At 72.5% G+C, this 111,419-nt stretch carries 105 protein-coding genes, 4 pseudogenes and 1 riboswitch (2 of these 110 cut by a window edge); of the genes and pseudogenes, 66 read left to right on the forward strand and 43 right to left on the reverse strand.

The window, feature by feature from the left end:
* Both ACWC94_RS11690 and ACWC94_RS11695 read left to right on the forward strand, forming a co-directional pair.
* Positions 1–1,532, forward strand: the 3' portion of a protein-coding gene (locus ACWC94_RS11690; protein ID WP_450796339.1) for a DEAD/DEAH box helicase. Its footprint begins 982 nt before the window's first position; 1,532 of the gene's 2,514 nt are visible here — the last part of the coding sequence; its start codon lies off the left edge, out of view; its stop codon occupies positions 1,530–1,532.
* A gap of 40 nt (positions 1,533–1,572) precedes the next feature.
* The gene (locus tag ACWC94_RS11695) at positions 1,573–2,439 is read left to right on the forward strand and encodes an acyl-CoA thioesterase (RefSeq protein ID WP_450796340.1); all 867 of its coding nucleotides are present in this window, start codon (positions 1,573–1,575) and stop codon (positions 2,437–2,439) included.
* Positions 2,440–2,472: 33 nt separating this feature from the next.
* Here ACWC94_RS11695 and ACWC94_RS11700 read toward each other — a convergent pair whose 3' ends face one another.
* Complete coding sequence (locus ACWC94_RS11700; RefSeq protein WP_450796341.1) at positions 2,473–3,741, reverse strand: DUF6397 family protein; 1,269 nt, start codon at positions 3,739–3,741, stop codon at positions 2,473–2,475.
* Between the two features lie 124 nt (positions 3,742–3,865).
* Positions 3,866–4,279 carry a roadblock/LC7 domain-containing protein gene (locus ACWC94_RS11705; RefSeq protein WP_450796342.1) on the reverse strand — a complete coding sequence of 138 codons (414 nt, stop codon included), beginning with the start codon at positions 4,277–4,279 and terminating at the stop codon, positions 3,866–3,868.
* Between the two features lie 91 nt (positions 4,280–4,370).
* On the opposite strand from ACWC94_RS11705, the gene ACWC94_RS11710 reads away from it, so the two are divergent.
* Complete coding sequence (locus tag ACWC94_RS11710) at positions 4,371–4,799, forward strand: PPOX class F420-dependent oxidoreductase (protein WP_450796343.1); 429 nt, start codon at positions 4,371–4,373, stop codon at positions 4,797–4,799.
* 15 nt (positions 4,800–4,814) lie between these two features.
* Here ACWC94_RS11710 and ACWC94_RS11715 read toward each other — a convergent pair whose 3' ends face one another.
* The 5 genes from ACWC94_RS11715 to ACWC94_RS11735 all read right to left on the reverse strand — a co-directional run bounded on the left by ACWC94_RS11715 (position 4,815) and on the right by ACWC94_RS11735 (position 9,859).
* Positions 4,815–5,417 carry a GTP-binding protein gene (locus ACWC94_RS11715; protein WP_450796344.1) on the reverse strand — a complete coding sequence of 201 codons (603 nt, stop codon included), beginning with the start codon at positions 5,415–5,417 and terminating at the stop codon, positions 4,815–4,817.
* 218 nt (positions 5,418–5,635) lie between these two features.
* Positions 5,636–6,049, reverse strand: coding sequence for a DUF742 domain-containing protein (locus ACWC94_RS11720; RefSeq protein WP_450796345.1), 414 nt, complete (start codon positions 6,047–6,049; stop codon positions 5,636–5,638).
* A 19-nt stretch (positions 6,050–6,068) separates the two neighbouring features.
* A complete protein-coding gene (locus tag ACWC94_RS11725; protein WP_450796346.1) occupies positions 6,069–6,506 on the reverse strand; it encodes a roadblock/LC7 domain-containing protein in 438 nt (145 codons plus the stop codon).
* Entirely contained in the window at positions 6,503–9,037 is a 2,535-nt protein-coding gene (locus ACWC94_RS11730) for a sensor histidine kinase (RefSeq protein ID WP_450796347.1), read from the reverse strand. The genes ACWC94_RS11725 and ACWC94_RS11730 overlap by 4 nt, the downstream gene beginning before the upstream one ends.
* A gap of 48 nt (positions 9,038–9,085) precedes the next feature.
* Positions 9,086–9,859: an MHYT domain-containing protein gene (locus ACWC94_RS11735; protein ID WP_450796348.1), complete on the reverse strand. Its 774-nt coding sequence runs from the start codon at positions 9,857–9,859 to the stop codon at positions 9,086–9,088.
* A gap of 150 nt (positions 9,860–10,009) precedes the next feature.
* Between ACWC94_RS11735 and ACWC94_RS11740 the strand changes: the two genes are divergently transcribed.
* Complete coding sequence (locus ACWC94_RS11740) at positions 10,010–10,609, forward strand: class I SAM-dependent methyltransferase (protein ID WP_450796349.1); 600 nt, start codon at positions 10,010–10,012, stop codon at positions 10,607–10,609.
* A 27-nt stretch (positions 10,610–10,636) separates the two neighbouring features.
* Here ACWC94_RS11740 and ACWC94_RS11745 read toward each other — a convergent pair.
* Positions 10,637–10,768, reverse strand: a pseudogene (locus tag ACWC94_RS11745) (alpha/beta fold hydrolase); the annotation flags it as partial.
* Between the two features lie 230 nt (positions 10,769–10,998).
* Here ACWC94_RS11745 and ACWC94_RS11750 point away from each other — a divergent pair.
* Positions 10,999–11,295: a hypothetical protein gene (locus ACWC94_RS11750; RefSeq protein WP_450796350.1), complete on the forward strand. Its 297-nt coding sequence runs from the start codon at positions 10,999–11,001 to the stop codon at positions 11,293–11,295.
* A 137-nt stretch (positions 11,296–11,432) separates the two neighbouring features.
* Positions 11,433–12,293 carry a hypothetical protein gene (locus tag ACWC94_RS11755; protein WP_450796466.1) on the forward strand — a complete coding sequence of 287 codons (861 nt, stop codon included), beginning with the start codon at positions 11,433–11,435 and terminating at the stop codon, positions 12,291–12,293.
* Between the two features lie 306 nt (positions 12,294–12,599).
* On the opposite strand, the gene ACWC94_RS11760 is transcribed toward ACWC94_RS11755, so the two are convergent.
* Positions 12,600–12,782: a hypothetical protein gene (locus ACWC94_RS11760; protein ID WP_450796351.1), complete on the reverse strand. Its 183-nt coding sequence runs from the start codon at positions 12,780–12,782 to the stop codon at positions 12,600–12,602.
* 246 nt (positions 12,783–13,028) lie between these two features.
* On the opposite strand from ACWC94_RS11760, the gene ACWC94_RS11765 reads away from it, so the two are divergent.
* From ACWC94_RS11765 to ACWC94_RS11775, 3 genes are all read left to right on the forward strand, one after another.
* On the forward strand, positions 13,029–15,902 hold the full coding sequence (locus ACWC94_RS11765; protein WP_450796352.1) for a DEAD/DEAH box helicase: 2,874 nt from the start codon (positions 13,029–13,031) through the stop codon (positions 15,900–15,902).
* Positions 15,899–17,185: an SWIM zinc finger family protein gene (locus ACWC94_RS11770; protein ID WP_450796353.1), complete on the forward strand. Its 1,287-nt coding sequence runs from the start codon at positions 15,899–15,901 to the stop codon at positions 17,183–17,185. Before ACWC94_RS11765 ends, ACWC94_RS11770 begins: the two co-directional genes overlap by 4 nt.
* A gap of 130 nt (positions 17,186–17,315) precedes the next feature.
* A complete protein-coding gene (locus ACWC94_RS11775; RefSeq protein ID WP_450796354.1) occupies positions 17,316–18,656 on the forward strand; it encodes an esterase-like activity of phytase family protein in 1,341 nt (446 codons plus the stop codon).
* Positions 18,657–18,739: 83 nt separating this feature from the next.
* Here ACWC94_RS11775 and xylA read toward each other — a convergent pair whose 3' ends face one another.
* Entirely contained in the window at positions 18,740–19,906 is a 1,167-nt protein-coding gene (gene xylA, locus ACWC94_RS11780) for a xylose isomerase (RefSeq protein WP_450796355.1), read from the reverse strand.
* Positions 19,907–20,059: 153 nt separating this feature from the next.
* Between xylA and xylB the strand changes: the two genes are divergently transcribed.
* From xylB to adh, 7 genes are all read left to right on the forward strand, one after another.
* Complete coding sequence (gene xylB / locus ACWC94_RS11785) at positions 20,060–21,514, forward strand: xylulokinase (RefSeq protein ID WP_450796356.1); 1,455 nt, start codon at positions 20,060–20,062, stop codon at positions 21,512–21,514.
* Between the two features lie 34 nt (positions 21,515–21,548).
* Positions 21,549–22,757, forward strand: coding sequence for an ROK family protein (locus tag ACWC94_RS11790; protein WP_450796357.1), 1,209 nt, complete (start codon positions 21,549–21,551; stop codon positions 22,755–22,757).
* Positions 22,758–23,048: 291 nt separating this feature from the next.
* Complete coding sequence (locus ACWC94_RS11795) at positions 23,049–24,533, forward strand: APC family permease (RefSeq protein WP_450796358.1); 1,485 nt, start codon at positions 23,049–23,051, stop codon at positions 24,531–24,533.
* Between the two features lie 77 nt (positions 24,534–24,610).
* Entirely contained in the window at positions 24,611–25,624 is a 1,014-nt protein-coding gene (locus tag ACWC94_RS11800; RefSeq protein WP_450796359.1) for an acetamidase/formamidase family protein, read from the forward strand.
* A gap of 70 nt (positions 25,625–25,694) precedes the next feature.
* Positions 25,695–26,339 (forward strand): N-acetylmuramoyl-L-alanine amidase, encoded by a 645-nt coding sequence (locus ACWC94_RS11805; RefSeq protein WP_450796467.1) that lies wholly within the window; start codon positions 25,695–25,697, stop codon positions 26,337–26,339.
* A gap of 70 nt (positions 26,340–26,409) precedes the next feature.
* The gene (locus ACWC94_RS11810) at positions 26,410–27,717 is read left to right on the forward strand and encodes a GAF domain-containing protein (RefSeq protein WP_450796360.1); all 1,308 of its coding nucleotides are present in this window, start codon (positions 26,410–26,412) and stop codon (positions 27,715–27,717) included.
* 56 nt (positions 27,718–27,773) lie between these two features.
* On the forward strand, positions 27,774–29,297 hold the full coding sequence (gene adh / locus ACWC94_RS11815; protein WP_450796361.1) for an aldehyde dehydrogenase: 1,524 nt from the start codon (positions 27,774–27,776) through the stop codon (positions 29,295–29,297).
* Positions 29,298–29,380: 83 nt separating this feature from the next.
* Here adh and ACWC94_RS11820 read toward each other — a convergent pair whose 3' ends face one another.
* Together ACWC94_RS11820 and ACWC94_RS11825 are read right to left on the reverse strand one after the other, a co-directional pair.
* Positions 29,381–30,274, reverse strand: coding sequence for a phosphorothioated DNA-binding restriction endonuclease (locus ACWC94_RS11820; RefSeq protein ID WP_450796362.1), 894 nt, complete (start codon positions 30,272–30,274; stop codon positions 29,381–29,383).
* A 1,404-nt stretch (positions 30,275–31,678) separates the two neighbouring features.
* A complete protein-coding gene (locus ACWC94_RS11825; protein WP_450796363.1) occupies positions 31,679–32,665 on the reverse strand; it encodes a L,D-transpeptidase in 987 nt (328 codons plus the stop codon).
* 188 nt (positions 32,666–32,853) lie between these two features.
* On the opposite strand from ACWC94_RS11825, the pseudogene ACWC94_RS11830 reads away from it, so the two are divergent.
* Positions 32,854–33,352: pseudogene (locus ACWC94_RS11830) on the forward strand (sugar nucleotide-binding protein); the annotation flags it as partial.
* 114 nt (positions 33,353–33,466) lie between these two features.
* Here the strand turns inward: ACWC94_RS11830 and ACWC94_RS11835 are convergent.
* Together ACWC94_RS11835 and ACWC94_RS11840 are read right to left on the reverse strand one after the other, a co-directional pair.
* Positions 33,467–33,790 carry a hypothetical protein gene (locus ACWC94_RS11835; RefSeq protein WP_450796473.1) on the reverse strand — a complete coding sequence of 108 codons (324 nt, stop codon included), beginning with the start codon at positions 33,788–33,790 and terminating at the stop codon, positions 33,467–33,469.
* Between the two features lie 397 nt (positions 33,791–34,187).
* Positions 34,188–34,961: an alpha/beta fold hydrolase gene (locus ACWC94_RS11840; protein WP_450796468.1), complete on the reverse strand. Its 774-nt coding sequence runs from the start codon at positions 34,959–34,961 to the stop codon at positions 34,188–34,190.
* A 333-nt stretch (positions 34,962–35,294) separates the two neighbouring features.
* On the opposite strand from ACWC94_RS11840, the gene ACWC94_RS11845 reads away from it, so the two are divergent.
* Positions 35,295–35,930, forward strand: coding sequence for a DedA family protein (locus tag ACWC94_RS11845; protein WP_450796364.1), 636 nt, complete (start codon positions 35,295–35,297; stop codon positions 35,928–35,930).
* A 794-nt stretch (positions 35,931–36,724) separates the two neighbouring features.
* Here the strand turns inward: ACWC94_RS11845 and ACWC94_RS11850 are convergent.
* A complete protein-coding gene (locus ACWC94_RS11850; RefSeq protein ID WP_450796365.1) occupies positions 36,725–37,213 on the reverse strand; it encodes a hypothetical protein in 489 nt (162 codons plus the stop codon).
* 159 nt (positions 37,214–37,372) lie between these two features.
* On the opposite strand from ACWC94_RS11850, the gene ACWC94_RS11855 reads away from it, so the two are divergent.
* Positions 37,373–37,732: a DUF779 domain-containing protein gene (locus ACWC94_RS11855; protein ID WP_450796366.1), complete on the forward strand. Its 360-nt coding sequence runs from the start codon at positions 37,373–37,375 to the stop codon at positions 37,730–37,732.
* A gap of 156 nt (positions 37,733–37,888) precedes the next feature.
* Positions 37,889–39,079, forward strand: a complete 1,191-nt coding sequence (locus ACWC94_RS11860; RefSeq protein ID WP_450796367.1) for a phosphodiester glycosidase family protein — start codon at positions 37,889–37,891, stop codon at positions 39,077–39,079.
* Between the two features lie 48 nt (positions 39,080–39,127).
* Here ACWC94_RS11860 and ACWC94_RS11865 read toward each other — a convergent pair whose 3' ends face one another.
* The 5 genes from ACWC94_RS11865 to ACWC94_RS11885 form a co-directional block, all read right to left on the reverse strand.
* Positions 39,128–39,322, reverse strand: coding sequence for a hypothetical protein (locus ACWC94_RS11865; protein ID WP_450796368.1), 195 nt, complete (start codon positions 39,320–39,322; stop codon positions 39,128–39,130).
* Positions 39,323–39,472: 150 nt separating this feature from the next.
* A complete protein-coding gene (locus ACWC94_RS11870; RefSeq protein ID WP_450796369.1) occupies positions 39,473–40,546 on the reverse strand; it encodes an acyl-CoA dehydrogenase family protein in 1,074 nt (357 codons plus the stop codon).
* Positions 40,543–41,724, reverse strand: a complete 1,182-nt coding sequence (locus ACWC94_RS11875; RefSeq protein ID WP_450796370.1) for an acyl-CoA dehydrogenase family protein — start codon at positions 41,722–41,724, stop codon at positions 40,543–40,545. The genes ACWC94_RS11870 and ACWC94_RS11875 overlap by 4 nt, the downstream gene beginning before the upstream one ends.
* The gene (locus ACWC94_RS11880) at positions 41,721–42,686 is read right to left on the reverse strand and encodes an NADPH:quinone oxidoreductase family protein (RefSeq protein WP_450796371.1); all 966 of its coding nucleotides are present in this window, start codon (positions 42,684–42,686) and stop codon (positions 41,721–41,723) included. Before ACWC94_RS11880 ends, ACWC94_RS11875 begins: the two co-directional genes overlap by 4 nt.
* Before the next feature lie 105 nt (positions 42,687–42,791).
* Positions 42,792–43,367: a helix-turn-helix domain-containing protein gene (locus tag ACWC94_RS11885; RefSeq protein ID WP_450796372.1), complete on the reverse strand. Its 576-nt coding sequence runs from the start codon at positions 43,365–43,367 to the stop codon at positions 42,792–42,794.
* A 77-nt stretch (positions 43,368–43,444) separates the two neighbouring features.
* On the opposite strand from ACWC94_RS11885, the gene ACWC94_RS11890 reads away from it, so the two are divergent.
* From ACWC94_RS11890 to ACWC94_RS11925, 8 genes are all read left to right on the forward strand, one after another.
* Positions 43,445–44,395, forward strand: coding sequence for an NAD(P)/FAD-dependent oxidoreductase (locus tag ACWC94_RS11890; RefSeq protein ID WP_450796373.1), 951 nt, complete (start codon positions 43,445–43,447; stop codon positions 44,393–44,395).
* Between the two features lie 113 nt (positions 44,396–44,508).
* Entirely contained in the window at positions 44,509–46,047 is a 1,539-nt protein-coding gene (locus tag ACWC94_RS11895; protein WP_450796374.1) for an ATP-dependent DNA ligase, read from the forward strand.
* Complete coding sequence (locus tag ACWC94_RS11900; RefSeq protein WP_450796375.1) at positions 46,044–46,517, forward strand: NUDIX domain-containing protein; 474 nt, start codon at positions 46,044–46,046, stop codon at positions 46,515–46,517. Before ACWC94_RS11895 ends, ACWC94_RS11900 begins: the two co-directional genes overlap by 4 nt.
* 76 nt (positions 46,518–46,593) lie before the next feature.
* A complete protein-coding gene (locus tag ACWC94_RS11905) occupies positions 46,594–47,979 on the forward strand; it encodes an NADP-dependent succinic semialdehyde dehydrogenase (protein ID WP_450796376.1) in 1,386 nt (461 codons plus the stop codon).
* Positions 47,980–48,004: 25 nt separating this feature from the next.
* Entirely contained in the window at positions 48,005–48,238 is a 234-nt protein-coding gene (locus ACWC94_RS11910; protein WP_351243279.1) for a DUF6213 family protein, read from the forward strand.
* Positions 48,239–48,469: 231 nt separating this feature from the next.
* A complete protein-coding gene (locus tag ACWC94_RS11915; protein ID WP_450796377.1) occupies positions 48,470–49,534 on the forward strand; it encodes a type III polyketide synthase in 1,065 nt (354 codons plus the stop codon).
* Positions 49,531–50,787, forward strand: coding sequence for a cytochrome P450 (locus tag ACWC94_RS11920; RefSeq protein WP_450796378.1), 1,257 nt, complete (start codon positions 49,531–49,533; stop codon positions 50,785–50,787). Before ACWC94_RS11915 ends, ACWC94_RS11920 begins: the two co-directional genes overlap by 4 nt.
* 7 nt (positions 50,788–50,794) lie before the next feature.
* Positions 50,795–51,316, forward strand: a complete 522-nt coding sequence (locus ACWC94_RS11925; protein ID WP_450796379.1) for a cupin domain-containing protein — start codon at positions 50,795–50,797, stop codon at positions 51,314–51,316.
* Positions 51,317–51,322: 6 nt separating this feature from the next.
* On the opposite strand, the gene ACWC94_RS11930 is transcribed toward ACWC94_RS11925, so the two are convergent.
* A complete protein-coding gene (locus ACWC94_RS11930; RefSeq protein ID WP_450796380.1) occupies positions 51,323–52,552 on the reverse strand; it encodes an acyl-CoA dehydrogenase family protein in 1,230 nt (409 codons plus the stop codon).
* Between the two features lie 170 nt (positions 52,553–52,722).
* Between ACWC94_RS11930 and ACWC94_RS11935 the strand changes: the two genes are divergently transcribed.
* Entirely contained in the window at positions 52,723–53,367 is a 645-nt protein-coding gene (locus tag ACWC94_RS11935; protein WP_450796381.1) for a TetR family transcriptional regulator, read from the forward strand.
* An 81-nt stretch (positions 53,368–53,448) separates the two neighbouring features.
* On the opposite strand, the gene def is transcribed toward ACWC94_RS11935, so the two are convergent.
* Entirely contained in the window at positions 53,449–54,003 is a 555-nt protein-coding gene (gene def, locus ACWC94_RS11940) for a peptide deformylase (protein WP_450796382.1), read from the reverse strand.
* Between the two features lie 152 nt (positions 54,004–54,155).
* On the opposite strand from def, the gene ACWC94_RS11945 reads away from it, so the two are divergent.
* The 10 genes from ACWC94_RS11945 to ACWC94_RS11990 all read left to right on the forward strand — a co-directional run bounded on the left by ACWC94_RS11945 (position 54,156) and on the right by ACWC94_RS11990 (position 65,268).
* Positions 54,156–55,394, forward strand: a complete 1,239-nt coding sequence (locus ACWC94_RS11945; RefSeq protein ID WP_450796383.1) for a MurT ligase domain-containing protein — start codon at positions 54,156–54,158, stop codon at positions 55,392–55,394.
* Positions 55,395–55,415: 21 nt separating this feature from the next.
* Positions 55,416–56,144 carry a type 1 glutamine amidotransferase gene (locus tag ACWC94_RS11950; RefSeq protein ID WP_450796384.1) on the forward strand — a complete coding sequence of 243 codons (729 nt, stop codon included), beginning with the start codon at positions 55,416–55,418 and terminating at the stop codon, positions 56,142–56,144.
* Between the two features lie 228 nt (positions 56,145–56,372).
* Positions 56,373–57,398: a 6-phosphofructokinase gene (locus ACWC94_RS11955; RefSeq protein WP_450796385.1), complete on the forward strand. Its 1,026-nt coding sequence runs from the start codon at positions 56,373–56,375 to the stop codon at positions 57,396–57,398.
* A gap of 103 nt (positions 57,399–57,501) precedes the next feature.
* Positions 57,502–58,452 (forward strand): cytochrome c oxidase assembly protein, encoded by a 951-nt coding sequence (locus ACWC94_RS11960; RefSeq protein WP_450796386.1) that lies wholly within the window; start codon positions 57,502–57,504, stop codon positions 58,450–58,452.
* A 70-nt stretch (positions 58,453–58,522) separates the two neighbouring features.
* On the forward strand, positions 58,523–58,690 hold the full coding sequence (locus ACWC94_RS11965) for a hypothetical protein (protein WP_450796387.1): 168 nt from the start codon (positions 58,523–58,525) through the stop codon (positions 58,688–58,690).
* 37 nt (positions 58,691–58,727) lie between these two features.
* Positions 58,728–59,213 (forward strand): Lrp/AsnC family transcriptional regulator, encoded by a 486-nt coding sequence (locus tag ACWC94_RS11970; protein ID WP_450796388.1) that lies wholly within the window; start codon positions 58,728–58,730, stop codon positions 59,211–59,213.
* A gap of 155 nt (positions 59,214–59,368) precedes the next feature.
* On the forward strand, positions 59,369–60,178 hold the full coding sequence (gene ddaH, locus ACWC94_RS11975) for a dimethylargininase (protein WP_450796389.1): 810 nt from the start codon (positions 59,369–59,371) through the stop codon (positions 60,176–60,178).
* Positions 60,178–61,398, forward strand: a complete 1,221-nt coding sequence (gene rocD / locus ACWC94_RS11980; RefSeq protein WP_450796390.1) for an ornithine--oxo-acid transaminase — start codon at positions 60,178–60,180, stop codon at positions 61,396–61,398. The genes ddaH and rocD overlap by 1 nt, the downstream gene beginning before the upstream one ends.
* A 114-nt stretch (positions 61,399–61,512) precedes the next feature.
* Entirely contained in the window at positions 61,513–63,969 is a 2,457-nt protein-coding gene (locus tag ACWC94_RS11985) for a SpoIIE family protein phosphatase (protein WP_450796391.1), read from the forward strand.
* A gap of 69 nt (positions 63,970–64,038) precedes the next feature.
* Positions 64,039–65,268, forward strand: coding sequence for a PP2C family protein-serine/threonine phosphatase (locus ACWC94_RS11990; RefSeq protein WP_450796392.1), 1,230 nt, complete (start codon positions 64,039–64,041; stop codon positions 65,266–65,268).
* 44 nt (positions 65,269–65,312) lie between these two features.
* On the opposite strand, the gene ACWC94_RS11995 is transcribed toward ACWC94_RS11990, so the two are convergent.
* The gene (locus ACWC94_RS11995) at positions 65,313–65,933 is read right to left on the reverse strand and encodes a DUF305 domain-containing protein (protein WP_450796393.1); all 621 of its coding nucleotides are present in this window, start codon (positions 65,931–65,933) and stop codon (positions 65,313–65,315) included.
* Between the two features lie 97 nt (positions 65,934–66,030).
* Positions 66,031–66,438: a DUF6153 family protein gene (locus tag ACWC94_RS12000; protein ID WP_450796394.1), complete on the reverse strand. Its 408-nt coding sequence runs from the start codon at positions 66,436–66,438 to the stop codon at positions 66,031–66,033.
* 482 nt (positions 66,439–66,920) lie between these two features.
* On the opposite strand from ACWC94_RS12000, the gene ACWC94_RS12005 reads away from it, so the two are divergent.
* Together ACWC94_RS12005 and ACWC94_RS12010 are read left to right on the forward strand one after the other, a co-directional pair.
* Positions 66,921–67,649, forward strand: coding sequence for a lysophospholipid acyltransferase family protein (locus ACWC94_RS12005; protein WP_450796395.1), 729 nt, complete (start codon positions 66,921–66,923; stop codon positions 67,647–67,649).
* Positions 67,650–67,707: 58 nt separating this feature from the next.
* On the forward strand, positions 67,708–68,730 hold the full coding sequence (locus ACWC94_RS12010) for an NAD-dependent epimerase/dehydratase family protein (protein ID WP_450796396.1): 1,023 nt from the start codon (positions 67,708–67,710) through the stop codon (positions 68,728–68,730).
* A 62-nt stretch (positions 68,731–68,792) separates the two neighbouring features.
* On the opposite strand, the gene ACWC94_RS12015 is transcribed toward ACWC94_RS12010, so the two are convergent.
* From ACWC94_RS12015 to ACWC94_RS12050, 8 genes are all read right to left on the reverse strand, one after another.
* Entirely contained in the window at positions 68,793–70,388 is a 1,596-nt protein-coding gene (locus tag ACWC94_RS12015; RefSeq protein WP_450796397.1) for an alpha/beta hydrolase, read from the reverse strand.
* Positions 70,389–70,633: 245 nt separating this feature from the next.
* A complete protein-coding gene (locus ACWC94_RS12020) occupies positions 70,634–71,392 on the reverse strand; it encodes an urease accessory protein UreD (protein WP_450796398.1) in 759 nt (252 codons plus the stop codon).
* On the reverse strand, positions 71,389–72,066 hold the full coding sequence (gene ureG / locus ACWC94_RS12025; RefSeq protein ID WP_450796399.1) for an urease accessory protein UreG: 678 nt from the start codon (positions 72,064–72,066) through the stop codon (positions 71,389–71,391). Before ureG ends, ACWC94_RS12020 begins: the two co-directional genes overlap by 4 nt.
* 64 nt (positions 72,067–72,130) lie before the next feature.
* The gene (locus ACWC94_RS12030) at positions 72,131–72,805 is read right to left on the reverse strand and encodes an urease accessory protein UreF (RefSeq protein WP_450796400.1); all 675 of its coding nucleotides are present in this window, start codon (positions 72,803–72,805) and stop codon (positions 72,131–72,133) included.
* Between the two features lie 10 nt (positions 72,806–72,815).
* Positions 72,816–74,537 carry an urease subunit alpha gene (locus ACWC94_RS12035; protein ID WP_450796401.1) on the reverse strand — a complete coding sequence of 574 codons (1,722 nt, stop codon included), beginning with the start codon at positions 74,535–74,537 and terminating at the stop codon, positions 72,816–72,818.
* A complete protein-coding gene (locus tag ACWC94_RS12040; RefSeq protein ID WP_450796402.1) occupies positions 74,530–74,841 on the reverse strand; it encodes an urease subunit beta in 312 nt (103 codons plus the stop codon). Before ACWC94_RS12040 ends, ACWC94_RS12035 begins: the two co-directional genes overlap by 8 nt.
* 11 nt (positions 74,842–74,852) lie before the next feature.
* Positions 74,853–75,155 (reverse strand): urease subunit gamma, encoded by a 303-nt coding sequence (locus tag ACWC94_RS12045; protein ID WP_031160134.1) that lies wholly within the window; start codon positions 75,153–75,155, stop codon positions 74,853–74,855.
* 225 nt (positions 75,156–75,380) lie between these two features.
* A complete protein-coding gene (locus tag ACWC94_RS12050; RefSeq protein WP_450796403.1) occupies positions 75,381–75,695 on the reverse strand; it encodes a type II toxin-antitoxin system Phd/YefM family antitoxin in 315 nt (104 codons plus the stop codon).
* 54 nt (positions 75,696–75,749) lie between these two features.
* On the opposite strand from ACWC94_RS12050, the pseudogene ACWC94_RS12055 reads away from it, so the two are divergent.
* From ACWC94_RS12055 to ACWC94_RS12070, 4 genes and pseudogenes are all read left to right on the forward strand, one after another.
* Positions 75,750–75,857 (forward strand): annotated as a pseudogene (locus ACWC94_RS12055) (ATP-dependent Clp protease proteolytic subunit); the annotation flags it as partial.
* A 44-nt stretch (positions 75,858–75,901) separates the two neighbouring features.
* Positions 75,902–76,105, forward strand: a pseudogene (locus ACWC94_RS12060) (ATP-dependent Clp protease proteolytic subunit); the annotation flags it as partial.
* 42 nt (positions 76,106–76,147) lie between these two features.
* Positions 76,148–76,417: a hypothetical protein gene (locus ACWC94_RS12065; RefSeq protein WP_450796404.1), complete on the forward strand. Its 270-nt coding sequence runs from the start codon at positions 76,148–76,150 to the stop codon at positions 76,415–76,417.
* A 340-nt stretch (positions 76,418–76,757) separates the two neighbouring features.
* Positions 76,758–76,985, forward strand: a riboswitch (cyclic di-AMP (ydaO/yuaA leader).
* Between the two features lie 3 nt (positions 76,986–76,988).
* Positions 76,989–77,462 carry a C40 family peptidase gene (locus tag ACWC94_RS12070; RefSeq protein WP_450796405.1) on the forward strand — a complete coding sequence of 158 codons (474 nt, stop codon included), beginning with the start codon at positions 76,989–76,991 and terminating at the stop codon, positions 77,460–77,462.
* A 7-nt stretch (positions 77,463–77,469) separates the two neighbouring features.
* Here ACWC94_RS12070 and ACWC94_RS12075 read toward each other — a convergent pair whose 3' ends face one another.
* Positions 77,470–78,087, reverse strand: a complete 618-nt coding sequence (locus ACWC94_RS12075) for a LysE family translocator (protein ID WP_450796406.1) — start codon at positions 78,085–78,087, stop codon at positions 77,470–77,472.
* Positions 78,088–78,170: 83 nt separating this feature from the next.
* Between ACWC94_RS12075 and ACWC94_RS12080 the strand changes: the two genes are divergently transcribed.
* Positions 78,171–79,094, forward strand: a complete 924-nt coding sequence (locus ACWC94_RS12080; RefSeq protein WP_450796407.1) for a LysR family transcriptional regulator — start codon at positions 78,171–78,173, stop codon at positions 79,092–79,094.
* A 696-nt stretch (positions 79,095–79,790) separates the two neighbouring features.
* On the opposite strand, the gene ACWC94_RS12085 is transcribed toward ACWC94_RS12080, so the two are convergent.
* Positions 79,791–80,249 (reverse strand): ATP-binding protein, encoded by a 459-nt coding sequence (locus tag ACWC94_RS12085; protein ID WP_450796408.1) that lies wholly within the window; start codon positions 80,247–80,249, stop codon positions 79,791–79,793.
* Between the two features lie 213 nt (positions 80,250–80,462).
* Here ACWC94_RS12085 and ACWC94_RS12090 point away from each other — a divergent pair, with 213 nt between their 5' ends.
* Entirely contained in the window at positions 80,463–81,323 is an 861-nt protein-coding gene (locus ACWC94_RS12090) for a helix-turn-helix domain-containing protein (RefSeq protein ID WP_450796409.1), read from the forward strand.
* A 9-nt stretch (positions 81,324–81,332) separates the two neighbouring features.
* The gene (locus tag ACWC94_RS12095; RefSeq protein WP_450796410.1) at positions 81,333–81,554 is read left to right on the forward strand and encodes a DUF397 domain-containing protein; all 222 of its coding nucleotides are present in this window, start codon (positions 81,333–81,335) and stop codon (positions 81,552–81,554) included.
* Positions 81,555–81,632: 78 nt separating this feature from the next.
* On the opposite strand, the gene ACWC94_RS12100 is transcribed toward ACWC94_RS12095, so the two are convergent.
* Positions 81,633–82,760 carry an 8-amino-7-oxononanoate synthase gene (locus tag ACWC94_RS12100; RefSeq protein WP_450796411.1) on the reverse strand — a complete coding sequence of 376 codons (1,128 nt, stop codon included), beginning with the start codon at positions 82,758–82,760 and terminating at the stop codon, positions 81,633–81,635.
* Between the two features lie 147 nt (positions 82,761–82,907).
* On the opposite strand from ACWC94_RS12100, the gene bioB reads away from it, so the two are divergent.
* The 4 genes from bioB to ACWC94_RS12120 all read left to right on the forward strand — a co-directional run bounded on the left by bioB (position 82,908) and on the right by ACWC94_RS12120 (position 87,049).
* Positions 82,908–84,137 (forward strand): biotin synthase BioB, encoded by a 1,230-nt coding sequence (gene bioB / locus ACWC94_RS12105; protein ID WP_450796412.1) that lies wholly within the window; start codon positions 82,908–82,910, stop codon positions 84,135–84,137.
* Complete coding sequence (locus ACWC94_RS12110) at positions 84,130–85,428, forward strand: adenosylmethionine--8-amino-7-oxononanoate transaminase (protein ID WP_450796413.1); 1,299 nt, start codon at positions 84,130–84,132, stop codon at positions 85,426–85,428. The genes bioB and ACWC94_RS12110 overlap by 8 nt, the downstream gene beginning before the upstream one ends.
* Position 85,429: 1 nt before the next feature.
* Positions 85,430–86,146, forward strand: coding sequence for a dethiobiotin synthase (bioD, locus tag ACWC94_RS12115; protein WP_450796414.1), 717 nt, complete (start codon positions 85,430–85,432; stop codon positions 86,144–86,146).
* A gap of 213 nt (positions 86,147–86,359) precedes the next feature.
* The gene (locus tag ACWC94_RS12120; protein WP_450796415.1) at positions 86,360–87,049 is read left to right on the forward strand and encodes a class I SAM-dependent methyltransferase; all 690 of its coding nucleotides are present in this window, start codon (positions 86,360–86,362) and stop codon (positions 87,047–87,049) included.
* Here ACWC94_RS12120 and ACWC94_RS12125 read toward each other — a convergent pair whose 3' ends face one another.
* Both ACWC94_RS12125 and ACWC94_RS12130 read right to left on the reverse strand, forming a co-directional pair.
* On the reverse strand, positions 87,050–87,424 hold the full coding sequence (locus tag ACWC94_RS12125; protein WP_450796416.1) for a fic family toxin-antitoxin system, toxin component: 375 nt from the start codon (positions 87,422–87,424) through the stop codon (positions 87,050–87,052).
* 4 nt (positions 87,425–87,428) lie between these two features.
* Positions 87,429–87,671 carry a toxin-antitoxin system HicB family antitoxin gene (locus ACWC94_RS12130; RefSeq protein WP_450796417.1) on the reverse strand — a complete coding sequence of 81 codons (243 nt, stop codon included), beginning with the start codon at positions 87,669–87,671 and terminating at the stop codon, positions 87,429–87,431.
* Between the two features lie 117 nt (positions 87,672–87,788).
* Here ACWC94_RS12130 and ACWC94_RS12135 point away from each other — a divergent pair, with 117 nt between their 5' ends.
* The 4 genes from ACWC94_RS12135 (at position 87,789) to ACWC94_RS12150 (ending at position 92,778) form a co-directional block, all read left to right on the forward strand.
* Positions 87,789–88,631, forward strand: coding sequence for an ABC transporter ATP-binding protein (locus tag ACWC94_RS12135; protein WP_450796418.1), 843 nt, complete (start codon positions 87,789–87,791; stop codon positions 88,629–88,631).
* Positions 88,632–88,635: 4 nt separating this feature from the next.
* Positions 88,636–91,203, forward strand: a complete 2,568-nt coding sequence (locus ACWC94_RS12140) for an ABC transporter permease (protein ID WP_450796419.1) — start codon at positions 88,636–88,638, stop codon at positions 91,201–91,203.
* A gap of 77 nt (positions 91,204–91,280) precedes the next feature.
* Entirely contained in the window at positions 91,281–92,168 is an 888-nt protein-coding gene (locus ACWC94_RS12145; RefSeq protein ID WP_450796420.1) for an LLM class F420-dependent oxidoreductase, read from the forward strand.
* A 190-nt stretch (positions 92,169–92,358) separates the two neighbouring features.
* Positions 92,359–92,778 (forward strand): GNAT family N-acetyltransferase, encoded by a 420-nt coding sequence (locus tag ACWC94_RS12150; RefSeq protein ID WP_450796421.1) that lies wholly within the window; start codon positions 92,359–92,361, stop codon positions 92,776–92,778.
* Positions 92,779–92,949: 171 nt separating this feature from the next.
* Here the strand turns inward: ACWC94_RS12150 and ACWC94_RS12155 are convergent, their stop codons facing one another.
* Positions 92,950–97,305: a CHAT domain-containing protein gene (locus ACWC94_RS12155; protein WP_450796422.1), complete on the reverse strand. Its 4,356-nt coding sequence runs from the start codon at positions 97,303–97,305 to the stop codon at positions 92,950–92,952.
* 67 nt (positions 97,306–97,372) lie between these two features.
* Between ACWC94_RS12155 and ACWC94_RS12160 the strand changes: the two genes are divergently transcribed.
* The 7 genes from ACWC94_RS12160 (at position 97,373) to mug (ending at position 104,545) form a co-directional block, all read left to right on the forward strand.
* Positions 97,373–97,759 carry a hypothetical protein gene (locus ACWC94_RS12160; RefSeq protein ID WP_450796423.1) on the forward strand — a complete coding sequence of 129 codons (387 nt, stop codon included), beginning with the start codon at positions 97,373–97,375 and terminating at the stop codon, positions 97,757–97,759.
* Between the two features lie 5 nt (positions 97,760–97,764).
* Positions 97,765–98,685: a hypothetical protein gene (locus ACWC94_RS12165; protein ID WP_450796424.1), complete on the forward strand. Its 921-nt coding sequence runs from the start codon at positions 97,765–97,767 to the stop codon at positions 98,683–98,685.
* A gap of 405 nt (positions 98,686–99,090) precedes the next feature.
* Positions 99,091–100,434, forward strand: a complete 1,344-nt coding sequence (locus ACWC94_RS12170; protein ID WP_450796425.1) for a hemolysin family protein — start codon at positions 99,091–99,093, stop codon at positions 100,432–100,434.
* On the forward strand, positions 100,431–101,450 hold the full coding sequence (locus ACWC94_RS12175; protein WP_450796426.1) for a hemolysin family protein: 1,020 nt from the start codon (positions 100,431–100,433) through the stop codon (positions 101,448–101,450). The genes ACWC94_RS12170 and ACWC94_RS12175 overlap by 4 nt, the downstream gene beginning before the upstream one ends.
* Before the next feature lie 133 nt (positions 101,451–101,583).
* The gene (locus tag ACWC94_RS12180; RefSeq protein ID WP_450796427.1) at positions 101,584–102,372 is read left to right on the forward strand and encodes an SGNH/GDSL hydrolase family protein; all 789 of its coding nucleotides are present in this window, start codon (positions 101,584–101,586) and stop codon (positions 102,370–102,372) included.
* 170 nt (positions 102,373–102,542) lie between these two features.
* Positions 102,543–103,985: an adenylosuccinate lyase gene (purB, locus tag ACWC94_RS12185; RefSeq protein WP_450796428.1), complete on the forward strand. Its 1,443-nt coding sequence runs from the start codon at positions 102,543–102,545 to the stop codon at positions 103,983–103,985.
* Positions 103,986–104,047: 62 nt separating this feature from the next.
* On the forward strand, positions 104,048–104,545 hold the full coding sequence (mug, locus tag ACWC94_RS12190) for a G/U mismatch-specific DNA glycosylase (RefSeq protein WP_450796429.1): 498 nt from the start codon (positions 104,048–104,050) through the stop codon (positions 104,543–104,545).
* A 212-nt stretch (positions 104,546–104,757) separates the two neighbouring features.
* On the opposite strand, the gene ACWC94_RS12195 is transcribed toward mug, so the two are convergent.
* From ACWC94_RS12195 to ACWC94_RS12205, 3 genes are read right to left on the reverse strand one after another with little or no spacing between them, the layout of a single operon-like run.
* Positions 104,758–105,201: a hypothetical protein gene (locus ACWC94_RS12195; protein ID WP_450796430.1), complete on the reverse strand. Its 444-nt coding sequence runs from the start codon at positions 105,199–105,201 to the stop codon at positions 104,758–104,760.
* A 41-nt stretch (positions 105,202–105,242) separates the two neighbouring features.
* Entirely contained in the window at positions 105,243–105,953 is a 711-nt protein-coding gene (locus ACWC94_RS12200; protein ID WP_450796431.1) for an ABC transporter permease, read from the reverse strand.
* A gap of 2 nt (positions 105,954–105,955) precedes the next feature.
* The gene (locus tag ACWC94_RS12205) at positions 105,956–106,876 is read right to left on the reverse strand and encodes an ABC transporter ATP-binding protein (protein WP_450796432.1); all 921 of its coding nucleotides are present in this window, start codon (positions 106,874–106,876) and stop codon (positions 105,956–105,958) included.
* Between the two features lie 116 nt (positions 106,877–106,992).
* Between ACWC94_RS12205 and ACWC94_RS12210 the strand changes: the two genes are divergently transcribed.
* The 3 genes from ACWC94_RS12210 to ACWC94_RS12220 all read left to right on the forward strand — a co-directional run bounded on the left by ACWC94_RS12210 (position 106,993) and on the right by ACWC94_RS12220 (position 110,063).
* The gene (locus tag ACWC94_RS12210) at positions 106,993–108,147 is read left to right on the forward strand and encodes a sensor histidine kinase (RefSeq protein WP_450796469.1); all 1,155 of its coding nucleotides are present in this window, start codon (positions 106,993–106,995) and stop codon (positions 108,145–108,147) included.
* Between the two features lie 14 nt (positions 108,148–108,161).
* A complete protein-coding gene (locus ACWC94_RS12215) occupies positions 108,162–108,818 on the forward strand; it encodes a response regulator (RefSeq protein ID WP_450796433.1) in 657 nt (218 codons plus the stop codon).
* A 90-nt stretch (positions 108,819–108,908) separates the two neighbouring features.
* Positions 108,909–110,063: an ROK family transcriptional regulator gene (locus ACWC94_RS12220; protein ID WP_450796434.1), complete on the forward strand. Its 1,155-nt coding sequence runs from the start codon at positions 108,909–108,911 to the stop codon at positions 110,061–110,063.
* 145 nt (positions 110,064–110,208) lie between these two features.
* On the opposite strand, the gene ACWC94_RS12225 is transcribed toward ACWC94_RS12220, so the two are convergent.
* Positions 110,209–110,970 (reverse strand): GntR family transcriptional regulator, encoded by a 762-nt coding sequence (locus tag ACWC94_RS12225; RefSeq protein WP_450796435.1) that lies wholly within the window; start codon positions 110,968–110,970, stop codon positions 110,209–110,211.
* A gap of 240 nt (positions 110,971–111,210) precedes the next feature.
* On the reverse strand, positions 111,211–111,419 hold the final stretch of the coding sequence (locus ACWC94_RS12230; protein WP_450796436.1) for an RNA polymerase sigma-70 factor. It continues 679 nt past the right edge of the window; 209 of the gene's 888 nt are visible here — the last part of the coding sequence; the start codon falls outside the window, past its right edge; the stop codon is at positions 111,211–111,213.

Consider the following 111,419-nt stretch of genomic DNA (forward strand, 5'->3'; position numbering starts at 1 on the left):
TCCGTACGGTCCTGTTCACGGCGCTGACCAAGTACGACGGCAGCCGGGTACGCACCCTGCGGGTCCGTGAGTTCCACCAGATCGCGGGCCGGGCCGGCCGGGCCGGCTTCGACACGGCGGGGCTCGTCGTCGCGCAGGCGCCCGAGCACGTCATCGAGAACGAGAAGGCGCTGGCGAAGGCGGGCGACGACCCGAAGAAGCGGCGCAAGGTGGTGCGCAAGAAGGCGCCGGAGGGCTTTGTCGGCTGGACGGACAACACCTTCCAGAAGCTGATCGAGTCGGATCCGGAGCCGCTGACCTCGCGTTTCCGGGTGACGCACACGATGCTGCTGTCGGTGATCGCCCGCCCGGGCAACGCGTTCGAGGCGATGCGTCACCTTCTGGAGGACAACCACGAGCCGCGCAGGCAGCAGCTGAGGCACATCCGGCGGGCGATCGCGATCTACCGCTCGCTGCTCGACGGCGGGATCGTGGAGAAGCTCGACAAGCCCGACGCAGAGGGCCGCATCGTCCGGCTGACGGTCGACCTCCAGCAGGACTTCGCGCTCAACCAGCCGCTGTCCACGTTCGCACTCGCCTCGTTCGAACTCCTCGACCCCGAGTCGCCCTCCTACGCCCTCGACATGGTGTCCGTCGTCGAGTCCACCCTGGACGACCCCCGGCAGATCCTCGTCGCCCAGCAGAACAAGGCACGCGGCGAGGCCGTGGCCGCGATGAAGGCGGACGGCGTCGAGTACGAGGAGCGCATGGAGCGACTCCAGGACATCACGTACCCGAAGCCGCTGGAAGAGCTGCTCTTCCACGCGTACAACACCTACCGCAAGAGCCACCCCTGGGTCGGCGACCACCCCCTGTCGCCGAAGTCGGTGATCCGGGACATGTACGAACGGGCGCTGTCCTTCACGGAGTTGGTCTCCTTCTACGAGCTGGCCCGCACGGAGGGCATCGTCCTGCGCTACCTGGCCAGCGCCTACAAGACCCTCGACCACACCATCCCGGACGACCTGAAGTCCGAGGACCTGCAGGACCTGATCGAGTGGCTCGGCGAGATGGTGCGCCAGGTGGACTCCAGCCTGCTGGACGAGTGGGAGCAGCTCGCGAACCCGGAGGAGATGACCGCCGAAGAGGCCCAGGAGAAGGCCGACGAGGTCAAGCCGGTCACCGCCAACGCGCGCGCCTTCCGGGTCCTGGTCCGCAACGCGATGTTCCGCCGCGTGGAGCTGGCCGCCCTCGACCAGGTCGAGGAACTGGGCGAGATGGACGCCGAGTCGGGCTGGGACGCCGACGCCTGGGGCGAGGCGATGGACAAGTACTGGGACGAGTACGACGACCTCGGCACCGGCCCCGATGCCCGCGGCCCCAAGCTGCTGGTCATCAAGGAGGAGCCGGAGAACGGACTCTGGCGCGTCCGCCAGATCTTCGACGACCCGAACAGCGACCACGACTGGGGCATCAGCGCGGAGATCGACCTCACGGCCTCGGACGCCGAGGGCCGTGCCGTCGTCCGCGTCACCGATGTCGGCCAACTCTGAGCCGCTGCCCACAGGTTGCGAGCCAAGGAGAATCCCACCGATGACGAACCCGGCCGAGAGACTGGTCGACCTGCTCGACCTGGAGCAGATCGAGGTCAACATCTTCCGTGGCCGAAGCCCGCAGGAGTCGCTGCAGCGGGTCTTCGGCGGCCAGGTGGCGGGCCAGGCACTAGTCGCCGCGGGCCGCACCACGGACGGCGACCGCCCGGTGCACTCGCTGCACGCGTACTTCCTGCGCCCGGGTCGCCCGGGCGTCCCGATCGTGTACCAGGTGGAGCGGGTCCGCGACGGCCGGTCGTTCACCACGCGCCGGGTCACGGCCGTGCAGCAGGGCCGCACGATCTTCAATCTGACCGCCTCCTTTCACATGCCTGAGGAAGGACCGTTCGAGCACCAGCTGCCGCCGGCCCGTGAGGTGCCGGACCCGGAGTCGCTGCCCACGGTCACCGAGGAGATCCGCAAGCATCTGGGCGCGCTGCCGGAGCAGCTGGAGCGGATGGCGCGCCGCCAGCCCTTCGACATCCGTTACGTCGACCGGCTGCGCTGGAACGCCGAGGAGATTCGGGGGGCCGAGCCGCGCAGCGCCGTGTGGATGCGCGCGGTCGGACCTCTCGGTGACGACCCGCTGGTCCACACGTGCGCGCTGACCTACGCCAGTGACATGACCCTCCTGGACGCGGTCCGGATCCCGATCGAACCCCTGTGGGGTCCGCGGAACTTCGACATGGCCTCGCTGGACCACGCCATGTGGTTCCACCGGCCGTTCCGCGCGGACGAGTGGTTCCTGTACGACCAGGAGTCGCCGATCGCCACCGGCGGGCGCGGTCTGGCTCGCGGGCGCATCTACGACCTGCAGGGGCGTCTGCTTGTCTCGGTCGTCCAGGAGGGCCTGTTCAGGTCCCTGTAGCCATCGGGGGGCCGGGGTCCGTGTCGGCGTGGTTCAGGTCCGCGCCGACCGGTGGTCTCTCCGCCGCAGCCAGGCGCGCAGACCGCGGTCGGGCTGCGCCGGGGCCTGGTCGGCCCGGCGATGCCGGCGGCGGGCCGCGGACGACGCGGGCGGCCGCGCCACCGAGGCCCCCTGCCCCTCGCACGCCCGGGTCACCGGCTCATCCATCGGTCCGGTCGGTCCCAGCAGCGATCCACCGTTCGGCTCGGGGGGTCCCAGAAGCGGCCCGCCGTTCGGCCCGGGCAGTCCCACAAGCGGCCCACTGGTCGACCCGAACGCTCCGGACACCGGCCCGCTCTGCGACTCGGACGCTCCCGCCACCGCCCCGCCGTGCGGCTCGGGCGCCCGTGCTGCGGCCGGATCCTCGCCGGGCTGCGACGACGCCCCCGCCGTGGGTTCCACAAGTCGCGTGACCGTGGCGGCCATCGGCGGAATGGGGTGTGCGGCCACGCGCAGGGTCGGTGCGGTGCGGCGGGCGGCCGGACGCGGTGCCGGGAAGACGGTGCAGGCCTCCTCCAGCAGGTGGGTCAGCTCGCTGCGCAGCCACTCGATCTCGTCCGCGTCCTGCGCGATCGCGATCCGCTCGGCCAGGTGTGCGGCGGGCGATCCCGGAGTGCCCAGAGCGGGTGGCGCCGGCCGGAACCGGTTCAGGTAGGAACGCGCGTACGGATCCTTGACGACGTCGGCGATGTCGACGGGCGGGAGGAAGGCCGCCACGGCTCCGGCCCGGGCCCACGGCTGCTCGGCCTGCCGCAGCAGGAATCCGAGATGGCGTCCCCGCCAGTTGCGGGCGCGCAGGTCCACCCCAGCGGCGAGCTGGCCGCGCAGGGTCTCGGGTGTGCGCCCCTTGAGCAGGGGCGCGTTCTTGGTGTCCGACGTGAAGGTCCGCAGGTCGTCCGCGAGATACAGCCAGACGACGGCACGGTAGCGGTTCAGATACCACTTCGCCGGCACGAGCAGGCCCAGCCGGGCCAGGCGGGTGAACCGCCCGGCGGGGATCTCCATGAGCGCGGCGCCTGCCGTCGTACCCACCACCCGCACACGGTCGAGCAAAGCTTCGGGATGGCCCTCCTGTGCGCGGAGGCGGTCGATCTCCGCGCGCTCCACCCTCCGGTCTCCTCCCCCGCCCTCGTCGGGCACGGTCCGGATGTGGCCGAGATGGACGGCGAGGTCGAACTCACCACGCTTGAGGCCCAGTTCCCGGGCAGCGTGGCTCGGCGTGCAGGTGGCGGGCCGGGGCGGGCTGAAGGTGTCTGCCGACATGGCGTATCCCCCGTGGAGTCGTCAGCTCACGCCGTGTGCGTGCGCCGTGCACACACCGTAGCCAATCCGGCCCTGTTGATGCCGGGCCTGTGGATAACTCCGCCGCCACCGGAGAACCCGCAGGTCAGACGTCTGCGATCGGGCTTCGCTCCGGCTGCCTGGCGTCGACACCGAGGTGTTCGCCGACGCGGTTGACCAGCAGGGTCATCTCGTAGGCGATCTGGCCGATGTCGGCCTCCGCGCCGCTGAGCACGCACAGGCAGCTGCCGGTGCCGGCCGCGGTCACGAACAGCACGGCGTCGTCGTACTCGATCATGGTCTGGCGGACCCGGCCCGCACCGAAGTGGCGTCCCGATCCCTTGGCCAGGCTGTGCAGCCCGGACGCCACGGCGGCCAGATGCTCGGCGTCCTCACGGCGCAGGCCCGTGCTCGCGCCGGTGACCAGCCCGTCGTTGGACAGGACCAGCGCGTGCCGCACGTGGTCCACCCGCTCGGCCAGATCGTCCAGGAGCCAGCCGAGTCCCTGGTTCTGCGCCATCTCCGTCTCCCCGTGTGATGTCTCCCCCTGGCTGGAGGAACTCCCCGCCAGCCTTCCCCACCACCGGCGTCCGGGCAAGGAGGATGGGCGCATGGCACAGAAGATGACCGACGAGGAATGGCGGGCGTTCGTCTCGGACGGCACCCGCACCGGCAAACTGTCCACCGTTCGCGCCGATGGGAGCCCCCATGTGGCCCCGATCTGGTTCCTGCTGGACGGCGACGAACTCGTCTTCAACACCGGTCAGGACACCGTGAAGGGGCGCAATCTGGCCCGTGACGGACGGGTCGCCCTGTGTGTGGACGACGATCGGCCGCCGTTCCACTTCGTGGTGCTGAACGGCCGCGCACGGCTGTCGGAGGAACTGGACGAGGTGCGTCACTGGGCCACCCGGATCGCCGCCCGGTACATGGGCGAGGAGCGCGCCGAGGAGTACGGCGCCCGCAACGGCGTTCCGGGTGAGCTGCTGGTCCGGGTCAGCATCGACCACGTGGTGGCCGTGAGGGATCTGGCGGCCTGAGCGGCGGGCTCGGCCTCAGCCGACCGAGTCCAGGAGGCGGGCGGTGTGCATCCGTCCGGCGTACTCGACGAGCCGGATCAGGACTTCCTTGCCGGAGTCCCGCTCCCTCGCGTCACACAGCACCACGGGTGTGCCGGGGTCGAGGTCGAGGGCCCGGGAGACGTCCTGGGCACCGTAGGAGCGGGCTCCCGCGAAGCAGTTGACGGCCACCACGAACGGGATACGCCGGTGCTCGAAGTAGTCGACCGCGGGGAAGCAGTCCTCCAGGCGCCGGGTGTCCGCGAGGACGACGGCGCCGAGGGCTCCCTGGGACAGCTCGTCCCAGAGGAACCAGAAGCGGTCCTGTCCCGGTGTGCCGAAGAGGTAGAGCGACAGGCCGGAGCGGATGGTGATGCGCCCGAAGTCCATGGCGACGGTGGTGGTGGTCTTCTGGTCCACGCCGTCGGTGTCGTCCACCAACTGCCCCGCCTCGCTGAGCAGTTCCTCGGTGCGCAGCGGCCGGATCTCGCTGACGGCCCCCACCAGGGTCGTCTTGCCGACACCGAACCCGCCGGCGACCAGTATCTTCAGGGCCAGGGCGGAGGTGTCGCCGACGGCGTCGGAATGCTCGGTGACCATGATCACTTCTCTCGGGAGGGCCGGCAGTGGTCAGCGTCCGCCTGCTGTGGCGGTGAAGCCGGCATCATGACAACGACACCGCTTCTTTGGGCCGTTGGATCGAAACGCACCTGATGTGACCGACTCTCGCCCGGACGGAGTCGCCACGCGTGCGGATCGGGATGCGACGGGTACGGACCGGATTGCGGCGCGGCGGACGGCGGGTTCGGAACATTCATCTAGAGCGCTCGCAATCCCGCGATGACCTCGCGCAGAATCCGTTCGTCGGGCAGGTGTGCCGGGGGCACGGGACGGCTGATGACCACACAGCCGAGTTCCAGGAGGTCGCCGAGGAGCACCCGGACCACACCGACGGGGAGGTCCGCGTCCGCCGCGAGTTCGGCGACGGACTGTGTCTCCGTACGGCACAGCGCTGTCAGGGTCCGGTGTTCGGGGCCGAGCGCGGTGTCGTCGTCCAGCGCCGGTGCCGCGGGGTCGAGGGTGACGAGCGAGATGAGGTCGAAGCGCACCCCGGTGGGCCCCGGCTGGGTGCGCCCGCCCGTCATCGCGTACGGCCGGACCAGCGGACCGGCCTCGCCGTCGTACCACTGGCTGCCCGGCTCCCACGGGCCGCCGGTCTGGTTCTCGGTCATTCATGCCGCCTTCGCCGGGTCATCCGGCTGCGGGCGGCTGCGCGGCGACACGCGGCGCGGTGTACAGGTGCTCGCCCACCCGCTTGACCAGGCGCGCCATCTCGTAGGCGACCAGTCCGATGTCGGCGGTGACGGCGGTGAGGACGGCGAGGCAGGAACCGTCGCCGGCGGCGGCCACGAAGAGGAACGCGTCGTCCATCTCGACCATGGTCTGCCGCACGCCGCCCGCTCCGAAGTGCCGTCCCGCGCCCTTGGCGAGGCTGTTGAAACCGGAGGCGACGGCCGCGAGGTGCTCGGCGTCCTCCCGGGCGAGGGCGGTGGAGGCGCCGACGGCCAGCCCGTCGTTGGAGAGCACGACGGCATGCCGTACCTCGCTCACGCGCATCACCAGGTCGTCGAGCAACCAGTCCAGTTCGCCGGAGCGCTGGCCGGCCCTCGTGTTCGGGTCCTGGATCATGCCGGGTCTCCTTCGCTGCTGTCACTGCCCGTCCGGGGTTCCTGGGCTACGCCGCGGCCGGGCACTCCGCCGCCGCGAGCCCAGCCGTCGCGGTAGGCCGCCATGCGGTCCCGCACCAGCTCGGGGGTACGCCGTTCGTCGTCGTGCCGGGCGGTTTCCGGTGCCTGGGCTTCGGGGTGTCGCCGGAGCTGGGGGGCGAGGCTCGCCTGGCGCACACGGCGTGGGAGGTCGTCGTCGGTCTCGGAGTCGTCGGGTGGTCGGTGCAGCCTCAAGGCGGTGACTCCGGGGGGCGGGCTTTCGTCGACGGTTCCGTACGGGTTCGGCTCGTCGGCGGCGCCGGGGGCTTCGGGAGGGGTAGCCGCGAGGGCGGGCCGGTCCGACCGTGCGGCGACGGCTTCCTGGTGCGAGGGGGCGCCCGGTACGCGCGCGTACGCGCGTTCCTGCCGGGGACGGGCCCGCTCGTCGTGGCGGGAGGCGCCCTCCGGCGCGCCGCTGTGGAGCAGGGCGGTCGGTACCAGGACGACGGCCGTGGTGCCTCCGTAAGGGGAGGTCCTCAGGTGCACCTTGATGGCGTGCCGGGAGGCGAGCCGGCTCACCACGAAGAGGCCGAGCCGGTCGCTGTCGAACAGGTCGAGGGCCTCGGACTGTTCGATGCGGCGATTGGCCTCCGCGAGGGTCTCGGTGCCCATGCCGAGACCCCGGTCCTCGATCTCGAGGGCGTAGCCGTTGCCGACGGGTTCGCCGGTGACACGCACGCGTGTGTGGGGCGGCGAGAACTGGGCGGCGTTCTCGACGAGTTCGGCGAGCAGGTGGGTGAGGTCGGCGACGGCGGCTCCGATGACATGGGCCTCGGGGAGCTGGCGTACCTCCACGCGCGCGTAGTCCTCGACTTCCGACACGGCGGCCCGTACGACGTTGGTCAGGGACACCGGCATGCGCCAGGCCCGGCCGGGAGCGGCGCCGGAGAGGATGATCAGGCTCTCGGCGTGCCGCCGCATACGCGTGGTGAGGTGGTCCAGGCGGAACAGGTCACTCAGTTCGCCGGGGTCGTCCGAGCGGCGCTCCATGCTGTCCAGGAGGCTGAGTTGGCGGTGGACCAGTACCTGGCTGCGGCGGGCCAGGTTGACGAAGACGCCGGAGATGCCGCTGGCGAGTTCGGCGCGCTCCACGGCGGCGCGCAGGGCGGCACGGTGGACGGTGGTCAGGGCTTCCGAGACCTGACCGGTCTCGTCCTCGGCGGGTGGTCCGGCGGGCGCCTCGGCCTGGATGTCGATGTCCTCGCCCGCGCGCAGTCTGCGCATCGCTTCGGGGAGTTTGCGGCGGGCGATCTCCAGGGCGTCGTTGCGCAGGCTCACGAGTTCGACGACGAGAGCGCGTCCGATGCGGACGGAGATGACGAGCGAGGTGCCGACGGCGGCGAGGCCCAGGAGCACGGCGGCGCCCGCGGGGCTGAGCAGGCCGTGCGTGACCGGATCGGCTCGGCCCGCGACGGCCCGGCCCGTGTCCGCCGCGATGTCCCGCATGCCGTCCCGCACGCGCGCGTGGGCGGCGCTCCAGGCGGCCTGCGGTGCCGCTTCGGCCGGTCTGGCGCCCGGTCCGGTGGCGAGGATCTTGTCCTCGGCGGCACCGAGAGCGGTGTAGGAGTCGCTGTCGGACAGTTCCCGCCAGGCCGCGCGCTGGGCGGCGGGCAGATCGGCCACGGCCGTCTCGGTGAGGGCGCGGCGCGCGGCGACGGCCGCGCCGAACAGCCGTAGTCGCTCGCCCTGCAGCTGCCCGGCGGTCCGGGCACTGCCGAGGACGGTGTCCTCCTGGGCGAGTGCCTCGGCGGCCCGGCTGAATTCGAGCAGCACGCGCGCGTCGGAGCCGACGTCGGCCTGCTGGATGCCGGTGAGGGCGCCGTCCACGGCGAAGGCCGCGCCGATGGTCTTCGTGTACTGCGTGTACGCGGTGTCCCAGCCGGCCTTGTGGTCGAGTACGGCCGTACGCAGTGCGCGCAGGTGCGTGGCGCCGGTGACGAACGCGCCGAGGCGCCCGGAGACACCGGCAGGCAACTCCTCGCTGTCGGCGACGGTGTTGTCGCGGCCGAGTCGCAGTGCGGCGACGGCCCGGTCGGTGCGGGCTTCGAGGCTTCGCAGGTCGCCGGCGTCGGCCGCGCCCGGTGCGCCGGCGTAGCGCACGGCCGCGGTGCGCTCGGCCTGGAGGGCGGCGACGGCCGCGGCCACCGGGGTGCGCAGTTCGGTGTCGACCCGCTGGGACTGCCGCAGCCGGGCGACGTCCTGGGCGGTGGTGACGGTCGCGTACGCCCACAGGGCGAGCAGGGAGACCACGGGCACCATCAGCAGGCTGACCACCTTGGCGCGCACGGTGCGGGGGCGCAGGTGCCGGCGGCTTCCACGCGCGCGTGCCGTGGCCGCTGGTATGCCGAGCGGGCGGTCGGCGCCCTCGTCGGCGGGCGGTCCGGCGTGCGCGCGACGGCCTCGTGGGGGGTGCGCCGGGGCGCCGGCTTTCGGGGCGGTACGGGGTGGGCGCATGGCCTCCTCGCTCGGGACGTGGGTCGGGGCGCTCGGGCCGGGCTCCCGCTAGCGGGCGATGCTCTCGACGGGCCGCTGGGCGGAGGCGGAGGCCTCCCGCTCGCCGGCCGTGGGTGAGAGGGCGACGAAGGCCGAGGTGATGAACAGGTAGGACCCGAGGCCGACAGCGAGGGGGAAGATGAACTGCATCGCCGTGGCCCCGGGCAGGGTTGCGCCGGAAGGGTCGACACGCACGCTCACCGCGAACATCCCGGTGTAGTGCATGCTGCTGACGGCCGCTCCCATGACGAGGGAGGCGGCGGTGACCGCGAGGGGGGACTTGATGTTGAGGCCGGCCCACAGGGCGGCGGTCGCCGCCACGACGGCGATCAGCACCGACACTCCGACGAGAACGGGGTCGTACCTGATGTCGCCGTGCAGCCGGACCGCCGCCATGCCCAGGTAGTGCATGCTGGCGACGCCCAGCCCGGTGGTGAGACCGCCGAGGAGGAGCGCCCGGTTGCGGTCGCGGCTGTAGCCGACGGCGAAGACGCCCGCGCAGACGACGACCATGGCGACAAGGAGGCTGAGGACGGTCAGCGGCACGTCGTAGCGGATGTCGGTGCCGCTCACCCGGAAGCCGAGCATGGCGACGAAGTGCATGGTCCAGATACCCGTCCCGATGGCGGAGGCCGCGGTGACGAGCCAGTTGCGGCGCGAGCGGCCGGTGGTGGCGAGCGCGCGGACGGTGCAGCGCAGTCCGAGCGCGGCGCCGGTGCAGGCCATGACGTACGACAGTACGGGGGTCAGCCAGCCGAAGGCGGCGTGGTCCAGGTGTCCCATGGCCACGGGACGCTAGGGGGCACGGGCGCACGAAGGGGGCGCGTTTCGAAAGCTGTTGGAATATGACACACAGATGCGCCGGAACGATCGGGTCCGGCCCGAACATGTGCGCCTACATGTCCCTCGGGTCGGTGAGGAATCATGCGGAACATGAGCGACGACCACACACATGTCCAGGAGTTCTTCACCACGCGCGCGGCCGGCTGGGACAGCAAGTTCCCCGACGACGGCCCCGCGTACGCGGCCGCCGTCGGCGATCTCGGGCTGCGACCGGGCGACCGCGTGCTGGACGCGGGCTGCGGCACGGGGCGTGCCCTTCCGCCGCTGCGGGCCGCCGTGGGGTCGTCCGGGGTGGTGTTGGGTGCCGACCTGACCCCGGCGATGCTCGGTGCCGCCGTGCGGGCGGGCCGGGACCGGCACGGGCGGCTGCTGGTCGCGGACGTCGCCGCGCTGCCGCTGCGGTCCGCATCCCTGGACACCGTGTTCGCGGCCGGTCTGATCGCGCATCTGCCGCGACCGGAGGAGAACCTGCGGGAGCTGGCCCGTGTGGTGCGGCCCGGCGGAAGGCTCGCGCTATTCCATCCCATCGGGCGCGCGGCCCTGGCGGCGCGGCAGGGACGGCAGATCACCCCCGACGACCTGCGGGCCGAGGCGAACCTCGGCCCGCTGCTGTCCCGTTCGGGATGGAGCATGACGTCGTACGCCGACGAGGACGCCCGTTTCCTCGCGCTCGCGGTGCGCGAGGACTGAGCGACGTATCGCGGAAGGCCGGGTGGGTCAGTCCCTGCCGGCGACGGCCGCTGCGAAGGCGTCGGGGTTGTCGAACATGACGATGTGCCCGGCGCCGGGCACGGTCACCACGCGCACCCCCGCCGCTCCCAGGCCCTCCCGGCCCCGCAGTTCGCCGCTGTCCGCGACGCCACCGGCCGCTGAGTGCCCCGGCGCCACAGCAACAGCCGCCCGCTGCTCACCGCGTAGGTGCCGTGCGGGGCCAGTTCGGGTGCAGGGGTGCGGTCCCACGGGAACTCGTACGTCGCACCGCGTCGTTTCTCTTCTGCTGCGGAAGGTCCAACCCTACGTTGAGTGGCAGCAGATGAGCGATCGACGACGGCCCCGTTCCGGGGGGTAGGGTGGTCCGCATGTTCGGCCGGATACGCAAGATCGCCACCAGGCTCCACGACTCCACGCAGAACCAGCCGGCGGGCACCACGGAGAGGCGCACGCACAACTTGTTCGAAGCGGCAGCCACCTATGTCGTCGCCCGTGCGGAGGACGATCAGGACCGGATCGAGGAGGCGGCGGCCTGGGTGTCGCCGGAGGCGCTGTCGTTCGGCGTGAGCGAACTCGCCTGCCGGGCGGTCGTCGCCCTGGCCCGGGAGCGCGGCGAGGCTCCGGCGGCGGTGGCCCGTGATCTCCTCGGGCTGCCCACGGACTGAGGAAGACCCTCGTCCATGTGGCCGTTTCGCCCCCGTCCAGGCGGAAACCTGCAGGTCCGCGTGGTGTGAGGAGTCGTGACAAGCGGCTTCCGCTCGCACTAGGGTGCGCGCCGATGGACGAACCACTGGAGGCAGGGATGGCCAGGACCGACGATGAGGCCGTCGCCGCCGCGGACGATGCGCTGTACGTGCTGACGGCGGTGCTGCTGACGCCGGCGCAGTTTCCGAGCGTGCTGGGCGACGACTATCCGGAGGCGTGCGCGGTGCTGGGACTCGCGCCCCTCGCCGACGGGTACGGCCTGGTGCTGGGCCAGGACGGCGAGGGCGCCCGCTGGACGGTCGTCATCGACGACGTCTCGCTGGTCGCCGTGGCGATCGCCTCCTGGGACTGCGGCATGGAGTACGAGCTGTCTCCGGACGAGCACGCCGTCGTCACCGCCCTGCCGGGCTGGCCTCTGGCGGTCGCCGTCGCGGCTCCGGGCGTCCCCGCCCCGCACGACCCCGCTCCGGAACTGGCGGACCGGCCCGCGCTGAGCCCGCCGGACACCAGCTCCTGGGGGCCGCCCCAGCGCCGCCTGGGCGCCGACGAGATAGCGCTGCAGTGGGCGTCGTGGCGGGAGCAGATCAACGACGCGGAGTTCTCCGTGCCCGAGGGCGAGCAGAAGCCGGAGGAGCAGGAGAAGACCGAGGAGTCGTCGCCGGAGAGCGAGAGGGGCGTGCCGCACAGCGGCCACCCGGGAGTCAGGCGGGTACTGGCGGAGGCTCGCGCCTACGTCGACGCGCCGCCGCCGCTCGGCCGGGTCCGCTCGTCGTTCGCCCCGGGTGACGCGCGTACGCTGCGCGCCGACGGTCCCGGCTGGTCAATGGTGGCCCGCACCGACGACATCGCCTTCGTCCTGCTCGACGAGGAGCCGGGCGAGGTCCTGCCGGTGGGCCGCGGCCTCGAACTGCCGGGCCTGCTGGAGGCACTCGACAAGATGGCCGTCCGCCCCATCTGAGCCGCACGACACCACGACCGGCGCACGCCGAGGGCCCGCTCCTACGACTCGCCGCCCGAGGCAGGACGACGGCACGGTCGGCGCGCCGACCTCCCCTGGCCGTACGGTCATCGGCAGCCCAGACCGCTCACCGTACGGCTCGCCGCCCGAGGCCGCCGATGACCGTACGACCGCGATCCGAGACCCCACGCGAAGCCGCCTCTCGCAGCCGGAGCCCTCGGCCGGACGGCCCCTCGGCACGGGCTCCGAGGGGGCACGGCCTCCGCAGGCGCCCCGGCGAGCCTCCCCTCGTCATCCGCCGCCGCGTCAGCGGCCGAGTTCCTTGCGGGTGACCCTGCGCAGCCTGCGCCGCTGCGAGGGGTCCAGCGCCAGATACGCGGCCACCGGAACCCCGACCACGATCAGGAACGACACCCACCAGGGCAGCCAGATCAGCAGGAGCAGCCCGACCGCCACACCCCCGACGGCGATCTTCGCGTTCTTGGACATGAGCGTCGCCTCCTTCGCGGCCACTGCCGCTCTCTGCTCTGAAAACGGCCCCCTGCTCCGTACGGTTCCGGAACTGGCCCCTGAGACAACCCCGAGACCCTCCCCTACTGGCTGAGACCGCCCCCTCTTTCGAACGGATTGTGAAGTGACCTGGATCACGATGCCAGTATGCCGGGGCCGCCCTCGTCGTGCTGTACCCTCGGCGACTCCGACCAAGTAGTCAAATTTGAGGAGTGCGCCAGAGCTGTGCAGACCATCCCGACGGCACCACCCTCCGAGCTCTCCGAACTGACCCGCTGCTGCACGGTGTTCCTGCCGTCCGACCCGCCTCGCACGGGCCGGATCGCCTTCTGGCGACGGGACGGCGGCGAGGGCCTGCCCGTCGTCGCCGGCGGCTCCCCTGCGGAGCTGGACATCGCGATGCCCACGGCGGACGGCGGCGTCGAGCCGGTCCGTACGCCCGTGCTCCTGCTGCCGGTGCGCGATGCCCTGCCGTTGCTCACACGCGCGCGTGCACTGCGGCAGGGGCATCGCTCGGCCGGCTTCTGGGGCGCCGCCTGCCAACTCGCGCTGGCGTTCCTGGCGCGCGGCCTCCTTCTGCCGGGCCTGTCCCCCGGCGATCACGACGCCTGGCGGGTGGGCCCGCTGTCCGCCCGGGACGCGGAACTGGTCCGCGAGGTCGCCGCCGCCATGCCACCGGAGGCCCATGCGGTACCGCTCTCACCCGAGGGACCGCTCCTGCTGCCGGACCCGGAGCGGCTGCTGCGCGCTTTCCTGGACGCGGTCGCCGACGTACTCCCGCGCTCGCCCGCCGCTCCGTCGGTGACCGGCGGCCCCGCGTACACGGTTGCCGAGCCGCAGCGGTTGCCCGCCCTGCGGGCGTGGGCCGACGACATCGCCGCCGGCCAGGACGCGGGCGTACGCCTGTCCCTGCGCGTGGAGGTCTCCGGGCTCGACGACGCCGGACCGCGGGACGACGCAGCGCCCGGGTTCCGGGCGGTGCTGCAGGTGCACGGCGCGAGCGGGGCCGCGGACGTCATCGATGCCGCCGCGCTGTGGGCCGGTGCGGGAGCCGTGCGCGCAGCGCCCGGTCCACGCGCGCGTGCGGACGCGTTGCTGGCCCTGCGCCGCGCCGCCCGTGCCTGGCCGCCGTTGACACCGCTGCTCTCCGCCGCCGTACCCGACGCCGTCGCCCTCGACGACGACGAGGTCGCCGAACTGCTCGGTGAGGGCACACGGGCCCTGGCCGCGGCCGGGGTCGACGTGCACTGGCCGAAGGAACTGTCGCGCGAGCTCACGACGTACGCGACCGTCGGGCCGCCGGACGGCGGCACACCCGCTCGGCGGGATGCCGCGGCGCCCTCGTCGTTGCTCTCCTCGGACGCCACGGTCGCGTTCCGCTGGGGGTTCGCGCTGGGCGGGCGGGAGTTGTCCCTGCAGGATCTGGACCGGCTCGCGGAGGCCAAGCGTCCCCTGGTGCGGTTGCGTGACGGGTGGGTCCTGGTGGACCCGCTGCAGGCGCACCGCGCCCGGGCCCGCCGGAACCGCGCCCTCTCCCCCGTGCAGGCGCTGGCCGCCGCGCTGACCGGCTCGGCGGAGGTCGACGGCCGTCGGATCGACGTGCGCTCGTCGGGGTGGCTGGAAGGGCTCAGGGAGCGGCTCACGGACACCGGGGCGGCATCCGCTGTCGAGCAGCCTGCGGGGCTGGCCGCCACCCTGCGCGACTACCAGCTCCGCGGCCTCGGCTGGCTCGCCCGCATGACGGCCCTCGGCCTGGGCGGCTGCCTGGCCGACGACATGGGCCTCGGCAAGACGGTCACGCTGATCGCGCTGCATCTGCACCGGCAGACGGACGCCTCCACCGCCGGTCCCACGCTCGTCGTCTGCCCTGCCTCCCTGCTCGGCAACTGGCAGCGCGAGATCGAGCGGTTCGCTCCCGGTGTACCGGTGCGCAGGTTCCACGGTGCCGGACGCGCTCTCGGATCGGTCACGGCCGGGGAGTTCGTCCTGACGACGTACGGCACGATGCGCCTGGACGCCGAGCGGCTGGCCGCCCCGCGCTGGGGCATGGTCGTGGCCGATGAGGCACAGCACGTGAAGAACCCCCGTTCGGCGACCGCGCGGGCATTGCGTTCCCTCGGGGCACACGCGCGCGTGGCGCTCACCGGCACCCCCGTGGAGAACAACCTCACCGAACTGTGGGCCATTCTCGACTGGACGACCCCCGGCCTGCTCGGCCGCCTCGGCACCTTCCGCGCCCGCTACGCGCAACCGGTCGAGGGCGGTCTCGATCCCGCCGCCGCACAACGTCTCGCGGGGCTCGTCCGGCCGTTCCTGCTGCGACGGCGCAAGTCGGACCCGGGCATCGCCCCCGAGCTGCCGCCGAAGACCGAGAGCGATCATCCGGTGGCCCTCACGCCGGAACAGGCAGGACTGTACGAGGCGTTGGTGCGCGAGACGCTGGACGGGATCACGGCAGCCGACGCCATGGCCCGCCGGGGCATGATCGTGCGGTTGCTGACCGGCCTGAAGCAGATCTGCAATCACCCGGCGCAGTTCCTCCAGGAGGACGAGCCGCGGCTCGTGGGCCGGTCGGGCAAGCTGGAGCTGCTCGACGAACTCCTCGGCACCATCCTCGCGGAGGGCTCGGGAGTGCTCGTCTTCACCCAGTACGTGCGCATGGCCCGCCTGCTCGAACGACATCTGGCCGCCCGCGGGGTGCCCTCGCTCCTCCTGCACGGCGGGACCCCGGTGAGTGCGCGCGACGAACTGGTCCGACGCTTCCAGGACGGCGAGGCACCGGTGTTCCTGCTCTCCCTGAAGGCGGCCGGAACGGGCCTGAACCTGACCCGGGCCGAACACGTCGTGCACTACGACCGCTGGTGGAATCCGGCCGTCGAGGCGCAGGCCACCGACCGCGCGTACCGCATCGGGCAGACGCGGCCGGTGCAGGTGCACCGGCTGATCGCCGAGGGAACCCTGGAGGACCGCATCGCCGACCTGCTGGACCGCAAGCGGGAGCTGGCGGACACGGTGCTCGGAACCGGCGAGGCCGCACTGACGGAACTGACGGACGCGGAACTGGCCGCGCTGGTGGAGCTGCGCAAGGAGGCACGATGAACCTCTACGACGACGAGCACGGCCGTGAGGCGGGACGCACTCTTGCCGCACTGCCACCCGTGCGTGGGCGTGGATTCGCGCAGAGCTGGTGGGGTCGCGCATGGCTGCATGCCTTGGAGGACGCGGCCTTGGACGGGGCCGCGGTCAAGGCGGGCCGCAGGCTCGCACGCGCGGGCGCGGTGGGCGCGGTGACCGTGCGACCGGGGCGGGTCACCGCCGTCGTACGCGGCCCGGGAGGCGCAGCACACCGGGCCGATGTCCTCGTGCCGCAGCTGTCCGAGGAGGGGTGGCGGCGGTTCCTGGACGTGGCCGTGGCGCAGGCCGGGTACACGGCAGCGCTCCTCGACGGGGAACTGCCGCCGCTTCTGATCGAGGACGCCGCGGTCGGCGGCATCGAGCTTCTGCCGGGCCTGGGCGATCTGGAACCCGAGTGCGGCTGCGGGACGTGGGACCACTGCGGGCACACCGCCGCGCTGTGTCACCAGGTGGCGCGGCTCCTGGATGCGGATCCGTTTCTGCTCCTGCTGATGCGCGGGCGCGGGAGGGATGCGTTCCTGGCGGAGCTGCATGTGCGCGGTACGGCACCCCGCACGGAGGCCTCCCCGTCCGTGACCGGGGGCGTGGACGCGGCGGAGGCGTGGGCGGCCGGGGACATCCTGCCCGGGCTGCCCGAGTTGCCCGGACTCCCGCAGGTTCCGGCCACGCCGCCGTCCCTGACCGCCGGGACGGCTCCGGCGCCCGGTGTCGATCCCGTGGCGCTGGAACATCTGGCGGGCCGCACGGCCGTGGAGGCGTACCGGATCCTCGCGGAGGTCCTGCGCCCGGGTGCGTGGGACGGCACTGCCCGCACGGGCGCCCGGGATGCCGTACGACTCGCGTGCGGAGCGCCCTCGGACACTGTCGTCGAGCGGCTCGCCGAGCGGTCGGGCCGCGGCCGCGAGGGGCTCGCGACGGCTGTCCGTGCCTGGCGTGCCGGGGGCGCGGCGGCCCTGGCCGTGCTCGACGAGGAGTGGCAGGTGGAGGGCGTGGCACTGGCACGCGCGCGTGCGGCGCTCGAAGCGGCCTGGGAGGCGGACGAGCGGCCGGCGTTCCACCGCAGCGGAAATCGGTGGACCGTCCCGGGCGGAGGGGTTCAGCTGCGCCTCGGCCGGGACGGCCGCTGGTGGCCGTATCGTGAGGAGGGCGGGCGCTGGACCCCTGCGGGCGGGCCGGACCCAGATCCGGCGACGGCGCTGGCCGCGGCGCGGCACGGCGCCGATCCGGAGCCGGAAAAGGGCTGTTGACGAGCCGTCACCGTGAAATCGCCGCGATCCGATGAACGGCCGCCGCCGGCTGTTCACCCCGCGACCTCACGACGTTCCTCCTGAGGGCCAAATCTGGCCGCTGTCAACGAACTTGTCCTCAGGAGGCCCGATGTCCCCGCGCACCGCCGGCCGGCGCCGCGTTCACCGTTCCGTCGCCACGGGCCTGCCCCTGGCCCTGTCCGCCGTCCTGGTGGCCGCGGGAACGGCCACGGCGGCGCCGTCCCGGGACGCCCGCGTCATCCGCACGGCGACGCTGGGCGAGATCCCGCTCGGCCCGTTCAGCAACGCGCTGCTGCCCGGCAGCGTCGACGACGACCACGGGGTGAAGCTCGGGGGCATCGGCAGTGACATCTACCCGGCGGGACACCAGGGCGAGTACTGGACGGTGACCGACCGAGGCCCCAACGGGCAGATCAAGGTGAACGGCACGAAGCGCCGTACGTTCCCGGTGCCGGGATTCGACCCGGCGATCGTGAAGATCCGGGTCTGCGGCGACACGGTCCGGGTCATCGACGCGATCCCGCTGACCACCTCCTCCGGAAAGGCCGTCACGGGGCTGCCCGACCAGAAGAGCCGTGACGAGGCGCCGTACACCTACGACGCGCAGACGCCGCTCTCCTACAACCCGGACGGCCTGGACACCGAGGGCATCGTGCGGGCCGACGACGGGACGTTCTGGCTCGTCGACGAGTACGGCCCCTCGCTCGTACACGTCTCCGCGCGCGGGAAGGTACTCACCCGGTACGTGCCGAAGGGGCTCGGGCCGACGGGCGCGGACTACCCGGTGGTGGAGGCGCTCCCGTCGGTCTTCCTGCACCGCAAGATCAACCGGGGGTTCGAGGGGCTGGCGCAGCTGCCCGGCGGTGATCTGGTGCTGGCCCTGCAGAGCCCGCTGTCACTGCCGGACGCCGGTGCCGGGAACGCCTCGCGCACCACGCGGCTGCTGCGCTTCTCGCCGGACAAGGAAGCCGTCACCGCCGAGTACGCCTACCGGTTCGACCCGGTGGACGTGGTCGATCCGGGCGAGGACGACACCTCCGAACTGAAGATCTCGGCGGTGACGGCCGTGGGTGGTGACCGGCTGCTCGTCGAGGAGCGCACGGACAAGGCGGCCCGGCTGCAGCTGGTCGAGCTGAAGCGGCCGTCGAGCATCCTGGGCGGCCCCTGGGACGACGACACGACGTCTCCGTCCCTGGAACAGCTGGACGATCCGGCGTCCGCCGGCGTGCCGGTCCTGGCCAAGCGGCTCGTGGTGGATCTGAACAAGGTCGACGGGGTGCAGCAGAAGGTCGAGGGCATCGCGCGCGTGGACCGCGACACCCTCGCCCTCATCAACGACAACGACTTCGGGATGACCGACGGCGCGGGCGCGTTCGACGCGCAGGGCCGACTTGTCGACAGCGGGATCAGGGCGACCGTGACGTACGTCCGGCTGCCCGAGGAACTGTGACGCCCCTGGACCGGTCGGTCCGGAAAGTGGACTGAAGGAGGGCCGGGTCGGCGGCGCGTGCCGCAGCCCGGCCTTCCTCGTGTTCAGCCCCGCGCCCCCAGCAGGTGGTCCATGGCGAGCTGGTCGAGGCGTTCGAAGGCCATGCCGCGCGCGGCGGCCGTGTCGACGTCGAAGTCCTCGAAGGCCGCGCGGTCGCCGAGCAGGGCCTGCAGGCCGTCGGCCGCGGTCGGCTGCGCCAGCTGGTCCAGGCGCGAGGCACGCAGCGCCTCCTGCGCCTCCGGGTCGGCACGGAAGGCGGCGGCACGCTCCTTGAGAATGAGGTAGTTGCGCATGCAGCCCGCGGCGGATGCCCATACGCCGTCGAGGTCCTCGGTCCGCGGCGGCTTGAAGTCGAAGTGCCGCGGGCCTTCGTAGCCGGCGCTCTCCAGCAGGTCGACCAGCCAGAACGCCGCCCGCAGGTCACCGGCTCCGAACCGCAGGTCCTGGTCGTACTTGATGCCGGACTGGCCGTTGAGATCGATGTGGAACAGTTTGCCCGCCCACAGGGCCTGGGCGATGCCGTGCGGGAAGTTGAGGCCGGCCATCTGCTCGTGCCCGACCTCGGGGTTGACGCCGTACAGCTCGGGGCGCTCCAGGCGCTCGATGAAGGCCAGCGCGTGGCCGACGGTGGGCAGCAGGATGTCGCCGCGGGGCTCGTTCGGCTTGGGTTCGATCGCGAACCTCAGGTCGTAGCCCTGGGAGGTGACGTACTCGCCGAGGAGGTCGAAGGCTTCCTTCATGCGGTCCAGCGCGGCACGCACGTCCTTGGCGGCACCGGATTCGGCGCCCTCACGGCCGCCCCAGGCGACGTACGTCTTCGCGCCCAGCTCGACCGCGAGGTCGATGTTGCGGATCGTCTTGCGCAGCGCGTAACGGCGCACGTCGCGGTCGTTGGCGGTGAACGCTCCGTCCTTGAAGACGGGGTGCGTGAAGAGGTTCGTGGTGGCCATCGGGACGGTCATGCCGGTCGCGTCCAGTGCCTGGCGGAACCGCTTGATGTGCGACTCCCGCTCGGTGTCGGAGGACCCGAAGGGGATCAGGTCGTCGTCGTGGAAGGTCACCCCGTAGGCGCCCAGCTCGGCCAGGCGCCGGACCGTCTCGACCGGGTCGAGGGCGCGGCGGGTGGCATCGCCGAACGGGTCCCTTCCCTGCCAGCCGACGGTCCACAGGCCGAAGGTGAACCTGTCCTCAGGGGTGGGCTGGTAGCTCATGGCGCGGCTCCTTGCTGCGTTGCGACTATTTCGTCATGGCCGTTTACAAATTAGTATGCGCTCGCACCTCTGGGAAGAGAGCAAGATGTCTTTGTCCCGCGAGTCGCGCAAAGTCGCATAAGTCACGCAAAGCCGCGGAAAAGGGAGAGCCCGATGTCAGCAGCCGAGGGTCCGCTCGTCGTCGGCGTGGACACATCAACGCAGTCCACGAAGGCGCTGGTCGTGGACGCGGCCACCGGCCAGGTGGTGGCGAGCGGCCAGGCGCCGCACACCGTGTCCTCCGGCGCGGGCCGCGAGAGTGACCCCCGTCAGTGGTGGGACGCGCTGTGCGAGACACTGCGCCAGTGCGGGGACGCGGCACACGAGGCGGCCGCGGTGTCGATCGGCGGCCAGCAGCACGGCCTGGTCACCCTGGACGAGCGCGGCGAACCGGTGCGGCCGGCGCTGCTGTGGAACGACGTCCGCTCGGCACCGCAGGCCCGCCGGCTGGTGGAGGAACTCGGCGGGCCGAAGGCCTGGGCGGAGCGCACCGGCAGCGTGCCCGGCGCGTCGTTCACGGTCACCAAGTGGGCCTGGCTGGCCGAGCACGAGCCGGAATCCGTCCGCGCGACCAGGGCGGTACGGCTCCCCCACGACTACCTCACCGAGCGCCTGACCGGGCAGGGCACCACCGACCGCGGCGACGCGTCCGGCACCGGCTGGTGGGCGTCCGGCACGGAGGGGTACGACGCGGAGACCCTCGCGCACGTCGGTCTCGACCCGGCGCTGCTGCCCCGTGTGGTGCGGCCGGGAGAAGTCGCCGGCACCGTGCGCGACAGCCACGACCTGCCGTTCTCCAAGGGCACGCTGGTCGCCCCCGGCACCGGTGACAACGCGGCGGCGGCACTCGGTCTCGGGCTGCGGCCCGGCACCCCGGTGCTCAGCCTCGGCACGTCCGGCACGGTGTACGCCGTCTCCAGACACCGCCCGGCCGATCCGACCGGCACGGTGGCGGGGTTCGCCGACGCCCACGGGGACTGGCTGCCCCTGGCCTGCACCCTGAACTGCACGCTCGCGGTGGACCGCGTCGCGGCGCTGCTGGGCCTGGACCGTGAGGCGGTGGAGCCCGGCGGCTCCGTGACCCTGCTGCCGTACCTGGACGGCGAGCGCACCCCGAACCTGCCGCACGCCTCCGGTCTGCTGCACGGCCTGCGCCACGACACGACCGCCGGGCAACTGCTGCAGGCCGCGTACGACGGCGCCGTGCACGCGCTGCTCGACGCGCTCGAGCTGGTCCTCGACGAGGACGCGGACCGCGACAGCCCGCTGCTGCTGATCGGCGGCGGGGCCCGGGGTACGGCGTGGCAGCAAACCGTACGGCGGCTGTCGGGAAGGCCCGTCCAGGTCCCGGAGGCCAGGGAACTGGTCGCCCTGGGGGCCGCGGCACAGGCCGCCGGCCTGCTCACCGGCGAGGACCCGGCCGCGGTGGCCCGCCGCTGGAACACGGCCGCGGGCCCGGTGCTGGACGCCGTGGAGCGGGACCAGGAGACCCTGGAGCGGATCACCGGGGTACTCTCCGACGCGGCCCCGCTGCTGGAGCGGGGGACGGACACCACGCCGCACGGATGAGCCGGGCGGCAGACACCGGGGATCGACTCCAGGCATGACCGCACCGCTGCACGAGGGCCGCCCGCCGGGCACCGGCCGCGCCCTGCCGGACACCCAGCAGGGCATGCGCCGGCGCAACCTGGCCCGCGTGATGCACGCCGTCAGCGCCGAGGGTTCGCTGTCGCGGGCCGCGGTCGCCTCACGCATCGGGCTGACGCGGGCGGCCGTGTCGACGCTCGTGGACGAGCTGATCCGCTGGGGGCTGCTGGAGGAACTGGGTCCGGAGCGGCCGGGCCGGGTGGGCCGGCCCGGGTCGGCGCTCGCGGTGAGCGGCCGCGGTCCGGCCGGAATCGGGGCCGAGATCGGCGTCGACCACCTCGCGGTGTGCGCGGTCGACCTGCGTGGCACGGTGCGCGCGCGGGCCGTGCGGCACGGAGCGAACCGGGGCCGCGCGCCCGCACCGGTGGTCGAGGAGCTGACCGGGCTGGTGCGCCGGGTCGTCGCCGAGGCGGAGCGGGAGTCGCTGTGGCCCGCGGGACTCGCCGTCGCCGTGCCCGGACTGGTGGCGCGGGACGGCCGTACGGTCGTACGCGCCCCGAACCTCGACTGGCACGACACGGACCTCGGCGCCCTTCTGCCCGGCGAATGGCCGCTGACCGTGGACAACGAGGCGAACTTCGGCGCGCTCGCGGAGTTGTGGCTCGGTGACGGCACACCGCATGACTTCCTGCACGTGTCGGCCGAGATCGGCATCGGCGCCGCGGTCGTCGTGGACGGCGGACTGCTGCGCGGCACCCGCGGCTTCGCGGGCGAGCTCGGTCACGTACCCGTACGGCCGGACGGGCCGCCCTGTCCCTGCGGCGGCCGGGGCTGCCTGGAGCAGTACGCGGGCGAGGAGGCCGTGCTGCGTGCGGCGGGGCTGGAGCCGGGCGAGGATCTGGTGGGTCTGCTCGCCGGGCGTGCCGAGCAGGGTGACGAGGACGTCCGGGCCGCTCTGCGGGACGCCGGCACGGCGCTCGGCATCGCGCTGACCGGGGCGGTGAATCTCCTCGACCCCGAGACGGTGGTCCTCGGTGGCGCCCTGGCCGGACTCTCTCCCTGGCTGTTGCCGTCCCTGGAGACGGAGCTCGCGGACCGGACGGCGGGACCGGCCTGCCCGGTGGCGGTGTCCCGACTGGGTCCGCAGGGCCCGCTGCTGGGCGCGGCGCACTCGGTCGTCCGGGATGTGCTGGACGATCCGGCGATGGTGGCGGAACGATCCTGAGGTCCGTCGCCGGGCCTGTGGGATCCGGGCCGGGGGGGCCGCCCGCTGGGGACAAACGGCCCGGCAACGACCGGTGTTCACCCGATCGGGTGGCTGGGTTTTCCACATGTGGGGGCTTCTCCACGGAACCGGCGCGCACCCTTCTGCCCAACCCACCCGCGCCGTACCGTGATTCACGCGAGGCGCAGCCGACGGATCGTCAGCATCGGCTGCGGCCGGACGGTTGACGGAGCGGTTGACGGGCTTTCACGCGTCGGGTGGCAGTGGGCTGACAGGCATCGGGGGACACACATGCACGAGGAGACGACCGGGGCGCTGCGGCGCGACGCCGTCGGGTTGCGCGAGGTGCTGTTCCAGAGCGTCACGGCCATGGCGCCGGCCGCCGCGGTGGCCGCCTCGATTCCGGCCGGCGCCGCCTTCGCGGGCGGCAGCCTGCCGCTGGCGGTGCTGGTCGCCCTGGTGGCCTGTCTGTTCACCGCGTCCTGCGTGGCCGAGCTGGCCCGGGAGCTGCCCGCGGCGGGCTCGGTGGCCACGTATGCGGCACGGGGCCTGCACCCTGCCGTCGGCTTTCTCGTCGGCTGGGGTTACGTCTTCGTGGAGATGCTGGTCCCGCCTCTGCTCCTGCTGCAGCTGGGATTCACGGCGGCGGGCACGCTGCACGAGGAGTGGTCCTCGTATCCGGTGGGTCTGTGGTGGCCGTGGTCCCTGGCGGGGACCGGTGTGATCGCCGTCGCCGGTTACCTCGACGTCCGCGCCTCGGCCCGCTTCGGCACCGTCCTCGGCGTCTTCGAGATCCTGGTCTTCCTGGTGTTCGCGGTCCTGCTCATCGGCAAGGCGGGCAGTGCCAACACCCTGTCGGTGTTCGGTGCTTCGCACACCGCCGACGGTTATGCCGGGCTCGGCGGCGTGTTCGCCGGGTCCGTGTACACGGTGCTGGCGTTCGCCGGGTTCGAGGCGGCGGCGCCGCTCGCCGAGGAGACACGCGACCCCAGGCGGACGATGCACCGCGCGGTCCTGGGAGCGGCCCTGGGGATCGGTCTGTTCTACGTGATCACGACCTACGCGATGACCGTCTACTTCGGCCCGGACCGCTTCGCGAGGTTCGGCGCCTCGGGCGAGGCGTCCTGGGACGGTGTCGCCCGGGCCTCCTTCGGACTCTTCTGGGTCCTGGTGTTCCTGGCGGTGATCAACTCCACGATCGCCAATGCCAACGCGTGCGCCAGCGTCTCGACCCGTACGGCCTTCGCCCTGGCGAGGATCCGGGTCCTGCCCCGCCTGCTCGCCACGCTCCACCCCCGGCACCGCTCCCCCGTGGCCGGTATGGCGCTGCAGACCCTCGTGGCGGTCGGGGCGGTGCTGGGGCTCGGTTTCGGCTACGACCCCGTGACCGGTTTCCTGCTGCTCGCCACGGTGATCGTCACGGTCGTCGTCGGTGTCTACATCGTCGTGAACCTCGCCTGCGCCGGCTACTTCCTGCGCGCCGGCCGGGCGGTTCTGAAGCCGGTACGGCACCTGCTGTTCCCGGTGCTCGGCATCGCGGCCTTCCTGCCCGCCCTGCTGACGGCCGCCGGCCTCCCGGTCTTCGACTTCGTCACCCGACTGACCGCCCCGGTGTCCTACGCGGGCCCGGTCGTCGGGGTCTGGATGGCGGCGGGCGCAGTGGTGCTGCTCCTGCTGATACGACGGCACCCCGAGCGCATAGCCGAGACCGGGCGGGTGCACCTCGACGCCCACGACCCGGCCGGCGACCGGCAGGACGGGCCCGTTCCCCGCTGACCTCCCGTCACACCCCGTACCGAGCCGCAGCACACCCCGTCCCACGACCGCCCCCGTCAGAAGGGACCACCTCCACGATGACCGACCCCCGGATCCTCACCGTGCGCCCGGAACCGGACGCCTACGCCTGGACGTTCGGCGGTGCGCCGCCGTTGGCCCGGATCGCACCCGGCACGGTTCTCGACCTGTACACGGAGGACTGTTTCGCCGGGCGGGTGCGCTCGGAGAAGGACCTCGTCTCCGAGGTCTGCGAGTTCCCGTTCCTCAATCCGCAGACCGGCCCCTTCCGCATCGAGGGCGCCGAGCCCGGCGACACCGTGGCCGTGCACTTCGTGTCGATCGAGCCGGCCCGCGACTGGGCGGCGTCGACGACGGTCCCGCTCTTCGGCGCGCTCACCTCGACCCACACCACGGCCACGCTGCAGCCCCCGCTGCCGGAGCGCGTCTGGATCTGGCAGCTGGACCGCACGCGGCGCACCGCCTTGTTCCAGGCACAGGACAGCGACATCGAGGTGGAGCTGCCCCTGGACCCCATGCACGGCACGGTGGGCGTGGCACCGGCCAATCTGGAGGTACGCTCCGCTCTGGTCCCGGACGCCCACGGCGGCAACATGGACACCCCCGAGATGCGGGCCGGCGTCACGTGCTACCTGGGCGTCAACGTCGAGGGCGCCCTGCTCAGCCTCGGCGACGGACACGCCCGGCAGGGCGAGGGCGAGACCTGCGGCGTGGCCGTGGAGTGCGCGATGAACACCGTGGTGGTCGTGGAACTCCTCAAGGACGTCGCCACCCCGTGGCCCCGGCTGGAGTCGGACACCCACATCATCTCGACCGGCTCGGCGCGACCGCTGGAGGACGCTTTCCGGATATCGCAGGTGGATCTGGTGCAGTGGCTGGCGCGCGACTACGGGTTCAGTGAGCCGGACGCGTACCAATTCGCAACCCAGGCGGTCGAATCGCCGTTGGCCAACGTGTGTGACACGAACTACACGTGTGTGGCCAAGCTCCGCAAGGAATGGCTGCCGGCGCGCGAGACGTACCGCGGCGTGCACGCCCGGCTGCGCGAGACCGCCCGAGCACTGCGCCGTTGACGCCGACGCCGTTCCCGTAGGCGCCTCCCCCCACCCCTCCCCCCACCTTCGAAAGGCACCGCCGATGGACATGGACCCGGCCGGCCCCGCACAGCCGAGAGATCCGGCACCACCAGCGAGACAGGGACAGCCGCACCTGAACAGACGTCGGCTGCTGAAGGGCGCGGCGCTCGCCGCCGTCCCCTACGCGCTGCTCCCCGACCCCCGCGCCGGCGCGCAGCCCGAGGCCGTCGACTACCCGTCCGCCGAGTGGCAGCCGGCGAGCGCCTCCAACTACACGGCGTCCGACCGCCCCGGCGACTACGCCATCGACCGCGTGATCATCCATGTCACGCAGGAGACGTACGCCAACACGCTGGCGATCTTCGCCAATCCGCAGAAGAAGGTGTCCGCGCACTATCTGGTCCGCTCGGCGGACGGGCACATCGCCCAGTGCGTGCACGAGGCCGACATCGCCTGGCACGCGGGGAACTGGGACTACAACACCCGCAGCATCGGCATCGAGCACGAAGGGTGGGTGAACCAGCCGGCCTACTTCACCAACGCCCTCTACGAGAAGTCGGCGAAGCTCACGGCGGCGATCTGCACCAAGTACGGCATCCCGAAGGACAGGGAGCACATCATCGGCCACTACCAGGTACCCGGTACCGACCACACCGACCCGGGCCCCGGCTGGGACTGGGTCCGCTACGTGAGGCTGGTCAACTTCGCCTGACCGGAAGACCATGGGCGAAGGACCGACATCAGGACCGACATCACCGTTTCACCGTCCGGGGAGGCCCGATTTGACCGATCCGTGGGTGGCCCTGGAGCCGGGGGCCGACCCCGCCGAGCGGGTCCGTGTGCTGCGCAGGGCGCACGAGACGTTCACCACGGTGGGCACGGTGCCGCGCCCGGTGCGGTCGGTCGTGGCGGAGTCGTGGCGGCGCAGCGCGCGGGCCGGTGTCGTACCGGACGGCACCGCCGGCGTGGAACTGACCGACGCCGACCTCGGCGCGTACCGGGCGGAGCACCCGCTGGCCAGGGTGATGCCTCTGTTCCGGGAGCTGATGGGTACGTTCGCCGCCGACGGGGAGCACCTGCTGGCGGTGTGCGACGCGCAGGGCAGGCTGCTGTGGGTCGAGGGCCACCGGGGGACCCGGCGCCGGGCGGACGGGATGAACTTCGTCCCAGGTGCGCGCTGGTCCGAGAGCGCGGTCGGCACCAACGCGCCGGGGACCGCGGTCGCCGTGGACCGGCCGGTGCAGGTGTTCGCCGCGGAGCACTTCATACGCCGGGTCCAGCCGTGGACCTGCGCGGCGGCCCCGGTGCACGATCCGCGCACCGGCCGGGTCCTGGGCGCCGTGGACATCACCGGCGGGGACGGTCTGGCGCATCCGCACAGTCTGGGCTTCGTGCGGGCGGTGGCGCGGGCCGCGGAGGCGCAGCTCGCGCTGCTCGCACCGCCGCCGGGCACCGCGGGCCCGCCGCTGCTCGGCGCGCTGGGCCGGGACGAGGCCGAACTCGTCCGGGACGGCCGTCGGATCCGGCTCAGCCGCCGGCACAGCGAGATCCTCGTCCTGCTCGCCCGGCACCCTGAGGGGCTGGCCGGTGACGAGCTGCTGTGCGCCCTGTACGCGGACGAGTCGGTGACCCCGGTGACCCTGCGTGCCGAACTCGCCCGCCTGCGCAGGCTGCTGGGGCCGGGCCTGCTCGCCTCGCGGCCGTACCGGCTCACGGCCGCGGTCGAGTCGGACGTCACCGCGGTGGAGCGGTGGCTGGAGGCGGGGGCGGTCACGGCTGCCGCGGAGGCGTACACCGGTCCGCTGCTGCCCGCTTCGCAGGCCCCGGCGATCGTACGGCTGCGGGACCGTCTCACCGACGGGCTGCGGACCGCACTGATCGCGCACGGCGACCCGGACCTGCTGGCCCACTGGGCGCACGCCGCCTGGGGTGAGGACGACCTCGAGGTGTGGCGGGCACTCGCCGCGGTACGGCCCACGCCGCCGGTGCGGGCCCGGCTCGCCGCACTGGAGGCCGAGCTGGCGGCACCGGCCGGCCGGGCACCGGGAGGGACCCGCGGCGCAACGTACTTGCAACGTCCCCCCGCCTAGCCTCCCGCCGAGAGCTGCCCAACGGCGGGCAGCGCTGCACCGGGAGGCAGACCAGCATGACTCGTTACGCGGCGCCGGGCACCGAGGGCGCGATCGTCTCCTACCAGGCGCGCTACGACCACTTCATCGGCGGGGAGTACGTGCCGCCGCTGCGCGGGCAGTACTTCGAGAACCCGTCGCCGGTCAACGGGCAGCCGTTCACCGAGATCGCGCGCGGCACGGCGGAGGACGTCGAGCGGGCGCTGGACGCGGCGCACGAGGCCGCACCGGGGTGGGGCCGTACGCCGGTGGCGGAGCGTTCCGACATCCTGCTGCGGATCGCCGACCGCATGGCGGCCAACCTCGAAGCCCTCGCGGTGGCGGAGAGCTGGGAGAACGGCAAGCCGGTGCGGGAGACGCTGGCGGCCGACATCCCGCTGGCGATCGACCACTTCCGTTACTTCGCGGGGGCGATCCGGGCGCAGGAGGGCTCGCTCGGCGAGATCGACGACGACACGGTGGCCTACCACTTCCACGAGCCGCTCGGGGTCGTCGCGCAGATCATCCCGTGGAACTTCCCGATCCTGATGGCGGCGTGGAAGCTCGCGCCGGCGCTCGCCGCGGGCAACGCGGTCGTGCTCAAGCCCGCCGAGCAGACCCCGGCCTCCATCCACTACTGGGTCGGCCTCATCGCGGACCTGCTGCCGCCCGGTGTGCTGAACATCGTCAACGGCTTCGGCGTGGAGGCGGGCAAGCCGCTGGCGTCCAGCCCGCGCGTGGCGAAGGTCGCGTTCACCGGGGAGACCACGACCGGGCGGCTGATCATGCAGTACGCCTCCGAGAACATCAAGCCGGTCACCCTGGAACTCGGCGGCAAGTCGCCGAACATCTTCTTCGACGACGTGTGGGCCCACGACGACGACTTCCGCGACAAGGCCCTCGAGGGCTTCACCATGTTCGCGCTCAACCAGGGCGAGGTGTGCACCTGCCCGTCCCGGGCGCTGATCCAGCGCGGCCACTACGCTGAGTTCCTGCAGGCCGCGGTCGAACGGACGCGGCTGATCAAGCCGGGGCACCCGCTCGACACCGACACGATGATCGGCGCCCAGGCCTCCAACGACCAGCTCGAGAAGATCCTCTCCTACCTGGACATCGGCCGGCAGGAGGGCGCGAAGGTGCTCACCGGCGGCGAACGCGTCGAGTACGACGGCGAGCTGAAGGGCGGCTACTACGTCCAGCCGACCATCTTCGAAGGCGACAACCGCATGCGGATCTTCCAGGAGGAGATCTTCGGCCCGGTCGTCTCGGTGACCTCCTTCGACGACTTCGACGACGCCATAAAGATCGCCAACGACACGCTGTACGGCCTCGGCGCGGGCGTCTGGACCCGGGACGCCACCACCGCCTACCGCGCCGGCCGCGCGATCCAGGCGGGCCGCGTGTGGACCAACTGCTACCACGCCTACCCGGCGCACGCGGCGTTCGGCGGCTACAAGCAGTCCGGGATCGGCCGCGAGACACACAAGATGATGCTGGAGCACTACCAGCAGACGAAGAACTTGCTGGTGTCGTACTCACCCAAGAAGCTCGGCTTCTTCTAGAGCAAGAAGTCGACTGCCTCAAGCGAGCGGTGGGCAACAGCCCTCTTCGGATCGGACTGAGTCTGCTCTGCGGGCGCCTGCGATCAGGCCGCGGTGGCAGGGCGTGAACTGCCGTGGAAGACCTGACGTGTGTGCCAGTCGCGGTGAGCGGCGGCAACAGGGCTTGCGCCTGGCTGCGGGCCGATGAGTGGACGGCCCGCGAGCGCTACGACGTGCTCGCGGGCCGCGGGGCTGTGGCCCACGAAGTGTTGCGAGACCTGGATGCGGTGGCCGTCGCTGACACCGAGAACACCCTTGTCGAACAGCTTGTGGTGCAGCGAGCACAGGCACAGCCCGTTGTCGACGTCGTCGGGGCCGCCGAACGCCCACCACCGCACGTGCGCGGCCTCCAGACCGACCGGCACCGCGCCGATCCGGCCGTCGTAACCACAGAAGGCACACCGGTATTCGTAGGCGGTCAGCACTAGTTCCCGCATTCGCCGGTCCCGCTGTCTGCGCGCGGCCGAAAGTTGCCGGGTCTCCGCCGGTTCCAGATCCAGGCCGACGGCTTCGCACAACTCGGCGTGGAGCGAAGGCGGGAAGTGCAGGTCGAGCAGCAATCGGGCGAGTCTGCCGAGCAGTTCCGGTTCGCGTCGTATCGCTGCCCTCAGATCCGGCGCGAGCCGCCCGGTGGCACCCGTCTCCCTGAGATCCCGCACGCCGCTTCCGGGACTGCCGGACCCGCGATCGGTTCGTACTTCCCAAACACCGTCGCCGACCAGGTGGTGGAACGGGTAGGCGGGCGTCGTCTTGTTCGGTGGCCCGTACTCGGTCAGCAGCCGTTGCAGGTCCTGCTCCACCGCGGTGTACCGCAGGCCGCTCTCCGTGTCCTCCTGGAATCGGCCGAGGGCGTACAGGAGCAGCAACGGCTTGTGCGGGGCACGGGTTCCGTTCCTGGTCCACTGCCTCAGCTTCGCGACGCGTGCCAGCCAGTCCATGGCTGGTGATCATAGTGATGTCGCCGAACTGACGGCCCACCTCTACGTCCGCTCCGTCAAGGGCACCGCCGGCCCCCCGTTACCGGGGCACCCAGTCCCGCCACCAGGGCCGCATCGAGGCCGGCGGCGTACAATAGCCGGTAGCCGCACGGCGCTTGAGCGAGCGCACCTCGTGCACAGGGCCGTCGTCCGCCCACCCCTTGCCTTCGGTGACCACCCCGCCCGACGGATTCAGCGCCCCCCACCAGGCGTGACCACCCCCGGTGTCCTGGTGCGTACCACGGCGTCTGAGGAGCGAAATGAGGAGCCCCTCCCTGCTCCGGATGAGCGGGAAGGGGCTCCCCTTAGTGATCGAAGTGCTCAATCACGAACTGCCAGATGGCCCTGGCTGCCAATGCCACGCTCAGGCGCGCGGCAAAGGCCCGGATGAGCCGCTTCGAGCGGGTTTTGTATTCGCCCACTTTTATCACCTCCCCCCACCCGCCGCCCCCTAAGGGCCTCGGTGCGGCAATGGGGGCACCCAGACGAGTGCCCCTCTGCCTGCCGTCCCGGGCCGACGGGCGCCGGCGGGTGGGGAGGACGTCCAGCTTGACACAAGCCAGCTGGAATCAGGGGCAGTTGGGCGAAACAGACAGTTCTCCCTTACGACCCTTCGTGGGTCGCGATCAAGAAGAACAGCAGGCCCGGCGCTCGGCGTTCCCCACCTCGGATGCTCCACCGGCGTCGGCTACGCCCGCCGTCGCCAGGGGGAAGCGCGACCCCGAGGCCGGCCACGTTCCGCGCGCCGGAGCCGACTGGAGCGCCCAGCCCGGCAGCTCCTGGGAAGGGGTCCGGTGGAGCATGAGGTCACGGCACGTCAGCGGGATCCAGGGTCCTCGCAGATCGCGTCGTACCTGTCCCGGCCGGATGCGACGCTCACCGGCGTCCTCGGTGTCCGGGGGCGCTTCACACCCCACCGCCCAGCGTTCCGCTTTCTGGCTGACGGAACGAGCAACCGCATCGGAGCGTGGACCTATCGCGATCTGAAGCGGCACTCCGACGCTGTGGCGGCGCGGTTGAGGTCCGAAGGGCACAGCGACGACCGCGTGGTGTTGGCCGGACAGCCCGGACCGCGGTTCGTGGCGGGGCCGCCGCCGACGCGGGGAGGGACGTACTCGTCGGATATCTCGACGACCCCGTCCGAGAACGGCGGCGCCGGCCGGGCGACGACCTGGTCAGCGTGATGGTGCGGGACCGTGATACCGGCGGAGCACTGAGTGAGGAGGAACTCGTCGCCAGCCTGGTGATGTTCCTGATCGCCGGTGTGCAGAGCCCCAGCGACGACCGGCCACCACGACACCAGCAAGGCCCGGAGCGCTGGTTTCGCTCCGGGCCTCGCCCGCTTCTACCGCACGACGCGGCCCATCACAGCGTCGCGGTCGTCCCCTCCCCGGACGCGCTGCCTGCGAGCCACTGGTCCCATCCCAGGTTGAAGGCGGCGTAGCCGTTGTCGGCCGCGGCCTTGGCACGGGGCGAGCCGGTGATGGTGACGGGGTCGCCCTGCTTGATCTGGCCGTAGAACCACTTGGCGTCCGACAGGGACAGGTGGACGCAGCCGTGCGAGCCGCGGGCACTGCCGCTGCCCGGGTTGGGGTCACCGGTCGAGTAGTGCACGTACGTGCCGGACTGGGTCAGGTGGATGTCCCAGGGCAGCGTCAGGTCGTAGTAGTTGGGGCTGCCCTTGTCACAGCTGATACCGACGCTGCAGGAGGTCATGTGGACCTTCTCCTCCTTGTCGATGACGGCCATCGTGCCGTTCCACGTCGGATACTGGGCGCTGCCCGCATTGATCGACAGGGTGCGCACGGCCTTCCCGTTCCGGGACACCTTCATGGTGTGGCCGGTCACCGAGACGTCCGCGCGCACGTCGTCGCCGATCGTGAAGGTGTGCGTGTAGTTGCGCACGCCGTAGCGTCCGTTGCCGTTGCTGACGCCGTTCATGTCGGCGTCGATCTTCACCTTCGTACCGGAGGGCCAGTACGTCTTCGGCCGCCAGTCGGCGCGCTTGTCGCCGAACCAGTGCCAGGCGCCTGCCACCGGCTGCGAGGCGCTCACCTTCATGTGCTTCTCCACCGTGGCCCGCGCCTTGGCCGCCACCGGGTTCGTGAAGACCACCGAGATCGGCATGGCCACGCCGACCGTGGCTCCCGACTGCGGGGTGATCGTGTCCAGCAGCATCGGCGGACCCGCGGGCTTCGTCGGTGACGGAGAGGCGCTCGCACTCGGCTTGCCCGACGCCTTTGCGTCACCCCCGCTCGCCTTGTCGCTGCCACCCCCACCACATGCACTCGCGCCCACCAGCACCACACCCGTCACGAGTGCGATCCCTATGCCGCTCTTGCGCCGCCCCACGACCTGCCCCGCTCTCTCGCGCTTCGGCCCTGACGGGCCCGACTCACCTGTCAGACAGTGAGAGCACCGGCCACAGTTGCACGCGTCGTGTAAAACATGTCTCAAAACTCGGTGCCCCGCTGCGGGCTGACGGCCGGCGGTACCGGCGGATGTCCGGACAGACACCTTGAAAACGGCTCCGCCTCCCCGTGGATGTCGCACCACCCGTTTCAGCGGCGGCCGGTCAGGCCGGATGGGCGGCGGCACGGTCCGGGCCACTGCACGCCCTTGACGTGAGGGATTCACGGTCCGTGGAGGCCGTCGTGGCGGAGACGGAACCGCGCGTCGTCATCGACGCCACGAGCGGCGGAGCCGACTGGGCGGTGACGGCGGAGGGGCCCGTCCGGGTGGCGTTGGCCGCTGCGCGGTACGGCCGTCGGCTGGTCCATGTGTCGAGCGACGCGGTGTTCTCCGGGCCGGCGTCCGCTACGCGGAGTCGCGGCTGCCCGACCCTGTCACCCCCTACGGCGCGGCAAAGGCCGCGGTCGAGACCGGTGTCCGCCTCGTGCACCCGAGCGCCGTCATCGCCGCACGTCTCTGATCATCGGCGACCAGCGTTCCCCGCACGTGCGCCTGGTGCCCGACCTGGCGTCGGGCCGGCGGGCCGGGACGCTCTTCACGGACGACATCCGCTGTCCCATCCATGTGGGTGCACCCGAGGAACCTGATCGGCGTGCCGCTGCCGGCCGCCCGATGAACCCCCGGAACCACCGGAATTCCCGGGGCCCGTTGGGCGGAAAGGCCGGCCGACTCTCTGGAGCGTCAGTGGCGGTCAGTATCGTGCCGCTCGTGATGGTGGGAACCGAGGAGACGCGGCTGATCGTCGTGCGCGGCAACAGCGCCTCCGGGAAGTCGTCCGTCGCGGCCGGTCTGCGCGAGCGGTTCGGCCGCAATCTGGCCCTGGTCGGCCAGGACACCATGCCCCGCGTCGTGCTGCGCGAGCGCGACCGGCCCGGCGCAGCCAACATCGGTTTGATCGGCATGACCGCTCGCTACGCACTGGACGCCGGATTCCACACGGTCGTCGAGGGGATCCTGTATGCCGACCGTTACGGCGCGATGCTCGAGGACCTCGTGCGCGACCACCGGGGCATCTCTCGCTGCTACTACGCTGCTACTACCTGGACGTGCCGCTTCAGGAAACGCTCCTCCGGCACGCGACGAAGCCCGATCTGGCATACCTGCCCCAGGTCACCGACCAGCACCTGCGTGAGTGGTATCGCGAACGGGACCTGCAGCCCAGCGGGATCGAGACGGTCGTCGACGCCGGCAGCACCCTGGACGGGACCGTGGAGCGCATCTCCTTCAGGAGCCGCGGGACGACCTCGTTGGAGGCGGTGGCGGCCCGGTTCCGGCGTTCACTCCGGTTCAAGCCGTGCGGCACGGGACCGGGACCGGCCAGGATCCGCAGAGCACCGCAGGCGGTCAGCCCCGTCGGCTCCGCGCGGATCGGCAGGGCCTCGATGACGGCCGTGGAAGTCCTTCAGCCGATGAAGTCCGACACGAGGGGGCCGGCGACCGACCGGAACTCCTCGAAGTACGCGTGCCGAGCACCCCGCAGCAGTTCGAGCCGTGCCCCGGGGATGCGCCGCGCCAGCAGCGCGGCGTTCGCGGTGGGGTTGAGGAGGTCGTCGGTACCGTGCACGACGAGGGTCGGGCAGGAGAGCCGCGGCAGGACGTCCCAGGTGTCGTGACCGTCGCTGGCCGCCAGGTGCCGCCTACGGGCGAAGGCCGGCATCGCGGGGTCGCCGAGGGTGCGGTACGGGCCGGGGTGGGCGGCGCGCCAGGCGGGTGTGTACATCAGGTCGAGCAGCGCCGCGCGCCGGGCGGCCGGATCCGGGGCGGCCAGCGCCCGGCGTACGGTGTCGTCGCGCTCGACCGCGTGCGGCCCTCCGGGGGAGGTGCACCCGAGGACGAGGGACCGCACGCGGTGCGGCTGGTCCAGGGCCAGCCACTGCGCGACGCGGCCTCCCATCGACGTGCCGTAGACGTCGGCCCGCTCGATCCCGAGCTCGTCGAGGACCGCACGCACGTCGTCGGCGAGCAGCCTGGTGCTGTACGGCTCGTCCGGCTTGTCGCTGTCGCCGGTGCCTCGGTAGTCGACGGTGAGGGTGCTGCGGACGGCGTGGAAGTCGTCGCGGACGCCGTCCCACCAGTGGTGGTCGTTGGCCTGCCCGGCGAGCAGGATCAGCGGTGAACCGGTCCCCCGGAGCTGGTAGGCGATGCGTGTCCCGTCCGCGGCCTCGGCGTACGACATCCCCATGGTCCCTTCCCTCAGTGTCCCCGGGGACGCTACATCGTTGTCCTCGAGCCCTTGGAGCGGGCCGGCTCGGCGGTGGGCTCGTTGTGCGCGGGGGGCGGGCCGTAGTGGAGCGGGGAGGCGTCGGCCGCCCGGCAGATCGGTGACCATGACGTCTCGGACCGCCACCGGTTCCCCGGTGGCTCCGCTGCCCACCGGTCATGTCGGCGAAGCGCCGCTGGGTACGACGGTCGGGAGCGGAGCAGGCGCTTTCGGAGCGGGCGCTTTCGGGGCGGGCGGGCGATGCTGGTGAGCGGACAGCCCTGCGAGTAGGGCAGGAGGCTCGGCCAGGTGACCGCCGTCAACCCGATGAACAGCGCCTCGGTGCTGGCCGCCTTCGGCGCGCTCGGCGTCCTGGTGGTGGTCTTCGCGGAGTCCGGTCTGCTGGTCGTCGGCTTCTTCCTGCCCGGTGACACCCTGCTGTTTCCGGCCGGAGTGCTGTGCGCCGGCACGGCGCAGCAGGCGCCCCGGCTGGCGCTGTGGCAGGTGCTGCTGTGCGCGGCGGTCGGGGCGGTGGCCGGCGGACAGGTCGGGTATCTGATCGGGCGGCGCGGCGGACGGGCCCTGCTCGCCCGTACCTCGAGCCGGCGGGTCAAGACGGCGGCGGTGCGGGCCGAGGAGCTGCTGGCGCGGTACGGCTACGGGAAGGCGCTGGTCATCGGCAGGTTCGTGCCCTTGCTGCGGACCGTTCTGCACCCGGTGGCCGGCGCGCTCGGGGTGCCCGTGCGGACCTTCACGCTCTGGCAGACCGTGGGCGGGGTGCTGTGGTCGCAGCTGCTCGTCCTCGCCGGGTACACCCTCGGTAGCTCGGTCCCGCACGTCGACGACTACCTGCTTCCGCTGGTCGCCGTCGTCGTGGTGCTGTCGATGCTTCCGCTCCTGCTCGAGGCCCGCCGCACCCGCCGCGACCAGCGCGCCCGCCGCTGAGCGAGCAAGAACCGGCAGCTCCGCCACGTCGGTGTCGGACGCCTCCAGCGGATCGTCGGCCGGCACCGTCTGGTCCGCGCGGTGACCGACGGCAAGCCACCCGCCCGGTCCTCCTCCTCCCCGGCGCCCCAGGAAGGGGTGACGGTCATGGCCCGCAGCACCCGCAGCGGCGTCAGGGCCTGGTCGGGGCCGTGCGGTGGCGGGGGGAGACCGGCGGGGCGGCGGTGCCGGGCGCCGGGCATCACCCGCAGCGGCGGGTACGGCGCCCTGGGCCAGTCGGAGCCGAGGACGCCCCACACACCGGCCTCCCACCGATCACGGCAGCGGAACGCCCGCCCGGCACGCTCCGCGCCGAGCGGCGCGAACCACCCGTACGGTGTCGGGGCGGTCTCGATGTGGTCGCCCCGGTCGTGTCCCGGTCGTCCGTCTCCCGGACCCTCCGCCTTCCCAGGCCCGGTGGAGGGCCGCGACGACCTGGGTGCGCCACCGCGGGCGGCCGCTCGGGGGCCGTGGTGTTCCAGACCGCCGACAGACGACCGCCCACCGCGGACCGTCGACAGACGACCGTCGACGGTCGACAGACGACTGCCGACAGGCGACAGGCGACAGGCGACAGGCGACAGGCGACAGGCGACAGGCGACAGGCGACAGGCGACAGGCGACAGGCGACAGGCGACAGGCGACAGCAAGGACCTGCCCCATCGGCCCGTCCGCCGCACGCGCCGAGGTGAGCCCCGGCTCAATGCAGAGGCTCGGTGCAGCGGGCCCGGGGCGGTGGCCCGGGGCCGGGCGGATCAGCGGGGTTTGCGGCCCCTGGGTCGTTTGCGGTTGACACGGTCGGGGCGCTGGATCGTGTGCAGTTCGCCGATCGCCGCGCGGACGTGGGCCGGGTCGCCCCGTCGGGAGCCGCCCGCGCACCACCAGGACGGCCGTCCGCCGACCTCGCGCGGGTGCATGCCGAGGTCATGGACGGTGCACAGGGGCCACGCCCGCCACAGACGCTCCGTCACCGTCCCCTGGGCGGCGTCGGCGACGGCCATCAGCGCCTCGGCGGCGGACTGCGTCGGGGTCAAGGAGCCGCCCTGTGCTTCACCGTTGGAGAGAGCGACATGGACGTGTTCGTCCGGGTCCCCTGGCTCGGGGTAGGCGATCAGGCGCAGCGGACGCTGGTCGGGGACGGTCACCGCCAGGTCTCGGTTGACGGCCGCCAGCGCCTCGTCCCACAGCGGGTACTCACCGGCGAGCACGAGGCGCGGTTCGGGCAGACCGAAGAAGGCGCACATGAGCACATCATCACAAACACGCGGCGCACTGCGCCGGCCGCCCACGGGGCCGTGCCCCGTGCCGGGACCCTACGACGCGTTCTGGACGGGGCGGTGACGAGCCGTGAGACTGGACGGTGTCCGGCGCCCCGCGCCCCGGCTCCACAGGAACGGTGACCCATGGACGAGGCTGTCCCCCGTGTCGAACTCACCCCTCGGGCCGCGGATCTGGTGCGGCGGCTGCACGCCGAACACGGTCCGCTGATGTTCCACCAGTCCGGCGGCTGCTGCGACGGCAGCGCGCCCATGTGCTACCCGGACGGGGAGTTCCGTACCGGTGACGCGGACGTGCTGCTCGCGGAGCTGGCGGTGGACGGGGTGACCGATCCCGTCACCTTCTGGATGTCCCGGAGCCAGTACCAGGCGTGGAGCCACACCCGGCTGATCGTGGACGTCGTCCCCGGACGGGGCAGCGGCTTCTCACTGGAGGCACCCGAGGGGGTGCGTTTTCTCACCCGTTCTCGCGTAGTCGACGCCTAGTCGGCCCGGCGGTCGCCGCGCTCTGGTCCACTGCCCCGTAGGACCGTACGGCACCCGTACGGCAAAGCCCGTACGGCAGGGACAGTTGACGAGACATCAGGGGGCACGGTGATCAGACGTCGCAGGCGTTCGGCAGCGGGCAGAGCGGTTCTCACGGTGGTCACGGCGTTCGGTGTGCTGGCCGGTGCGGCCCTGGCGGGGGCGGCACCGGCCGGTGCCGCCCCCGCCGGCGAGCGGATCGCACCGGGCGTCACCTACCGGCAGTTCGACGTCGAAGCGGGCGCGGGCACGGCACACGCTCATCTCCTCACGGTGGACCTGGCCAATCCGCACGTCCGTGTGGGCCTGCTGCACCCGGGCGCGGTGGCGGCCCGGGCCACCGTCTCCGTGATGGCGGACTCGGCCGGGGCGGTCGCCGGGGTCAACGGTGACTTCTTCCACATCACCGAGACCCAGCACCCGGGTGTGGTCGCCACCGGCGCGAGTGTCGGACCGGCGATCGCGGACGGGCGGGTGCTCAAGGCGGCGGTGCCGAACGGGCAGCGGTTCGGGCCCACGCTGCCTCCGGGGACGAACACCCGGGACGTCTTCGGCGTCGGCACCGACCGGCGGGCGCGGCTGGACCGCCTCTCCCTCGTCGGCCACGTCGCCACGCCGGAGGGCACGTTCGCGCTGAAGGGCCTCAACCAGTACGCCCTCGCGGAGAACTCCGTCGGCGCCTTCACCTCGCGCTGGGGCAGCGCCTCCCGGATGCGCGCGGTGTGCGGCAGCGACACCCAGCGGTCGGCGCCGTGCAGCACCGACACGTACGAGGTGAGGGTCCAGGGCGGCCGGGTGGTCTCCGCCTCCGACACGCCAGGCAGCGGGGCGATCGAGGCGGACACCACGGTCCTCGTGGGTCGCGAGGAGGGTGCGCAGCAGCTGCGCAAGCTGTCTCTCGGTGACGCGGTGACCGTGACGCACGCCCTGGTGGCGGCCTCGTCCGGGGTGCCGTACGCGTGCGCGATCGGCGGGTTTCCGGTCCTGCGGGACGGCGAGGCCCTGTCCGGTCTGGACGATGTCACCTCGACGATGCGCACGGTGGTGGGCTTCAAGGGCGGCGGACAGCAGCTGCTGATCCTGGCGCTGGACGGGGCCGCCGCCTACCGGACCGGTATGACGGTCGCGGAGGAGGCGGCCACCATGCGCTCGTTGGGTGCGTCCGATGCGTTCAACCTGGACGGCGGCGGTTCGACGGAGCTGGTCACCCGTGACGGCGGAGCGAGCGCCGTGACGGTTCGCAACCATCCGAGCACGGGCGCCGAGCGCCCGGTCGCCAACGGGATCGGGGTCTTCTCCACCCCCTGATCCACCCCTGATCCGGGGCCTTATCCGGGGCCGGAATCAGGGCCTACATCATGGCCGCAGGCTGCTCACCAGCTCGGCGGTCGTCATGAGCCCGCTGTGGATGGTGGGCGCCATGCTCGTGCCGGCCAGGAAGAAGCCGAGCAGCATGCAGACCACGGCGTGGGACATCTTCAACGCGCAGTTGCGAATGAAGATCACGGCCAGGATCAGGAGCAACAGCACCACAGAGATGGAAACGGCCATCGGAAACCTCCTCCGCCGCGCCCCTTGAGCGGCGTTCGGCCGCAAGTGTGGCGTAGCGGAGGGTTTGTCCGGGCTGCTGACGTGTCCCCCAAACGTGTGATGTCACTCGGTGGAGTTCGCCCTCTGTTCGCTTGTCGTCGCGTGGGACGTTCAGGGTCCCTGGAGATCCACCAACTCGGCCAGTGCCTCCCGGTGGGCCCCCGCCGTGCCGTAGGCGATCGAGTCGGCCTTGGCCCGCTTGAGGTACAGGTGGATCGGGTGCTCCCAGGTCATGCCGATCCCCCCGTGCAGCTGCAGCGCCTCCTCCACGGCGTGTACGGCCACGGGCGCGGCGTACGCCTGAGCGACGGCGACCGACACCTCCACTTCCTCACCGCAGGCCAGTGCGGCAGCCGAAGCCCGTGCGGCGGCCCGCAGGTTGACGACCTCCAGCCACAGCTGGGCGAGCCGGTGCTTGAGCGCCTGGAACCCGCCGACCGGCCGGTTGAACTGCTTGCGCTCCTTCAGATAGCGGACCGTCTCGGTCAGCGCCCAGTCGGCCACGCCGAGCTGCTCGGAGGCGAGCAGTCCGGCGGCGGCGAGCAGAGCCCGTCGTACGGCGGGTTCCGCCTCGCCGACTCGGCGGCCGGGAGCGCCCTGCAGCCGTACCGTCGCCACCGGCCGGGTCAGGTCCAGGGAGATCTGCGGGGTGATCGTCACGGCGTCGGCCGCAACGGCGTACAGGCCGCCGTCGTCGGCCGGGACGAGCAGGACGTCGGCCGCGACCGCGTCGGCGATGCCGGTCAACTCGCCGTGCAGGGCGCCGTTCTCCCTCCGTACGGTCTTCACCGCGGCACCCGGGGGTGTGTGCAGGCCGACCGCGAGGGCGCCGATGGTCCGGCCGGAGGCCAGCTGTCCGAGCAGTTCCTCGTCGCCGCAGGCCAGCAGGGCCTCGGTGGCCACGACCGCGCTGGTGAGATAGGGCACGGGTGCGACCGCGCGGCCCAGCTCCTCCAGGACGACGGCGACTTCGCGGGCCGAGGCACCCTGGCCGCCCTGCTCCTCGGGGACCAGGAGCCCGGCCAGGCCCATGCCCTCGGCGAGGGACTTCCACAGGGGGAGGTCGTGCGGGGTGTCCGACTCGGCGCGGGCGATGACGTCCGCCGCCGCGCAGTGGTCCGTGAGCAGGTCGCGGACGGCGGCCCGCAGCGCCTCTTCCTCCTCCGAGTACAGCAGATCGGTCATCGGGCCAGGTCCTTCCATGCGACGTCCTTGTCGGTGCGCGGCTCGGCGGGCAGGCCGAGGACCCGTTCGGCGACGATGTTCAGCAGGACCTCGCTGGTCCCGCCCTCGATGCTGTTGCCCTTGGAGCGCAGATAGCGGTAGCCGGCGTCACGGCCGGTGAAGTCGACCAGTTCGGGGCGGCGCATGGTCCAGTCGTCGTACAACAGGCCCTCTTCGCCGCGCAGTTCGATCTCCAGGCCGCTGATCTCCTGGTTGAGGCGGGCGAAGGCGAGCTTCATGCCGGAGCCCTCGTAGCCGGGCTGGCCGGCGACGAGCTGCTGGCGCAGGCGTTCGGCGGTGAGGCGGGAGACCTCGGCCTCGACCCACAGCTTCAGCAGCCGCTGGTGCAGTTCGTGGGTGCGCAGTTCGGGGCGTTCGCGCCAGGTCTTGGCGACCGGGCCGATCATGCCGCCTTCGCGGGGCAGGGCCATGCCGCCGATGGAGACGCGCTCGTTCATCAGCGTGGTCTGGGCGACCCGCCAGCCGTCACCGACCGCGCCGAGGCGGCGGGTGTCGGGGATGCGGACGTCGGTGAGGAAGACCTCGTTGAACTCGGCCTCGCCGGTGATCTGGCGCAGCGGCCGGACCTCGACGCCCGGGTCGGTCATGTCGCAGAGGAAGTAGGTGATGCCGGCGTGCTTGGGCACGTCCGGGTCGGTGCGCGCGATGAGGATGGCCCAGCGGGCGATGTGCGCGCTGGACGTCCAGACCTTCTGCCCGTTGACGACCCAGTCCTCGCCCTCGCGTACGGCCCGGGTGCCGAGCGCGGCGAGGTCGGAGCCGGCGCCGGGCTCGCTGAACAGCTGGCACCAGACCTCGTCCCCGGTCCACAGGGGCCGCAGGAAGCGCTGTTTCTGCTCGTCCGTGCCGTATTTGAGGATCGTCGGTGCGGCCATGCCGAGGCCGATGCCGATGCGCCGGGGGTCGTTGTCGGGGGCGCCCGCGGCCTCCAGTTCGGCGTCCACGACGGCCTGGAGGGCGCGCGGGGCACCGAGTCCGCCGAGGCCCTGCGGGTAGTGGACCCAGGCGAGGCCCGCGTCGAAGCGGGCGCGCAGGAAGTCCTGGCGGTCGGTGTCCGCCGGCGGGTGCGCGGCCAGCAACTCCCGTGTGCGGCGGCGCAGTTCTTCGGCGTCGGTCATGCTGCCTCCTCCATCACCACGGCGATCCGGCCGGTGGAGCGGCCGTCCGCCACCTTCTGCACGGCCACGGCGGCCTCGCTCAGCGGCACCCGCTCGCTCACCAGCGGCTTGATCGCGCCCCGGGCGGCCAGGTCGGTGAGCTGCTCGTGGCACTGCAGGACGAGCTTCGGGTTCTTGGTGTTGTACAGGCCCCAGTGGAGGCCCAGGATCGAGTAGTTCTTCACGAGGGCGTGGTTGAGGGCCGGGCTCGGGATGGTGCCGCCGGCGAAGCCGACGACGACGATCCGGCCCTCGAAGGCGACGAGCTTGGCGGACTGGGCGTAGGCCTCGCCGCCGACGGGGTCGTAGATCACGTCGGCGCCCCGGCCGCCGGTGGCCTCCTTCACGGCCGTGACCACGTCCTCGGAGCGGCGGTCGACGACCACGTCACAGCCCAGTTCGCGGGCCACGGCGGCCTTGTCCGCGCCGCCCACGACACCGATCACGGTGGCGCCGGCCGCCTTGCCGAGCTGTACGGCCGCGCTGCCCACGCCACCCGCGGCGGCGTGCACGAGCACGGTCTCCCCCGCCTCCAGCCGGGCGCGTCGGTGCAGGCCGAACCAGCCCGTCTGGTAGCCGATGTGCAGCGCGGCGGCCTCGGCGTCGTCCAGCGCGTCGGGCGCGGGCAGCAGGGCGCGGGCGTCGGCGAGGGCGTACTCGGCGAAACCGCCGTAGGGCAGGGCGGGGTTGGCGATCACGCGGCGGCCGTCCTCGGTCTCGCCGCAGATCTCCACGCCGGGCGTGAAGGGCAGCGGCGGGCGCACCTGGTACTGGCCGCGGCACAGCAGCACGTCCGGGAAGTTGATGTTGGCGGCGCGCACCCGCAGCAGCACCTGGCCGTCGCCGGGCGTGGGCCGCTCCACCTCCGCCAGGCGCATCACCTCGCTCGGCTCGCCGTTCTCGTGCACTTGCCATGCCTGCATGCGGGGCCTCCAGGGACTGCTTCGGCTGACCGGGTCCGACGGCATACTAAGCGGTCGCTTGCCATTGAGGGAACAGGAGGCGGCACCCGGCGTGCGTCGCGTCGGTCACGTCCGGGACGCCGGCCGCGCCCGTACGTGCATCCGCTCGCCCTGCGGCCCGAACAGGCTGAGGAACTCCACCGGCCCTTCGCCCGTCGACCCGAACCAGTGCGGTACGCGCGTGTCGAACTCGGCGGCCTCCCCCGCCGAGAGCACCACGTCGTGCTCGCCCAGGACCAGCCGCAGCCGGCCCGAGAGCACATACAGCCATTCGTAGCCCTCGTGGGTGCGCGGATCCGGCTCCTGGGTGCGCTGCGGTTCCAGCACCTTGAAGGCCTGGAGGCCGCCGGGCTGGCGGGTGAGCGGCCAGTGGGTGCGCCCACCACGCACGATCGGCTTGGACCGCACCCGCGGATCCCCCACCGGCGGCGCGCCGACCAGCTCGTCCAGCGGCACCTGGTGGGCCTGGGCGATCGGCAGCAGCAGTTCGAGGCTGGGCTTGCGCAGACCGGACTCCAGCCGGGAGAGGGTGCTCACGGAGATGCCGGTGGCCGCGGACAGCGCGGCCAGGGTCACCTCCCGTTCCTTGCGAAGGCGCCGCAACCGCGGGCCCACACCGGCGAGAACGTCGTCGGTACTCATGCCGGTATTGCAGATTCGGCAAACACGTTTGTCAATACCGAAGGGGCTGGACGACGGTCGGGGGCGGAGGTGGTCACATGACCGAGCACACCGGGAACACCGAGAACTACGAGGTGGTCGTCGTCGGAGGCGGAGCCGCCGGGCTGTCCGCCGCGCTGGTCCTCGGCCGGGCCCGGCGCCGCACGCTGGTGGTCGACGCGGGCGAGCCGCGCAACGGACCGTCCGCGCACCTGCACGGCTATCTGTCCCGCGACGGCATGTCGCCGGCCGAGTTCCTGGCGGTCGGTCGCGAGGAGATCGCCCGGTACGGCGTGCGGCTGGTCCGCGACCGGGTCGTGGACGCGGGCCGGGACGGCGCGGGCTTCACGGCACGGCTGGCGGGCGGCCGGACCGTACGGGCCCGGCAGCTGGTGATCGCGACCGGCCTGAGGGACGAGCTGCCGGACGTTCCCGGACTTGCCGAGCGGTTCGGGCGGGACGTGCTGCACTGCCCGTACTGCCACGGCTGGGAGGCCCGTGACCTGCCGACCGGCGTGCTCGCGACCTCGCCGCTGAGCGTGCACCAGGCGCTGATGGTGACCCGGTGGTCGAAGGACGTGCGGTTCTTCCTGCACGAGGTGAGCGAGTCGCAGCTGACGGACGACGACCTGCGCCGGCTGGCCGCCGCCGGGGTCACGGTCGTGCCCGGGAAGGTCGCGGAACTCGTCGTCGCCGAAGACCGGCTCACCGGGGTCCGGCTCACCGAGGGAGGGACGGTCCACGACCGCGAGGTGCTGTACGCCGCTCCGCGCGCCGTCCCGCACAACGCCCTGTTCGTGCGGCTGGGCGCCGAGCTGCGCGAGACCCCGTTCGGCGCCTACCCGGTGATCGACGAGCGGGGCCTGACGACCGTGCCCGGCCTGTGGACGGCGGGCAACGCGAGCGGCTTCGCGGAGCAGGTGGTCAACGCGGCGAGCCGGGGGTACCGGGCGGGGGCGGCGATCAACGGGGAGTTGCTGATGGCGGACCTGGACGGCAGCGCCCCGTAAGGGCGCGGGACCGTGTCCGAGATGCGGCTGCCGCCGCCCGGGGGTGCGGCCGGCCACGGCGCACCGCACGCAAGGAACTGCGCGTCCGGCGGAACGTGGTGCACCCTGGGGACATGCTGCTGACCCGGCTCGCGCAGGTGTCCCGGGAAGTCGCCGCGACGGCGGCCCGGTCCCGCAAGACGGCGCTGCTCGCCGAGCTGTTCCGGGAGGCGGAGGCGGACGACGTGCCGATCGTCATCCCGTACCTGGCCGGACGGCTGCCGCAGGGCCGGCTCGGCGTCGGCTGGAAGGTGCTGAGCCGCCCGGTGCCGCCGGCCGCCGCGCCCACCCTCACGGTCCGGGAGGTCGACGCGCTGCTCGGCGAGCTGGGCAAGGTGTCCGGTCCGGGTTCGCAGGCGGAGCGGACGCGGCTCGTCGGCGAGCTGATGGGTGCCGCCACCGAGGAGGAGCAGCGTTTCCTCCTCGGTCTGCTCACCGGCGAGGTACGGCAGGGCGCGCTGGACGCCGTCGCGGTGGAAGGGCTCGCGCGGGCGACCGACGCGGACCCGGCCGCCGTACGGCGGGCGGTGATGCTCGCCGGGTCGCTGCAGACGGTCGCCCGGGCGCTGCTCGACGAGGGGCCCGGGGCGCTGGACCGCTTCCGGCTCACGGTCGGCCGGCCCGTCCTGCCGATGCTGGCGCACAGCGCCTCCTCGGTCGCCGAGGCGGTGGAGAAGCTGGGCGCCTGCGCGGTGGAGGAGAAGCTGGACGGCATCCGGGTGCAGATCCACCGGGACGGCGACACGGTCCGTGTGCACACCCGGACCCTGGACGACATCACCGACCGGCTGCCCGAAGTGACCGCCGCCGCGCTTCGGTTGCGGGGTGGGCGGTTCATCCTGGACGGCGAGGTGATCTCCTTCGACGCGGCCGGACGGCCCCGGTCCTTCCAGGAGACGGCGGGCCGGGTCGGCTCCCGCACGGATGTGGCGAGGGCGGCCGAGGAGGTCCCGGTCTCCCCCGTCTTCTTCGACGCGCTGTCGGTCGACGGCACCGATCTGCTGGACCTGCCCTTCGCCGAGCGGCACGCACAGCTGGCCCGGCTGGTGCCGGAGCCGATGCGGGTGCGCCGGACGGTCGCCTCGGGGCCTGAGGACATCGCGGAGGCGGAACGGTTCCTCGCCGAGACGCTGGCCCGCGGCCACGAAGGCGTGGTGGTCAAGGCGCTGGACGCGCCCTACAGCGCGGGCCGGCGCGGCGCCGCCTGGCTGAAGGTCAAACCCGTCCACACCCTCGACCTGGTGGTGCTGGCCGCCGAGTGGGGGCACGGCCGCCGCACGGGCAGGCTCTCCAACCTCCACCTGGGCGCCCGCGACCCCGACGGCGGCTTCGCCATGCTCGGCAAGACCTTCAAGGGCATGACCGACGCGATGCTCGCCTGGCAGACCGAGCGGCTCCAGGAGCTGGCGGTCGAGGACACCGGCTGGGTGGTCCGGGTCCGCCCCGAACTCGTCGTGGAGATCGCCTACGACGGCCTCCAGCGGTCCTCGCGCTACCCGGCCGGCGTCACCCTCCGCTTCGCCCGCGTGGTCCGCTACCGCGAGGACAAACGCCCCGAGGAGGCCGATACGGTGGAGGCCCTGCTGGCGGCCCACCCGGAGGTCAGGCCGTGACGGTGCGTGCGACGAGGCGCAGCGCGGGACTGCTGTTGTTCCGGCACACCGGTGAGGGACTTGAGGTGTTGCTAGGCCATATGGGAGGCCCCTTCTGGGCGAAGAAGGACGCGGGCGCCTGGACCGTGCCGAAGGGGGAGTACGAAGGCGACGAGCCCGCCTGGGAGGCCGCCCGGCGGGAGTTCCAGGAGGAGCTGGGGCTGGCGCCGCCCGACGGGACGGCCGTACCGCTGGGCGAGGTCGTGCAGAAGAACGGCAAGATCGTCACCGTGTGGGCCGTCGAGGGGGACCCCGACCTGGCCGGCTTCAGCCCCGGCACCTTCACCATGGAGTGGCCGCCGAGGTCCGGCCGGATGCGGGAGTTCCCGGAGCTGGACCGGGTGGAGTGGCTCGGCCTGGACCGGGCCCGTGAGCTGATCATCGCGGCGCAGACCGCGTTTCTCGACCGGCTGGCGGAGCACTCGGGCTGAACAGGGGCCTTTCGCGTTGCGGCTTGCCCGGCCGCGCGCGAAGGTCGAAGCAAGCCCGCTCCCAGGGAGGTCAGCCATGCCCATCGCGACGGTGAACCCGGCGAACGGCGAGACGCTCAAGACGTACGAGCCGATGGGTGAAGAGGAGCTGGAACGCCGGCTTCAGCTCGCCGAGGCCACGTTCCGCACGTACCGGACGACCACGTTCGCCGACCGCGCCCGGCTGATGAACAAGGCCGCCGGCCTGCTGGAGGAGGATCAGCAGGAGATCGCCCGGGTCATGACCACCGAGATGGGCAAGCCGATCAAGCAGGCACGGGCGGAGGCCGCGAAGTGCGCCAAGGCGATGCGCTGGTACGCCGAGCGCGCCGAGGGGCTGCTGGCCGCCGAGGAGCCCGCCGAGCCGGACGTGCGCGACTCCGGCGCCTCCCGGGTCCGGGTGCACTACCGCCCGTTGGGCCCGGTCCTCGCCGTGATGCCGTGGAACTTCCCGCTGTGGCAGGTGATCCGGTTCGCCGCGCCCGCGCTGATGGCGGGCAACGTGGGCCTGCTCAAGCACGCCTCCAACGTCCCCCAGACGGCCCTTTACCTGGAGGACCTGTTCCACCGGGCGGGCTTCACGGAGGGCTGTTTCCAGACGCTGCTGGTCGGCTCGGCCGCGGTGGACGACATCCTGCGCGACGAACGCGTGAAGGCGGCGACACTGACGGGCAGCGAGCCCGCGGGCCGGGCGGTCGCCTCCACCGCCGGCGAGATGATCAAGAAGACGGTGCTGGAGCTGGGCGGCAGCGACCCGTACGTCGTCATGCCCTCCGCCGACCTGGACCGGGCGGCCGAGGTGGCGGTGACCGCGCGCGTGCAGAACAACGGGCAGTCCTGCATCGCCGCCAAGCGGTTCATCGTCCACACCGACGTCTACGACACCTTCACGCGGAAGTTCGTCGCCGGTATGGAGGCGCTCAAGATCGGCGACCCGCTGGAGGACGACACCGAGGTCGGGCCGCTCTCCAGTGAACAGGGGCGCAGCGATCTGGAGGAGCTGGTCGACGACGCGAAGCGCAGCGGCGCCGAGGTGCTGTGCGGCGGCGAGCGGCCGGCGGGGCCGGGCTGGTACTACCCGCCGACCGTGCTGGCCGGGATCACCCGGGAGATGCGCATCCACCGGGAGGAGGCGTTCGGGCCGGTGGCCACGCTGTACCGGGCCGGTGACGTGGACGAGGCACTGCTCATCGCCAACGACTCGTTCTTCGGGCTGAGTTCCAATGTGTGGACGCGGGACGACAGCGAGGTGGAGCGGTTCACCCGCGACCTGGAGGCCGGGTCCGTGTACGTCAACGGGATGACCGCCTCGCACCCGGCGTTCCCGTTCGGCGGGGTCAAGCGGTCCGGGTTCGGGCGTGAGCTGTCCGGGCACGGAATCCGCGAGTTCTGCAACATCACCACGGTTTGGCAGGGTGCGTGAGCGCTGCGCGGCTAGCATCCGCTGTGTGAACGGCGAAGTGACTCTGCCTCTGATCGTGGACGACCGCGGGGCCCTGCAGGTGGCTGCGGCCGACGTGAGTAAGTTGCTGCGGACCGTGGGAGCTCGGTGGCTGCATCTTGTCGAGGGCGGGGAGCCGGGGCTGGACGAGGACACGGTGGCCGCCTTGACCATCGAGCTGGCCAAGCTGGCGGATCGCATCGACGTGGCGTGCATCGCGCACAGCAGTGGGGCGCCGTAGGCCGCTGAGCGGGCTGCCCCACCGCTTCCCCGCCGTAACGGTCGTCATCGAATTTCCCCTCGTCCAGCGATGGAATTCGCCCTTCGAGCCTGCCCCGGGGTCCCCGATTCGGAGTAACCCAACGCGAGATCGTCGTCCTCCTGGGTGACGGTGGGTGTAGCACCCACAGAGGTGAACCACCTTCTGGCCGGTGGGCGAAGGCCCGCCGAAAGCGGAAAGCAGGGACGGTTCATGGCGACTTTGTGCAGACCCTCGGTGTCGGTCCCGGAGCACGTGATCACGATGGAGGAGACGCTGGAGCTGGCGCGCTCCCGCCACGCGGACCACCCTCAACTGGCACTCGCACTGCGTCTCATCGAGAACACGGGCGTCAAGACCCGGCACATCGTGCAGCCCATCGAGGAGACGCTGAAGCACCCGGGCTTCGAGGACCGCAACAAGCTCTACGAGGCCGAGGCCAAGGCCCGGGTCCCCGCGGTGATCCAGCGGGCGCTCGACGACGCGGAGCTGCTCACCAGCGACATCGACGTGATCATCTACGTGTCGTGCACGGGCTTCATGATGCCCTCGCTGACGGCGTGGCTGATCAACGAGATGGACTTCGACTCCACCACCCGTCAGCTCCCCATAGCCCAGCTGGGCTGTGCGGCCGGCGGGGCGGCGATCAACCGGGCGCACGACTTCTGCTCGGCCTACCCGAACGCCAACGCGCTCATCGTGGCCTGCGAGTTCTGCTCGCTGTGCTACCAGCCCACCGACCTCGGCGTCGGCTCGCTGCTCTCCAACGGCCTGTTCGGTGACGGCATCGCCGCCGCCGTGGTGCGCGGAAACGGCGGTACGGGCGTCCGTCTGGAGCGCAACGGCTCCTACCTGATCCCGAAGACGGAGGACTGGATCGCGTACGACGTCCGGGCCACCGGCTTCCACTTCCTGCTGGACAAGCGGGTGCCCACGACCATGGAGCCGCTCGCCCCGGCGCTGAAGGACCTGGCGGGGCTGCACGGCTGGGACGCGTCCGACCTGGACTTCTACATCATCCACGCGGGCGGGCCACGCATACTCGACGACCTCAGCAAGTTCCTCGAGGTCGAGCCGCACGCGTTCCGGTTCAGCCGGGCCACACTCACCGAGTACGGCAACATAGCCAGCGCCGTCGTCCTGGACGCGCTGCGCCGGATGTTCGACGAGGGCGGCGCCGAGGACAGGGCGCGCGGTCTGCTCGCCGGGTTCGGTCCCGGCATCACCGCCGAGATGACGGTCGGCCGCTGGGTCGACTCGGGCGGTGACCTGCGATGACCGAGGAGTCGACGCTCACCAAGGCGACGCTCACCGAGACGACGCTCACCCAGACCCCGCCGTCCCCGCCCCCGATCCGGCAGTGGCCGGCGCTCGATCTGACCGGGACGGACTTCGACCCGGTGCTCGCCGAGCTGATGGGCGACGGACCGGTCGCCCGCATCCAGCTGCCCAACGGCGAGGGATGGGCGTGGCTGGTGACCCGGCACGACGACGTGCGCATGGTCACCAACGACCCGCGCTTCAGCCGCGAGGCGGTCATCGACCATCCGGTCACACGGCTCGCCCCGCACTTCATCCCGGACCGCGGCGCGGTCGGCTTCCTCGACCCGCCGGACCACACCCGGCTGCGCCGCGCGGTGGCCGCCGCGTTCACCGCGAAGGGTGTGGAGCGGGTACGGGAGAAGGCACGGTCGCTGCTGGACGAGCTGGTCGACGAGCTCGTGCAGGACGGGCCGCCCGCCGATCTCACCAGTGCGGTGCTCAGCCCGTTCCCGATCGCGGTGATCTGTGAGCTGATGGGCGTCCCGCCCGTCGACCGGCACGTCATGCACTCCTGGACCCAGCTCATCCTGTCCTCCTCACACGGCAAGGAGGTCAGCGAGAAGGCCAAGCGGGAGATGAGCGCCTACTTCCGCGACCTGGTCGGGCTGCGCGTGAACAGTACGGCCGAGGACGTCACCTCACTGCTCGGCGCCGCGGTGGGCCGGGGCGAGGTCGCCCTGGAGGAGGCGGTCGGTCTCGCCGTCCTCCTCCAGATCGGCGGCGAGGCGGTCACCAACAACAGCGGGCAGATGTTCTACCTGCTGCTGACCCGCCCCGACCTGATCGAACGGCTGCGCGGCGAGCCGGAGATCCGGCCGCAGGCCATCGACGAGCTCCTGCGCTACATCCCGCACCGCAACGCGGTGGGTCTGTCGCGGATCGCCAGGGAGGACGTGGAGATCAAGGGCCACCGCATCCGCGCGGGCGACCCGGTCTACGTCTCCTACCTGGCCGCCAACCGCGACCCGGAGGTCTTCCCCGACCCGGAGACCATCGACTTCTCCCGGAGCCCGAACCCTCATGTGGCGTTCGGTTTCGGCCCGCACTACTGCCCCGGCGGGCAGCTCGCCCGGCTGGAGTCCGAGCTGCTGGTGAACGCCCTGCTGGACCGGGTTCCGGGTCTGAGGCTGGCCGTACCGCCGGAGGAGGTGCCCTTCAAGAACGGCGCGCTGATCCGGGGGCCCGAGGCCCTGCCGGTGACCTGGTGAGCCACCGATGACGCAGACCGAGGGACTGCTCGTACCGCCGGGCCACGGCCGGGTCGTCGCGACACCGGCGCAGCGCGTCACGTTCAAGGTCACCGGCACCCACTCACGGATGGCCTCCACTTTCGAGGTGGAGGTCCCGCCGGGCTTCGACGTGGGCGCCCATGTGCACACGCGCAGCGAGGAGCTGTTCTACGTCCTCGAAGGGGAGCTGGACGTGCTCGCGTTCGAGCCGCGCATCCGCACACCGGACAACTGGCGGAGGTGGGAGTCGAGTTCGGGCAGCCGGGTGGTCAGGGCGACGCCGGGCACGGTCATCGCCGTACCGCCGGGGTGCCCGCACGCGTTCGCGAACCCGACGGACACCCCCGCGAAGATGTTCTTCCAGGCGAGCCCGCCACCGGACCACGAGCGCTATTTCGAGGAGCTGCTGGAGATCCTGGGCGACGGCGGCCCGCCCGACCAGGAGGCCATCGAGGCGCTGAGGGCGAAGTACGACATCGAACAGCTCACGCCCCTGCGACACCGGTGAGTGCCGTCACCGGATCGGCATCCCGGCCAGGGTCCGCGCGATGACGAGCCGCTGGATCTCGCTCGTCCCCTCGAAGATCGTGTAGATCGCGCTGTCCCGGTGCATCCGCTCGACCGGGTACTCACGGGTGTACCCGTTCCCGCCCAGGATCTGGATGGCCTGCGCGGTCACCTTCTTCGCGGTCTCACTCGCGAACAGCTTCGACATCGACCCCTCGGCCGCGGTGAACGGCTTCCCGTTGACCGCCATCCAGGACGCACGCCACACCAGCAGCCGCGCCGCGTCGATCTGCGTCCGCATGTCCGCGAGCTGGAAGGCGACCCCCTGGTTGTCGATGATCGGCCGCCCGAACTGCTCCCGCGTCCGGGCGTAGTCGAGGGCGACCTCGTACGCGGCCCGGGCGGTGCCGACCGCCATCGCGCCGACGGCCGGGCGGGACGCCTCGAACGTGGCCATCGCCGCGTTCTTCACCCGGTCGCCTGCGGCCGCCTTCGCCTTCTCCCGGGCCCGCGCGAGCCGCTCGTCCAGCTTCTCCTTGCCGCCGAGCAGGCAGGAACCGGGGACGCGGACGTGGTCGAGGATGACCTCCGCGGTGTGCGAGGCGCGGATGCCGTGCTTCTTGAACTTCTGGCCCTGGGCGAGGCCCGGTGTGCCCGGCGGGACGATGAAGGAGGCGTGGCCCTTGGAGCCCAGTTCCGCATCGACGCTGGCGACGACGACGTGGACGTTCGCGATGCCGCCGTTGGTCGCCCAGGTCTTCGTGCCGTTGATCACCCACTCGTCCTTGGCCTCGTCGTACACGGCACGCGTGCGCATCGAGGCGACGTCGGAGCCGGCGTCGGGCTCGGAGGAGCAGAACGCGGCGACCTTGACGTCGTTCTGGTCGCCGTACATCTGCGGGATCCAGGTGCCGATCTGTTCCTCGGTTCCGTTCGCGAGAACGCCCACGGCGGCGAGACCGGTGCCCACAATGGAGAGGGCGATGCCCGCGTCGCCCCAGAACAGCTCCTCCATGGCCATCGGGATACCGAGGCCGGTGGGGTCGAAGTACTGCTGCGCATAGAAGTCGAGGGAGTAGATGCCGACCTTCGCGGCCTCCTGGATGACCGGCCAGGGAGTCTCCTCGCGCTCGTCCCACTCGGCGGCCGCGGGGCGGATCACGTCGGCGGCGAAGCCATGGAGCCAGTCCCGGACTTCCCTCTGTTCGTCGTTCAGCTCCATGGTGAACTCGGCCATGTCCCCTCCAGCGGCGGCAGTGCGATGTTACTAGCGGTAACCCCGAGTCTGTTACCGACGGGTAGGAAAAGTCAACCGCCGATGACGCCCGGCATCCCGTTCGATGTCAAGGGCACGGTCAGTGTTAGTTTGCGCAGGCGTCACCGAATCAGCACGGGTGGGGAGAGCACATGGACACCACACAGCGGACCGATCAGCAGCGGTCCGCCGACCGCCGACGGCGCGAGCTGCTGGAGGCCGCCGACCGGGTGGTGCTGCGCGACGGCCCGCAGGCGTCGATGAACGCGATCGCGGCGGAAGCGGGGATCACCAAGCCGATCCTCTACCGCCACTTCGGCGACAAGGGCGGCCTCTACGCGGCTTTGGCCAAGCGGCACACGGACGCGCTGCTCGACTCGCTGCGGGCGGCACTGGACGCTCCCGCCGAGCGGCGTGAGCGTGTCGAGTCCACGCTGGACACCTACCTCGCGGCGATCGAGGCCAGACCCCAGGTCTACCGGTTCCTGATGCACCCCGCGGAGGGCGGCGCCGGGGGCGACCAGGGGTTCGACGTCGGCAAGCATTCGGCTCCGCTGCTGCGGCGGATGGGTGAGGAGCTGGCCCAGGTCATCGAGGAGCGGGTGGATCTCGGGCCGGAGAGTCAGCAGCTGGCGCGGGTGTGGGGGCACGGGATCGTCGGGATGATGCATGCCGCGGGTGACTGGTGGCTCGGGGAACGGCCTTGTTCCCGGGCCGAGTTGGTGCGGTCTCTGGCGGATCTGCTGTGGGGGCGTCTTGCTGCTGCGGGGGACAGGATGGGGGGCCCGGGGTTCTGACGGCCGCTCCTCGGCCGCGAGTGCGTGGGGGCCGGTCGGACCCACGCGGCGGAGCCGCGTGTCGATACGGCCCCCGCCCCTTCAGGCGGGACCGCTCGCCCGGTGCCATGAAGCCCGCTCGATCCGCCTGGCCAGTCTTCGCTTCCGCCAGCCCGCGAGGTGGTCCGCGTACACCCGGCCCTCCAGGTGGTCCCACTCGTGCTGCAGGCACCGTGCGAAGAAACCCGTGCCGTGGATCGTGACCGGCTCTCCCGTCACGGTGAAACCCTCGACCACCGCATGGTCGTACCGTTCCGTCCCCGCCTCCAGGCCCGGCAGGGACAGGCAGCCCTCAGGACCCCGGACCACCACACCGTCCGTCTCCACCAGGCGAGGGTTCACCACATGTCCGAGATGACGGACATCGTCGTCGTCCGGGCAGTCGAACACGAAGACCCGCAGAGCCACCCCGATCTGATTCGCGGCCAGACCCACCCCCTGCGCCGCGTACATCGTGGCGAACAGGTCCTCCACGAGCGCTGCCAGACCGGGGCCGAAGTCGGTGACTTCCCGGCATTGCTCGCGCAGCGGTGCGTCTCCGAGCAGGGAAAGAGGCCGGACTCGCCCGCGGGCGCCCGGGATCGTGCCGTGTCGCATAGCGGCAAGGGTACGGTTCCTTCAGCTCATGCCCGCCGCACTGGCGTGGGCCGGGATTCGGGTGTGCGAATGGATCTCGATAGGCTTCAGGTCCACACCACGTTGCCGGATGGCCCCAGGCGCGGCGCGTACGCAAGGAGGATCGAGAACTGATGGCAGGCAACTCGGACCCGCTCTCGCCGCGGGCCAAGCTGGCCGTGACCGCGGGCAAGGCGGTCGCTGCGGCATCACGTGCCGCGGGACGCGGCAGCGGGTCGGTGATCGGTGGCCGGGTCGCGCTGAAACTCGACCCCGATCTGCTCGGGCGGCTCGCCCAGAACCTGGACGTCGTCCTGGTGTCCGCCACCAACGGCAAGACGACGACGACCCGGCTGATCGCCGAGGCCCTGCGCGCCGCGGGCCCGGTCGTGTCGAACGCCCTCGGCGCCAACATGCCGGCCGGTATCACCTCCGCGCTCGCGGGCGGCTCGGACGCGAAGTTCGGTGTCATCGAGGTCGACGAGAAGTACCTGGCCGGTGTGGCCAGGGACACCAGCCCCAAGTGCATCGCCCTGCTGAACCTCTCCCGCGACCAGCTCGACCGCGCCGCCGAGACCCGGATGCTCGCCGAGAACTGGCGCGAGGGCCTCGCCGGCTCCAAGGCCGTCGTCGTCGCCAACTGCGACGACCCGCTGGTCGTGTGGGCCGCGTCCTCCTCCCCGAACGTGGTCTGGGTCGCGGCCGGGCAGATGTGGAAGGACGACGCCTGGTCCTGCCCGTCCTGCGGTGGCGTGATGCAGCGCCCGGGGGACGACTGGTTCTGCGGTGAGTGCGGGTTCCGGCGGCCCACGCCGACCTGGGCGCTGTCCGGGGACCACGTGCTGGACCCGCACGGGTCCGCCTGGCCGATCCATCTGCAGCTGCCGGGCCGCGCCAACAAGGCGAACGCGGCCAGCTCCGCCGCCGTCGCGGCCGTCTTCGGGGTGCCGCCGCAGGTCGCCCTGGAACGGATGTACCAGGTGCAGGCCGTGGCCGGACGCTATGACGTCGTCCAGTTCCAGAACCGTGATCTGCGGCTGCTGCTGGCGAAGAACCCGGCCGGCTGGCTGGAGACGTTCTCCCTGATCGATCCGCCGCCCGCCCCGGTGATCCTGTCCGTGAACGCGCGCGGAGCCGACGGCACCGACACCTCCTGGCTGTGGGACGTCGACTACACCCGGCTGACCGGTCACCCGATCTTCGTCATCGGTGACCGGAAGCTGGACCTCGCTGTCCGCCTGGAGGTCGCGAACCAGCACTTCCAGGTCTGCGAGGACCTCGACCAGGCCGTGCAGTTGTGCCCGCCGGGCCGTGTCGAGGTCATCGCGAACTACACCGCGTTCCAGGACCTGCGCCGCCGCGTCGGCAACTGATCTTCGAAGGGCGATCACCTCATGAGCGACAACCAACTGCGGCTGGTGTGGATCTACCCGGACCTGCTGAGCACCTACGGCGACCAGGGCAACGCCCTCGTCGTGGAGCGCCGGGCGCGCCAGCGCGGCCTGGACGTGGCCCGGCTCGACGTGCGCAGCGACCAGCCGATCCCGACCTCCGGCGACATCTATCTGATCGGCGGCGGCGAGGACCGTCCGCAGCGGCTCGCGGCCGAGCGGCTGCGCCGTGACGGGCATCTGCAGCGGGCGGTGCAGAACGGCGCGATCGTCTTCTCCGTCTGTGCCGGCTACCAGATCCTCGGCCACGAGTTCGTCAACGACCTCGGCCAGCGCGAGCCGGGCCTCGGTCTGCTCGACGTGGTCTCGGTGCGCGGCGAGGGCGAGCGGTGCGTCGGTGACGTGCTCGCCGACATCGACCCGCAGCTCGGGCTGCCGCAGCTGACCGGCTTCGAGAACCACCAGGGGGTCACCCACGTCGGCCCGTCCGCCCGGCCCTTCGCCCAGGTGAAGGTCGGCCGGGGCAACGGCACCGGGGACGGCACCGAGGGCGCGTACAACGGGACCGTCTTCGGTACGTACATGCACGGCCCGGTCCTCGCCCGCAACCCGCAGATCGCCGACCTGCTGCTGAAGCTGGCGCTCGACGTCAACGCGCTGCCGCCGGTCGACGACCGCTGGTACGAGGCGCTCCGCGACGAGCGCATCTCGGCGGCCCAGCAGCCCGCGTGAGCACAGCCGCGCAGCAGCCCGCGTAAGCGCCGCTCCAGCGGGATTTCAGCGGGTCCCGGAAGGCTCGTGGTGGGGCCCGCCTGACAGGCCGTCCGCTCACATGTGCGGGCGCGTCCAGCAGGCGGACGCCCGCTACGGAGCCACCCCCTCACGCCGGTAGGGTGGCCGGGAATCCGCCGGACAGCGTGGTCCGGTTACCCGGCCCACGTTGAGAAGGTATTTCGGGCTATGCGCATTGGTGTCCTCACGTCCGGCGGCGACTGCCCCGGCCTGAACGCCGTCATCCGGTCCGTCGTGCACCGTGCCGTCGCCGACCACGGCGACGAGGTCATCGGCTTCCGGGACGGCTGGAAGGGCCTCCTGGAGTGCGACTACCTCAAGCTCGACCTGGACGCCGTGGGCGGCATCCTGGCGCGCGGCGGCACCATCCTCGGCTCCTCCCGGGTCCAGCCCTCGCATCTGCGCGACGGCGTGGAGCGGGCGAAGGGCCATGTCCGGGAACTCGGCCTCGACGCGATCATCCCGATCGGCGGCGAGGGCACGCTGAAGGCGGCCCGGCTGATGTTCGACAGCGGGCTGCCGATCGTCGGCGTGCCGAAGACCATCGACAACGACATCGCCGTCACGGACGTCACCTTCGGCTTCGACACGGCCGTGGGGGTGGCGACGGAGGCGCTGGACCGGCTGAAGACCACCGCCGAGTCCCACCAGCGGGTGCTGGTCGTGGAGGTCATGGGCCGGCACACCGGCTGGATCGCGCTGCACTCCGGCATGGCGGCCGGCGCCCACGCCATCGTCGTCCCGGAACGGCCCTTCGACATCGAGGAGTTGACGGCGAAGGTCGGCGAGCGGTTCGACGCGGGCAAGCGGTTCGCGATCGTGGTCGCGGCGGAGGGGGCCAAGCCGAAGGCCGGCACGATGGACTTCGACGAGGGCGGCAAGGACATCTACGGCCACGAGCGCTTCGCCGGGATCGCCCGGCAGCTCTCCGTCGAGCTGGAGCACCGGCTCGGCAAGGAGGCGCGGCCGGTGATCCTCGGCCATGTGCAGCGCGGGGGTACGCCGACCGCCTATGACCGGGTGCTGGCGACCCGTTTCGGCTGGCACGCGGTGGAGGCCGTGCACCGCGGCGAGTTCGGCCGGATGACCGCCCTGCGCGGGACCGACATCGTCATGGTGCCGCTGGCGGAGGCCGTGGAGACCCTGAAGACCGTCCCCGTGGAGCGGTACGACGAGGCGGAGTGCGTCCTGTAGTTCATCCGAGAACAACCCTGCCCCCGGTCACCGCCGTGACCGGGGGCGGTTCTACTCTTGGGGCGGACAACTGGCACAACCCCCACGAATCAGGAGCCGCCGGATGGATCACAGCGGGCACGGCATGATGATGGATCTGCCGCCGTTCACGCTGGGGCGGGGGCTCCAGTGGTCGGCGGACCCCTTCTTCCTCGTGGCCTGCCTGCTCGGGCTGGGTCTGTACGGCTGGGGTGTGGTACGGCTGCGGCGGCGCGGGGACGCGTGGCCCGTCGGCCGCACGGTGGCGTACGTCGTCGGGGTGCTCACCATCGCCCTGGTGATGTGCACCCGGCTGAACGACTACGGCATGGTCATGTTCAGCGTGCACATGGTGCAGCACATGATCATCAGCATGCTGTCGCCGATCCTGATCCTGCTCGGCGCGCCGGTCACGCTGGCACTGCGGGCTCTGCCCACCGCCGGCCGGGGCCGCAAGGGTCCGCGCGAACTGCTGCTGGCGCTGCTGCACAGCCGCTACATGCGGGTCATCACCCACCCGGCGTTCACCATCCCGCTGTTCATCGCGAGCCTGTACGCCCTGTACTTCACCCCGGTCTTCGACTTCCTGATGGGGTCCAAGGCCGGGCACATCGCGATGATGGTGCACTTCCTCGCGGTCGGGGTCGTCTTCTTCTGGCCGATCATCGGGGTGGACCCCGGTCCGCACCGGCCGGGACATCTGATGCGGATGCTGGAGCTGTTCGCCGGCATGCCGTTCCACGCCTTCTTCGGCATCGCGCTGATGATGGCGTCGACGCCGATGGTGGAGACGTTCAAGAACCCGCCGGCCTCGCTCGGCATCGACGCGCTGTCCGACCAGAACGCGGCCGGCGGCATCGCCTGGGCGTTCAGCGAGATCCCGTCCGTGCTGGTGCTGATCGCGCTGCTGTTCCAGTGGTACGGCTCCGAGCAGCGGCAGGCGAAGCGCAAGGACCGGGCCGCCGACCGGGACGGAGACAAGGAGCTGGAGGCGTACAACGCCTACCTGGCCTCGCTGAACGCACGCGAAGGTTAGACGGAGCCGTCCCCTCCGGGCGGGATCGGGGGCACCATGGTCAGGGACGGACCATGAGGAGGGTGTCGTGATGCCCGGTTCCACGAACGGTTCCACCAAGGCGATGGGGGCTCTCACGGTCGGCGGACTCGTCGCCGTGACCGCCTACACGGTCGCCCTCGGCAGCAACGGCTGGCTGTGGTTCGGCTGGGTGGTGCTGGGTCTGCTGACGCTCGCCATGGTCGTCACGCAGTCGTGAGGTCCGCCGCCCCGCGCGGGTGACCTACAGTGCCCGCATGAACAGCAGGACTGTCTCGTTCGACGACCTCGATCGCAAGATCGTCACCGCGTTGATGGCGAACGCCCGCACCAGTTTCGCCGAGATCGGCGCGGGCATCGGGCTGTCCGCGACGGCGGTCAAGCGGCGTGTGGACCGGCTGCGCGAGACCGGGGTGATCACCGGGTTCACGGCGACGGTGAAGCCCTCGGCGCTCGGCTGGCGCACGGAGGCGTACGTCGAGGTCTACTGCGAGGGCGCGGCCCCGCCCCGGCGGCTGGCGGAGGTCGTGCGCAACCATCCGGAGATCGCGGCGGCGATGACGGTCACCGGGGGCGCCGACGCGCTGCTGCACGTGCGGGCGCGGGACGTGGAGCACTTCGAGGAGGTGCTGGAGCGGATCCGCGTCGAACCGTTCATCCGCAAGACGATCAGTGTGATGGTGCTGTCCCACCTCCTCCCGGAAAGCCCGGAGGCGGGCGCGACCCACGCGGCGCCGGAATGACCCGGAAGTATACGCAGGACCAGTGCGCGAACCGGTTGAAGAACGCAGCGATGCTGCGCATCTGCGCAGGAATTTTTGCTTGTCGGTCGTCCTCCTCGCTTTCTACCGTGGATCACATCCCCAAGTGACACACAGCAAAGCGGAGGAAACCCTCTGTGTCCGAAAGCCGTGTACAGCGCCCCCGGCGCTTTCTCGTCTGTGAACCCAGACATTTCGCCGTGCAGTACGCGATCAATCCGTGGATGCATCCCGACAAGCCCGTCGACGTGGACCTCGCCCGGGAGCAGTGGCAGACGCTCATCCGCGCCTACCGCGCCCACGGGCACACCGTCGACGCGCTCGAGCCGGTCCCCGGACTGCCCGACATGGTCTTCGCCGCCAACGCGGCGTGCGTGGTCGGCGGCCGGGTCTTCGGCTCGCTGTTCCACGCGCCGGAGCGGCGTCCGGAATCGGCGCACTACGACACCTGGTTCAAGGCGGCGGGCTACGACGTGTACCGCCCCGAGTCGGTGACCGAGGGCGAGGGCGACCTGGTGTGGACGGGCCGGTACGTCCTCGCCGGCACCGGTTTCCGCACCACGCGCGAGGCGCACCGGGAGGCGCAGGAGTTCCTCGGCCACCCGGTGATCGGCCTGACCCTGGTGGACCCGTACTTCTACCACCTGGACACGGCGCTGTTCGTCCTCGACGACCACAACATCTGCTACTACCCGGAGGCGTTCTCGGCGGGCAGCCGTGAGGTGCTGCGCCGGCTGTACCCGGAGGCGGTGCTCGCCACCCGCGAGGACGCGATGGCCTTCGGCCTGAACTCCGTGTCCGACGGCCGCAACGTCTTCATCGCGCCCCGCGCCGAGGCGCTCGCCGATCGTCTCTCCGGCCACGGTTACGTCCCCGTCCCCGTCGACCTGTCCGAGTTCCACAAGGCAGGCGGCGGCATCAAGTGCTGCACCCAGGAGATCCGCTGATGACCGCACCCGCGCGCACCCGCACGTCCGCCGACCTGATCCGCGCGGAGGAGCCCGTCCTCGCGCACAACTACCACCCGCTGCCCGTGGTGGTGGCCCGGGCCGAGGGCACCTGGGTGGAGGACGTCGAGGGCAACCGCTATCTCGACATGCTCGCCGGATACTCGGCGCTCAACTTCGGCCACCGGCACCCGGCGCTGATCGAGGCCGCGCACCGCCAGCTCGACCAGCTGACGCTCACCTCCCGCGCCTTCCACAACGACCGGCTCGCGGGGTTCGCCGAGCGGCTCGCGGAACTGACCGGCCTGGACATGGTGCTGCCGATGAACACCGGCGCCGAGGCGGTGGAGAGCGGCATCAAGGTGGCCCGCAAGTGGGCCTACGACATCAAGGGCGTCCCGGCCGACCGGGCGACGATCGTGGTCGCCGCGGACAACTTCCACGGCCGTACGACCACCATCGTCAGCTTCTCCACGGACGAGACGGCCCGCACGGGCTTCGGACCGTTCACGCCCGGCTTCCGGATCGTGCCGTACAACGACCTGGCCGCGCTGGAGGAGGCCGTCGACGAGACGACGGCCGCGGTGCTCATCGAGCCCATCCAGGGCGAGGCCGGCGTCATCATCCCGGACGACGGCTATCTGGCGGGGGTACGGGAGCTGACCCGGCGCAAGGGATGCCTGTTCATCGCGGACGAGATCCAGTCGGGCCTGGGCCGTACGGGCCGTACCCTCGCCGTCGAGCACGAGGACGTCGTCCCGGACGTGCTGCTGCTCGGCAAGGCGCTCGGCGGCGGGATCGTTCCGGTGTCGGCGGTGGTGGCCCGGCGCGAGGTGCTGGGGGTGCTGCACCCGGGCGAGCACGGCTCGACCTTCGGCGGCAACCCGCTCGCCGCCGCGGTCGGCACGGCCGTGGTCGAGCTGCTGGAGACCGGCGAGTTCCAGCGGCGGGCCACCGAGCTGGGCGTGATCCTGCGGGACGGGCTGACCGAGCTGGTCGGCGAGGGCGTCCTCGGTTTCCGGGCGCGCGGGCTGTGGGCGGGCGTCGACGTCGACCCGCGGATCGGCACCGGCCGGGAGGTCAGCGAGCGGCTGATGCGGGAAGGAATCCTGGTGAAGGACACCCACGGCTCCACGATCCGGCTGGCGCCCCCGCTGACCGTCACGGCCGAGGAACTGCGCTCCGCGCTGGCGGCGCTGGAGAAGGTACTGGGTTCCTGAGCTCGGTGGGGGCGGCCGTGCGCCGCCCCCCGTTCCCGTCCCCCGCCCGATGGCCGAAGGGTGAGGAGGGGGACACGGGGTGGTAGACCACTCTCAGCGACAGAGAGGTCGGCCGTGGGCACTCACGAGGAGCGGGACGTCGCCCGGCACCGGTTCGACGTGGCGGATGCCGCGCCCCTGCTGCTCGACGCGCGGGGCGTGGTGACCGGCTGGACGCCGGACGCCCAGCGGCTGCTGGCGTACCCGGCCGTTGAGGTGGTGGGTACCGGGGTGACCCGCTTGCTGTCCGCCGCGGACGCCGCGCGGCTGCCCGAGCTCGCCGAGCGGTGCCGCAGGGACGGCGGCTGGGCGGGGCTGCTGACCGCACGGCGCAGGGACGGGCAGCCGGTCCGGGTGATGGTGCGGGTCACCCCGGCGGTGGAACCCGGCGGTGCCCCGCACTGGCTGGTTCTGCTCTGCGAGATGTCCGGGGGGCGCGGCTGGGACATGAGCCGTGCGGTGCTGGAGCAGATGGTGACCGGCTCCCCCGTCGGTATCGCGATCGTGGACACCGATCTGCGCTGCGTGTGGTCGAACACGGCCCTGGAGCGGCACGGCGGCGGCTCGGCGCGGGAGCGGCTGGGGCGCCGGCTGGCGGAGATCCAGCCGGGCATCGACTCCGCGGGCATCGAGGCGCAGATGCGGCATGTGCTGGAGACCGGCCGGCCGGTGGTCGGGTACGAGCATGTGGGCCGGGTGCGTTCCGCGCCGTACCGGGAGACGGCGCACATGATGTCGTTCACCCGCCTCGACGACGACCGGGGCCACCCGATGGGCGTGTACTACACCGTCGTCGACATCACCGAGCGGTACCGCGCCCGGCAGCGGCTGGCCCTGCTCGACCGGGCCGGCGAGCAGATCGGCCGCAGCCTGGACATCGCGCGGACCGCGCAGGAACTGGCCGACGTGGCCGTGCAGGACTTCGCCGACTTCGTCAGCGTGGACCTGCTGGAGTCGGTGCTGCGGGGCGCGGAGCCCGAGCCGGTACCGCTCCGCGACACGGACAAGGTGCCGTTGCGGCGGGCCGGGCACCAGTCGGTCACCCCCGGGGTCCCGGAGGCCGTCGCCCGGATCGGCGAGGTGGCCTCCTACCTCGCCGGATCGCCCCCGGTCCGCTGCCTGGCCACGGGCCGGTCCTGGCGCGAGGAACGGCTCGACCCGCTGGCCAGGGAATGGGCCACGGACCTCCTGGGCGGCCGGGAGGCGACGTTCCTGGAGCTGGGCCTGCACAGCGTGATGATCGTGCCGATCCGCGCGCGGGGCGTCACGATGGGCATCACCTCCTTCTTCCGGCGCCGCCGTCAGGAGCCGTTCGACGAGGACGACCTGAGCCTCGCCGAGGACCTGGTGTCCCGGGCGGCGGTCTGCGTGGACAACGCCCGGCGCTACACCCGCGAGCGGGAGGCGGCCCTGGTCCTGCAGCGCAGCCTGCTCCCGCACCTGCTGCCCGAGCAGGACGCGGTGGAGGTGGCCGCCTGCTACCGGCCGGCCGACGAGCTGACCGGCCTGGGCGGCGACTGGTACGACCTCATCCCGCTGTCCGGGGCGCGCGTGGCCCTGGTCGTGGGCGAGGTGCCGGGACACGGGATCGACGCCGCCGCGGCCATGGGCGGGCTGCGTACCGCCGTACGCACCCTCGCGGCGCTCGACCTGCCGCCCGAGGAGGTCCTCGCGCACCTCGACGAGCTGGTGGCGCGGACGGCCCGTGAGGAGGGCGCGCCGCCCCCGGAGGGCGCCGGCATCCGGGCGCCGGGCCCCGGGTGCGTGTACGTCGTCTACGACCCTGTCGACGGGCGGTGCACGATGGCCTCCGCGGGCCATCCCGCGCCCGCCGTCGTCCTGCCGGACGGCACCGTCGACTTCGTCGACCTCCCGCAGGGATCGCCGCTCGGGGTGGACGGCCCGCCCTTCGAGGCGGTCGAGCTGGCCCTCGCCGAGGGCAGCACGCTGGTCCTGCACACCGACGGGCTGCTGGCCCACAGAGGTGACGACCGGGTGGGCGACGCGGACCGCGACCGGCTGCGCCGCGCCCTGGAACGGCCCGCCTCCTCGCTCGACCAGCACTGCCGGGCCGTGGTCGACGCCCTGGTCCCGGACCGGCCGTACGACGACGTGGCCCTGCTGATGGCCCGCACCAGACTGCTGGGCGCCGGCCGGGTCGCCGACTGGGACCTGCCCGCCGACCCGGCCGTGGTCGCCGACGCCCGCAAGGAGGCCGACCGGCAGCTGGCCGAGTGGGGGCTGGAGGAACTGGCGTTCACCACCGAACTGGTCGTGAGCGAGCTGGTCACCAACGCCATCCGGCACGCGGAGGGCCCCATCCGGCTCCGGTTGATCAGGGACCGGGCCCTGATCTGCGAGGTCTCCGACAGCGGCGCCACCGCACCCCATCTGCGCCATCCGCGCACCACGGACGAGGGCGGCCGCGGACTGCTGCTGGTCTCCCAGTTCGCCCAGGGCTGGGGAACCCGCTTCGTGCCCGGGGGGAAGGTCATCTGGGCCGAGCAGTCCCTGACGGATCCGCCGGGCTGACGTGCGCGGCGTACACAGACGGCGTATGACGTAGGAAACCGGGGTCGTTCCGGCGGATGGGCGGTAGGCATGAACGATACGGCCATCGACTACGCGGGGGTGTTCCAGGCGCTGCCGGGCGCGGTGGCGCTCCTGAGGCCCGACCTGGTCTTCGCGGACGCCAACAGGGAGTTCCTGCGGGTGGCCGGACGCACCCGCGAGCAGGTCGTAGGGCGCTGTCTCTTCGACGTCTTCCCGGACAACCCGAAGGAATCCGGCTCGACGGGCATACGCAACCTGGCCGCCTCGCTGCAACGGGTCGCGGCCACCGGCGAGCGCGACACCATGCCCCTGCAGCGGTACGACGTGGAGGACCCCGAGCGGCCCGGGGAGTGGGAGGAGCGCTACTGGAGCCCGGTCAACGCGCCGGTGTCCGGGCCGGACGGGAGCGTGGTGCTGCTGGTGCACCGGGTCGTGGAGGTCACCGAGCTGATCCGGGCGCACGGCGGGCCCACCGGCAGCGGGGGCCGCGTTCTCGAGGCCGAGCTGTACACCCGCGCCCGTGAGCTGCAGGAGCTGAACGAACGGCTGCGCCAGGCCCACGCCCGCGAGCGCGAGGTCGCCCTCGCCCTGCAGGAGGCGATGCTCCCCGCCCGCCGGCAGGTCGGCCACCACGACGCCGCGGTGCGCTACCGGCCCGCGGTCGGCGCGCTGAACGTGTGCGGGGACTGGTACGACCTCGTCGACCTGGTGGGCGGCGACCGCATCGGCGTCGCCGTGGGCGACGTGGTCGGCCACGGTCTCGAGGCGGCCGGGGTCATGGGCCAGCTGCGCAGCGCGCTGAGCGCCGCCTCCCGGGTCGCCACGGGACCGGCCGAGGCCCTGAACGTCCTGGGGCGGTACGCGCACGTCGTCGACGGCGCCGAATCGGCCACCGCCGTCACGACGTTCATCGACTTCGACCAGCACACGATCAGCTACAGCAGCGCGGGGCACCCGCCGCCCGCCCTCCTCCACCCCGACGGCCGTGTGGAGTTCCTCGACCAGGCCACCGACCCGCCGCTCGACGCCCGCCCCGACCCGATCCCCAGGCCCGAGGCCCGTACGTCCTACGCCGAGGGCGCGACCCTCGTCCTCTACACCGACGGTCTGGTCGAGCGCCGCGGCGAGGACATCGACACCGGTCTGGCCCGCCTCGCCGGCTCCCTGGCCCGCCATCGCGAGAAGGACCCCGAGAGCCTCGCGGACGCCGTCCTTCTGGAACTACTGCCTCCCGGGGGCGCCACCGACGACACGGCGCTGGTCATCGTGCGGCTGTGACCGGACGTGGTGGGGCGGGGGCACAGGCCCCCGCCCGTCGTCCGTCAGCTCTTGCCGAGGAGCTTGTTCATCTCCTTGATCTCGGCGTTCTGGGCGGTGACGATCGCGTCCGCCATGGTCTTGGCGGGCCCGTAGGCGCCCTTGTCCTTCTCCGTGCCGGCCATCTCGACGGCGCCTCGGTGGTGCTCGACCATCATGGACAGGAACTTCGTGTCGAAGTCCGCGCCCTTGGCCTTCTTCAGCTCGGTCATGTCACCGCCGCTCATCATTCCGGACATCCCGGGCGTGCCGGAGTGCCCCGAGTGGTCCATGCCGGCCATGGGCACCTGCTCGCCCCAGGACGTGAGCCAGCCGGTCATGGTGCGGATCTCGGGATCCTGTGCCTTCTCGATGCGGGTGGCGAGGTCCTTCACCCGCGCAGAGGAGGCCCGGCCGTCGGCGAGCTTCGCCATCTCCAGGGCCTGCTGGTGGTGCGGGATCATGCCCTGCGCGAACGCGACGTCCTGGGCGTTGTGGGCGGTGCCGGCCGATGCGGTCGGGGACGCCGACGGGCCGTGGGCGGCGTGGCCGTCGCCGTCACCGCCGCCGCAGGCGGTGAGGACGAGGGCGGCGGTCGCGACCACCACGGCCAGGGTGGCACGGCGCGTCGAAGTACGGCTGGTCATACTGGAACTCCTGTGGTTCTCAAGGGATTCGGGGCACGCGTGAGCACGACCGCGAGCGCTCCGCCGACAGGCGGGCGGCCGCGGCCGGCGGGGCCTTCTAGATCCGCAGGAGTTGGAGTTCGGCCAGAGAGGGTGGGGCGCGGGCGCCATCCGGTGCCGTGGCCGCGCCGGAACCCGGAGAGCGGACCGGTGCGGGAGCCGTCACGGGGTCGGGAACGAGTGCGGGCGGCTGCGGGCCGCCGTTCACCGCGCCCGAGGCGCAGGTGGGGTCCGCGTGGTGCGGATGGCCGCCGCCGCAGTGGCCGTCGCCGCCCGGGCAGTCGTCCGGCGCGAAGACGGCGACGGCGCCGGCGAGATGAGCCGACCGGGCGTGCTCCGCCCGTCCCATGCCTCCGCCGGGCGCCAGGGCGTGCATGCCCAACAGCCCGGCCAGCACCGCGAGCACGAGCAACGCACGCCACCGCCGCTGCGGCGGGTGCGGGGCGTACGGTGCGGTGCCGGGCATGGGGAACATCCTACGGGGACCGGTCCGACCGGCTGGCGTCCACTGCGCCGCCGCCGCGAAAGGCGCGCGTCATGACGCGAGCCCCGCCCGCCCCCACCGGCACTCGCCGGTACAGAATGCCGATCCGGGCAGTCGCGTACGGACGGGTCGGTCGTCGATCCGGGTCTGCCGTGAAGCCCGGTTACCTGGGTAGGTACTCTCCGTGGCTCCCCGTGTGCAGCACGTACCGAATCTCCCGGCAAGAGGCTGCCGTTTGCCAGCCTTACCACCGATCACGCCAAGCTCCGTGATCGCGTTGATGCCTACTGGCGGGTAGCGGCAGGCTGACCCGACGATCATCCCTTGGATGCCGGATTCGCAGCTCACCACACACCTGATTACCCGTCAGTAGCGCCGGCGCTGGGTCAGCATTGACATCAGGTGTCGGTTGACCTGCGCGAACGTGGCGGTTGAGCCGATCCGCCAGAGTGAGGAGCGACCCCTTGTTCTACTACCTGCTCAAGTACGTACTGCTGGGCCCCCTGCTGAGACTGGTCTTCCGGCCCCGGATCGAGGGGCTGGAGAACGTGCCGGCGTCCGGCCCCGCGATCGTCGCCGGGAACCACCTGTCGTTCTCCGACCACTTCCTGATGCCGGCGATACTGAAACGACGCATCACCTTCCTCGCCAAGGCGGAGTACTTCACCGGCCCCGGGCTCAAGGGCCGGCTCACCGCGTTCTTCTTCCGCAGTGCCGGGCAGATCCCGGTGGACCGCTCGGGCAAGGAGGCGGGTCAGGCGGCGATCCGCGAGGGCCTCGGCGTGCTGGGCAGGGGCGAACTGCTCGGGATCTACCCGGAAGGCACCCGTTCGCACGACGGCAGGCTCTACAAGGGCAAGGTCGGCGTCGCCGTGATGGCGCTGCGGGCCGGGGTGCCGGTGGTGCCGTGCGCGATGATCGGCACGTTCGAGGCCCAGCCGCCCGGGAAGGTCATCCCGCACATCCACCCCGTCACCATCCGCTTCGGCAAGCCCCTCGACTTCTCCCGCTACGCCGGCCTGGAGCAGGAGAAGGCCGTCCTGCGGGCCGTCACCGACGAGATCATGTACGCGATCCTGACCCTGTCCCAGCAGGAGTACGTCGACGAGTACGCGGCGGTCGTCAAAGCGGCACAGGCGGCGCAGGCGGACGCGAAGAAGGAACGCAGGTTCCCGCGGGCGCCGCTGGGCTGACCTCTGCCGTCGGCAGAAGGAAGGTGCTCCGGGCTGCCCGCGCGCCTAGGCTCGCCGTATGAAGAGGGCTGTGGTGATAGGGGCGAGCGGGCAGATCGGCCGTCCGACGGTGGCCGCGCTGGCGCGGGACGGGTGGGAGGTGACGGCCGCCTCGCGGGGCGGCGGCCGGGACGCGGCGTGGGACGAGGGGGTACGGACGGCGCGGCTGGACCGCGCCGACGACGCGGCCCTGGCCGCGGTGGTCGGCGACGGCTGCGACCTGCTGGTCGACATGGTCGCCTACGACGGCGCGCACGCACGGCAGTTGACGTCCCTGGCGGGCCGGATCGGCTCGGCGGTCGTGGTCTCGAGCGTGTCGGTGTACGACGACGGCTCGGGCCGGAACTTCGACACGCTGCACGAGCCGGACGGCTTTCCCGCCTACCCGGTGCCGGTCCCCGAGACCCAGCCGACGGTGGCACCGGGCGAGGCGTCGTACAGCACCCGGAAGGTCGCGCTGGAGCAGGAACTCCTGGCCGCGGGCGGCGGGTTGCCGGTCACGGTACTGCGGCCGGCCGCGGTGCACGGACCGTACAGCCCACTCCCCCGCGAGCTGTACTTCGTGAAGCGGAATCTGGACGGCCGGCACACTCGGGTCCTCTCCCACCGGGGCGAGAGCCGGTTCCATCCGTCGGGCGCGCGGAACATCGCCGAGCTGGTGCGACTGGCGGCGGCCCGGCCCGGTACCCGGGTGCTCAACGCCTGTGACGGCGAGACGCCGACGGTCGCCGGGATCGGTGCGGCGGTCGACGCGGTGATGGGCGTCAGGACGCGGACGACGCTGGTCGACGGGCCTGCCGAGGGCTCGGTCGGCGGGACGCCGTGGTCCGTGCCGCGCCCGGTCGTCTTCGACATGTCCGTCGCCGAGCGGGAGTTGGGCTACCGGCCGGTGGTGTCGTACGCCGACAGCCTGCCGGAGACGGTCGAGTGGCTGACCGGCGTGCTGTCGGGGCGCGACTGGCGGGAGTGCTTCCCGCTGCTCGCCCGGGCGTATCCGGACCTGTTCGACTACGCGGCGGAGGACGCCTGGTTGGCGGCATGAGAAAGGCATGAGAAAGGGGCGGCCGGTGGATCCGGCCGCCCCTCGTCACCGCGGGACCGCTGTTACGGCTTGGGCGTGGCGTGCGGGGTGCAGGTCACGTCCGCGGCGTCCAGCTTGCCGTCGAGCAGGTAGGCGTCGACACGCTGGTTGATGCAGGGGTTGACCAGGCCGGTCACACCGTGGGAGCCCGCGTCCTTCTCGGTGATCAGGCGGGAGCCCGCGAAGCGCTTGTGCAGTTCGACGGCGCCCTCGTAGGGGGTGGCGGCGTCCCGGGTCGACTGGACGATCAGCACCTGCGGCAGACCCTTGTGGGTCTTCACCTGGACCGGGGTCTGCTGCTTGGCCGACCAGGTGGCGCACGGCAGGTTCATCCAGGCGTTGGCCCAGGTCATGAACGGGTAGTCCTTGTTGAGCCGGGTGTTGTCCCGGTCCCACCTCTTCCAGCTGGTGGGCCACTTGGCGTCGGCGCACTCGACGGCCGTGTAGACCGCGTTGCTGTTCTCGGCGGTGATGTTGGCGGCCGTGTTCGACAGGTCGGGGGCGGCGGCGTCGACCAGCGCCTTGGTGTCACCGGCGACGTACTTGCTGAACACCGTGGCGACCGGCACCCACGAGGAGTCGTAGTACGGCGCGCTCTGGAAGAAGGAGATCAGCTCGGCCGGGCCGACGACCCCGCCGATGGGGTTCTTCTTGGCGGTGGCGCGCAGCTCGAGCCACTTGGCCTGGACCGCGGCGCGGGTGGTGCCGAGGTGGAAGGCGGCGTCGTTCGCGGCGACCCAGTCCTCCCAGTCCTTCCAGCGGCCCTCGAAGGCGATGTCCTGGCCCAGGTTGGCCTGGTACCAGATGTTCTTGCGGTCCGGGTTGACCACGCTGTCGACGATCATGCGGCGCAGGTGGCCCGGGAAGAGGGTGCCGTACACGGCGCCGAGGTAGGTGCCGTAGGAGACGCCGAGGTAGTTGAGCTTCTTCTCGCCCAGGGCGGCGCGGATGACGTCCAGGTCGCGGGCGGTGTTCGGCGTGGTCATGTGCGGCAGCATCGCGCCGCTGCGCTCGGCGCAGCCGTCGGCGTACTCGCGTGCCAACTTGCGCTGCGCGGTCTTGTCGGCCTCGGTGTCCGGCACCGGGTCCATCTTCGGCGCCTTGACGAACTCCTGCGGGTCGATGCAGGAGATGGGGGCGGAGTGGCCGACGCCGCGCGGGTCGAAGCCGACGAAGTCGTAGGCCTTGGCGACGTTCGCCCAGACGGGGTTCTTGTTGGTGACCCGGGTCGGGAAGCGCATCCCGGAACCGCCGGGACCGCCCGGGTTGTAGACGAGCGAGCCCTGACGCTCGCTCTGGGTGCCCGTGTTGCCGATGCGGTCGACGGCGAGCTTGATCTGCTTGCCGTACGGGTGGGCGTAGTCGACGGGCACCGTGACCCAGCCGCACTGGATGGGCTTGGCGAATCCCCAGTCGGCCGGGCAGTCCTGCCAGTCGATGCCGGCCTTGGCGGCGCGGGCGGCGGCTATCTCGGCACCCTTGGCCTCGCGGTCCGGGCCCGGCCGTCCGGCGGCGCCGGCCGCGGGCGCCGAGACGACGCCGGCGATCAGGGTGGCGGTGACGAGTGCTCCGGCCGAACCGAGCGCCAGCAGGCGGCTCTTCGGTCTGTTCTCCCTCAAGTGGGGCCCCTCCCCCTACATCTGCATTGCTGCGAGTGGTCAGGCGGGGATCCTTTCGGCTGTGAGTCGCCTGAGACCAGGGGTGGCCCCGTATCTTTACCAATCCGATAACCGGACGATCATGTCCCGTTGAGCGGAGCGCTCCGCGCGTGGGGGCGTGGGAGGAAGTGCCACGGAGCGCAGTGCCGCGGGTGCGGCGCCATCGTGGCTTGTCGCGCAGTTCCCCGCGCCCTTGCGGGGCCGCTTCAGCCGAGCCTTGCCAGGGACTCGTCCAGGACTCGTCGGAGGCGCAGCGCGTCCGGGGCCACGGCGCTGACCAGGACCGCGGGGCCCGCCAGCGGTATCAGTGCGGCGCACTCGCCCAACAGCCGCGCCTCGACCGGACGTTGTGCGAACTCGGGCCGCACGACGACCAGTTGGCCCACCGCCCGGTGCCCCGCCAGCACCGCCGGGCCGTCCCAGCCGCCCGGGGCGCCGGGGCCGCAGGACAGTTCCTGGTCCAGTACCGTCCGGCCCGCGACCCGAACGGTCAGCCGGCTGGTGAGGCGCCCCGGTTCCTCTCCCGCCCGGCCGAGAACCTGCTCCTCGCGCAGGACGAGCCGGGCGCCGGCGGCGAGTTCGGCCCGTGTGGTGACGTACAGGTCGCTGCCGCGTGCCGAGATCAACTGCTCGGGCAGCCAGTGCAGTTCGGCGCCGGCGGACACGTCGAGCCGTACGTCGTAGCGGGCCTCGCCCTTGCTCTGGCCCGGCAGGGCGAGGGTGGCGGCGGCCGAGCCGACGTGCAGCCGGGCGCCCTCCTCCACCCGGGCGGTGAGCGTGAAGCGGTCCCCGCCGAGCGGGCCGCTCATCGCGCCGACCACCATGACCTTCGCCCCGGTGCCGTCGGCGCGGGTGCGGCGCAGGGCCAGCGGACCCTCGCCGTCCAGTACGGGCAGCGCGGTGCCGCCGCGGCCGTCGGCGCGGGCGACGATCCGCGCGTCCGCGCGGACTCCGGTGCTGGTCATGCCGTCCACGCGGCGAGCCGCTCCCGCGCCCACGCGGCCACGTCGGCCACACCGGTCCCGCCGCGCAACGACTGGAACACCACCGGCAGTTGCGCGCGCTGGGCCTTGGCGTCGGCGGCCATCCGGGCGAGGTCGGAGCCGACGTACGGGGCGAGGTCGGTCTTGTTGACGACGAGCAGGTCGGCCGTGGTGACGCCGGGCCCGCCCTTGCGCGGGATGTCGTCGCCGCCGGCCACGTCGATCACGAAGATCTGTGCGTCCACCAGGCCCTTGGAGAAGGTCGCGGTGAGGTTGTCCCCGCCGGACTCGACGAGGATCAGGTCGAGCGGGCCGACCGCTTCCTCCAGGTCCTCCACGGCTTCGAGGTTGGCCGAGATGTCGTCGCGGATCGCGGTGTGCGGGCAGGCACCCGTCTCCACGGCCGTGATCCGCTCGGGCGGCAGTACGGCCTCCCGGAGCAGGAACTCGGCGTCCTCACGGGTGTAGATGTCGTTGGTGACGACGGCGAGCGACAGTTCGTCGCGCAGGGCCCGGCAGAGCGCGGCGACGGTCGCGGTCTTACCGGACCCGACGGGCCCGCCGAGCCCGATGCGCAGGGCGCGCCGGGTTCCGGCGGGGCGGTGGGCGTCGGCACTCACGGCGGCGGGGCCGGAGTGGGTGTGGTCGAGGTGCATGTACGGCTCCTGGGGGGTCGAAGGGGCTGAGCCCCTGGAGGGCGGGGTTCGCGGGGCGGGCACGTCAGGACGCGAACAGCCGGACCGGCCAGTCCGCATGCCACTGCGCACCCACTTCCAGCAGGGGCCCGGACGAGGCCGGCAGCGCGTCGACACCCTCGTCGAGCGCCCTCCGTGCCGCCTCCACGGCCCTGTCCGCCACCCGGTCCGACTCCGGCGCGAGGCGCGCCAGTACGCCGGTCGCGTCGAAGGGGTCCAGACTCAGCAACCGCACGGTCGCCGTCGCCGGCCCGCTCACGCTCTCGTACGCCGCGCAGTACGCCGCGTCCTCGGGAGTGAGGCCGGCCGCCCGGGCCGCGAGCCCGAGGACCACCGGCTGATGCGCGCCTTTGGGGAACTCCGCTGCCAGCGCGTCGAGTTGGCCGCACGGCCAGGCGGCCCGGGCGGCCCGTAGCAGCTGTCGCCCCAGCCGGCGCGCAGCGGTCCGCAGCGCGGGCGACGGCGTACGGGCGTCCGCCGCCGCGTCCAGCTCCCGCGGGTCCACCCCGAGTACGGCGGCCGCCGCGAGGGCGCCCGCGACCAGCCCGGCGGTGTGCAGCCGGCCCCGGCAGAAGTCCTCCAGGGTCGCGGCGGAGGTGATCCGGCCCGCTTTGACGGCGGCCTCCGCCCCGCCGGAGTGCGCGTGCCCTCCGGCGGGGAAGCGGCCGTCGGCCAGGACGAGAAGTGCTGCTCGTGACATCGCACCCCCGTCAGAAGAGGAAGTAGCGCTGGGCCATGGGCAGTTCGGCGGCCGGGGTGGCCTCGACCAGCTCGCCGTCGATGTGCACGGCGAAGCTGTCGGGGTCGATCCGTACGTCGGGCCGGGCGTCGTTCTCGCGCATGTCGGCCTTGGTGACCGCGCGCGTGGACTCGATCGCCACGAACCGCTTGCCGAGCCCCAGCCGCTGCGGCAGCCCGTCCTCGATCGCCGGCTCGGCCACGAAGTTGACCGAGTTGGCGGCGGGGGCGCGGCCGATCGCGCCGTACATCGGGCGGGGCAGGATCGGCTGCGGGGTGGGGATGGAGGCGTTGGCGTCGCCCATCTGCGCGTAGGCGATCTGCCCGCCCTTGATCACGAGCAGCGGCTTGACCCCGAAGAACGCGGGCTCCCACAGCACCAGGTCGGCGAGCTTGCCGGTCTCGACGGAGCCGATCTCGGCGGCGAGCCCCTGGGCGAGCGCGGGGTTGATGGTGTATTTGGCGACATAGCGCCGCACCCGGTGGTTGTCCGCCCGGCCGTCACCCGGCAGGGCACCCCGTCGGCGCTTCATCACGTGCGCCGTCTGCCAGGTGCGCAGGATCACCTCGCCGACCCGGCCCATGGCCTGGGAGTCGGAGGAGATGATCGAGATCGCGCCGAGGTCGTGCAGGACGTCCTCGGCGCCGATGGTGGAGGGCCGGATCCGGGACTCGGCGAAGGCCAGGTCCTCGGGGACCGCCGCGTTGAGGTGGTGGCACACCATCAGCATGTCGAGGTGTTCCTCGGCGGTGTTGACGGTGTACGGCCGGGTCGGGTTGGTGGAGCTGGGCAGCACGTTGGGCTGCGAGACCACGGTCATGATGTCCGGCGCGTGCCCGCCGCCGGCGCCCTCGGTGTGGTACGAGTGGATGCCCCGGCCCGCGATCGCGGCGAGGGTGTCGCCGACGAAGCCCGCCTCGTTGAGGGTGTCCGTGTGGATGGCGACCTGGATGCCGGTGCGGTCGGCGACGGTCAGCGCGGCGTCGATGACGGCCGGGGTCGAGCCCCAGTCCTCGTGCAGCTTCAGGCCGACGGCGCCGCCGCGGATCTGGGAGAGCATCGCCTCGTGCGAGACGGTGTTGCCCTTGCCGAGGAAGCCGACGTTGACCGGGTGGGCCTCCATCGCCTCCAGCATCCGGGCCAGGTGCCAGGGGCCGGGCGTGACGGTGGTGGCCTTGGACCCCTCGGCGGGGCCGGTGCCGCCGCCGACCAGGGTGGTGATGCCGGAGGCCAGCGCCTCGTCGGCGATCTGGGGGCAGATGAAGTGGACGTGTGCGTCTATGGCGCCGGCGGTGAGGATCCGCCCGTTGCCCGCGATGATCTCGGTCTCCGGGCCGATGACCAGGCTGGGGTGGACGCCGTCCATGGTGTCGGGGTTGCCGGCCTTGCCGATCGCGGCGATCCGGCCGTCGCGGATGCCGACGTCGGCCTTGACGACACCCCAGTGGTCGACGATGACGACGCCGGTGACGACCGTGTCGGGGGTGCCCTCGGCACGGGTGGCGCGGGACTGGCCCATGGACTCGCGGATGACCTTGCCGCCGCCGAAGACGGCCTCGTCGCCGGAGGCGCCGGGCCCGCCGGAGCGGTCCTCCTCGATCTCGATCAGCAGGTCGGTGTCGGCGAGCCGGATGCGGTCACCCGTGGTGGGGCCGAACAGGTCGGCGTAGGCGCCGCGGGAGATCTCAGGCATCGAGGGCACCTCCGGTCTCCCCGCGCAGCCCCGGCACGATCCGGGCGCCGGCGAGGGGCACGAGTTCCACGTCGACGGGGATGCCGGGCTCGAAGCGCACGGCGGTGCCGGCGGCGACGTTCAGCCGCTTGCCGTGGGCCGCGCCGCGGTCGAACTCCAGGCCGGGGTTGGCCTCGGCGAAGTGGTAGTGGGAGCCGACCTGGACGGGCCGGTCGGCGGCGTTGAGGACGGTGAGGCGGGTGACCTCACGGCCCTCGTTGACGAGGACGGGGTCGTCCGCGAACAGGATCTCTCCGGGAATCACGGCGGCCCCCTTCAGATGATCGGCTCGTGGACGGTGACGAGCTTGGTGCCGTCCGGGAAGGTGGCCTCGACCTGGACGTCGTGGATCATCTCGGGGACTCCGTCCATGACGTCGTCCCTGCTGAGGAGCTTGCGACCGGAGGACATGAGTTCGGCGACCGTACGGCCGTCACGCGCCCCCTCGAGGATGTGCGACGTGATGAGGGCGACTGCTTCCGGGTGGTTGAGCCGCAGCCCGCGGGCCCGGCGCTTCTCGGCCACGTCGGCCGCCACGTGGATGAGCAGCCTCTCTTGCTCGTGCGGGGTCAGTTGCACGTCCCACCTCACAGTCCTTGCTCCGGACCGTGCGGGGTCCGGCTGCCGCAGCCATCACGACGGGATAGGTGTAACACACAGACAAATCCCCGGATCGTCGTCAATCCGGGCAGAAGAACCCCTGATGGCGTGGATCGGCAGGCTAGAACGCCGGAGTTTCAGCGACGTTAACCAGACCTTGATCCACCGATGACCGCGCGATGAGACCCCCGATACCCGCGTCGGTCAGGACACGCCGGGACCGCGATGCTCGGCGGCGATCCCGAACCGCCGCTGTTCACGCGGGACGGAGCCGGCCTCGCGGACACCGGAGACCGAGCTGATGACCCGCTCCCCGGCCTGCTCCCCGGTCTGCCCCTCGGCCTGCTCCTCGGCCGGCTCGTCGAGCGCGTCCAGCCGTTCCAGGTCGGCGGCCGAGACCAGCGCGACGAGCGGCTTGCCGTGCCGCGTCACGACGACGCGCTCACCGCCGTACACCACCCGGTTGATCAGGTCGGCGAGCTCAGCCCTGGCTTGGGTCACCGGAATCTCGTAGGCCATACCCCCATCGTACGTCAGGTACGTTATGTACGTTTTTCACAGAAGCCGAGCGACATGACGACCTACGGCCTGGGCCAGGCCGCCTCCCCCGCCGCGCCGCTGCTCGCGGCCGGCACGCCGGGCGAGCGGTTCGCTCCGCCGGGCGCGCCCATCGCGATCGAGCGGCCCCGGCCGACCGAACCGGTGCAGGGCCGGCCCAGCGATCGCTCATCGAGGCCGGGGAGTTGGCACGGATGCGCGCGCCGGCGGAGGGGATGCCCGTACGACACACCGGGCGCACGGCGCGGGAGGTACACCGCGACCTGGGACGGGACGTGATCCTGGACGCTCCCGCGACACAGGCCTACCGTCTGGTGGACGGCATCGCGCCCGGCCGGCGGAGCACGCCCGGCGCACCGGACGCGAGGTGAGCCGCCGATGCTGCCGGAACCGCCGCCCCTGCCCGGACCGACGTGCCCCAAGGAGATCTGATCGGCCGTTACCTGCAGACGGTCGACCTGCTGGGCAGGATCAGTCCGGCGCGGGACGGGGACACCTACGGCGGGCCGCGCGCGACCCAGGCCCTGGTGCGCAAGGCCGCAGAGCCGTGTGACGCCCTCGCATCGATGCACCGGCGGGGCGAGGCGGAGCTGGACGGGGACACGCCGGCACGAGCCCTGCGGGTGCCGGACGGTGCACGCCGCACCGCTCGCGCCACGCTCCCGACCGACGGCGTCGGCTGATCCGGACGCCCGACCAGCCGGACGGATCCTGATGTCGACACGTGCCGTTGGAGGCGGACACGAAACTCCCCGAACGGCGTACCCCCGACCGACGTATATCCAGATCGTTCCGGGGGCCTTCCGACTTGCGCACCGCGCGGGTCCCAAGCGCGGAAGATGATGCTCCGCCCCAGGTCGGCGGCTACGACCGGGATGTGACGGTGCGTCGAACGCAGCCCTGTCCACTCGAACGGGTGAGTGGTGAGTAACGCCACAAATCCCCGGATCCGTTGGGATTTTCAGACAGCTGTGAGTGAAGATCCCTGTCTGACGACAAGCCCCCGCCACAACGGCGGGGCGGTCCGGGCGGACGCCGAATCCTGCCGCCGCCCGGATGACCGGTCGACGGGAGTGGATCGGCAGGAGTGGAGGACCCAGGCAAGACGGGTCGCCGGAACGGATGTTCGTCTGTGGTCACGGACGGCCGGACGTTCCGAGCAGCCCTTGGGGTGAAGCCGCTACGCGGCCGGGCAACTTCGCCAGCCCGAATCCGACAGGTCATCCTTCACAGGCGGCTGACGAAGGGTTGCGCATGACTGCGCTGAATCGTGTCCCGTCGCTCATGGCCCGGGCCGGCACGGCCTCGGCCCTCACCCTCGCCGCCGTCGGCGGCTCGATCGCGGTCCCTGGCCTCGCCACCGACGCCTCGGCCGCCACCCTCGCGACCAAAGCACTGCAGGTCGCAGCCTCCAAGAAGGGGTCCCCGTACCAGTGGGGGGCCACCGGGCCGCACAGGTTCGACTGCTCGGGGCTGACGCTCTACTCGTTCAAGAAGGTGGGCAAGAACCTGCCGCGTACCGCGGCCCAGCAGTACAACAGGACGCACCACATCTCAGCCCTCAGCCGTAAGGCCGGTGACCTGGTGTTCTTCCACTCGGGTTCCAGCGTGTACCACGTCGGCATCTACGCGGGGCACGGGAAGATCTGGCACGCGCCGAGGACCGGGGACGTGGTGAGGCTCCAGAAGATCTGGACCAAGAGCGTCTGGTACGGCCGGGTCAGCTGACCCGGCGTCAGGGCAGGAGCGGCTCCAGCAGCAGGGCCGCTCCCAGCGCCGTCAACGCCGCCCCGGTGCCCGCCTGGAGCCCACGGGCGGCCCGGGGCCGGCGCAGCCACCTGCCCAGCCGGTCCACCAGCAGCGCGACCACCTGGAACCACACCAGTGCCAGCGCGCACACGATGAGCGCGAGCAGCAGCGTGCGGGGCAGGGCGGGGCTCCCCGCGGGCACGAACTGCGGCAGGAGGCTGAGGAAGGTCAGCGAGGCCTTCGGATTGAGGACGTTGGTGACAAAGCCCTGCCTCAGCGGGTGGGCGGCCTCGGCCGCGGCCTCCTGGGGCGTCGGTGCGGGCCGCCGCAGTGCCCACAGGGTGCGCACCCCGAGTTGCAGCACATAGGCGCCACCCAGCAGCTGCAGCGCCCGGAACAGCGCGGGCACGGCCGCCAGGACGGCCGCGACCCCGGCCACCGCCAGAGTGGTGTGCACCAGGAGTCCGCCCGCGATGCCGAGTCCGCACACCGCGCCGGCCCGGCGCGAGACGAGCGCGTTGCGTACGACCACGGTGAAGTCGGCGCCCGGCATGGTGACCAGTCCGGCGGCGATCCCGGTGAAGGCGATGAGCTGTCCGTCCATGCGCCCAGCGTGCCCCGACCCGACCTTCACCAGGTATTTCGAATGCCTGGGGTGGGCCTTAAGCATTCCTTTAGTCTGGGGCCATGTACGACCCCACTCGGCTCGCGGCGCTCGTAGCCGTCGCGGAGGCCGGCTCGATCACCCGGGCGGCCGACCGCCTCGGCTACACACCGCCCGCCCTGTCCCAGCAGCTGGCCAAGCTGGAGCGGGAGGCGGGCGCGGCCCTGCTGGTCCGTCACCACCGCGGGGCCCGGCTGACGGAGGCGGGCGAGGTGCTCGTGGCCCGGGCCCGGCGGGTGCTCGACGAACTTCAGCAGGCCCGGCACGAACTGGCGCGGCTGACCGGACTGACCGGCGGGGCGCTGCGGCTCGGCACCTTTCCGACCGCGGGGGTGCATCTGCTGCCGCCCGCGCTGAGCGCGTTCCGCCGGGCGCATCCGGACGTGACGCTGTCCGTCGCGGACTACGACCCGCCGGCCGGGGTCACGGCGGTGGCGGCCGGCGAGGTGGACCTGGCCCTGACCCACACCTACCACCCGGCCGAGAGCGTTCCCGTGCCGTCGACGGTGCGTCTGGAGCCGGTCCTGGTGGAGGAACTGGTGCTGGTGACCGCGCCGGGACACGCGCTGAGCAGCACCTCGTCCCGGCTGCCGCTGGCGGAGCTGGCCGGGCAGCCACTGATCAGCATGGCGCCGCACCATCCGGCCCGGCGGGAGATCGAGGCCCTGCTGTCCGCGGCGGGCGCCACACCGGCCCTGCTGGTGCCGACACCCGGGTACGCCGTGGTGTGCGCCCTCGTCAGCGCCGGGCTCGGCGTGGCCGTCGTCCCCGAGATGGTGGCCCGCACGGCGGCCACACCGGTCGGCGTACGCCCCCTGGAGGCGGGCCGCCTGCACCGCACGATCTCCGTCGCCCACCGCGCCGACGAGACGACTCCGGCCGCCGACGCCTTCCGCGCGCTGCTGCGCGGGGCCTTCGGCCGAGCGGGCCGCTCCGCGGGGACCTGAGGAGGGGACCCGCTTCGGAGAGGCCGCTGCCGGCAAGGCCTGAGCGGGGTGTCCCAACGGGGTGTCCCAACGGTGCCTGAACGCGGGCACCGCGCCGTTGCGGGACAGACTCGGCCCCGCAGGTTCAGCAGGAGCGGCAGGTTCAGCAGGACCAGCAGGACCGGCAGGTACAGCGACGGAGCGACACCCTGGTCCCGCGCCGGCCTGGCGGGCGGACAGACGGACGACGGGCAGACGGGCAGACGGGCAGACGGGCAGACGGGCAGACGGGCCAGTCTGCGGCGAGCCGGGCCCGGCAATCCGCCTCGGCCACGACATCCGCCCGGCGCCGAAGGACCACGGCCCCCTCTGACGTCTCCAGCCCCACCGCGCCCGCCGGTCGTCGCCACCCGGCCGTCACGCCTTCTGGCACCGCCCGGTGCACGCCGCAGGGACCGTCAGCCGATCAGGACGCCCACCGACTCGACACCAACCGGCCGACCGCCACAGGGCCCACCGCCCCCGCCCCCCCGTCCCCCTGCCTGCCGTGTCCGGGCCCCTCGCCCACCGGAATCGCCACCGGAATCGCCACCGGAATCGCCACCGGAATCCCCGCCGGGGCGCCGCCGCTCGGCCTCGTCGCCAAAGGCCCGGCGTCTCCCGGGCCCGTCCCGCGGCGCCCTTGAGGGAAGCCCGACGGCCGCCCCGCCCGGCGGGCTACGGTTCCTGTGGGCCCCCTGCCGGGACCGGCTCGGCCGGGATGGTCCAGGGGAGTTCGATCGAGACCGTCTTGCCGCCCTCGCGGGTGGGGCGCACCCGGAGTTTGCCGCCGCACTCGGCCGTCAGCCAGCGGATGATGACCATGCCGCGGCCGTTGTCCTGCTGGACCGCCGCAGGCAGTCTCTTCGGGAAGCGGGGGTGGCTGTCCGTGACGCCGATGCGTAGGTGTTCGTCGCGGTCGAGGGCGACGTCAACCGTGAAGGTGGGGGACTGACCGAAGGTGTGCTGTACGGCGTTCGTGGCGAGCTCGGAGACGATGAGCCGTACCGTGTCGGCCACGTCGGTGCCCGCCGGCAGGCCCCACTCCTCGAGCGTGCCCACGACGTAGGAGCGGGCGGCGGACACCGAGGCGGGATCGCTCGGCAGAGTGACGGATGCTTCCAGATGGTCTGCCATGGCGACGTCGTCCCTTTCCCACGGGACCGCAGTCCGACACGGAGCGGATGGTTCGAGTACGGTCCCGGACTGGTGCTTGCTCGTCAGACTGCCATCACCGGGCCGGTCACGGGGAGCGATCCACCAAGATATGCATATATCTGTCGCCCAAAGCGGTGAACTCTACGACGCGAGACCGTATTCGGGCGTCCCGGAAGGAGTAAGGAGGAGCCCATGCAGAACGGGCCGGCAGTGCGCCGCCGCAAATTGGGCGCCGAACTGCGCACGCTGCGCACCGGCGCTGGGCTCACGAGCGGTGAGGCGGCCCAGTTGGTCGGCTGGCACCAGTCGAAGGTGAGCCGTATCGAGACCGGTGCCAGCGGCGTGAAACCAGCCGATGTGCGGTTGCTCCTGGACGCCTACGGAGTGGAGGACGGGCAGCTGCGCGAGTTGCTGCTGATGCTGGCGGGTTCCGAGGGCGCGGGCGACCGGAACGGCTGGTGGCACGCCTACCGCGGGGTGCTGCCGCCCACCTACCGTGACTTCATCAGCCTGGAGTCGCAGGCGAGCGCGATGCGCACCCTGGAGACCACGGTCGTACCCGGGCTGCTGCAGACGCCCGAGTACGCCCGCGCGGTGACCCGGGCGGCCGTGAAGGGCCTGGACGACGAACGCCTGGACGCGCTGGTGGAGGTGCGGCTGGCCAGGCAGGACGTGCTCCGTGTCGACCCGCCGCTGAAGCTGTGCGCGGTGCTGGACGAGGCGGTGCTGCGGCGCGAGGTCGGCGGCCCGGAGGTGATGAACCGGCAGCTGGCGCGGCTGCTGGAGGCCGCCCGCCTGCCCCAAGTACGGCTGCAGGTGCTGCCGTTCGGGGCGGGAGCACATGTCGGCCTCACCGGGCCTTTCGTTATCTTCTCATTTCCGAGCACTTCTGATCTGGATGTGGTTGTTCTCGACCAGTTGACGAGTAGCCTCTACCTGGAGCGGAAAGAAGACCTCATGGCCTACTCGGAGGCCTTCGACACCCTTCGGATGCATGCCCTTTCACCCCAGGACACGTTGGATTACATCGCCGGAATAGGTGACGGCGCGTAAGGAGGCACCATGTCAGCACTGCCTCGGAACGTCCCTGCCAGTACCGACCTGCACGAGGTGCACTGGCTGCGCAGCAGCTACAGCACGGGAGCCAACAACTGCGTGGAGACGGCCCGGCCGCGCTCCGGTCCCGGGGCCGGACTGCTCGCCGTGCGCGACTCCAAGAGTCCGGCCGGGCCCGCGCTGCTCTTCTCCGCCGGGAGCTGGGCCGGTTTCCTCACCGCCCTGTGACCGACGACGGCCACTGACCCGTAGACGACCACCGACCCGAAGCCGCTCCCGCGCGAAGCACGGCCGTGTCACGCCGACTCATGGTCGCGTTTCGCCGATCACCCGTACAGCGCGTTCGATCTCGGCCCCGGACAGGTCCGCGCGGGCGGTCAGCCGCAGCCGTGAGACGCCGTCAGGCACGGAAGGGGGACGGAAGCAGCCCACGGCCAGCCCTGCCGTACGGCAGTCGGCCGCCCAGCGCACCGCCTGCTCCGGGGACGGAGCCCGCACGGAGACCACCGCGGCGTCCGGACGCACCGCTTCCAGACCCGCGGCGGTCAGCCGTGCGTGCAGATCGGCGGCCACCTCGCGGGCGCGCGCCGCGCGTTGCGGTTCACGGACGAGCAGCCGCAGTGCCGCGAGTGCGGCGCCGGCCGCCGCCGGGGCCAGGCCCGTGTCGAAGATGAAGGTCCGGGCCGCGTTGACCAGGTGGTCGATCACCCGCGCCGGGCCGAACACCACTCCGCCCTGACTGCCGAGCGACTTGGACAGGGTGGCCGTGACCACCACGTCCGGGGCACCGGACAGCCCGGCCTGGTACGGCGCGCCCCGGCCGCCGTCGCCCAGCACCCCGAGCCCGTGCGCGTCGTCCACGACCAGCCCCGCGCCGTACTCCCGGCACGCCTCGGCGAGCTCGGCCAGCGGCGCCCGGTCGCCGTCCACCGAGAACACCGTGTCGGACACGACGATCGCCGGTCCCTGGCGCGTGGCCAGGGCCTTGCGCACCGCCTCGGGGTCGGCGTGCCCGACGACCTGCCGTTCGCCCCGGGCGAGCCGGCAGCCGTCGATGAGGGAGGCGTGGTTGCCGGCGTCGGAGACGATCAGCGAGCCGTGCGGGCCGAGCGCGGTGACCGCGGCCAGGTTGGCGGCGTAGCCGGAGGAGAAGACCAGTGCCGCCTCGAAGCCGCAGAACGCGGCCAGCTCGCGTTCCAGCTCGGTGTGCAGCTGGGTGGTGCCGGTGACCAGCCGGGAGCCGGTCGAGCCGCCGCCCCAGACCCGGGCGGCCCGCGCGGCCCCTTCGGTGACCTCGGGGTGGTGGGCGAGGCCCAGGTAGTCGTTGCTCGCCAGATCCAGCAGCGGCGAGTCGGCCGGGCGCGGGCGCAGGGTCCGTACGAGTCCGGCGCGGCGACGCGCCTCCGCCTGCTCCGCGATCCAGCCGAACGCCATGGCTCCTCCGATGATTTTGTAGGTAGCGGACAGACACTAGCGGCAGGACCAGCCGCCCAGTGTGTGGCAATACCCACACGGTGATCCGTCTCCGTTGTGCAAACTCTCCTTGGCCCGGAGCGGTCCCGTACGACAGGATCGGACGTCATGGACCTTCTGAACACGCTGGTGGACAAGGCGCTTCGACGCGAGCTGCCGACCCGCGAGGAAGCACTCGCCGTACTGGCCACCTCCGACGACGACGTGCTCGATGTGGTGGCCGCGGCCGGCAAGGTGCGCCGGCACTGGTTCGGCCGTCGCGTGAAACTGAATTACCTGGTCAACCTCAAGTCCGGCTTGTGCCCGGAGGACTGTTCCTACTGCTCCCAGCGGCTCGGCTCCAACACCGGCATCCTGAAGTACACCTGGCTCAAGCCGGACGAGGCCTCCCAGGCGGCCGCCGCGGGGCTCGCGGGAGGCGCCAAGCGGGTGTGTCTGGTGGCCAGCGGACGCGGCCCGACGGACGGGGACGTGGCGCGGGTCTCGGAGACCATCAAGGCGATCAAGGAACAGAACGAGGCCGTCGAGGTGTGCGCCTGCCTCGGTCTGCTCTCCGACGGCCAGGCCGAGCGGCTGCGCGAGGCGGGCGCGGACGCCTACAACCACAACCTCAACACCTCGGAGTCCACCTACGGGGACATCACCACCACCCACACCTACGCCGACCGGGTGGACACGGTGAACAAGGCGCACGCGGCCGGCCTGTCCGCCTGCTCCGGTCTGATCGCCGGCATGGGCGAGACCGACGAGGACCTGGTGGACGTGGTCTTCTCGCTGCGTGAACTGGACCCCGACTCCGTTCCGGTGAACTTCCTCATCCCCTTCGAGGGCACCCCGCTGGCCAAGGAGTGGAACCTCACCCCGCAGCGCTGCCTGCGCATTCTGGCCATGGTCCGGTTCGTCTGTCCGGATGTGGAGGTCCGTATCGCGGGCGGCCGCGAGGTCCATCTGCGCACCATGCAGCCGCTCGCGCTGCACCTCGCCAACTCGATCTTCCTCGGCGACTACCTGACCAGCGAGGGCCAGGCCGGCAAGGCTGACCTGGAGATGATCGCGGACGCCGGGTTCGAGGTGGAGGGCGCCGGCGAGGTGACGCTGCCGGAGCACCGGGTGGCGGCCGCGGGCGGCTGCGGCTCGCACGAGAGCGCCGGATGCGGCTCCGTCTGCGGCTCGCACGAGGGCTGCGGCTCGCACGAGGGCGCGGACGCGTGCGGTACGACGGCTGACGCGTGCGGCACGGCGGGTACGGCGTCCGCGTCGGCTCCGCAGGAGGCGCGCACCGACCTCGTGGCCGTCCGGCGCCGGGGCGCCGGAACGGACCTCGCGCCCAATGCCTGACCTGCCCGGCCCACCCGACTTGAGCGTGCCCGAGCTGCTGGAGCTGGACCGACGGCATGTGTGGCATCCGTACGGACCGATGCCCGGACGTGCCGAACCGCTGGTCGTGGAGTCGGCGAGCGGGGTCCGGCTGCGGCTCGCCGACGGCTCGGGCGAGTTGGTGGACGGCATGTCCTCCTGGTGGTCGGCGATCCACGGCTACAACCACCCGGTCCTCAACGAGGCGGCGCACGAGCAGCTCGGGCGGATGAGTCACGTGATGTTCGGCGGGCTCACGCACGAGCCCGCCGTACGGCTCGCGAAGCACCTTGTCGACATGTCACCAGAGGGCCTGGAGCACGTCTTCCTGGCCGACTCCGGATCGGTGTCGGTCGAGGTCGCGGTGAAGATGTGCCTGCAGTACTGGCGCTCGCTCGGCCGGTCCGGAAAGCAGCGGCTGCTGACCTGGCGGGGCGGCTACCACGGAGACACCTGGCAGCCGATGTCGGTGTGCGACCCCGACGGCGGGATGCACGAGCTGTGGACGGGGGTGCTGCCGCGCCAGCTGTTCGCCGACGCCCCGCCGGCGGAGTACGAGGAGTCGTACGCCGACCACCTGCGCGAACTGATCGCCCGGCACGCGGACGAACTGGCCGCGGTGATCGTGGAGCCGGTCGTGCAGGGCGCGGGCGGGATGCGTTTCCACTCCCCCGCGTATCTGCGGGTGCTGCGCGAGGCGTGCGACGCGCACGACGTGCTGCTGGTGTTCGACGAGATCGCCACCGGCTTCGGCCGCACCGGCGCGCTGTTCGCGGCGGAGCACGCGGGCGTCACCCCGGATGTGATATGCGTGGGCAAGGCGCTGACCGGTGGCTATCTGACGCTGGCGGCCACGCTGTGCACCGCGCGGATCGCCGACGGGATCTCGCGGGGCGAGGTGCCGGTGCTCGCGCACGGCCCGACGTTCATGGGCAACCCCCTGGCGGCGGCCGTGGCGTGTGCCTCCATCGAGCTGTTGCTGGGACAGGACTGGCGGACGGAGGTCAAACGGATCGAGGCGGGCCTGTGGGAGGGCCTGTCGCCGGCGCGTGACCTGCCCGGCGTCCGGGATGTCCGGGTCCTCGGGGCGATCGGCGTCGTCCAGCTCGACCACGAGGTGGACATGGCCGCGGCCACCGCGGCCGCCGTGCGGGAGGGCGTGTGGCTGCGCCCGTTCCGCGACCTGGTCTACACGATGCCGCCGTACATCACCTCGGACGAGGACGTGGCAAGGATCGCGCGCGCGGTGTGCGCCGCGGCGCGGGAGGGATGACATGCCGGTACTGATGATCACAGGGACGGGCACCGAGGTCGGCAAGACCGTCACCACCGCCGCCGTCGCCGCCGCGGCGCTCGCGGCCGGACGCTCGGTGGCCGTGCTGAAGGCCGCGCAGACGGGGGTAGGGCCCGACGAGCGCGGGGACGCCGACGAGGTCGCACGGCTCGCGGGGCGGGTCACGGCCACGGAACTGGCCCGTTACCCCGAGCCCTTGGCCCCCGGCACGGCGGCCCGGCGGGCGGGCATGGCGCCCGTGCACCCGCACGAGGTGGCCGACCGGGCGGCGAAGCTGGCCGCCGAACACGACCTGGTGCTGGTCGAGGGGGCGGGCGGGCTGCTCGTCCGGTTCGACGCGTCCGGCGGCACCCTGGCCGACGCGGCGCGGCTGCTGGACGCACCGGTGCTGGTCGTCGCCCAGGCGGGTCTGGGCACGCTCAACACGACGGAGCTGACGGCACTGGAACTGCGCCGCCGGGACCTGGAGTTGGCGGGCATCGTGATCGGCAGCTGGCCCGACTCCCCCGACCTCGCCACCCGCTGCAACGTCACCGACCTGCCGGAGACCGCGGGCTCCCCCCTCCTCGGCGCGATCCCCTCCGGGGCGGGGGCACTGTCACCGGCCGACTTCCGGACAGCGGCACCAACGTGGCTGGCCCCCCGCCTGGACGGGACCTGGGATGCGGAAGCATTCCGGGTCCGCGAGGCGGCATGACGGGAACGGCACACCCCGGGCACGGGCCCGGGGGGCACCCTTCAGCCGAGCGGACCGCGTAGTGACCCGTCCTCCAGCCGACCGCGTCGGGTGGAGGACGGGCGAGGCGGGGTCCTGGGGCGGAGCCCCGTGTCGGCCGGGCGCCGACGCAGGGGGTGCGAAGGCGCCGTACGGGGGACACTCCCTCTAGGCCGTCCGTCGGGGAGGTTCGCCATGCGGCTGCTGTCCGGTTCCGACAAGGTCCCGCGGAGTCCCGTGCACCATCCGCTGTTCGCCCGCTGCTACGCCCGGTACAGCGTGAGCGCCGAGACCCGGCTCGGCATGGCCGGTGTGCGCGAGCGGCTGCTCGCGGGACTGTCCGGGCGGGTGATCGAGATCGGTGCCGGCAACGGGCTGAACTTCTCGCACTATCCGAGCGCCGTCGCCGAGGTCGTCGCGATCGAACCCGAGCCGCTGCTCAGGAAGTTGGCGTTCGAGTCGGCCCTGCGCGCCCAGGTCCCGGTCGACGTGGTGCCGGGCGCCGCCGAGGCGCTGCCGGTCAAGAGCGAGGCCTTCGACGCGGTCGTGCTGTCCCTGGTGCTGTGCAGCGTGCGGGACGTACCGCGGGCGCTGAGCGAGGTGCGGCGGGTGCTCAGGCCGGGCGGCCAGGTGCGGTTCTTCGAGCACGGCCGGGGCGGCGGCCCCCTGATGACGCTGACCCAGCGCACCCTGGACCGGACCGTGTGGCCCCTGCTCACCGGCGGATGCCATGTGGCCCGCCGGCCGGTGGCCGCGCTGCGCGAGGCCGGGTTCGCACTCGGCCCCCACCGGCGCGTGATGATGCCGGAGCAGGGTCCGGCGCTGCCGGCGTCGTACTGCACGCTGGGGGTCGCCTGGCGCCCGGACGAGCCGGCCGCGCGCTGATCACAGGCTCCAGCGCCGCAGCTCCCGCGCGATGTCGTCCACGTCGGCCGCGCCCTCCTTCACCAGCCGGGCGAGGTCGCGCACCTGCTCGGGCGTGGTGACCACCTTCGCGCCGCTGGCGACCAGGTAGGCGTAGGCGACCGCCGAGGCGAACAGCGCGTTGGAGCGCTCCAGCGCCGGCAGGTGGATCAGGAGCTGGAGCAGGGAGGCGGCGCGGGCGTGCGGGTTGTCGTAGACCGGCACGCCGAAGATCTCGGCGCGGTGCCGGGCGACGGCGGCGACCAGCGCGCCCCAGTCGGTGACCTGCGGGTCCCCGGGCGTCTTCTGTTCGGCGAGCATGAGGAGCCAGGCGAGGTCGATACTGAGCTCGTTCAAGGGATCAGCGGCCGTCCTCGGTGCCGGCACCGCGGGGGGTCTCGGTGAACTCCTCGGCGAACACGGACTCGTACTGCTTCATGAAGTCGGCGGCGGCCTCGACGAACGTACGGCCGGCTTCCCCGGTGTCCTGTCTGACCAGCTCTTCGATGTAGCGGTTGACGCTGATGCCGCGGGCCAGGGCGCGTTCGCGGGCCGCGCGGGCGGTGCCCTCGTCCACGCGTACGTTCAGCTGGGTCTTCGCCATGCCTCGACGCTAGCGCCGAGGTGCTAGCAAGGCAAGGGCGCGCGTAGGCGCTGCGCCGGGCCGGACTGTCCCTTACGCTCGCCCGGAACGGGCCGTTCGAACGACCGGGAGGCTGTCTTGTCCACACCAGCTGCGCAGCACGCCCCGGGCCGCACGCCCAACGGCTCGGTCGCGGCCCGCGCCCGCGGACTCACCAAGGCCTACGGCTCGGGCGAGACGGCCGTGATCGCCCTGGATTCGGTGGACGTGGACATCGCGCGCGGCCGCTTCACCGCCGTGATGGGCCCCTCGGGGTCGGGGAAGTCCACGCTCATGCACTGTCTGGCGGGCCTCGACACGGTGTCGGCCGGTCAGGTGTGGCTGGGCGACACCGAGATCACCGGTTTGCGGGAACGGGAGCTGACCCGGCTCCGGCGGGACCGGGTCGGGTTCATGTTCCAGTCGTTCAACCTGATCCCGACCCTGACGGCCGCCGAGAACATCACCCTGCCGATGGACATCGCGGGCCGCACGCCCGACCAGCGGTGGCTGGACCAGGTCATCGACACCCTGGGGCTGCGCGGTCGGCTGACGCACCGGCCCGCCCAGCTCTCCGGCGGACAGCAGCAGCGGGTCGCCTGCGCGCGGGCGCTGGCCTCCCGGCCGGAGCTGATCTTCGCCGACGAACCGACCGGGAACCTCGACTCGCGGGCAGGCCTGGAGGTGCTGGGCTTCCTGCGCGGCGCGGTGGACGATCTCGGGCAGACGGTCGTCATGGTCACGCACGACCCGGGCGCCGCCGCCCACTCCGACCTCGTGCTCTTCCTCGCCGACGGGCAGATCGTGGACGAGATGGCACAGCCGACGGCGGAGGCGGTACTGGAGCGCATGCGGGTCTTCCCCGCGGGAAACCCCCAGACCCCCCGTTCCGAGGTGGTCCGGGGCCGGATCGGCGACGACGCCGCCGTGCGGGAGGACTGACCCGGTGCTCAAGGCGACCCTGAGGAGCTTCCTGGCGCACAAGGGGCGGCTCACGCTGTCCGCGCTGGCCGTGATCCTGTCCGTGGCGTTCGTCGCGGGCAGTCTGATCTTCTCCGACACCGTCACCCGTACCTTCGACCGGCTGTTCGCCTCCACCGCCGCCGATGTCACGGTCCAGCCGAAGCAGGATCTGCGGTCGGCCCGGCTCAGCGGTGCGGTGCAGACGCTGCCCGCCGCGCTGCGGGACCGCGTGGCGAAGGTCGACGGGGTCGCGGCGGCCCGCGCCGAGGTGTCGGTGGAGAACGCCGTCGTGGTCGACGCCCACCACAAGTCCGTCGGCCCGACCACGGGCGCCCCGACCCTCGCGACGGCCTGGTACGTCACGCATCGCAGCCCGGTGCGGCTCACCTCCGGCCATGCGCCGCAGGGCGCCGGTGAGGCGCTGCTGGACGCCGACACGGCCGCCAAGAGGCACGTACGGATCGGCGACACGCTGACCGTCCAGGCACAGCCGGGCACGTTCCGGGTACGGGTGGTCGGCATCGCCACGTTCACCACCACCAACCCCGGCGCGGCCCTGGTCTTCCTGGACCCGGCGGTCGCGGGCCGCGAGCTGCTCGGGTCGGCCGCGAAGGCGACCAGCATCGCGGTGGACGCGGCGCCCGGAGTGACCGACGCCCAGCTCAAGCGGCGTGTCGGTCGGGCGGTCGGAACCGGCGCCTACGACCTGAAGACCGCCGGGGAGCAGGCCAAGTCGGCGGCGGCCAGCCTCGGCACCTTCCTCGACGTGATCAAGTACGTGATGCTGGGCTTCGCCGGTGTCGCGCTGCTCGTGGGCGTGTTCCTCATCGTCAACACCTTCTCCATGCTGATCGCCCAGCGCACGCGCGAACTGGGCCTGCTGCGGGCACTGGGCGCGGACCGCAGGCAGGTGCGGCGCTCGGTGCTCACGGAGGCGCTGCTGCTCGGGCTGGTCGGTTCGACACTGGGCCTCCTGGCCGGAATCGGGCTGGCGCTGGGGCTGATCCGGCTGATCAGCGCGTTCGGGATGAACCTGAAGGCCGCGGAGATGGTCATCGGCTGGGCCACGCCCGTCGTGGCGTACGTCGTCGGTGTCGGCGTCACCTTCGTGGCCGCCTATCTGCCCGCGCGGCGCGCGGCGGCCGTGTCGCCGATGGCGGCGCTCGCCGACGCCGAGGTCGCCGGTGTGGGCAAGCCGCTGACGGTACGGGCGATCGTCGGGGCGGTGGTCGGGACGGTCGGCGCGGCGGCGCTGGCCGGGTGCGCGGCGGCCACGAAGACCCCGCAGGCGGCCTCGCTGCTGGGGCTCGGCGTGGTCCTGACGCTGATCGCGACCGTGGTCGCCGGGCCCCTCTTGGTGCGGCCGGTGATCCGGGTCCTGGGCGGGGCGTTTCCGGCGCTGTTCGGCCCGGTCGGCCGGATGAGCCAGCGCAACGCCCTGCGCAACCCGCGTCGTACGGGCGCCACGGCCGCCGCGCTCATGGTGGGCCTGGCCCTGGTCGGCGGGATGTCGGTGGCGAGCGCCTCGATGTCCGCGTCGTTCGACCGGCAGATCGACAACAACCTCGGTGCCGACCTCATCGTCCAGAACACCAGGTTCGCCCCGTTCACCAAGGAGGTGCGGGACGGCGTGGCCCGCACACGCGGCGTCGGTCTCGTCGTCCCGCAGCGGCTCACCCCGGTCGCCGTTCGCCTGCCGAAGGGGGACGAGGTCCGCACGACCGCCGTCGCGTACGGGCCCCGGCTCGACGACGTCCTGCACATCACCTACGCGCAGGGCGGTTCGCGGGCGGCGCTGGCGGACGGTCACCTCGCCATGGACGCCGGCTTCGCCGACGACCACGGTGTGCGCGTCGGCAGCGTCGTACCGGTGGAGTTCCCGGGCGGGCGGCACACCGAGCTGACCGTCGCGGCACTCACCGACCAGGCCACGACGGACGGCTTCGGCACCCAGGGCGGCATCTACTTCGGCCTGGGGACCCTCGCGAAGTACGCGCCCGGCGCCCAGGACTCCGCGCTCTACGTCAACGCGGCCTCCGGTACGAAGCCGCAGGACCTGCGTCCCCGTCTGGAACGGGCTCTCGAGCCGTTCCCGCAGGTCCAGGTGCGCGACCAGACCGACTACAAGCAGCTGGTCCACAACCAGATCGCCGTGCTGCTCTACCTGGTGTACGCACTGCTCGGACTGGCGATCGTGATCGCCGTGCTCGGTGTGGTCAACACCCTGGCCCTGTCGGTGGTGGAGCGCACCCGTGAGATCGGGCTGCTGCGCGCGATCGGGCTGGGGCGGCGGCAGCTGCGCCGGATGATCCGGCTGGAGTCGGTGGTGATCGCGGTGTTCGGCGCGGTGCTCGGGCTGGCGCTGGGGCTCGTGTGGGGCGTGTGCATGCAGCAGGTGCTGGCCCTGCGCGGGCTGACGGCGCTGGCCTTCCCCTGGACGACCATCGTCGCCGTCGTGATCGGTGCGGCGGTGGTGGGCGTGGGGGCGGCCGTGCTGCCGGCGCTGCGGGCGTCACGGATGAATGTGCTGGCGGCGATCGCCCACGAGTGAGGCGCCTTTCCGGGCGTGCGGCGGGCGTGATGGAATCGCAGCTCCCGGCTCAAGTCAGCTGCTCGCTAGGAGAGTTCATGCCGCGTCCGTTCCGCTTCGGGGTCAATCTGCTCACGCCCGCGCCCGCCGCCGAGTGGCGCGCGAAATGCCGCCGCGCCGAGGAACTCGGGTACGACGTGATCCTCGTCCCGGATCACCTCGGCATGGCCGCGCCGTTCCCGGCACTGGTCGCGGCGGCCGAGGCGACCGAACGCCCCCGGCTGGGCACGTTCGTGCTCAACGCGGGTTTCTGGAATCCGGCGCTGCTGGCCCGCGAGGTGGCGACCACCGACGCGCTCACCGGCGGGCGCCTCGAACTGGGGCTGGGCACCGGGTACGTCCCGGCCGAGCACGAGACGGCCGGGCTGCCGTACGGCTCGCCGGGCGAGCGCGTGGACCATCTCCGCCGTACGGTGGCGGAACTGGACCGGCTGCTCGGCTCTCCCGAACACCAGCCGCGCCCCGCCCAGTCCCGGGTGCCGTTGCTGATCGGCGCCAACGGCGACCGGATGCTGCGGCTGACCGCCGAGCACGCGGACATCGCGGCCTTCACCGGAGCCCGGCCGGGGAAGACACCGGGCGGGCTGGAGCCGCTCACCGCCGACGAGCTGGACGAGCGGGTGGCCCGCTACCGGAGCCTCGCGGCGGGCCGGGCGCACGAGGCGGAACTGAACCTCCTCGTCCAGCTCGTGGCGGTCACGGACGACCCGGAACCGGTGCTGAAACCGCTGCTGGAGCGGCAGCCGCGGCTGAGTCCCGACGACGCGCTGGCGCTGCCCATCGTGCTGGCCGGCCCGCTGGAGGACGTCGTCGCCCGGGTGCGGGCACAGCGCGAGCGGTTCGGGTTCTCGTATCTGACGGTCCTGGAGCCCTGCATGGAGGCCTTCGCGCCGGTGATGGAGCGGCTGCGCGAGGAGTCCGCATGAGGGGAACCCGTACGCGGGGCACTCACCCGTTACCCCGCCGTCCTGACCAATCCGCTCCTGCCGGCCCTCGCGGCAGGCACCCGCGCGCCGCCCGCGTCGTGGCGCGGCCCGCCGAACGCGACCGCCATTGTCGAATCCGCGGACGCAAAACCGCTCGCCGGACAGGCGAGCGGTCTGTTTGGCTCACCCCATGAGCGATCTGCACATCCGCTGCGCCACCGTCTCGGACATCGACACCGTGCTGCGGTTCTGGCGCGACGCCGCGGAAGGAAAGAGCATCAGCGACGACCACGACGGAGTGGCCCGACTCCTCACACGCGACCCCGAAGCCCTACTCCTCGCGGAGCGCGACGGCCTCCTCACCGGAACCGTCATAGCCGGCTTCGACGGATGGCGCTGCTCCGCCTACCGACTGGCCGTACACCCCGACCACCGGCGGCAGGGCATCGCCACCGCCCTGCTGGAAGCCGCTGAACAACGCTTCGCCGCCCTGGGCGGGCGACGCGTCGACGCCATGGTCCTGGAAGCGAACGAACAGGCCCACCACGCATGGACCGCGGGCGGCTACCGTCGCGAGGACCACTGGCGTCGCTGGGTCAAGCCCCTGTAGACGCGTGCAGGGTCCGGTTCGTGAGCAGCCGGGATTCGACGGCTGCGGTCATCACCACGGTCAGTGCGAACAGGCGGCTCCCTGAACGCCGACGACGCGCTCGCCGGGCTCCTTCGGCAGCACGCCCCGGGGCGGTGCGCGCTGTCGGCTCGGGCAGCGGTGACGCCTGCTCTACGTCCCCGCGTGGACGTACGCCGCCCAGATGTGCGGGCGGTCGGGGATGCGGCGGCGTAGTCGGCGGACCGTGTCGTGGAGGGCGTGGGCGGCCCCGCGGGTGTCGGGGGCCGTCGTGCGGCGGTAGAAGTCGCGGGTCATGTGGTCGGCGTGGGCGCTGTCGATCTCCCACAGGGTGCCGACCGCGGTGGGGAAGCCGGCCAGCAGGAAGGAGCTCGTGATGTGGATGGCCTCGTCCGTGAGGCGTTCGGCGGTGCGTGCGGTGCCGCAGGCCGCCAGGAAGGCGAGCTGTGCCGCGCGCGGGCGGGCCCGGCAGATCTCCAGGACCGAGACCGGCTCGCCGCTGGGCAGGTGCAGCAGGGCGCCGGAGGGTTCCGTCGGGTCGGTGGCCGCGTGGCAGCCGAAGTGGGCCCACGAGGCGTCGTGCAGCGCGGCGAGCACGGCTTCCCGGGTGGCGGCCGGGCCGGTCAACGGCGCGGGGGCGCCGAGGAGTTCGGCGGCGTGAGCGGTGGCCGCGGCGACGCCGGGGAGGTCGTCCTCGGGTGCGGCGACCAGCAGGGCGCTGCCGTGGTCGGCCGTACCGCGCTGCCGGGCGCGGGCACGGGCGTACGCCAGGGTCTGCAGCCCGGGTACGTACGACGACACCACGGCGTCGAGCGCGGCGCCGCAGCCGTCGCGTTCGCAGTCGGGAGCCGTGCACTGGGCCGCGTGCAGCGGCAGGGCGCTGAAGGGGCCGGTGGGGACCCACCAGATGCGCGGCCAGTCGGCGTGTTCGGGGACGGGGTCCGCCGAGCCGATCAGCTTCAGCACCGGGCGCACGATCTTGTGCCAGGTCCACGCGAGCGTCTCGCGGACCGTGTTGCCCGCGGCGACGAGCTGGTGCGGGGACGGACGGGACGTACCCTGCGCGTTGATGGCGTCCACGGCGTCCCGCAGCTCCCGTGCCGCGGCGGTGATCTCGTCGGCCTCCGCTTCGAGGTGCAGGGCGGTGATCGACCCGTGTGTGATGACGAGGGCGTGGCAGAAACGTCTGCCGTGGTTGAGGACGACTGCCGGGCCGTCGGCCGCGAGCGCCCTCAACTCGTCGGCGGCGAGGGGCCGCAGGAACCCCTCGAAGCCGGGCTGTGCGCGGATGCGCCGTACGAGGCCGTCGAGTTCGCGGGAGGCGCGCAGTCCTGCCAGCCGCGCCCACTCGGCGTCGCCGGCGGCGGCCGTCTCGGGCTGCGCGTCGAGTTGTTCGGTCAGCCGCTCGAACTCGTCGGCCAGCTCGGGGTGCACGGAGCGCAGGTCGCCGATGTCGGCGCGGGCCTCGATCCGCCGGCCGAGCAGAAGACCTCGGCCGCGCTCCAGCAGTTCTGCGGCACGGTCGACCTCGGGGCCTTCGGCCCTGCGCTCAAGGGGGGCGGGTACGGGCGGAATCTGCCCCGCCTCGACCGCGCGCACGCTCTGTTCGAGGGCCTTCACATGAGCGGGGAGCCGGTCGGCGAGCGCTTGGCCGACGAGGTGGGCGAGGACCAGCTCGGTGACCGAGCGGATGTCCCCTTCGAAGCTCGACAGACCGTGCTCGGCGGACGCCTGGTCGCTGCCCCGGTCGGTGACGCCGGCCATGGCCTCGATGCCGGCTTCGAGATGTGCCAGGGCTTGGTCGACCCGGGGCTGACCCCGGCCGAGCGCACCGGCCGCGGCCCCGATCTCGCCGTGGGCCCGCATCCACACCGGGATCGCGGTGTCGTGCCAGGCGTCGGGGTCCGCGACGCCGGAGAGGCGGTCCTGGAGGGGCCCCATGAGGGAGGAGAGCAGGTCGTCCGGGGTGCCGGGGCGGGGAGTGCCCTGGGTGGTGGTCACCTCCGGCAGGCGGCCCCGGCCGATGAGGTCGAGAACGGTCCGCATCGCGGCGCCCGCATCCACCGGGGCACCCTCCGGCATCTCGTCCGTCAGGACGCGGCTCAGTTCCTCCGCCTCGGCCAGCAGGGCCTGCGCCCGCTCCGGTTCGGTGGCCCGGAGCGCGATGGCACGCTGTGCGAGCGCCCGGGCGAGCGTCATCGCGATCATCGGCCGCATGAGGTGTCCGGGGGCGCACCGGGCGAAGGTCGCCCGGCACTGGTCGACCACGTCGTCGCTGAGGTCCCGGCGCGGGCCGCCGCCCGGTCCCACGGTCTCGACGAGGTCGACGTAGGCGTCGCCCATCAGGTCGTACCAGGGCCGGTCGGCCCCGGTGGTCCCGGCGCGGGTGGCGTCCCTCATGCGGCGGGCGATCCGCCGGGCCCGTTCCAGCTGGGCCGGTTCATGGCCGAACAGGTAGTTCTGGAGGGCGTTGTGCAGCTCGGTGCGGCCCGCCAGGAGCTCCTTGTCGGTCTCGGACAGTACCGGTTCGCCGGGCCGGGGCTCCGCCTCTGGCGCCGGCATGCCGGGCACACCCGGCGCCGAGGCGAGCAGGGCCGCCGCCTCGCGTGCGCCCTCCGCGTCGAAGCGGCCGATCGACAGGGTCGTGAGCGCGTCCGCGAGCATCCGGTCGAACTCGCCCGGAAGGTCGGACGCGTGCGCGCGGGCGTCGCGCAGCAGCCTGACGACCTCCTCGAGCTCGGTGAGGCGGGGGCGGCCGGCGGACCGGGCGGACAGGGCGGCACCGAGCGCGGCGGAGAGGTAGGGCCGCAGGGTGGTGTCGTCCTCGCCCATGTCCTCGATGAGCTCCCGGATGATCTCGATGTCGGCGTCGAGGTTCTCGGGGCCGGCCAGGCGGACGTCGCCCATGCGGGTCAGCTGCTCCACCATGCCGCGCATGGCGTCGTCCGGAACGTCCCCCGTGCCGACCGAGGCCATGGCGACGGGCAGCGCCACCGCGAACAGGCCCCGCCGCAGCAGGTCCGAGGCCAGAAACCCGGCCGGGGCACCTGCCGCCAGCTCCTCGGTCAGTTCCCGGCACTCCGCCGCGAGCAGCCCGGCCCGGGCCGGCTCGGTGTCGCACAGTGCCTCGGCACGCAGCCCGGTGAGCGCGGCCAGTACGGCGACGTAGGCGTGGCGGTGCGGCCGGTCGGCGGGGAGGGCGGCGACGGCGGTGCGGTAGCGGGCGATCCGCTCGTCGGAGGTGTCGTCGGGCTCGAATCCGGCGGCCAGACCGGCGAGTTCGAGGTCGATGTCGAGGGCGCCGCCCGTGTGCGCGGCGCCCTCCCGGACCCGTTCGACGAATCGCCCGAGGAGCGGGGCGACCCGCTCCAGGTCGTCCGGGTCCCCGCTCCGGCCGGCCTCCTTCAACTCCCGGTATGCGGAGAGCATTTCCCGCTGCTCGTCACTCAGCACCCCGGCCGAGTCGAGCAGTTCCATGGCCTCCGCGGCCGCCTCCTCGTCCTCGCGCTCCGCCGCGAAGGCCGCGAGCGCCCGGCCGAGCGCGGTGGTCACCTCGGGGTGCGCGGGATGCCCGGCGGGGGTGGCCGCCAGGGCCGTACGCAGCCGTCGTACGGCGCAGGCGACGCGGCCCGCGTCGTGCTCGGCGATGCCCGCGTCCGCGAGGGTCACGCCGACGACCAGGTCGCGTTCGCCGGGCCAGGTGACGGGCTGGGCGTCCAGCATGCGCAGGAAGCGCAGCCCGTCGGCGGTCTCCGGGGTGACCGCGCCGTCGGGTGCCGCCGCGACCAGTTGTTCGACCAGGGTGAGCCGGGGCGCACCGAGCAGCCGTGCGGCGTCCACCACCGTGCGCAGGGTGGCCGCGGCGACGGCCCGCGCCCCCTCGACGTCGAACAGCCCCGGCTCGACGGCGGCGAGCCGCGTGCACACCGCCCGCCCGTACCGGGCCGCGGCTGCCAGCCCGTCCGGGTCCGCCGCCGACTGGAAGCGGGTCATGTGGAGGTCGTGGGCCTGGACGGCCAACTCCACGAATCCCACGTGGTCCTCGGCCAGTACGTACTCGAACGAGGTGTCCGACCAGGCGAGGGCGGACTCGAGGGCGGCCGTCCTGGCCTGCTGCGGCCCCTCGACCGCGACAGTGAAGTACGCCGCGCTCATCAGATGCGCGAACCGCGCCTCGTGGGACGGGTCGGCGGGGTCGAAGCCCTCCGTCAGGGCCTCGGGAAACCCGGCGCCGTCGGGGACGCGCGGGCACAGGAACCCGAAGGTACCCGACACGAGGGTCAGATTCTGTGCCGCGTCGGGGTCCTCGGCGCCCTGGTGGCGGAGCCAGAAGGTCCAGAAGACGGCCGCGAGCGAGTCGAGGTCGATCGTCTCCTCGGGCGAGGGCGCGGCCTCACGCAGCAGGGCCAGCGCGTCGGCCACCGCGTCCTGATCGCGCAGGGGTGCGGGATCGCGGGCGTTCTGAGCCGTGACGAGACGTGCGACCACGCGCTCCCGAAGCTCGGACATCGCTTCCTACATTAGTCTGACCGACTGTCAGGGGGAAGGCGTGCACGGGACGTTCAGGGAGGCGGCCGTGGGGGACGGGGCGAAGGCGCACAGGGTGTACGAGGATGCCGTGGAATACCTGTGCCGCAATGTCGAGGAGCTGCGCCCGCTGATCGCCTCCGCCGTCTGGGAGTCGGCCTTCCCGGTCGTACGGGACGCGGACCCGGCCGGCACGCAGTGGCGGGACGCCGTACGTGCCCTGCACGAGGCGGTCGAGTCGGCCGGCATCCCGAACGGGCTCGGGCTGCCCGCCACCATGGGCGTGGGCGACTGGCCCGGCGCCCCCACCCCGCAGTCGGCGGGCTGGGTCTGCCCCACCGGCCGCTGTGCCAGGGTCGAGCTGCGGAACGGGGTCGCCGCCGCGACGCCGGTCTGTGCGCTGGGCGGCGGCCCGATGCGTCCGGTGGACGGCTGACGACGATGGGGCTCCTCATCGAGCTGCAGAAGCGCCTGCCCGACGGCTGGTTCCTGCGGCGGCTGCTGCCCGCCGCTCTGTTCGTCGCGGTCGCGGTCGTCGGCGGCGGCGAGTTGGGCCACGCACACTGGAACGACGTCGCCCTGGCCCACGAGCGGATCGCCGGCGCGCTGCGCACGGGCGGCGGCCTGTCCGCGAACGCCGTCGCCTCGCTCGTGCTCTTCGCGGTGCCGGTGATGGGGGCCGCGTTCGCGGTGCCGTACGCCGCGGTCGCGATCGGGGCCCTGGCGTCCGGGGCCTGGCCGTGGTGGCTGATGCCGCTGGGCCGGCGGGTGAAGGCGTGGCGGATCCGGCACTGGGTGGAGCCGGACACGCTGGCCAGGGAGTCCGTACGGGCACGCGGCGCGGGCCACGCCCTGCGCGCCGACCGGCTCGACGCGCGGGCCGCCCGCGCCAGAGCCGTCGGGCGGCCCGAGTCACCGACCTGGTCGGGCGACCGGTTCCGCCTCACCGAGGCGAACATCAGAAGGGAGACGGGCGGCGACGTCGTACACGGCTGGACCGCACTCCTGCTCGGGGCTGCCGACTCACCCCGCGCCGCGCTGGCCGAGGCCCGCGACGCCTACGACGCGGCCTGCGAGGGCCTCGCCTGGAGCACGGCGTTCGCGGTCATCGGCGCCTGGTGGTGGCCCGCGGCCCCGATCGGCGCCCTCCTCGGCCTCGCCTCCTGGCGCGCGCTGCGCCGCGCGGTACAGGCACTGTGCCGCACGACGGAGGCGGCGTTCACCCTGCGGGAGCCGGACCCGTCGACCACCCGGTCCTCACCTCGCTCCCCGGCCGCACCTCACGGCCCGGGCGTCCCGTCCGAACCAGCCCATCCGGGAGGCGGTGACGACCAGTTGGGCCCGGTCGCGGGCGTTCCCTGACCGCCATGCCCGCGTGGAGCCCGACGCGGCAGCCGGGCCGGCCACGGCCGTCCGCGAGGGGCCGGCCGGCATCAGGCGTGCCACCTCGGCCACGACAGCGGCACCAACCGCCGTATGTTCGCGACGCCGGCCACGACGACGCCGGTGCCGGCTTCCCCGCCGCGGAGGGAGACGCGGGCACGGCGGCATCGGGGCCGCCGGTTACGGCCCCAGGAGCACCGGCGGCGCCGGATGAAGCCGCTCACCGATCCGCGTCACCGAGCACTCTTTGCTCATCCTTTACCATTGAGGGAGCACTCGGCCCTCCATGAAAGGTTGTGAGCGTCCGCCCATGGGCGAGCCTCCCAGTACGCGCCACCGCGCGCCCCGTCCCGCCCTGTCCGATCATGGGACGGGGGTGACCCGATGACCGAAGTGCTCCTGCTTCTGGTGGCGATCCTGCTGTCGCTCGCCTGTGGTGCCTTCGTGGCGGCGGAGTTCTCGCTGACCACGGTGGAGCGCGGCGAGCTGGAGCGGGCCGCCGAGCGCGGCGAACGCGGCGCCGCAGGCGCCCTGAAGGCCGCACGGAACCTGACCTTCCAGCTCTCCGGCGCCCAGCTCGGCATCACCGTCACCAACCTGGTGGTCGGCATGCTCGCCGAGCCGTCCATCGCCAAGCTGCTCGCCGGCCCGTTCCGGGCGATGGGCCTGTCGGACGGCACGGCGAGTTCCGTCGCCCTCGTGCTCGGTACGGCCCTGTCGACGGTGTTCCTGATGGTCGTCGGCGAGCTGGTGCCGAAGAACTGGGCGATCTCCTCACCTCTGGCCGTGGCCAAGCGGGTGGGCAATCCGCAGCGCTGGTTCAGCGCCGCCTTCCGGCCCTTCATCACGCACCTGAACAACACGGCCAACCGTTTCGTGCGCCGGCTCGGCATCGAGCCCGCCGAGGAGCTGGCCTCCGCGCGCGGGCCGCAGGAGCTGGCGGCGCTCGCCCGGCACTCCGCCAAGGAGGGCGCACTGGAGCCGGACACCGCCGAGCTGTTCGTGCGCACGCTGAACCTGGCCGACCTCACGGCGGAGAACGTGATGACCCCGCGCGTCCAGGTCGTCGCCCTCGACACCCAGGCCACCTGCGAGGACGTGGCCAACGCGACCCGGGCCACCGGGCTGAGCCGGTTCCCGGTCTACCGGGGCACCCTGGACTCGGTCGTCGGGACCGCCCACATCAAGGACGTACTGGCCGTCCCCGCCGACCAGCGGCGCCACCGCACCGTCGCCCAGGTGATGCGCGAGCCGCTCCTCGTGCCCGAGTCCCTGACCGTCGACCGGCTGCTGGACCGGCTGGGCGGCAGGCGCACCATGGCCGTCGTCATCGACGAGTACGGCGGCACGGCCGGCGTGGCGACCCTGGAGGACATCGTCGAGGAGGTCGTCGGCGAGGTACGGGACGAGCACGACCCGCACGAGACGCCGGACCTCGCCCCCGCCGGGGCGGACCAGGAGGGGCGAGCCCTGTACTCGGCCGACGGCGCCGCCCGCACCGACCAGCTCGCGCGCGTGGGCCTGCGGGTGCCCGAGGGGCCGTACGAGACCCTGGCCGGGCTGGTCGCGACCCTGCTGGGCCGGATACCGCGGATCGGTGACACGGTCGAGGTCGCGGGCTGGCGGCTGGACGTGGTGGACGCCACCGGCCGCCGCGCGGCGCGGGTGCTGCTGCACGCGCCGCTGGACGACGAGCAGGCCCACGAGAGCGCGGAGGGGGCGCGATGACCGCCGTACAGCTGCTGATCGGGCTGGCGACCCTGGTCGTCAACGCCTTCTTCGTCGGCGCCGAGTTCGCACTGATCTCCGTGCGCCGCTCACAGGTCGAGCCGCCGGCCCAGGAGGGCGACCGGCGCGCGAAGGCCGTGCTGTGGGGCCTGGAGCACGTCTCGGCGCTGCTGGCCGCCGCCCAGCTGGGCATCACGCTGTGCACGCTGGTCCTGGGCGTGGTCGCGGAACCGGCGATCGCGCATCTGCTGGAGCCGGTGTTCCACGCGGTCGGTGTGCCCGTGAGCGCGGGTCACGCCGTGTCCTTCGTGATCGCGCTGACCCTCGCGACCTATCTGCACATGCTGCTCGGCGAGATGGTGCCCAAGAACATCGCGCTCGCCGAGCCGGTGCGCAGCGCGCTGCTGCTCGGCCCGCCGCTCGTGGCACTGTCCCGGACCCTGCGCCCGGTGATCTTCGCGGTCAACGCCTTCGCGAACGGGCTGCTGAAGGTGCTCCGGGTGGAGGCCAAGGGCGAGGTCGCGGCGACCTTCACGGACACCGAACTCGCCGAGATCGTCAAGGACGCCAGCGAGGCGGGCCTGATCGACGACCGGGCGCAGGAGCGGCTGCACGACGCCCTGGAGCTGGGCAGCCGGCCGGTGCGGGATGTCGTGGTGCCGCTGGAGCGGGTGGTGTACGCGCGCGTGGGCGTCACCCCGGAGCAGCTGGAGCGGCTGTCGGCCGAGTCGGGTTTCTCCCGGTTCCCCGTGGTCGACACGGGCCGGCGGATCGTGGGCTATCTGCACGTCAAGGACGCGCTGGATGCCTCGCCGCGGGACGTGCCGTTCCGGCTGCGGGACATGCGGTCCATCGCGCGCGTACGGGAGGGCACTCCGCTGGACGACGTGCTCACCGCGATGCGCGGCAGCCGTACGCACCTGGCGGCGGTGCTCGGCGACGACGGCCGGCTGGCCGGCCTGGTGACCATGGAGGACGTGCTGCGGGAGCTGTTCGGGCAGCCGGCTCCGGGATGACGGCGGGCCCGCCGGACGTTTCCGGGGCGACCGGCCGGCGGGTACGGACGGACCCGGCGCGACCGGCCGGGGTCCGGACCGGCCCGGGGTGACCGACCGGCTGGTATGGAGGCGGGATACCATTGCTCACGCCATGCAGACGAATCCCACACCTCCCCCGTACAGCAGCCTGGTCGCGGTCGGCGACTCCTTCACCGAGGGCATGTCGGACCTGCTGCCCGACGGCTCCTACCGGGGCTGGGCCGACCTGCTCGCCACGCGGATGGCCGCCCGCTCCCCCGGCTTCCGGTACGCCAACCTGGCCGTGCGCGGGAAGCTGATCGGGCAGATCGTCGACGAGCAGGTGGACGTGGCGGCCGCCATGAACGCCGACGTCATCACGCTGGTCGGCGGGCTCAACGACACCCTGCGGCCCAAGTGCGACATGGGCCGCGTGAAGGGACTGCTGACCGAGGCCGTGGAGCGTCTGGCGCCGTCCTGCGAGCGGCTGGTGCTGATGCGCAGCCCCGGCCGCCAGGGCCCGGTGCTGGAGCGGTTCCGGCCGCGCATGGAGGAGCTGTTCGCCTGCGTGGACGAGCTGGCCGCACGCCACGGCGCGGTCGTCGTCGACCTGTACGGGGCGCCCTCGCTCGGCGACCCGCGGCTGTGGGACGTGGACCGGCTGCATCTGACGGCGGACGGGCACCGCCGGGTCGCCGAGGCGGTGTGGCAGACGCTCGGGTACGAGCCGGAGGACACCGAGTGGCATGTGCCGCTGCCGGCCACCCTCCCGCCGGGCTGGCTGACGCGCCGGGTGGCGGACGCGCGCTTCGCCCGGCAGCACCTGCTGCCGTGGATAGGCCGGCGCCTGACCGGCCGCTCCTCGGGGGACGGCCGCCCGGCCAAGCGGCCGGAGCTGCTGCCGTACGAGGGCCCGGCGTAGCCCCACGTGCTGGGTCGCCGTTCGTCCGCGGCACCGTCGTGGCCGGTCGCGCCCACGCGGCGGAGCCGCACACGGAATACGGCCCCGCGCCCCTTCGGGGCGCTTTCGTAGGTTCCGCCGAACAGGGGCCTGGCGCTGGCCTGCACAAACCGCCAGTAGAATCTGGACACGTGACTTCTGCGCCCGCCAAGCCCCGCATCCCGAACGTCCTCGCCGGACGCTACGCCTCCGCCGAGCTCGCCACGCTCTGGTCCCCCGAGCAGAAGGTGAAACTGGAGCGGCAGCTCTGGCTCGCCGTGCTGCGCGCCCAGAAGGACCTGGGCATCGAGGTGCCGGACGACGCGATCGCCGACTACGAGCGTGTCCTCGACACCGTCGACCTGGCCTCGATCGCCGAGCGCGAGAAGGTCACCCGGCACGATGTGAAGGCGCGGATCGAGGAGTTCAACGACCTCGCCGGGCACGAGCACGTGCACAAGGGCATGACCTCCCGCGACCTCACCGAGAACGTCGAGCAGCTGCAGATCCGGCTGTCGCTGGAGCTGATGCGCGACCGTACGGTGGCCGTCCTCTCGCGCCTCGGCAAGCTCGCGGGCGAGTACGCGGAGCTGGTCATGGCGGGCCGCTCGCACAACGTGGCCGCGCAGGCCACCACCCTCGGCAAGCGTTTCGCGACCGCCGCCGACGAGCTGCTGGTCGCCTACGGCCGCGTCGAGGAGCTGCTCGGCCGCTACCCGCTGCGCGGGATCAAGGGCCCGGTCGGCACCGCGCAGGACATGCTCGACCTGCTCGGCGGTGACGCCACGAAGCTCGCCGAGCTGGAGGACCGGATCGCCGGGCACCTCGGCTTCTCGCAGGCGTTCACGTCGGTCGGCCAGGTCTACCCGCGCTCGCTGGACTACGAGGTCGTCACCGCGCTGGTGCAGCTGGCGGCGGCGCCGTCCTCGCTGGCCAGGACGATCCGGCTAATGGCCGGGCACGAGCTGGTCACCGAGGGCTTCAAGCCGGGCCAGGTCGGCTCCTCCGCGATGCCGCACAAGATGAACACCCGCTCCTGCGAGCGCGTCAACGGCCTCATGGTCATCCTGCGCGGCTATGCCTCGATGACCGGCGAGCTGGCGGGCGACCAGTGGAACGAGGGCGACGTGTCCTGCTCGGTGGTGCGCCGTGTCGCGCTGCCGGACGCCTTCTTCGCGCTGGACGGTCTGCTGGAGACCTTCCTGACCGTGCTCGACGAGTTCGGTGCCTTCCCGGCCGTCGTCGCCCGCGAGCTGGACCGCTATCTGCCGTTCCTCGCCACCACCAAGGTGCTGATGGGCGCCGTGCGGGCCGGGGTCGGCCGCGAGGTCGCGCACGAGGCGATCAAGGAGAACGCCGTGGCCACCGCGCTCGCGATGCGCGAGCAGGGCGCCGAGCGCAACGATCTGCTGGACAAGCTCGCCGCCGACGAGCGCCTGCCGCTGGACCGCGAGCAGCTCGCGGCGCTGATGGCCGACAAGCTGTCCTTCACCGGCGCCGCCGCCGACCAGGTCGGTGTGGTCGCCGGCCGGATCGAGGAGATCGTCAAGCAGCACCCGGAGGCCGCCGGTTACACCCCCGGAGCGATCCTCTGACCCGCACACCCCGCTCCCCCCGCTTCACCAAGGGGGAGCTGGAGGCCGCCCGCGACCGTCTCGTGCCGGACGTCGTCGCGGACGGCCTCCGTGTGCTGTTCTGCGGCATCAACCCGGGACTGATGACGGCGGCGACCGGTCGCCACTTCGCCCGTCCCGGCAACCGCTTCTGGCCGGTGCTGCACCTGTCGGGCTTCACGCCGAGGCTGCTGATCCCTGCCGAGCAGCGGGAACTGCTGTCGTACGGGCTGGGCATCACGAATGTCGTGGCACGGGCGACCGCGCGGGCCGACGAGCTGACCGCCGAGGAGTACGTCGAGGGCGGGCGGCTGCTGACCGAGAAGGTGACCCGGCTGCGGCCGCGGTGGCTGGCCGTGGTCGGGGTGACCGCCTACCGGGCCGCCTTCGGTGACCGCACCGCGCAGGTCGGACCGCAGGAGCGGACCATCGGGGACAGCCGGATCTGGGTGCTGCCCAACCCCAGCGGGCTGAACGCGCACTGGACGGCGGCGACCATGGCGGAGGAGTTCAGCCGGCTGCGGGTCGCGGCGCAGGCCTAGGCCCTGTCGTCACACTCCCGTCTGCCCCGCGACGCCATGCATGTTCCCCCCACTGCCTCAAGGGCGTGGGAGGTGCCCCCACTCGCCGCACCTGACACCGCAGGGCCGCCCTCCGGGCGACGACGGGAGTGTGACGACAGGGCCTAGGGGCTCTGCGTGACGGTGGCCCGGCGCGGAGTCGGGGCCGGCTGCCGACGCCACGCGGCCCGTGGTCACGGCGGAGGTATCTCCGTGACCACGGCCAGGAGCCGTATCTCGTCCGCGGGGTCCCGGTCGGCGACGCCGACGGCGACCCAGCGGCCGGCCCCCGCCAAGGGCCAGACCTCCAGCTCGTCGGTGAGCAGGCTGAGGGTGGCCCAGGGTTCCGGTATCTCCTCGCCACGGCTCAGGCGCAGGCGCACCGTGAGCTGGCCCCACAGCGGCTGACGGCCCCAGCGGTCGTGCAGCCGCTCCGCTATGGCCTCCCGGTACGCCTGGAAATCCGTAGCCGTCCGCTGCCGCACCGAGGCGTGGCCCACTCGCATCCCGTGGCTCGTCTCTAACGCCACGGTGGCGTAACCGGGTCCTGCCGTGCCCGACTCGGACCGGCCGTGCTCCACCGGGAACTCCCGGGCGCACAGCCGGTCGATCACAGCGAGGTGGTTCGCGATGTCCATGTGATCCAGTAAAGCGGGCACCACTGACAATTGGCGGGCTGTCAGGCGTCCCTGCGGTCCAGGGCCCACGCGCCCGCAAGCAGCGCGGCCACCGACCACAGCGCGGTCACCGCGAGCCCGCTCCACGGCCCCAGGGCGCCGTCCCAGGTGCTGTGCAGGGCGACTTGGCCGGCCCGGTCGGGGAGGAAGTCGGCGACGCCTCCGGACAGGTCGCCGATGACGAAGGACACGATCAGCAGGAACGGGATCAGCACGGACAGGGTCGCGACACCGCTGCGCAGCACGGCCGCGAACCCGGCCGCGAACAGCGCCATCAGCGTCAGGTGCAGTGCGCAGCCGACCGCGCCGCGCAGCCCCTCGCCCCAGGTCGGCCCGGAGGCCCCGAGGATCGACTTCCCGACCAGCAGGGTGACCAGCCCGGTGAGGAGACCGACGGCCAGCACGGGCAGGGCGATCGCGGCGGCCTTGGCGGCGAACCACCGCAGGCGGTCGGGCACCGCCGACAGCGTCAGCCGCAGTGCGCCGCCCCGGAACTCGGCCGAGACGGCCGTCGTGCCGAAGCCGATCGCCGCGATCTGGCCGAAGCTGACGCCGGAGAACACCGAGTACAGCGGGTCCGAGCCGTCGGCGTCGGCAGCCGCGAGAGCCGAGAACGCGGCGGTGACGAGGGGGACGGCGGCCAGGCTGCCGACGAGCGGGCGCAGGGTACGGATCTTGATCCACTCGGCGTGCAGAACGGGTGTGAACTCCATGCTCAGGCCTCCTGGGGCAGTGCGGTGAACTCGGCTTCGGCGGCGGTCAGATCGAGATAGGCCTCCTCCAAGGTGGCCTCGTGCGCGGCCAGTTCCAGGACGGGCAGGCCCGCCTGGGCCATGAGCCGGCCGATGTCGTCCACGCGTGCGTGCCGCACGGTGCGGGATCCGTCCGGGTCCGGGGAGGCGGCGAGGCCGTGTCGGGCGAGCAGGTCGTCCAGTGCGGCGGGCTCGCTGGTGCGGATCCTCACGTGCGGCCGTACGCGCGCGTGGATGAACTCCTGGACCGGTGTGTCGGCCAGCAGCCGCCCTCGTCCGAGGATCACCAGGTGGTCGGCGAAGGCGGCGGTCTCGCCCATCAGATGGCTGGAGACCAGGACCGTGCGGCCCTCCCCGGCGAGCCGGCGCAGCAGTGTGCGGATCCAGACGATGCCTTCGGGGTCGAGGCCGTTGGCGGGTTCGTCGAGCAGGACGACCTCGGGGTCCCCGAGGAGTGCGGCGGCGATGCCGAGCCGCTGGCGCATGCCGAGGGAGTAGGTGCGTACCCGGCGCCGGGCCACGTGGGCGAGTCCGGTCTCCTCCAGGACGGCGTCGACCCGGCGGTCGGGGATGCGGTTGCTCGCGGCGAGGGCGCGCAGGTGGTCACGGGCGCTGCGGGAACCGTGCGCGGCCCGGGCGTCGAGCAACGCGCCGACCCGGCGCAGCGGTTCACGCAGGGTCGCGTAGGCGTGGCCGCCGATGGTGGCGGTGCCCGAGGTGGGCCGGTCGAGGCCGAGGACGAGGCGCATGGTGGTGGACTTGCCGGCGCCGTTGGGGCCGAGGAAGCCGGTGACGCGGCCGGGGCGCACGCTGAAGGTGAGCTGGTCCACGGCCCGCCGTCCGCCGTACTCCTTGCTGAGGTCGCGTACGTCGATGCTGGTCATGGCAACAGCCTTGCCGTCCGGGGGTGTCGGGGCCTCCCCCGCCGGTGGGGAGCGTCTCCCCCGTGCGAGGGAGGCCCGTTGCCGGTGCCGCCTGCGACGATGGCGTCATGCCCCGCATGATCCGTTTCCTGCGCCCGCTCCTGCGCGGGACGACGTACACGCGCCTGCTGCATCTGTGGGTGCCGATGCTGGCGGTCAGCATCTGGCTCTTCATCGGCCCGTCGGTCCCCTGGGTGCCCGCGCTGGTGCTCGTCCCGCTCGGGCTGGTGCCCACGGTGCGCAGGGGCGAGGGTGTGCAGGCACGGCTGCTGCTCACGCCCGGGGAGGCGGAGCCGGACATCTCGCAGGCGCCGTCGGCGACCTGGCGGGACCGGGGGCGCACGGTGCTCTGGCTGGAGCTGCGGATGCTCCTGGGCGCGGCGGCGATGTTCGCCACGGTGTGGCTGCTCGTCACCGGCTTCGAACTGGCGCGGTGCGCCTGGGGGCGGGCGCCGTCCGGGGTGCCGCTGATGGAGGGGCTGCCGCCGTACCGAGCCTGGGCCCTGCTGGCACCGCTGCCGCTGTTCGCCCTGTACGGCGTGGTGGTCGGACTCGGCGAGCTGATCACCTTGTGCGCGCGCCGGCTTCTGGGCCCCTCCGCGGCCGAGCGGCTGGCCGCGCTGGAGGAGCGGACCGAACAACTGCTGGAACGGACCCGTATCGCGCGTGAGTTGCACGACTCGATCGGGCACGCCCTGACGGTGGCGGTGGTGCAGGCCGGCGCGGCGCGGGCGGCGGGCGATCCGGAGTTCACCGACCGCGCGCTCGACGCGATCGAGGAGACCGGGCGGGCGGCCCTGGAGGACCTGGAGCGGGTGCTGGGCGTGCTGCGGGAGGCCGAGCGGCCGGTGAGCGCCCGGCCCACGCTGGCCGACGCCGGCCGGCTCCTGGAGTCGGCGCGGGCCTCCGGCGCGAAGGTCGACGCCGAGGTGACGGGCCCGGTCGCGGCCGTCCCCGGGCCGGTGTCCCGGGAGGGGTACCGGATCCTGCAGGAGGCGCTCACCAATGTGCTGCGGCACGCGGGCGCCGTGCCCGTACGGGTCCGGGTCGCGGTCACCGACGGCCGGCTCGCGCTGGAGGTCCGCAATCCCCTGCCGGGCACGATACCCGGCCCCGGGCGGGGCAGCGGCCTGCGCGGCATACGGGAGCGGGCCGCGCTGCTCGGGGGCAGTGCCCGAACCGGCCCGGACGAGGGCGACTGGCAGGTGTGCGCGGAGCTGCCGATCAGCTGATCTAGTCTGGCCGGATGCCGGTCACCGTACTCCTCGTCGACGACGAACCCCTGGTCCGCGCCGGTCTGCGGGCCGTGCTGGAGGCGCAGCCCGACATCGAGGTGGTGGGCGAGGCCGCCGACGGGGCCGCGGTCGTGCCGCTGGTGCGGCAGCTGCGCCCGGACGTCGTCGCCATGGACGTCCGCATGCCCTTGCTGGACGGCATCGAGGCCACGCGCGTGGTGCTGCGCACGGTGGCCGAACCACCGAAGATCCTCGTGGTGACGACCTTCGAGGACGACGAGTACGTGTACGAGGCCCTGCGCGCGGGCGCCGACGGGTTCCTGCTGAAGCGGGCCCGCCCGGCCGAGATCGTGCACGCGGTACGGCTGGTAGCGGCGGGCGAGTCACTGCTGTTCCCGGCCTCCGTACGACGTCTCGCCGCCCGGTACGGCGACGGCGACCGGCCGGCGCGTGCCGCGCTGGAGCGGGCCCGGCTGACCGAGCGGGAGGCGGAGGTGCTGCGGCTGATGGCGCGCGGGCTGTCGAACGCGGAGATCGCGGCGCGGCTGGTCGTGGGCACGGAGACGGTGAAGTCGCATGTGAGCGCCGTGCTCACCAAGCTCGGCGCGCGCGACCGCACCCAGGCGGTGATCGCGGCGTACGAGTCGGGGTTCGTCGAGCCGGGGTGAGCCGCTCCTGATGCGGAACCCGGCACTCGCCGGGGTGCGCCGGGCCGAGTACGATCCGCCCAACACGCGCGCGAGCTGGGAGGACGGACGGTGGGGCAGCTGACCGGCGGCGATCCCTCGCTGCTGCGGAGGATCAATTCCGCGGTGGTGCTGCACGCGCTGCGTGCCACGGACTGCGCGACGCTCACCGAGATCACCCGGGTCACCGGACTGTCCCGGCCGACGGTGGAGGGGGTCGTCGAAGGGCTCATCGACGGCGGGCTCGTCGTGGAGACGGCGGCCGACGAGAGCACCGCGCGCCGTCAGGGGCGGCCGGCGCGCCGGTTCCGGTTCCGGGCCGAGGCGGGGCATCTGCTGGGCCTGGAGATCGGGCCGCACCGGGTCGCCGCGCTGCTGTCCGGCTTGGACGGCCGGGTACTGGGCGCGCAGGCCAAGGAGGTCGACGAGACGGCCACGGCGGACGAGCGGCTGGAGAGGCTGCGTGGCGCGGTCGCCGAGCTGCTGCGGCGCGCCGGGGTGGCACGCGGCTCACTGCGGGCCGTGGGCGTGGGCACCCCGGGGATCGTGGAGGCCGACGGCACGGTGCGGCTGGGCACGGCGCTGCCGCAGTGGACGGGACTGAGGCTGGGTGAGCGGCTCAGCCGTTCCTTCAAGTGCCCGGTGCTGGTGGAGAACGACGCCAACGCGGCGGCCGTCGCCGAGCACTGGAAGGGCGCGGCGGCCGAGTCGGACGACGTGGTGTTCGTGCTGGCCGGGCTGAGCCCGGGGGCGGGTGCGCTGATCGGCGGTCGGCTGCACCGCGGCTACGGCGGGGCGGCCGGGGAGATCGGCGCGCTGCATCTGCTGGGCCGGGAGGTGACTCCGGAGACGCTGCTGTCCACCACCGGCGAGCCGCTGCACCCGCTGGACGAGCAGGCGGTCGCCGAGGTGTTCGCGCTGGCCCGTCAGGGCGACCAGCGGGCGGGGGCCGCCGTGGAGCGGTTCATCCAGCGGCTCGTGCACGACGTGGCCGCGCTGGTGCTGGCGCTCGATCCGGAGCTGGTCGTGATCGGCGGCTGGGCGGCCGGCCTCGACGGCGTCCTGGAGCCGTTGCGCCGCGAACTGGCCCGCTACTGCCTGCGGCCGCCTCGGGTGGCGCTGTCCGTGTTGGGTGAGGCGGCCGTGGCCACGGGGGCGCTGCGCTTGGCTTTGGACCATGTCGAGGAGCAGTTGTTCGCCGTGGACGGAGCGGTGACCCGGCGCTGAGCCTCTCCGTGCCGGGCGCGGGTGGTCCTGCCGGCGCGGCGCCGCGCCGGCTGGTCGCGCCGGCGCGGCGGAGCCGCACATCTGCTACAGCCCCGCGCCCCTGAGGGACCCGCTCCTGCGGGGGCGTCCAGGAGGTACCCGGTGATCAGGAAGCCTGGCGCTGGGGGCCGTGGTGTATTTCCACTCCCGGTGTGTCACCGAAGGTCAGTCGGCAGGTGTCGGCGCGGTACGTCGCCACGGAGAGGGCTGCCGTGCGGCCCTCGGCGAAGAAGCGGGTGGTGACGACCAGGACGGGGGAGCCGGGGAGCCGGTCGAGTTCCTTGGCGTCGTCCGCGCGGGCGGAGCCCAGCTCGACGGCGCGGTCCTGGCCCTCGAGCGTCAGGTGCTGGAGTTCGCGCAGCACCGCACGCGCGCGTGCCGCGCCGGACGGGGCGTCGATCGCGCTGAGGTCGGGCACCGCGGCCGCCGGGACGTAGAGCAGTTCGGTGGCGACCGGCTGGCCGTGGGACATCCGGGAGCGGCGCACCGTGTGGACGGGCTCGTCCGCGCCGGTCTCCAGGGCCGTGGCGACGGCCGCGGGGGGCACCGCCTGGTCGCAGTCGAGGGGCTGCCAGGCGTCCGAGGGGGCGCCCGGCCAGGCGTGCTGCTCGATGCCGACGGCCACGCCCACGCGCGGAGGTGCGACGGTCGTACCGACGCCCCGGCGGCGCTGCAGCCGGCCTTCCAGCTCCAGCTGTTCGAGGGCCTGGCGGAGCGTGGCGCGGGCCACGCCGAAGCGGGCGGCGAGGTCGCGCTCGTTGGGCAGGATCTCGCCGACCGAGAACTCGGAGTCCAGTGCCTCGGTCAGCACGGTCTTGAGATGCCAGTACTTCGGTTCCGGCACCGATTCCAGCTGCGTGGTCCCCACCCTGTCCTCCGCAAGAGCCGTGGTCCGGCGGTTTTTAGCGCCCTTGTTTATTAAAGGTTGTTGCACTTCTCTGCGACCATAGGGCGGCCTTCACCCTTGGTCAAGACCAATCCTGGATCCCTTGGGCACCCTTCAGCCGGCCTGCCGCGGAGCGTTCACGAGGCGTTCGTACGCGCCGGTGTGTGTGACATCGCGGCAAAGCCCCCGTCGCAGGACGGGGGCTCACGGGGCGTGCGGGGTTCAGATGTCGGCGAGGTGCCGCAGCTTGTCCGGGTTGCGGACGACGTACACGGTCGTGACGCGGCCGTCGGCGACGTCCACCTGGACCAGGCTGTCGGGCTTGCCGCCGGACAGGACCAGCAGCGCCGGGCCGCCGTTGGACTCCAGGAACCGGTACGACAGGGCCGCCTGCGGCTGCTGCCGTGCGACGCCGATGAGGAAGCGGCCGA

The sequence above is a fragment of the Streptomyces sp. NPDC001135 genome (assembly GCF_053598395.1).

Bases quoted from the DNA above. Each gene is read 5' to 3' on its own strand.
- ACWC94_RS12085 (WP_450796408.1), bottom strand. From the start codon at position 80,249: ATGGCAGACCATCTGGAAGCATCCGTCACTCTGCCGAGCGATCCCGCC.
- ACWC94_RS11865 (WP_450796368.1), bottom strand. From the start codon at position 39,322: ATGGCCGTTTCCATCTCTGTGGTGCTGTTGCTCCTGATCCTGGCCGTG.
- ACWC94_RS11730 (WP_450796347.1), bottom strand. From the start codon at position 9,037: ATGCGCCCACCCCGTACCGCCCCGAAAGCCGGCGCCCCGGCGCACCCC.
- ACWC94_RS12100 (WP_450796411.1), bottom strand. From the start codon at position 82,760: ATGGCGTTCGGCTGGATCGCGGAGCAGGCGGAGGCGCGTCGCCGCGCC.
- ACWC94_RS12210 (WP_450796469.1), top strand. From the start codon at position 106,993: ATGATCCGTTTCCTGCGCCCGCTCCTGCGCGGGACGACGTACACGCGC.
- ACWC94_RS11960 (WP_450796386.1), top strand. From the start codon at position 57,502: ATGGATCACAGCGGGCACGGCATGATGATGGATCTGCCGCCGTTCACG.
- ACWC94_RS11820 (WP_450796362.1), bottom strand. From the start codon at position 30,274: ATGGACTGGCTGGCACGCGTCGCGAAGCTGAGGCAGTGGACCAGGAAC.
- ACWC94_RS11840 (WP_450796468.1), bottom strand. From the start codon at position 34,961: ATGTCGTACGCCGAGGCCGCGGACGGGACACGCATCGCCTACCAGCTC.
- ACWC94_RS11935 (WP_450796381.1), top strand. From the start codon at position 52,723: ATGGACACCACACAGCGGACCGATCAGCAGCGGTCCGCCGACCGCCGA.
- ACWC94_RS11855 (WP_450796366.1), top strand. From the start codon at position 37,373: ATGGACGAGGCTGTCCCCCGTGTCGAACTCACCCCTCGGGCCGCGGAT.
- ACWC94_RS11750 (WP_450796350.1), top strand. From the start codon at position 10,999: ATGTTCGGCCGGATACGCAAGATCGCCACCAGGCTCCACGACTCCACG.
- ACWC94_RS12070 (WP_450796405.1), top strand. From the start codon at position 76,989: ATGACTGCGCTGAATCGTGTCCCGTCGCTCATGGCCCGGGCCGGCACG.
- ACWC94_RS11705 (WP_450796342.1), bottom strand. From the start codon at position 4,279: ATGGCGCAGAACCAGGGACTCGGCTGGCTCCTGGACGATCTGGCCGAG.
- ACWC94_RS11720 (WP_450796345.1), bottom strand. From the start codon at position 6,049: ATGACCGAGAACCAGACCGGCGGCCCGTGGGAGCCGGGCAGCCAGTGG.
- def (WP_450796382.1), bottom strand. From the start codon at position 54,003: ATGCGACACGGCACGATCCCGGGCGCCCGCGGGCGAGTCCGGCCTCTT.
- ACWC94_RS11965 (WP_450796387.1), top strand. From the start codon at position 58,523: ATGCCCGGTTCCACGAACGGTTCCACCAAGGCGATGGGGGCTCTCACG.
- ACWC94_RS12050 (WP_450796403.1), bottom strand. From the start codon at position 75,695: ATGGCCTACGAGATTCCGGTGACCCAAGCCAGGGCTGAGCTCGCCGAC.
- ACWC94_RS11925 (WP_450796379.1), top strand. From the start codon at position 50,795: ATGACGCAGACCGAGGGACTGCTCGTACCGCCGGGCCACGGCCGGGTC.
- ACWC94_RS12205 (WP_450796432.1), bottom strand. From the start codon at position 106,876: ATGACCAGCATCGACGTACGCGACCTCAGCAAGGAGTACGGCGGACGG.
- ACWC94_RS11950 (WP_450796384.1), top strand. From the start codon at position 55,416: ATGAGCGACAACCAACTGCGGCTGGTGTGGATCTACCCGGACCTGCTG.
- ACWC94_RS11890 (WP_450796373.1), top strand. From the start codon at position 43,445: ATGACCGAGCACACCGGGAACACCGAGAACTACGAGGTGGTCGTCGTC.
- ACWC94_RS12180 (WP_450796427.1), top strand. From the start codon at position 101,584: ATGCAGACGAATCCCACACCTCCCCCGTACAGCAGCCTGGTCGCGGTC.
- ACWC94_RS11995 (WP_450796393.1), bottom strand. From the start codon at position 65,933: ATGACCAGCCGTACTTCGACGCGCCGTGCCACCCTGGCCGTGGTGGTC.
- bioB (WP_450796412.1), top strand. From the start codon at position 82,908: ATGGACCTTCTGAACACGCTGGTGGACAAGGCGCTTCGACGCGAGCTG.
- xylB (WP_450796356.1), top strand. From the start codon at position 20,060: ATGTCAGCAGCCGAGGGTCCGCTCGTCGTCGGCGTGGACACATCAACG.
- ACWC94_RS12175 (WP_450796426.1), top strand. From the start codon at position 100,431: ATGACCGCCGTACAGCTGCTGATCGGGCTGGCGACCCTGGTCGTCAAC.
- ACWC94_RS11710 (WP_450796343.1), top strand. From the start codon at position 4,371: ATGGCACAGAAGATGACCGACGAGGAATGGCGGGCGTTCGTCTCGGAC.
- ACWC94_RS12035 (WP_450796401.1), bottom strand. From the start codon at position 74,537: ATGCCTGAGATCTCCCGCGGCGCCTACGCCGACCTGTTCGGCCCCACC.
- ACWC94_RS11760 (WP_450796351.1), bottom strand. From the start codon at position 12,782: ATGTCCAAGAACGCGAAGATCGCCGTCGGGGGTGTGGCGGTCGGGCTG.
- ACWC94_RS11700 (WP_450796341.1), bottom strand. From the start codon at position 3,741: ATGTCGGCAGACACCTTCAGCCCGCCCCGGCCCGCCACCTGCACGCCG.
- ACWC94_RS12195 (WP_450796430.1), bottom strand. From the start codon at position 105,201: ATGGACATCGCGAACCACCTCGCTGTGATCGACCGGCTGTGCGCCCGG.
- ACWC94_RS11755 (WP_450796466.1), top strand. From the start codon at position 11,433: ATGGCCAGGACCGACGATGAGGCCGTCGCCGCCGCGGACGATGCGCTG.
- ACWC94_RS11850 (WP_450796365.1), bottom strand. From the start codon at position 37,213: ATGTGCGCCTTCTTCGGTCTGCCCGAACCGCGCCTCGTGCTCGCCGGT.
- ACWC94_RS12020 (WP_450796398.1), bottom strand. From the start codon at position 71,392: ATGACCAGCACCGGAGTCCGCGCGGACGCGCGGATCGTCGCCCGCGCC.
- ACWC94_RS12150 (WP_450796421.1), top strand. From the start codon at position 92,359: ATGAGCGATCTGCACATCCGCTGCGCCACCGTCTCGGACATCGACACC.
- ACWC94_RS11870 (WP_450796369.1), bottom strand. From the start codon at position 40,546: ATGACCGATCTGCTGTACTCGGAGGAGGAAGAGGCGCTGCGGGCCGCC.
- ACWC94_RS12030 (WP_450796400.1), bottom strand. From the start codon at position 72,805: ATGTCACGAGCAGCACTTCTCGTCCTGGCCGACGGCCGCTTCCCCGCC.
- ACWC94_RS11880 (WP_450796371.1), bottom strand. From the start codon at position 42,686: ATGCAGGCATGGCAAGTGCACGAGAACGGCGAGCCGAGCGAGGTGATG.
- ACWC94_RS12200 (WP_450796431.1), bottom strand. From the start codon at position 105,953: ATGGAGTTCACACCCGTTCTGCACGCCGAGTGGATCAAGATCCGTACC.
- ACWC94_RS11805 (WP_450796467.1), top strand. From the start codon at position 25,695: ATGGACCCGGCCGGCCCCGCACAGCCGAGAGATCCGGCACCACCAGCG.
- ACWC94_RS12215 (WP_450796433.1), top strand. From the start codon at position 108,162: ATGCCGGTCACCGTACTCCTCGTCGACGACGAACCCCTGGTCCGCGCC.
- ACWC94_RS11770 (WP_450796353.1), top strand. From the start codon at position 15,899: ATGAACCTCTACGACGACGAGCACGGCCGTGAGGCGGGACGCACTCTT.
- ACWC94_RS11715 (WP_450796344.1), bottom strand. From the start codon at position 5,417: ATGGTCACCGAGCATTCCGACGCCGTCGGCGACACCTCCGCCCTGGCC.
- ACWC94_RS12110 (WP_450796413.1), top strand. From the start codon at position 84,130: ATGCCTGACCTGCCCGGCCCACCCGACTTGAGCGTGCCCGAGCTGCTG.
- ACWC94_RS12165 (WP_450796424.1), top strand. From the start codon at position 97,765: ATGGGGCTCCTCATCGAGCTGCAGAAGCGCCTGCCCGACGGCTGGTTC.
- ACWC94_RS11790 (WP_450796357.1), top strand. From the start codon at position 21,549: ATGACCGCACCGCTGCACGAGGGCCGCCCGCCGGGCACCGGCCGCGCC.
- ACWC94_RS11930 (WP_450796380.1), bottom strand. From the start codon at position 52,552: ATGGCCGAGTTCACCATGGAGCTGAACGACGAACAGAGGGAAGTCCGG.
- ACWC94_RS12155 (WP_450796422.1), bottom strand. From the start codon at position 97,305: ATGTCCGAGCTTCGGGAGCGCGTGGTCGCACGTCTCGTCACGGCTCAG.
- ACWC94_RS12000 (WP_450796394.1), bottom strand. From the start codon at position 66,438: ATGCCCGGCACCGCACCGTACGCCCCGCACCCGCCGCAGCGGCGGTGG.
- ACWC94_RS11915 (WP_450796377.1), top strand. From the start codon at position 48,470: ATGGCGACTTTGTGCAGACCCTCGGTGTCGGTCCCGGAGCACGTGATC.
- ACWC94_RS11695 (WP_450796340.1), top strand. From the start codon at position 1,573: ATGACGAACCCGGCCGAGAGACTGGTCGACCTGCTCGACCTGGAGCAG.
- ACWC94_RS11955 (WP_450796385.1), top strand. From the start codon at position 56,373: ATGCGCATTGGTGTCCTCACGTCCGGCGGCGACTGCCCCGGCCTGAAC.
- ACWC94_RS11990 (WP_450796392.1), top strand. From the start codon at position 64,039: ATGAACGATACGGCCATCGACTACGCGGGGGTGTTCCAGGCGCTGCCG.
- ureG (WP_450796399.1), bottom strand. From the start codon at position 72,066: ATGCACCTCGACCACACCCACTCCGGCCCCGCCGCCGTGAGTGCCGAC.
- ACWC94_RS12080 (WP_450796407.1), top strand. From the start codon at position 78,171: ATGTACGACCCCACTCGGCTCGCGGCGCTCGTAGCCGTCGCGGAGGCC.
- ACWC94_RS12090 (WP_450796409.1), top strand. From the start codon at position 80,463: ATGCAGAACGGGCCGGCAGTGCGCCGCCGCAAATTGGGCGCCGAACTG.
- bioD (WP_450796414.1), top strand. From the start codon at position 85,430: ATGCCGGTACTGATGATCACAGGGACGGGCACCGAGGTCGGCAAGACC.
- ACWC94_RS11800 (WP_450796359.1), top strand. From the start codon at position 24,611: ATGACCGACCCCCGGATCCTCACCGTGCGCCCGGAACCGGACGCCTAC.
- ACWC94_RS12075 (WP_450796406.1), bottom strand. From the start codon at position 78,087: ATGGACGGACAGCTCATCGCCTTCACCGGGATCGCCGCCGGACTGGTC.
- ACWC94_RS11725 (WP_450796346.1), bottom strand. From the start codon at position 6,506: ATGATCCAGGACCCGAACACGAGGGCCGGCCAGCGCTCCGGCGAACTG.
- ACWC94_RS11945 (WP_450796383.1), top strand. From the start codon at position 54,156: ATGGCAGGCAACTCGGACCCGCTCTCGCCGCGGGCCAAGCTGGCCGTG.
- ACWC94_RS11775 (WP_450796354.1), top strand. From the start codon at position 17,316: ATGTCCCCGCGCACCGCCGGCCGGCGCCGCGTTCACCGTTCCGTCGCC.
- ACWC94_RS12120 (WP_450796415.1), top strand. From the start codon at position 86,360: ATGCGGCTGCTGTCCGGTTCCGACAAGGTCCCGCGGAGTCCCGTGCAC.
- adh (WP_450796361.1), top strand. From the start codon at position 27,774: ATGACTCGTTACGCGGCGCCGGGCACCGAGGGCGCGATCGTCTCCTAC.
- ACWC94_RS11970 (WP_450796388.1), top strand. From the start codon at position 58,728: ATGAACAGCAGGACTGTCTCGTTCGACGACCTCGATCGCAAGATCGTC.
- xylA (WP_450796355.1), bottom strand. From the start codon at position 19,906: ATGAGCTACCAGCCCACCCCTGAGGACAGGTTCACCTTCGGCCTGTGG.
- ACWC94_RS12095 (WP_450796410.1), top strand. From the start codon at position 81,333: ATGTCAGCACTGCCTCGGAACGTCCCTGCCAGTACCGACCTGCACGAG.
- ACWC94_RS11795 (WP_450796358.1), top strand. From the start codon at position 23,049: ATGCACGAGGAGACGACCGGGGCGCTGCGGCGCGACGCCGTCGGGTTG.
- ACWC94_RS11920 (WP_450796378.1), top strand. From the start codon at position 49,531: ATGACCGAGGAGTCGACGCTCACCAAGGCGACGCTCACCGAGACGACG.
- ACWC94_RS12010 (WP_450796396.1), top strand. From the start codon at position 67,708: ATGAAGAGGGCTGTGGTGATAGGGGCGAGCGGGCAGATCGGCCGTCCG.
- ACWC94_RS12130 (WP_450796417.1), bottom strand. From the start codon at position 87,671: ATGGCGAAGACCCAGCTGAACGTACGCGTGGACGAGGGCACCGCCCGC.
- ACWC94_RS11735 (WP_450796348.1), bottom strand. From the start codon at position 9,859: ATGGGACACCTGGACCACGCCGCCTTCGGCTGGCTGACCCCCGTACTG.
- ACWC94_RS11905 (WP_450796376.1), top strand. From the start codon at position 46,594: ATGCCCATCGCGACGGTGAACCCGGCGAACGGCGAGACGCTCAAGACG.
- ACWC94_RS11895 (WP_450796374.1), top strand. From the start codon at position 44,509: ATGCTGCTGACCCGGCTCGCGCAGGTGTCCCGGGAAGTCGCCGCGACG.
- ACWC94_RS11740 (WP_450796349.1), top strand. From the start codon at position 10,010: ATGAGCGACGACCACACACATGTCCAGGAGTTCTTCACCACGCGCGCG.
- ACWC94_RS11885 (WP_450796372.1), bottom strand. From the start codon at position 43,367: ATGAGTACCGACGACGTTCTCGCCGGTGTGGGCCCGCGGTTGCGGCGC.
- ACWC94_RS12170 (WP_450796425.1), top strand. From the start codon at position 99,091: ATGACCGAAGTGCTCCTGCTTCTGGTGGCGATCCTGCTGTCGCTCGCC.
- ACWC94_RS12145 (WP_450796420.1), top strand. From the start codon at position 91,281: ATGCCGCGTCCGTTCCGCTTCGGGGTCAATCTGCTCACGCCCGCGCCC.
- rocD (WP_450796390.1), top strand. From the start codon at position 60,178: ATGACCGCACCCGCGCGCACCCGCACGTCCGCCGACCTGATCCGCGCG.
- ACWC94_RS11875 (WP_450796370.1), bottom strand. From the start codon at position 41,724: ATGACCGACGCCGAAGAACTGCGCCGCCGCACACGGGAGTTGCTGGCC.